The sequence below is a fragment of the Aquimarina latercula DSM 2041 genome, from assembly GCF_000430645.1.
Lineage (GTDB): Bacteria > Bacteroidota > Bacteroidia > Flavobacteriales > Flavobacteriaceae > Aquimarina > Aquimarina latercula.
In genome coordinates this window covers 1,148,853-1,264,195 of sequence record NZ_KE387185.1, presented here as the reverse complement: position 1 = coordinate 1,264,195, position 115,343 = coordinate 1,148,853, and the positions used below count along the sequence as shown (strand labels likewise).

Here is a 115,343-nt window from a genome sequence, read left to right as displayed (position 1 = left end):
ACACCTATCAAGAACATCTTGGAAAACATGAATGGAGCTATTGGGAAACTCATATAAAAGACACCATATTTTTTTTCAATAATGTCCTTCATACTTCTAAATAGAATATGTTAAAATAGTTTAATTATTTATCAAAATAAGCTAACTACCTACAAACGTATCTCACTTACTTTGTTTCACTAAATAATTCATCTTATGAAGAATAGTAAATTTTCTGATCCTTTTGACAAAGCTCGACAAGAAAAAGGATATGGCGAAATGAATGATCAGGATGATCCTGTTACTATGGTATTACGCCTTAAAGATGTTAGAAAATGTGCTCATAATTGGAAAACATATCAGTCTGGAGCTGTTCCAGGACGAATTGTAATTCCATCAGAAGTTAATATCCGAGATACACGTCAAATTCCATTTGAAGTAGACCCTCCAATGCACAAAACCTATAGAGATCTTATTGAAGATTGGTTTAAAAGACCTCTACTTCCAGATTATCAAGCTGAATTGGCTAACATCATTGAAGATATAGTTGATGAAGCAGTTACTAAGGATGGTTCTGTAGAAGTTGTAGAAGAATTTGCTTTATGCTTACAATCAAGAGCCTTAACACTATTGCTTAATATTCCACATGAAGAATCTAAAACTTGGATCTCTTGGGGAACACATGTATTTAGAAGTGAAGGCAGCGCATTAGATAGTAGCAAGGCAAACATCTTATATGATTATATAGATGCGCAAATTGAAAAGGCAATAAGAAATCCGGGTAACGACCTATACTCTATTTTATTAAACTCAGAGATCGACAATAGAAAACTCACAAAAGAAGAAGTAAAGGGAGTTATGATCCTAACCTTTGCCGGAGGAAGAGATACAGTAATTAATTCCATCACAAATACGATCGCCTATTTTGCTGAACATAAAGAGTCTTTACAATTATTGAAAGATGATTCTGAGATCATTGGCAAAGCTGTAGAAGAGTTGATACGATATTTTGCGCCATTAACACAAATGGGAAGAGTAGCTACTCAAGATGCAGCAGTTTGCGAACACGCTGTAAAAAAAGATGCTCGTATTTCTTTATGTTGGGCATCGGCTAATAGAGATGAAACGGTATTTGAAAATCCAAATGAAGTAGTACTGGACAGAAAAATCAATCCTCACGTAAGTTTTGGATTTAGTCATCACAAATGCTTAGGAGCCACACATGCTCGTCAAATAATGAAAATACTCTTACAAGTCTTAACTAAAAAAGTAGCTTCTATAAATATTATTGACGCTCAAGAAAATATCGAGGAGCTTGGAGAATTTAAAAGAAAAGTAGGTTTTAATAGCTTAATTGTAACGTTTAACAAATAACTCTCTTTTCAAAAAAATAATTAAAAAATATAAGTATGCCTAAAATAACTTTTATCACTAGTGAAAACGAAACCATTTCGGTAGAAGGAACTTCAGGATCTGTAATGCAGCTAGCTGTTGATAATGATATCAAAGGAATTGACGGAGATTGCGGTGGTGTTTGTTCTTGCGCTACCTGTCATGTATTTATTCATCCAGATCATTTCGAAAAAACAGGTGCTCCTGGAGAGATCGAAAAGGATATGTTAGAACTAGATGACAATGCAAACGAATTCAGCCGATTGTGTTGTCAATTAGAAATTCATGATAGTTTGGACGGATTGATAGTCACAGTAGCCCAATAAACTTATAACAACCTGTCCTACATTAATTACCTCAATTATTACTATGCCTAACGAAAACACAAAAGCTCCAATATGTTTGGTTATTGGAGCAAGTCATGCGGGAATTAATTTTGCATTTTCTCTTAGAAAAGAAGGATGGACTGGTTCTATAATTATATTCGACAAGGATCCAGAAACTCCTTATCATCGACCTCCATTGTCGAAATCCTATTTAACCTCAGCAGAAGAGGCAAATAATAATTTATTAAAGTCATTGGAGAGCTATGAAAAAGAAAATATTACGCTATATCTCAATATTTCCGTAAAGAAAATTGATCGTATTCATAAAACTATTATTACAGAAGATGGGGCAATACATCAATATGACAAGCTTGTAATTGCTACAGGTGCACGACCGCTAATACCCCCTATTAAAGGTTTAGAACAAGCAACCGAAGTACATACTCTTAGAACGGCTAATAATGCTACTACGATTCGCAGGAAAGTAAAAGAGGATGCAAACAAAAGAGTACTCATTGTTGGTGGAGGATATATCGGATTAGAGATTGCTGCCTCCTTAAGAAAACTTGGAACTTCTGTTACTCTTTTAGAACGCGAATCCAGAATATTAGCGAGAGTAACATCACCTGAAATGAGTCAATTTTTTTATGATGTACATACACTAAATGGAGTTCAAATTCATACCAACAAAAATGTTTCTTCAATTACATCTAAAGGCGATACAAACATCATCAACTGTAATGACAACAATTCATATGAAGCCGAATTAATTATATTAGGTACTGGAGTTATTGTAAATACTGAGCTAGCAAAAGATGCAGGAATAGAAATTGAAAAGGGTATAAAAGTAAATCAAGCTTGCCAAACAAACGATAAAGATATATATGCCATTGGAGATTGTGCGTTTCATCACAACCCTCATTATAATCGTTTTATACGTCTAGAGTCTGTACAAAATGCCGTAGATCAAGCAAAAATTGCAGCAGCTTCAATCTGCGGAAAAGAAGTAGTTTATAATTCGATCCCATGGTTTTGGTCAGATCAATATGATATTAAACTACAAATGATAGGCTTACCTTTTGATTGCAATGAAGCAATTATTAGAAATGAAGAGGAAACCACTTATAAATTTTCCATTTGGTACTTTCTTAATGATGAATTATTGGCAGTAGATGCTATCAATAATGCGAAAGCATATGTGTTAGGCACTAAATCCATTAAGGAACACTTAAAAATCAATAAAACCAATCTTAGGGATTCTTCTTTAAAGCTAAACCTTGCAAATCTAATCTTAAAAAAATAAAAAACACTTTAAAAAACCACTATCCATCTTTAGCAGATTTCCGTAGCGTATAAGGTGATATCTTTTCTATTTTTTTAAACTGTCTATTAAAATAAGGAACAGAATTATATCCACATTCAAAAGCAATTTCTTTGATTGGCATATCTGTATTAATCAATAATTTTTTGGCAAAATCTATTCGTATTTTATTTAAGTAATTGGTAAAGGTAAAGGTAGTTTCACTTTTAAAATATCTGCAAAAAGCAGATACCGTCATGTTTACCATTTCAGCACACTTTTCTAGAGAGACCTCTTGTTTATAATGTTCCATTATAAATTCGTGAACTTTTAAAATCCTATTTGATTTAAAATAGAAACTATTTTTCAAATAATTTTCTGATGCTAACACCTGATATCCTGAAAGATTAATGAGATCCAGTATTTTAATTAGTTTTAGCAATTGATCTAAAGGAGAAAGCTTTGGAATTTCTTGAAGCAACTCAGCAATCTTGGTTCTATGCTTTCCAATAATTTTAATACCTCGTTCGGATGCCTGAAGCACTTTACGAACTCCTTTGAGTTCAGGCACATCCACAAAATGAGATCCAAAAATATCTTTTCGAAATTGAACGTAAATAGATTCACAGTACTCTTCAGAACTCTCCTCTAGAAATCGGGCATCCGGAATCCATGCATGAGGTAAATACCCCCCAAGCAAAACCAAATCTCCTACTTCAAAATCTTCACCATGATCTGCTACTAATCGTTTACCTTGCCCATTAACAATCAATAATAATTCAAATTCGGGATGATAATGCCAGTTACCACTAAAATAAGGTTGTTTGTACACTCCTGTATGAAAAGAAGCGTGTTGCGAAGTTTCTATTTTTTCTAGTGAAACTTCTATTTTAGGATGTTCTGAAACTGGTTTCAATACGACAATAAAAATTAACTTATTGCAAAAATAGTGTAATTACTATTCTCAACCATCCCTTACCTTTGTGAAATCGATATACCGGAACTATTTATTTTTACAAATAGATTATTTATTATACTGATAATTGTATCTTCCATTTCATTAATTTCTTCATTTCACAAAAATGGCTAATTCCAAACGAAATATTTCTATCACTGGATCTACTGAGTTTTCTGATTTAACAGTAAAAGAACCTTCTACTTATGCTGCTGGAACTAAGGCTGTAAAAGTAGCCCTACAACATGCTTTTAAAGAAATGGGTGTTGTGAAATCATTAAAAGGACTTGCTCAGATGAATCAAAAAGAGGGTTTCGATTGTCCTGGTTGTGCATGGCCAGATCCTGATAAACCTTCTAAAGTTGCAGAATATTGTGAAAACGGTGCAAAAGCATTAGCAGAAGAAGCAACCAATAAAAAAGTAGATGCTGCTTTTTTTAAAAAATATTCCGTGGAAGAAATTTCACAATGGACCGATTATCAAATCGGGAAAAGTGGACGGATTACAGAACCCATGGTTTTATATCCAGATAGTATACATTATCAACCGATTAGCTGGGAGAAAGCTTACGCACTTGTTGCTGAACACTTACATCAACTTAAAAATCCTAATGAAGCCATCTTTTATACCTCTGGAAGATCCAGTAACGAAGCTGCTTTTTTATATGGACTTTTTATACGTGCTTTTGGCACTAATAATATGCCGGATTGCTCCAACATGTGTCATGAATCTAGTGGCGTAGCACTTAGTGAAACTTTAGGTATTGGTAAAGGTTCCGTTACACTAGATGATTTCGAAAAAGCAGAAGTTGTTTTAGTTATTGGACAAAATCCTGGAACTAATCATCCTAGAATGCTGTCGGCATTGCAAAAATGCAAAGAACAACGTGGAAAAGTAATCAGTATCAATCCACTTGAAGAAGCAGGGCTTATTCGATTTAAAAATCCTCAGGAAGTAAAAGGTCTTATTGCGGGAGGAGAAGCACTAACCGATATTCATTTGCAAGTAAAGATCAATCAGGATGTAGCATTATTAAAAGCTATTCTTATCAAACTTGCTGTATTAGATCAACAAACAAAAAAAGTGTTTGATCATAAGTTTATCCAAACTTACACGCAAGGATATGAGTCATTTTTGGAACATCTGCAAAATTTTGACGAACAAGAAATGATCAAACAATCAGGAGTATCATCTTCTTTAGTCGACCAAGTGGTGGAACTATTAGCCCATAAAAATAAGATTATTATTTGTTGGGCTATGGGACTTACTCAACATAAAAATGGTGTAGACAACATTAAAGAATGTGTGAATCTATTATTGTTGAAAGGAAGTTTGGGTAAACCCGGTGCAGGAACATGTCCTGTTAGAGGGCACAGTAATGTACAAGGAGATCGATCTGTAGGAATTATACATCATGCATCTCCAGCTTTTAATAATGCTGTAGAAAATGTCTTTGGTTTTACACCACCTACTAAAGCAGGACTTGATACTGTACATTCTATAAAAGCAATGCATGAAGGAAAAGCAAAAGTATTTTTTGCGTTGGGCGGAAACTTTGTATCTGCTGTTTCGGATACAAAGTATGCTGCAGATGCTTTACAAAATTGTGAGTTAACTGTGCAAGTAAGCACGAAACTAAACCGCACCCATACTACGGCTGGGAAAACAGCATTAATACTGCCAACTCTAGGAAGATCTGAATTTGACCTAAAAGATGGGAAAACACGATTTTTTACCGTAGAAAATAGTATGGGAAAGGTACATAGATCAAAAGGAATGCTATCTCCTGCTTCAGATAATCTTAAAAGCGAACCCGAAATCATCGGCGGCATTGCAGATGCTTATTTTAAAGGAAATCATCCCGTAGATTGGCTACCATTAAGCGAAGATTATACATCCATAAGAGCAAAACTACAAGAAGTTATTGCTGGTTTTAAAGGAATAGAAGAAAAATCTAAAGGATCAGGCTTTTATCTTCCTAATAATGTTCGTGAATTAGATTTTAGCAAATTACCTAATGGAAAAGCTCAATTTAGTAATTGTTCTGTACCAGATCATCAGTTACAAGAAGATGAATTTTTAATGATGACTATTCGCTCTCACGACCAATTTAATACCACAATTTACGGCATGAATGATCGCTATCGAGGTATTTTTAATGAAAGAAGAGTTGTTTTAATGAATCCTAAGGACATTGAGAAGTTTCATCTAGTTCCTTTAGAAATTGTTGATCTTACTAGCAACTATGACAATGTTCCTAGGAAAGCAGAAAACTTTAAGATAATCTCCTATAATATCCCACAAGGAAATATTGCTACGTATTTTCCAGAGACTAATATCCTAGTTCCCTATAACCATTACGCTGATAAAAGTAATACTCCCATTAGTAAGTCTGTAGTGATTAAAATATTGAAGAAAGAATAATGTAAAAATATAGGATCTATTTTAAGTGAATTTAATTTTTCACAAAACTACTTTCTTATTTATGCTATCTTCTTTTTTAACAGAAGTGTTCCATAGGTATATTTTTACTAGTTTTTTGAACTTAGAAATGTGTTCAATACTTTTATTCGTTATTAAAGAATTACTATGCAAGTTTATGCTTTCTAATTGCTCTAAACTAGTTAGATATTGAATACCTATATCAGAGATGTTATTTTGTTGCAAAGCAAGCTTTTGTAAACCTCTAAAACTACCAATTACTTTAAGGTCTGTATCTGAAATTCCTTGGGAAGGTAGTGATAGCCAAACAATATTATCTTTGATCTTTGAAAGTTCTTCCAGAATTTCATTTACCACCTCTGCATCTAATTCTTTCGTGTTTTTAGGTAATATAGAAACATCATACCTATTTGTTTCTGATACAATTTCCCTTATGTTCACACCTTTTTGTAGTAAGCTTACTATAATTTCCTTTGATACTGGTGAAGCTACACTCATCATTGCCCCGGCAGAATGATCATCTCCGAATTGAAGTTGTTCTATTAATAATTTTTTAATTTCTTCTGGAGTATCTACCGTTCCTATTGTTGCTGTAAAATCCGCTTGACAATTATCTATCCAATACTCAATTATTTTTATCTCTTCTTTAGTTAAAGGAGTTTTTCCTTCAGGCGGCATGAATTCTTTGTCATCAGGATCTAAATGAACTCTTTTAATCAACTCTGATTGATCGCTATTACCTGCAACTAAGGCAACACCACTTTTTCCTCCATTTAGAATTGAAACCTGATCCGCAAATGAAAGGCCTCCTTTTTTCTTGGAAGAATTATGACAACTCAAACACTTATTATCCAGAATAGGATGAACGACATGAGCAAATAGTTGTGCCTCTTCAATAGAGTTTATGTTAAGTGCCTCCTTATTTTCTTTTTCACTAAAAGGTAAATAGGCTGTTAAATAATCCGAACCATGAGTTAGATGACCTCCATAGTGTCCGGTAATATTTAATAACAAAACAATAAAAGTAAGTGTAGCTATATTTAATCTAACAGATTCTCTTACAATGTTTCTAGCTCGTTTCGTTTTCAATACACAGGCGAGAACAGCTATAACTGTAGTTGCTATACCAAACCAAAAATGTTTATCCAAAGCCTCACCTTCATAATCGCCACTTAATGACAACATATATCCCAATACACAAGCAATAATAGCACTGAATGCTCCAAAAAATAAGGCTAATGGTACAGCTTCTTTCAATAGCTCTTTTTTCTGGTATTTCGCTACTATTTCTAGTATAAATGCAAAAAATAAAAACCCAATTGGTAAGTGTACTACTAGTGGATGAAATCTTCCAAAAAACAAAACAAAATCAGATACTTCGTTCATGAATATTCTTATATATTTTTATTACCATAGCTCCCAAACCCAACTTCATCGTTTGAGAATATTATTTTACTTTTCTTAAACTCTTTCCAATTTTAATGGAGGTGTACCATTTGCATTCCATTGACCGATATATAGGTTCTTATCCTCATCAATGCACACATCATGACCGTGCAAAATTGGCTTATGCTCAAGCTGATATGATTTCTGTAATTCTCCATTTACATATGAAGGTTTTGTCCCTCCTGGATTAGATACAACTTTATCATCTTCTAAAATGGTTACAAAACCGGTATGATCTTTCCAGGTAGTTTGCCCAACTTCAGGTTGCGACCAACAAACACCTGCATATAAATTTTGATCATCAAAAACAGGTCTACAGACTTGCATATTCGGTAAATGCAACGTTTTCACATATTTCCCTTCTAATGTGAACCACTTAAAAGATTCTTCATTTCTAGATGTACATACTACCAGTGGGTTTGATGCATCACGATAATCTATAGCCACTCCATGAGCATTATCTAATCTATAATTTGGATCCTCATTTTGTTTACCACCCCAATGTTTTATATACTTTCCATTAGCATCGTATTGGATGATATAATCCATTCCATATCCATCTGCTACATAAATATCTCCATTAGGTGCTATTGCAGTTTCGGTAGGACAAAAATGATCTCCAGGTTTATAAATTCCAATAGTTTGAGGATGTCCAATATCAAAAATTACTTTCCCATCGGTTGTAGTTTTTGTCACTCTCCCATTATGATGTATCCATTTCCCATTTTTATCCAGAAACCATCCGGAATCCGTAAGAAATAATACATCTTCTCCTCCTTCATCAAACAAAGTAAGACCGTGTCCTCCTGGATATGACGTACCCCAATAATCCAAAAGCTTCCCTGATTTATCAAAAATCAAAATATTATTATCTGTATGATCTCCCATCATTATTAATCTGCCTTTGCTATCTATTTGCATTTCGTGACAGTTAAGAATTGGATTCCTTACCGCACTAACATCTGCCCAATCTCTAACAATTTTGTATTGATAATCTCCATGACCTATAATATCGCCCATTTTTGAAGTGCTCTTTTTATTTATATGAAAAGCAGGAGCAGTTATTGCACCAGCGCTTAATAAGGCCGTATTCTTAATAAATTTTCGTCTTGAATTTTCTTTATCCATAAAAGGAAAAATTAACTTAGTATATCTTTTACTATATGTCCATGCACATCCGTTAATCTGAATCTTCTTCCTTGGTATTTATAGGTTAATCGTTCATGATCAATCCCGAAAAGATGAAGTAATGTAGCCTGGAAATCGTGTGTATGCACTGGATCTTTAATCACATTATAACTGAAATCATCAGTCTCACCGAAGGTGATTCCAGGTTTTACACCTGCTCCTGCCATAAACATGGTAAATGCTTTAGGGTGATGATCACGACCATAATCTGTAGCAGTAAGCTTTCCTTGTGAGTATACTGTGCGTCCAAATTCTCCACCCCAAATCAACAAAGTATCTTCAAACATACCTCGTTGTTTCAGGTCTTTGATCAAGGCAGCATTTGCTTGATCCGTTTTTCGGGCATTTCCTAAAACCCCTTTAGGGCAACCGATATGCTGATCCCAACCTTGATGATATAACTGTACAAATTTGACTCCTTTTTCTAGCAATTTCCTTCCTAAAAGACAATTTGCAGCATACGTACCTGGATCGCGACTATCTTTTCCATACATATCGAAAATATACTCCGGTTCATCACTCATATCAGTCACTTCAGGTATCGATGTTTGCATACGGAAAGCCATCTCGTATTGAGACATTCTAGCATTAATTTCTGGATCTCCATAAAAACTATGTTGTACTTCGTTCAATTTTCCTAAATAATCCAACATATTCCTTCTGTTATGGCCATCATAATTTTCAGGATCTGTGAGATACAATACGGGATCTTTACCGCTTCTAAATTGTACTCCTTGATGTTCTGTAGGCAGAAAACCATTTCCCCAAAGTCGAGCATATAGCGGTTGTCCTCCTCCGTTTTTTGAAACTAAGGTGATAAATGTGGGTAAGTTTTCATTATCAGAACCTAAACCATAACTAATCCACGAACCTATAGAAGGTCTTCCTGGCTGTTGACTACCTGTTTGAAAAAAGGTAATTGCAGGATCATGATTAATCGCATCGGTTTGCATGGATTTTATAAAGCAGATATCATCCACTACTTCTGACAAATATGGCATGGCGCTACTCACCCAAGCTCTGGACTCGCCATATTGTTTAAAATCTATAATAGATGGGGCAATGGGTAAAGAGGTTTGATCAGCACTCATACCCGTAAGTCGTTGTCCTTTTCTTACTGAATCTGGTAATTCTTGACCAAATAAATCTTTTAGTTTTGGTTTATAATCAAAAAGTTCAATTTGTGAAGGACCACCACTCTGAAACAAATAGATAGCTCTCTTTGCTTTTGGAACATGATGTGGCAATCCTAAATCATTTCTGTTAAACATTCCTAAATCTGGCTGAACGTTATTTTTAACAGCGCTCCAAGCCTTATCGGTATTTAGAAGAGAACCTAAAGCCAAAGCACCAAAACCTAAAGATGTTTTGGTTAGAAAAGCTCTTCTATCCATCATTTTTTCTACTTGCTGTAGATCTTTATTATCAGATCGTAAGGTATCGTGGTGATTGCACATAATCGTCTTATCTTTTAGTTATGGCGGCATCAGAATTCATAATGGTACTTGCTACTACAGCATTTGCCGCGATCATCGATAGGTTATCATCTCGATCAAAAGCAAAATCTCCAGATGCCAACCAGCCTTTCGCTTTTAAAATATCACTGTTAAACCTATCATATTCTTCCTGTTGAAGAGCAACTAATAACTGTAACTCCTTTTGAGATATCTGTCTTCCTGTTAATCGGATATAGATATCTTTAATACCTTCTTCAATTGAATCAAAAGCCGTCATATTTTTACCCATTACTTTGGAAGCTTCAATGTATGTAGGATCATTTAGCAATACCAAAGCTTGCAAAGGAGTATTAGTTTCTTGTCTGCGAGTCATACATATTTCTCTGGTCGAAGCATCGAATGTTGCAATGGTAGGATTGGGAGCGGTTCTTTTCCAGATAGTGTATAAACTTCTTCTGTATAACCTATCTCCAGCATCTCTTTTGTAAGGTAAGTGTGTCATTTTCCAAAGTCCTTTTGGTTGGTATGGTTTTACACTTTCGCCTCCTATTTTTGCATTCAACAATCCACTTGCTACTAATGCATTGTCACGAAGCATTTCCCCAGACAACCGTTTAGATGGTCCTCGAGCCAATAATGAATTATCAGGGTCCATCTCTCTTAATTCCTCAGAAACATTAGAATCTTGCTGATAGGTTTGAGACATCACAATCTGTTTATTTAGTGCTTTTAGGTCCCATCCAGACTCTATAAAACTAGTAGCTAGCCAATCCAGTAACTCAGGATGTGTTGGTAGGCTTCCTTGATTACCAAAATCTTCAGAGGTTTCTACAATTCCTTTTCCGAAAAAATTCTGCCAATATCTATTTACAGCAACTCTAGCAGTTAATGGATGTTTGGAGTCTGTTAGCCACTTAGCTAAGCCTAATCTATTTTTCGGTAAATCTTCTGACATTGCTGGTAAACTATTTGGAGTATTCGAAAAGACTTCTTCTCCATGAGCATCGTATTGTCCTCTTTCTAATAGATAGGTTTTTCTGATTCCTGGAGAATCTTTCATCACCATGATCTCTTTAATATTATCTGCGTTATCTGCCTGCATGGTTCGAACTTCTTGAAGCGACGAAATTGCTTCTCGCGTTGGAATGGATTTTGCGGACAAATAGTAGTCGGTAAGCAGTTTTTTATCTGTATCTGAGAGTTCTTTGGATGTTTTTGAAATTAAAGGCTTTAAAAGCTTAGTATCAGAAAGTTTTAAAACTTCCAAAGGAGTTAACTCTTTGGTAAATACTTTTAAGTCATCTACGATTGCTCCTGCAATCCCTTTACCGCGCCATCTGGCTCCGATTTGTAAACCAGGTTCTATGGGTTCAGGATAGATATAATCCTCTAAATCATGGAATATAATATCTTTATATAAGTTGTCTATTTCTATATTAGTTTGCATATGCTCTCCATTCATATACAACTTTAATCCGCTAGCTTTACTAGATCCATCATAAGTAATTGTTAATTGAATCCACTGATCCCTTGGTACTTCTTTAATCGTTTTTTCTACGATAGCGTTATCTGGCCACACGTGTGCTAATAACAACTCAAAAGTATTATCTTTTGTAATCGACAGATGATAACCACGGTAGCTATGCAATCTTGTTCCTTGTGCTTTATGAAAAATTACTCCTTCTTTGAGGTCCTTTGGAATAAAAACTCGTATCCCAATACTGAAATTCTCACTTCTCTGAAACACTCCCACTTTATCTAAATCTAACCACGCATCACCATCAAACTGAAGTCCTTTTCCTTTATATCCTTTTTTCAGAACAATTTTTTGATTTCCAGCAAACTGAGTTTTCATTTCTGTTTTATCTCGATAATTTAAATTGTTACGTAAAGAAGAATTCTCAAAATCATAATATGCCACCAGATGTTTCGAATCTGTAAATGAATCTCCTTGATACTTTTCATTAGCAATCCACTGATCTGCTTCTTCCTTTTCGCTGTATACAACTTCTTTTATTTTATTTTGAGAGTTTTTTACAAGATCATTGATGTATGCCATCATTTGTTCTTCTTCTTGGGTGGGAAGTAACATGGTAGGAACTGGCATTGACCAATCCCACGGGATTTGACCAGATTCATTTACCTGATTAAAAAAACTGAATAATTCAAAGTAGTTTTTTTGGGAAATCGGATCATATTTATGATCATGGCATTTAGCACAAGTAACGGTTAATCCCATGATCCCTTGTCCAACCACATTGGTTCTATCCGAAACATACTCTATTCTAAATTCTTCATCTATAATACCACCTTCTAAATTCTGTGGATGCAGCCTGTTAAAACCAGTGGCTAAAATTTGGTCTTTTGTAGGGTTTTCTAATAAATCACCTGCTAACTGCCACGTAATAAATTGATCATAAGGTATATTTTCATTAAACGAATTAATAACCCAATCTCTCCAAGGGCTCATATCCCGATAACGATCTACAAAATATCCGTGTGTATCTGCATATCTTGCCAAATCTAACCAATCGATTGCCATCTTTTCTCCATAATGTTCTGAAGCCAAAAGTCTATCAACTTGTTTTTCGTAGGCATTGGGACTTGAATCATTCAAAAAATCAAACAATTCCTCTTTGGTTGGTGGTAGACCAGTAAGATCCAAAGAGACTCTTCGTAATAACAACTCTTTACTAGCTTTTTTTGATAGATTTAAATTGTTCTCCGATAGTTTTTTGATGACAAAATGATCTATCGGATTTTTTTCTGAGGTTTTATTTTCTATCTCAGGTTTGCTTGGAGTGATAAAAGCCCAATGATCCTTATATTCTGCTCCTTCTTCTATCCACCTAATCAAAATTGCTTTTTCTTCAGGAGAGAGTTTCAAATAAGATTCTGGAGTAGGCATGACCAGTGTAGGGTCTTCAGATAAAATTCTATGAAAAACTTCTGATTTTTTTAAGTTCCCAGGATCTATAGCAAACTTGCTAGGTGATTCTGGTAATTCGAGAAAAGCAGTTTCCTCGGAATGTAATTGTAAACCAGCAGAGATCTTCGCTTTATCCGGACCATGACATGCAAAACATTTGTCTGAAAGAATTGGCTTTACATGGGTGTTATAATCTATAGTCTTAGGAAGTCTCTCATATGCATCCCCTACTTTCTCTGGCAATGAGGGCTTACAACCGGTATAGATATTCAAAAGAACCAATATTATTAAAAAATAACCTTTTTTCATTTTTTATTAATTATTCCACAACATTATTGAAACAAAACTACTATATCATCAATTTTAAATTGAATACATCAACTGAACAAAAACTATACAATCACTGTTTTAAAACTAAACCGATATGTAGAAATCAGTGAAAATCTCATCAATTTGTAAGAAAAATTAAATAAAATAAGACGTCTATATAATCTAGTTTTTGGTCAAAGCTTTTTACCGAGAAGTATTGAAAAACAAAACGAAAGGCCTTTATTTCCAAGAAGAAATTGTGATTAATTATTTATTGGCGATCCTACACATTTTCTTTTTGTATAGTTTTTGTCCAGTCTATTTTTTTTAACAGGTTAGAGAACTTTGTAATTTTCAATTTTTAATAAATAACACAACCTCAACTTTTATGATTTGTATTTCTAATTATGGAAAATCGTCTTGTGCAGATGTAAAAGCTTTGAATAGTGCTAATTATAGATAAAATGAAAAAAGCTTATTCTTTAATAGAACTAAAAGCTTTAAAACAAGTTGTTCTATTGGAAATTTAGACACTAATTTATGAACTCTAAAGTTAAAAGTCCGATTATTTTATTCATATTGAGATATAGTGAGACAAGTTCGTTTAAGCATCTTGTAAAATAAAAAAACAATAATCTTATAAGTACGGTCCTCAACATGGAGATATAAACAAAACAGTTTATTGGCTGGTCAATAGCCATAGAAATGGAATAGATTGATGTGCTACTTAAATTTTGTAGAACTTCTTTCTATTAGATAAGTTTCCAGTACTGTAGTTTCAAAGGTAATGGCTTCCTTCTGGTTGTCTTCTAATCTACTAATTATATTACTAGCAGCTACTTTTCCAAGTTCTACCGCTCTTTGATCTATAGTTGTCAATGGAGGATTACTATTACCCGCAAGAATTCCATCAGTAAAACCAATAACAGAAACATCTTCGGGAACTCTAAGACCCGCTCCAATTAACAAATTCATTGTGTAAATTCCAGAAAGTTCATCAGCTGCAACGATACCGTCCACTTTATTTTCATTAAGAAACTCTGAGAAGTTATCTGTGAATTTTTGGTAATTTTCAATAATCAAAACCTTAGGTTTTCCTTTTCTTTTTAATATGTCTTTTAATGCTTTTTCATATCCATTAACCCTATCTAATCCAACACTTGTGTGATGAATTGGAGTAACAAAAACAATATTTTTGCACCCAGATTTGATTAATTTTTCGGTAGCGATATAAGAAGATTGAAAATCGTTAATAACAACTTTATCGCAGTAGACTTTATCTGTTACTCTATCAAACATTGATATAGGTAATCCTTTATCAATAACACTTTGTAAATGCTTATAATTTTCTTTTACAAAAGTCTCTTTAGATATCGATATGATAAACCCATCAACACTACCGTTTGCAAGCATTTCTATACTTTTCACTTCCTTTTCAAAAGATTCATCAGAGATACAGGTAATAATATTGTATCCTTTATCCGTTGCTTCTTTTTCAATACCGGATAATACTTTGGCAAAAAAATGTGCCAAAATATTAGGAATGATCACTCCTATTACTCTCGTTTTTCTCTCTTTTAGGTTTTTGGCAGTTATGTTTGGTCTATAATTGTAAAATTCTGCCAGCTTTTTGATTTTATTTTTGGTCTTTATACTAATCTCAGGATTATCAGCTAGTGCTTTAGACACAGTGGAAACCGAAAAATTCGACAGCTCTGCAAGTTTTTTTAATGTCATCATTTGATTACTCATATCTCACTTTTTATCGACCACTGAAAGAAAATTATTGAATGGTATAATGCAACGTTGATAAGGATTTTAAAGTTCCTGCTGCTTGCTCTGCCGTAATATCGCGTTGTGGATCTGCAAACATCTCATAACCTACCATAAACTTTTTTACAGTTGCTGATCTTAATAATGGAGGATAAAAAGACATATGAAAGTGCCATTCTTCATGAAGGCCTCCATCTGTTGGTGCTTGATGAATTCCTGCAGAATATGGAAAACTACAATTGAATAAATTATCATATCTAATTGTCAAATCCTTTATTATTTGTGCAAACGAAGCTATTTCCTCTTCATTTAGCTCTTTAATACTTCGTTTATGTTCTTTTGGTAATATCATAGCTTCATAAGGCCAAATCGCCCAATACGGTACCAGAGAAACGAAGTGATCATTTTCTAAAATTATTCTTTCTCTAGTCTCTAATTCTTGTTTTAAGTAGGCTTTTAGTAAACTTTGATTCTTATCAAGCCAATACTTCTTCATTTGCTCTGTTTTCTTAGAAACTTCTAGCGGGATAGACTCCTGAGCCCATATTTGCCCATGAGGATGCGGATTACTGCACCCCATGACATCTCCTTTATTCTCAAATATTTGAATATGATTAATATATGACACCTCACTTAATTCCTCGTATTCTCTTTTCCATAGCTTAACAACATTCTGAATCTCTTCCACCTTCATTATGGGTAATGTCAAAGAATGATCAGGAGAAAAGCAAACTACTTTACAAATCCCTCTTTCAGACATTCCCTTCAGCAACCCTTCAGAAAAAACCTCTTTTGGAGTTTCAGACAACAATGCAGAAAAGTCATTTACAAAACTATAAGGTTCATCATATTGCGGATTTGTAGCTCCGCTTGCTCTGGTATTTCCTGGACACAGATAGCAATTAGGATCGTAAGAAGGTCTCTTGGCTATGGATTGTTTTTCTTCTTTTCCTTGCCATGGCCTTTTGGTACGATGAGGAGATACTAAAACCCATTCTCCTGTTAGTATGTTATATCTTCTATGAGGATTTTCGTTAATCATGTGATATCTTTTTTAACTTGCTATGATACTTTAGACTCTGTAAACTCGATACTTGTTCCTTTGCATGGCATTACCTGAAAAGCATCTAAATCGATATTAAATCGTTCTTTATATACTAAACCCACTTCTTCTGTATACGCATTGATATAATCTTTATGCACTATATTTACTGTGCAGCCTCCAAAACCTCCACCCATCATTCTGGATCCAATTACATATTCTTTTTCTTTGGAGAAATCCACTAAAAAATCTAATTCATCACAACTAACTTCGTACTTATGTCGAATTCCATCATGACATTGATATAAAAGATCTCCAAATTCATTTAGCTCGTTATTTTTTAAAAACTCAGCAGCCGCTAAAACTCTTTTATTTTCTTGGATAATATATTGACATCTTTGGAAAACAGTTTGACTTACTTCACCTTTTACCTCTTCTAACATATCTAAATTAACGTCTCTAAGAGACGAAACATGTGGATGTCTTTTTTTTATAAAAACCACTCCTTCCTCGCATTGTTGTCTTCTAACGTTATACTCGCTAGTAGCCAGGTTATGTTCTACATTGGTATTTAGAATTAGTATTTTATAATCCACTAAATCAATTGGAATTAAACTGTGTTCTAGAGATTGACAATCAAGAAATAGAATTTTGTTTGTTTCACTAAAAACAGAAGCATACTGATCCATTATACCGCATTTAGTACCAACATATTCATGCTCTGCATCTCTACTTAATACAGTGATGTCTTTTTTAGAAAGCCCTAACTCAAACAATGAATTTACACCGTAAGCAAGACCACACTCTAGAGCAGCAGACGAACTTAATCCAGAGCCAATTGCCAATTCGCTAGAAAAGAAACAATCAAAACCTCGAATCTTATCTGATCTTTTAGATAGCTGATGTAGTACACCTAAAATATAATTTTCCCAATTTTCTGTGCTAGGTGAAATATTATTTAGATCTACTCTCAAGGATTTATCATAATTTCTACTATAGAAATTACAAGTATCCGCTGTTCCATTTTTTTTAAACTCAAAACGTATTTTTTTATCAATAGCAGTAGGAAGTACAAAACCATTGTTATAATCCGTATGACCACCCATAAAATTTATTCTACCTGGAGAAGATACTATGAGCTCTGGGATAAATGTATTTTCTTTGTTCATTATTAAAACCTTTATTTATAACAAAAATAATAAATGTAATTATTACGTTTATTATTTTTTAAAGAATATTTTATGGAGTTTGCCAAAAATCAGCAAAATAGTTGGTACGAAAATAAGGAGCAGGTATTGGTTGCTGTAGACTGTATCATCTTTGGATTTGACAATGAAACTTTAAAACTTCTTGTTTTTAAGCGAGAAATACAACCTCTAAAAGGTTCATGGTCTTTGATTGGAAGTTTTATCAGACAAAATGAAAATGCTAATCAAGCTGGTTTAAGAATCTTAAAAGATATTACAGGTCTGGAAAACATTTTTATGGAAGAGCTAAAGACCTACTCAGCAGTCGATAGAGATCCTGGAGCACGCTGTATTTCTATTGGCCAATATGCTCTAATCCGAATCGATGAGAATAATAAAGAACTAGTGAATAAACATGGTGCATTTTGGTTTTCGCTAGATGAGTTACCAGAATTAGTATTAGACCATAATCAAATGGTAAAAGATGCGCTGGATAGACTACGTGAAAAGGCTAGATTTTCTCCAATTGGTTTTGAGTTACTTCCGAAGCACTTTACTTTACCTCAAATTCAAACCTTATACGAGCAGATCTTTCAGAAAAAACTGGATTCTAGAAACTTTAGAAAAAAATTATTATCGCTAAACTTTTTGAAAAAAACAGAAATTAAAGATAAATCCAGTTCCAAGAAAGGTGCTTATTTATATGAGTTTGACTATGAAATGGAAACAGATCAAAGTTTTATATTTAAAGGATAAGTAATTGGTTTTAAGAAGTAATTTCTTAAAACTAGTTATTAGTTCTTTTTTCTAATCCTGTATTGATCCATTCTTTCTATAGCTTTACCTTCATACATCCGTTTTAACTGCCATCTTGGTCTTTTTAATGTTAATTCCCATTGAAATAGTAGTTTGTATAATTCTTTTACTTTTTCGGGATATTTAAAGGCTAAATCATTATTTTCCGAAATATCTTCGGGAAGGTAATACAGCTCCGCTGGCCTATCAGGATATCTAAGTAATTTCCAATCTCCTTGCCGAACAACACCTCTATTTTCTTTCTTCCAAAAAAGTGTTTCGTGCGGTCGATTTTTATCTTTTTGTAAAATAAAAGGAAACAAATTCACCCCGTCAATATCTTCTAAATCCTCTAAATCACCGTCTCCCAAAGAGTAAAAGGTTGGCAATAAATCAAACGTACTAATCGGAAAATCGTAATTTCTACCTTTGGGTATTACCCCCTTCCATTTCATTATATATGGAACTCTGATCCCTCCTTCCAGATGATTGGCTTTGGTTCCACTTAGAGGTTTATTGTCTGAAGCATTTGTATCTGAAGGGCCTCCATTATCATTAGTAAATACAATTAAAGTATTTTCTTCCAAACCCAGTTCTTTTACTTTGTCAAAAACTAGTTTACAAGCCCTATCCATAGCCAAAGTCATTGCTGCAAGTTGTTTTCTTTTACCTTTTAACTCGGGGAACTGTTGTAGGTCTTCTTTAGTTGCTTCCATAGGAGTATGTACAGAATTAAAGGCCAACATGGCAAAAAATGGAGTCTCTTTATTTTGCTCTATAAAGTTGACTGTAGCTTTTGCAAAACTGTACGTTAAATATTCTTCTGTCTCACCAAATTTTCGAAAACCTGTTTCTAATAAATCTTCAACTCTTGATATTGGATTATTCTCATCATATTCGAAGTAACTACGTGCTCCTCCTCTAAAACTGTAGAATTCGTCAAAACCTCTTTTGGTAGGATGAAAATGATCTGCATTTCCTTGATGCCATTTCCCAAAAAGGCCAGTTCAATATCCTAAATCTTTTAAATATTCAGTAATTGTTTTTTGATCCAGAGGCAACCTCATTTCGCCATCATCAATATAATAATTACTCATATATCCTGGCACATTGTTCTCTTCGAAACCAAATTTTTGCTGATACTTTCCTGTTAATATTCCCGCTCTAGATGGTCCGCAAACCGCAGCAGTGACATACGCTTGATTAAACCGCATTCCTTCTTTGGCAAATTGGTCCAAATTCGTAGTTTTCATCACCTTAATCCCCTGAAAACCAAAGTCTGCATATCCCGCATCATCAGCAATAATCAAAATAATATTTGGACGTTCTTGAGAATTCATGATTGTACGAATAAAAAAAACGATTAATAACAGTAAGCATCTTTTATATTTTGTGACCATCAATAACTTTGTAAATTTATAGTTAATACTATCATTTTCAGTAAGCTTGAAAAGAAAAGCTTAGTTTATAACTAAAAGTAATGAGTCTTACTAAGCTTTCATCTTTTGTCACTTACTTTAAACAAAAATCTAATCTAAATCAATTAACTTCTTTAGGTTCATATATACGTATCCAGTCTACCTTAAAAGTATGATTATCTCCATTTTGGATCTCTGGATTTGACGGAGTTCGCCCATTGCAAGCATTCCAATTTTGATCTTCGACATTAATGATAATATCCATTTCTTTATCCAAATTCATCCCATTATTAAGATAATTAAGAGGGTCTATAACACTGGTAGAAGAATTGCTTTGCGCTTGCTCCAAACTACTTGCTTGATTAACTGCTTGGAATCCATTGGCGGCGGTTGGTAAAGAACCATTGCTAACAGGTTGTGGATAGCTGTAAAGCCAATTACCGTTGACATCTCTACTTGCAAATGCATTATCTGAAAGTACTCTTACTTTTTCACCATCAATGTAATATTCCATATGCTTTGGATCTCTCCAAAACACTCCAATCCTTACCCATTGACCACCCCACTGACTTACTCCATTTTTTCTCCACCAACTTCCTGCGTCTCTTGGTTGGTAATCCTGAAAAGGATTTCTAATAAAAGTATGATGACTAAGGTGTATACGCTCTGCTAGCCATAAATTTCTATCATCTTCTCCAGTTCCACCATAGGCCTCGATAATATCTATTTCCTGAGTATCATCAGGGCTTAATAACCAAACATCAGAAGCCGTAACTGCATCCGCAACTCTTACTCTTGCCTCTACATAAACAGGATACTTTACTCTTGTGGTAGAAGTAATACAACCTGCTCTAGTAGTAGGTAGAGTCCAAGTTTCTGTCACACCATCTACATCACAATCTACATCAAAAGATTTCGTTTCTCCTGTGACTCTTGTAGCCTTGATTTGAAGATCTCCATCTCCAACAGAAACATTTTCCCTAACCCACTTAGTAGGACCTGGTCCTTCCCAATTATTGTGATAAAAATTAGTCCATTTTCCTCCAAATGTCGCCTCGCTTGACGTGGCAGTAAAATTATAATTAAAATCATCCGAAGCTTCCTGATTTAATTTCCAAAACTTGCCCTCGCCTGCTTCTGGCGGAATATCTACACCTTCCCAATCGAAACCTTGATCATCAGGATCCGTTACAACGATGTCAGGATCAGGATCGGGATCAGTAATTGTTACAGGATTCCCAATATCATCTCCATTAGAACAGGATTTTAATGATATAAATACACTACAAAGTAATAAGATCGATATTTTCATTTTCATAACGTTAAGCTTTTTGTTCTCTAAAATTTACAGGGTTTTAAAAGCGTATTTTTAATATTTTAAACATATTATTCAGTTTATTTATCTTCTAATTTCCAGGTTCTCACCCAGTCTATTCTCATGGTGTTTATGGCATCATCCCCTAAATCAGACTTTGGAGGAAGTCCTCCTAACCAATCAGCTTCATTAGTCCACAAATCAAAAATTATCTCTAAATCTCTGGTAAAAACACGATTCGGAAAATCATCTCCTGTTTCATGGTTACCAACTACAACACTTCCTGCAGGTTCTCCATCCAAATAAAACTGAACATTTTTATTATCCTTCCACCATACTCCAACGATATGATATTCCTCATTCCATTGCACTCCTTTAAGAGGATTGGTATCTGACAAATTATTATTACTATAATTTCCTTTATTTCTAATAGTAACCGGAGTTAGATTTGAATCGGCATGAAAATACTGAGAGTTCATAGTTGTTGGAAAGTCTGGCTGACAATTACAAGAAGGTTTAGAATTATTCTCTATAATGTCAATTTCATCTCTATCAGAAATATCACCGTTATTTAACCAATAAGTATTATAGGCAGATATATGAGCTGTTTTTATCCTAGCTTCTGTATACATAGGATAGCTTGTTTTCTCTCTAGAATGTATTCTTGCCGTTTGGAACCATCTTTGTTCTGGATTAGATTCATTGAGAGTAGCTTTTATCCATAAATTACCATTAGTAACACCAGAATTTTCATTAGAATTAGACATGAAAACTGGTACTCCGTAGTTCCAAGTAGACTTAAACCACTTATTAGCATCCCAGGCATCAAATTCATCAGACATTGTTTCCATTTTCACCCACTTTTTGTCAAGAGGTGTTGTATCATCAATAGATACAAAAGATGGTAAATCAGGATCTATATTATTAAAGTCCTCTACTGTTGGAATAAAAGGGTTAACTACAATGTTTACATTAGCCGTAGCCTCATCTCCATCTGCATCTGTAACAACATATGTAAATCGATCAGTTCCGTCATAATTGTAATTGGGAATATATTCAAATATACCATCACTAATTTCTGTAATAGCCCCATTGGATGGTTCAGTAGATATACTATAATCATCTCCATCTCCGCCGTTTTCGCCAATTATATCATTTGAAGCAACGTTTATTCTATTTGCTTCTCCCGAATTACTATCTTCTTCAACCGTTAAGGCATCATTCACAGCAACTGGCTCACTATCCATAGAACTCGTATCTGGTTTAGAGTCTTCGTTGGAGCAATTAGACATTACCAGACCCAACACAACTATGGATAAGACTTTTAGGTTAGTATTCGAACACATTTTTTTAAACATTTTCTTTTTCTTTTTAATTAATTCAACTTGGTAATCTGACTCAATTCAATTTATTGCTTTAAATATTCTATAAAGCATTACACTATAATTACACAGCTATGTTATTCTAAAATCACTTTTGTAATATCCTAATATCATCAATAGATTTATTTTCAATTAACAGATATAATAGCATCCTCTTCTATAAAATGTTTCATCTACACATTTATCTCATTTATAGATTATATTACTAATGGAAAAATGCTCTTGCATTTACAACAAAAGTTAGTTAGGCAATAATGTTATTTAAAAGAAGTATGATTAGGCATAAAAACACCTAATCATACTAAACAATAAAAACTAATAACTCTAAATTAGATTTTTACAAACTTTCCTGTTCCTTTTTCCGTCTGTATAAAATAGGTCCCAGCAGTTAATTCTTCTACATTTAATGATGTCGCTCCTTTTACCGATTTCACAGTTCTTCCTGTGAAATCTATAATAGTATATTGCTCTGAAATCAATTCATTATTAAAGTATAAAACATCCTTTACTGGGTTTGGGTAAAAACCAATTATACTTTTTTCATTATCAAAGGAATCAATAGATAGTGTTGAATCTACTGTTATAGAAGTATTATCATTAACAAACCCACCATCATTATTATAGGACATAAATATGATTAATAGGTATTGATTCCCAGATGGCAGACTTGATGTATTAGGAGCATTAGCATCAATAGTATAATCGAACGTCACATTATTTTGTGAATTTGGCTGCTGACCAGAATTTTCATCAATAGGAAATACCTGATTGTAATCATTTACAATATTAAAGGAAGCATCTACCTCTCTTAATATAATACTAACATAGAAAAAGTCTTCTGAGCCTGCATCATAGGAAACATCCATATTAATAGTTTCGCCGGGAGCAACTGCACTAATTGGATTGTTCCATGTAACACTCTGAGAAAAACCTAAAGAAATACTAAAAAGTAAATAAATTAACGTAATTTTTTTCATGATCTTAATTTTTAAGGATCTAAAATTAATATTTAATAAAATGATAAGATAAATATCCAACTAGACTAAAACTGAACGAAACTGTATGGTTTAGAAAAATTATGATAAAAAGATATCTTTCAAACTTTATCAAGTAGGAACTTAGCAATTTTTCTAAGTAATTTTTAAAAAAGTGAACTTTTGTAAAGATACAATCCTAAAAGTGATACTTTTTTTTAAACAATTTGTTATATTATTGTTTCTAATATGTTAAGAGTTAAAAAACCTTGAAATCCAATGATAATTGGGTTTTTGAATTAATTTTTCTTATTAAAAAGAAGAATTAGCAGCAATAAATATATGTCTTTATTAAATTGCAAATTGTTAATACTACCTTTATGTCATCTAAGTAAATATTTAACACTTTTTTTCACAAAAAAACACTCGTCTATTTTTTGTCTAGTTGCTTTTTTTTTAATAAAACCTTAAGATTTATATGTTTGTTTTGATCATTTCAGTGAATTGAGTTCAAAAAAATGAGAAATCATTAATAAGTATTAAATTTTACTAAGTTTCTATTATCATTTATGAAAAATAACAAAACAACTACGACCAAAAAATATCATTGGTTACTGATCTGTATACTGATGTTATGTTTCGTCAGTACGAAAGCGCAAGATAAAATGAATATTACCGGACAAATTATAGATGAGACCGGTATGCCCTTATTAGGAGTAAATGTTTTAATAGAGGGAACCAATAGAGGTGCCGTCTCTGATTTTGATGGAAATTTTGAAATAAAAGCTTCCAAAGGCGAAGTGCTAGTATTTTCCTCTTTAGGTTTTATGAATCAGTCTATAACAATAGGAGACAATACAACCATCAGCATTGTTCTAGCTCAGGACAGTCAAGAACTAGAACAAGTAGTCGTTATCGGTTATGGAACCCAAAGAAAAATTGAAGTAACAGGGGCGGTAAACAGTGTAAGTGCTGAAGTTATTGCTAAAGCACCTGTATCTGATGTTGCTGAATCCTTACAAGGACAAATAGCTGGGGTTAACATACAAGCCAGTAATGGTAGACCAGGTGAAGAGGCAAACATACAGATTCGAGGAATTGGTTCGTTGAGTCCCGGTTCTTTAGGCCCTCTTTTTGTAGTAGATGGAATACCTTTTCAAGGAAATCCTAATATAGCACCAGAACAAATAGAGTCTATTGATATTCTAAAAGATGGTGCCTCTGCTGCAGTTTATGGAGTAAGAGCCGCTAATGGAGTCATTCTTATTACCACAAAAAAAGGTAAACAAGGACAATTAAAAGTAGATTATTCAACATACCTAGCTGTTCAAAATATTACTTCTGGTGTGCCTCTGATGAACACCAGTCAACAACTTTTTTCAGATCAAGCCGTTAATGATGCCGATGGAACTGTAAACAATACATTCTTTCTAAATCCAAATGCTCTTGATTTTGATAGTGATTTTGTGGGCGACGTTCAAAATGATAATGCATTAATACAAAACCATAATTTAAATATTTCAGGAGGAGTTGGAAATCTTTCCTTAAATATCAATGGTTCTTATTTTGATCAGGAAGGGGTACTTATTAATTCTGGTTTTAACAGATTGACTACGAGAATTACCGGACAATACACAAAGGAACGATTAAAGATCTTTACAAGTATTGGTATCACAGACGAACTTAGAATTCAAGAACCATTTGCTTTATTAGAGCAAGCAGTTGCTCAAAGGCCTTTTCAGCCTCCAATTTCTAATATTCAACCAGTTAATGGTGTGGTACAATTAGGAGTTGGAACTGGACAACCAGAGTTGTTGAGTTTTTTAACAAGGCTCTTGAATGATGAAGATGAAAGACGTATTAGAAGTTCGAATATCGCTTTTAGTTTAGATTATGAAATCCTTCAAGGATTAACTTATAAAGTTAATTTAGGTAGAAACAATTGGAATTTTAGAAGAAACTTTTTGCGACCACAGTATCTTCTTTTCAATGTACAAGGAGATTTTGTACCTGGTGCATCTAGAGAAGATGCAATCTTACAAGAGAGCTTTATTTTTACACAAAGAAATACTATAGAAAATTCCTTAAACTATAATGTAGATTTTGGCAATCACAATATTAAGCTTCTTGCACTGGCATCTTATGAACAATTCGATTCCAAAAATTTAAGTACAGGTGTTATTGGCCTTGCGAGTAATGATACACCTGTTTTAGGTCAAGGGCAAGAACCAATAAATCCAAGTGGATTTGACATTACTAATAAGTTGAGCGGTTTACTAGGTAGGGTTCAATATAATTTCGATGATAGATACCTTTTATCTGCCAGTGTAAGAAGAGACGGTTCTTCAAATTTCCCTACATCCAATAGATTTAAGGTTTTTTACGGAGTTTCTGCCGGTTGGAATATTAGCGAAGAACCTTTCTTTAAAAATGCAAATCTCGATTTTATAAATAACTTTAAGCTAAGAGGAAGTATTGCTGAAGTTGGAAATCAAACGGTGGCAGGAACTAATCCAACACCATTCATACCAACGATAGAATCGGGTGTGAATTTTATTTTTGGGGAAGCTGAAAATCTAGCTTTTGGTCAAATAGGAAGACGTTTGGTAGATCCCAATATTCAATGGGAAACTAAAATATCAAGAAATGTTGGTATAGATCTGTCCATGTTTAGCAACAAACTTAGTTTTACCGCAGACTACTACCTAAATGACAGAAAAGATCTTCTATTAGAAGAAAGGCTTCCTCCATCTACAGGAACCAGTGCTCCAAGAGACAACAGCTTTAGAAGTCGCGTTGTAAATGCAGGAAATTTAACTAATCAAGGGATCGAACTTGCATTATCATATAAAGACCAAACAACTTACGGGTTAAAATGGAATGTTGGTGCTACTTTTACTCGAAATGTTAATGAAGTTACTGATCTTAACGGTACAAGTAGAGGTTTTTCAGGAGGAACTCCTGTATTTACAGTAGGTAATGTGGATAATACTACATTTCTAGCAGAAGGATTTGAAGCAGGTGCATTTTTCTTGCTTCAAAACGAAGGAGTGATTCAAACTCAGGAAGAGTTATTAGCCTATCAACAAATAGTTCCTGATGCGAGAATTGGAGATATTGCTTACATTGATCAACCTACTGTTGATACCGATGGTGATGGAGTTCCAGATACTGCAGATGGCACTATTAATGATGATGATAGAGTGTATGCAGGATCTGGACAAGCAGAATTTGAAGCTGGTTTAAATTTAAATCTTGAATATAAAGGTTTTGATTTTTTTATACAGAATTACTTCTCGTATGGTGCCGAAGTTTATAACGGTGCTCGTCTTTCTGCTTATATCAATGGTAGACATGAAGAACAATTTAACCAATGGACACCACAGAATCCAACTTCCAATATTCCTGCCAGAAGAGCCGGAAATGTATCTACTGCTAGTACTAGAGCAAGATCCGACTTTTTCCTGGAAGATGGATCATACTGGAGAATACGAAATATTACCTTAGGATATTCAATTCCTAAAGATGCGTTGCCAAATTTCTTTTCCAAGTTTAGAATTTATGCAACATCTCAAAACCCTTTTACATTTACAGAATATACAGGTTTTGATCCTGAAATTGGTGGAGACGGAATCTTTACAAGAGGGGTAGATCAATTAACCTACCCGGTTTCCCGAAGAATTTTATTTGGTGTTCAACTTGGTTTTTAAAACATACTTATATAATTAATTTATTATGAAAATTAAAAATAATTTAAAAACTTATATCACAGCAATCCTAGGGATCATTATCCTATCAGGCTGTGAATTGGATGTAGACAATCCAAATGCAGTAACCGAAGAAACTTTTTGGAGAACTTCCAATGATTTCGACGCAGCACTTACTACTGTATATGGTGCTCTTCAATTTCAAGGTATTAGTGGATCTGGATTAGCATTTGAAATGCTTCTAGGAGACGAAGCAGGTACTGAAAACTTTTACAGACAAATTGAATTTGCTTCTTTAAATTTTGGTGATGCCAGTGAACAAGTAGTTGATAAATGGAATGAACTATATATTGGTATCTTCCGAGCTAATCAAGTACTAGAGCAACTTCCACTAAATATTGATGTATTTGATGATCCGGAAGAAGCAATAATTATCGAGGCTCAAGCTAGATTTCTAAGGGCATTTTATCATTTCCAAGTAGCACATTCTTATGGTGGTGCAGTTATTAGAACTTCAGTTCCTAGAACATCAGAAGAAATAGCAACACCTTTTAGTTCCATAGAAGAAGTTACCAATCAGGTTATCATCCCCGATCTTATTTTTGCTAAAGAAAATCTTCCAGAAGCGTGGCCTTCTGCTGATTTAGGTAGAATAACTTGGGGAGCAGCTACAGCATTATTAGGAAAAACATATTTGTACTCAGAACAATGGGAACAGGCTGCTAATCAATTTAGAGAAGTCATAGATTCAAATATTTATAGCTTAGCTCAAAATAATCTAGATAACTTTTCTCACTTAACGGAATTCAACACGGAATCAATTCTTGAGACTCCCTACTCTGTGGAATTCAATCCTGGTGCCAATGGTAATATTGTAGATAACAATACCTTCGAAACTGGTACTGAAGCAAGTGGAGTAGCTCAGTCTATGGGACAATTACAGTTTGGAGCATTTAATGTTGTGCTTCCTACCTATTATCTTCATGAGCTTTTTGTCAGAGATGAAATCGATCCTAACAATCCAATTAATGATGGAAATATGCAATCCAAAAGAATGGGAGCTAGTATTGTTCCTGTAGATGGAGATGGTCTATATTATGGATTACCTATTAATGATAAGCCTGGTTGGGTATTTGGTCAAAGTTCTTACGCAAAAAAATATTCTAACTGGTATCACTTGGAAAGTGAAGATGGAAATAGTCGTTCCGAAATCAATTTTAGACATATTCGCTTAGCAGATGTGTATTTAATGTATGCTGAAGCTGTTCTTGAAGCAAATGGTGACATTGATACGGCAATAGAATTCATCGATAGAATAAGAAGAAGAGCTGGGGTAATCACATTAAGACAATATATAGATGATAATGGTGGGTTTCCTCAATTTCATGTAAGTGAGCAAGTAAATGGTGTTCAGCCTTTTGTAACTCCATCTGCAGAAACTATAATGACACATTTAAGACGTGTAGAAAGACCTTTGGAGTTATGTTTTGAAGGGCACCGATGGAAAGATTTAGTAAGATGGGGAATTGCAGGAGATGTCCTGAATGAATTAGTACAAGATGAATTGTGGAGAGAAGCAAATTTTGATGCTCTGGATATTGGTGGTGTTGGTGTAGCTCCACTATTTATTAGAGAAAAATTAAGACGTGATTTTGGTATAGCAAGCCAAAATTATAACTCGGTAGTTCATGACTATTTCCCTATTCCAGCAGCCGAATTACAAACAAATGATGAAATTGGTAATTAAAAAAATTACAAATATGAAGAAGTTATTAAAATTTATAACAGTACTGATAATCGGTTTTATTACCATTATTAGTTGTCAAAATGATGATGTTGATACCGATGTTCCAAGTCAACGAGTAATTTTTACTTCAGAGCAAAGTCAGGCTAATCAAATTCGAGTTAATACTAGCCTTACTTTCGGAGATGTATCTACAGGAGTAGTTTCAAGAACTTGGGCATTCCCAGAAGGTGTCGCTAATGTTACCCAATCAAATAGTGATGTTGTAAAAGCAATTTTTACACAAGTCGGTGAACATAACGTAACCTTAAGTCAGGTTTTTGAAGAAGATGCTTTCGTAGATGGAGAACTCAGAGGACGTGAATTAGATACTACTATTGTTGTAACCGTAATAGAACCAATTGCCGTAGATTTAAGGGCTAATTATATTAATCCTGATGGTACTCTGGGAGCTGCACTAACTATGAACAACAATGCCGAAAATGAGGTGATTGCTAGTAGGGCTGTTCGTTATACTTTTGACCTTGTAGGAGAACCATTAAATATCGATTGGACTTTGGATGGAGGAGATCCTGAAACAGCTACCGGAACTAATCAAGTAGATGTTACCTATAAACGTTTGGGAACTTATGGAATTAGCGTAGATGCAAATACCAATAGACCTATGGGACAAGCTATAGCTGCTTTTTCAAACTTAGTGAAAGTTATCCCTTCTACAGATCCTGTTACTTTAGATGGAGTTCGAGGAAGAAGAGATGGAACCTTGGCATTAGAATTTAGCAGAGAAATGGATGAAGCTACTGTTGTAAGTGATCAATTCTCTATCAATGTAGAAAATAATGGAACTCCTATCTCTGCAACCATCCAAAGTGTTCAAGTGAACCCTGCAGAAAGAAATATTTTATTAGTTTCTTTAAGTGGAGACCAAATCTACATTGATGACACAGTATCTGTTTCCTATACTGCAGGATCATTATTCACTACAGACGGAGTTCAGGCGGATAGTTTTATGGATATCCCTATAGATTCTTTTGAACAAGGAGAAAACATCTTAGAATCTACAACTATCGATTACAGTTTCGAAAATTCTGCTGATGATGCAAATTGGCCTTACCAATTCTGGGGTGGAAAATGGGAATTATATGACTTTTCAGTTGATTTTTCCAGAGCACGAACAGGTAGCAGAAGCGGAGTAGTTGATATGCAGGCAAACGGAGGTATGATCATTGCGCATACAGCTGGAAAACTACCTATAGAATCAGGTAAAACGTATGAAATTGGTGTTTGGGTTTATGTGGAAAATATAGGGAACACTCCTGCTGGATCTAACAATCCTGATCTTAGAATTTACTTAAGACCATCTCCTGATTTTGGAACAGGTCCAAATCCAGAATTTAATGCTTCATTCCCAACAGGAGAATGGGTATATAGCTCCATTTTAGTAACTGGAAATGCTTCTGAAGAAAAGGAATTACTTATAAGAGGAGATAATGAGTTTAATAATATGCCTATTAAAATTTACATGGATGATTTATTTGTAAGTGAGGTTGAACTTAGACCATAATATATTAGCCAATTTTTATTTTCATTTATTATCAAACTAATATCTGAAATAAGAGAGAAAGAGTGCAGGGTTATTCTAAACAATTGTTTTTTAGTCACAAACAGTTTAGGCCTCTTTCTCTTTTTTTTAACATTTTCCTTTTCTCTACTATAGTTGCCATTTAATTTAAAGTTTTATCGAAAATGAATAGAAAAATAAGTTTATGTAACCTTTCGGGATTGATCATATTTTTTCTTTGTTGTATCCTTGCTTGTAGTAACGATGATAACATTGTTCCAGAAAACAATTCAGATGATCCTGACGAGGAAGTTGAAGAAGAAGAAGAGGAATTAGGTTCAATAGCTGTTTTATCTGATTGCTTATTTGGAGACACCAATTTATTTGACACTCCAGTACATAATGCTATAGAAGAAACTTCTTTAGTTGATAATGGAATGGAAAACTGGCAAAGGGTAGAAATGTTATCTGATGAATTTGATTATCTAGGAGGGAAACAATCTCCAGAATTTCAGAACAAATGGCGTCTGGGATATGTAAACAATTTTCAACCTTTACCAACCATATGGACTGGTGATCAAGTATCATTTGAAGATGACACTGCAAATCCAGGAAATCGAATACTAATTTTACAAGCTATAATTGATGAGACAGGAAATGAAAAAATACTACGTTGTGGTATGATTTCATCAAAAGAAACAAGTACCTACCCACTCTATCAAGAAGCAAAAGTAAAAATAAGCAACTCTCAATTAGCTAATGCTGTTTGGATGATCAGTAAAGAAACACAAATAGAAGAGATCGATAATGTAGAGGCATATGGACCGCGAATAAGAATAGATGGTCAAGAATGTGATCGACCATACTTTGCGGATAGAATACATCTTAGTCACCATACATTTAGACAAACTGAGACCGAAAGATTTGATTATCAACCACAAAAATATACTTGGATGTCTAGAAAAAAAGATAATAACGATTGCTCTAGAGATAATGATGTAGTTTGGAGTGAGCAGTTTCATATTTTTGGAGTTAAATGGGAAAGTCCTACCAAATTAGTCTACTTTATAGATGGAAAAAAAGTAAAAACTGTAAATGATTTGAGAGAAGAAGATGCTATAGATCCAAGAGGATATACTACTTGCGGAGACGGTCTTACTAGAGAGATGCATATGTTGATAAGTCAGGCTTCACAACCGTGGCGATATGGAAGTGTTGATGCCTTTTGGAATAGTAATGACATAAAATCTGGTCCCAACACTAAAATGATGGTGGATTGGATCAGAGTCTATACACCATATGGTCAATTGAATAGGCAAACTTGTAATTAACATCTAATTCATTAAAACTCTATACCCGAAAACCAATGAAAATAAAGAATCGAACCCATATTCAATTACAAATAACTTTATTTTTAGTACTATTTTTAATTCCCTTTTTTGCAATACAAGCACAATCGAAGGATCTTTATTCTTACATGGCATACAATAAATTGGAAGATCGAATTTGTTTTGCCATGTATACCGTTCATGAGAATAAGCTTAAACTTACCGCACAGTTTTATCCAATAAAAAACTATGATCCTTTTGAAGCTACTTTAGAAATAAAAAAAGATGGTAAATGGTTAGAAATAGCCAAAACAGACATAATTTATCCAGGATATATAGCTCCATTTAGCATAGAAAACTGGGATGACTCTAGAGAGATTCCATATCGTGTTGTATACAATGAAAAAGCAACTTACGAAGGTATTATAAGAAAAAACCCTATTGATAAAGAAGAGTTTGTAATGGGAGTACTTTCATGCAACTCATCATTTGCTAGTCATGGAGGTGATATTTCCCGAAATGATATTGTGGAGAATTTTAAAAAAATTAAACCAGATTTATTATTTTTTGCTGGTGATCAAGTATATGAACATAGCGAACATCTTGTTCATTGGTTGAAATTCGGCCGCGATTTTGGAGATATTATTCGAAATACTCCAACCATTTGTATAACAGACGATCATGATATTGGCCAAGGTAATATTTGGGGACAAGGAGGTATCAAATCTGATTCTCGTAGAGGTGTTCATGGAGGTTACTATATGCCTATAGAGTATATAAAAGAAGTTGAACGAGCGCAAACAAGTCATTTACCAGACCCATACGACCCTACTCCTATAGACAGAGGAATTGGTGTGTATTATACGGATTTAAAATGGGGAGGAATAAGCTTTGCTATTTTAGAAGATCGTAAATTCAAATCTGGTTTAACAGAGGTAACGAATCGAAATCCTGATATTTTTAAAAATGGTCCTACTGAAACCTTATTTAGAAAAGATATTAATGCTAAAAAATTAGATGTCCATGACGCCACGTTATTAGGAAAAAGACAATTGGAATTTTTAGAAAATTGGACTACCGATTGGAAAGATAGCGAAATGAAAGCTGTTCTTTCTCAAACAATATTTGCTCAAGTAAGTAACTATACCGGTAAATCTACGAATGAAGTTACTCAGGATTTTGACAGTAATGCTTGGCCTCAATCACCTAGAAACAAAGCCTTATCTATTATTCGTAAAAGCTTCTCTCCTATGATAGCAGGAGACCAACATCTAGCTTCTTTTGTGCAACATGGTATTGATGATTGGGGGGATGCTGGCTTCTCTTTTGCAACACCAGCAATAGCAAATCTATGGTTACGTTGGTGGAAACCATCGGAACGAGCAAGAATTGATAAAGTTACCAATAATGCTCCAAGTTATACAGGTAGATTTCTAGATGGTTTCGGAAATAAAATGACTGTCATGGCAGTTGCCAATCCTACAGAAGATGAAATTAATAAAGGAAAACTTTTATCTACAAGGGCCGCAGGTATTGGAATTGTAAAATTCAATAAACCAAATAGAACAATCACATTTGAATGTTGGGAAAGAAATGTAGATATTACGGATCCAACCAGTAAGCAATATCTGGGATGGCCAATAACCATCTCTCAATCGGATAATTTTAAGATTAAAAAAGGTTTTGAACTTCCTACATTATTACTCAATAAGATAAATCAAGTAGTTACAATCAGAGATAGTTATACAAAAGAATTGATTTCTTCAATTAGAGTAAAAAATAACACGTATCAACCAAAAGTTTTAAAGAAAGGTGAATACAATATAGAGATAGGAGAAGGTTATAAAAAGATATCGATATATAATATCTCATCTCTGAAAAAGAATAAGGAAAAACTGGAAGTCAAATAAAATGAATGATCCCTGGGTTTTAATGTTATTTACAGAATATAGAACTTAACATAAAATACATTATTAAACTTTTTTCTATATATAAAGAGACTATAAGTTTGATTTTAATAAACTTCAACTTACTTATGACAATTTTTCAACTTTAATCAATATCTTTTGGATATATTAAAAAACAATTTGCTTATTTACTTTATACCCAACTCGTCCAAAATGTTTCAATTAATAAATCAGAAATAAAACCTCATTTATCCGAAATCGCATAGCCTCTACTATTAGATATTAACGAAAAAGTATTCTTCCTAATCTTTTTACATCCTATTTTAATAAAAATATTTTTTACTGCATTTCAATAGTAATTATTCACTAAAAAAGTTAAAAAAATATCGTATTAATATTTAAATATTTATTAATTCTTCATTTTGTTGAATATTAATCTAGTTTAATCAAAGAATATATTCGTTTTGTACAGTTTTTGTCTACGTTTTTTGAAGTCTTTTACCACTAACAACTTATAATTTTATAATTGATTTTACGAACCATTAAATCGAGAAGTTTTGGTTAGCTAGACTTATGTTTCCGGTTTTTAAACTCTAGTTCTCCATTCTTGAACTTTCAGAACATTTTTCAAGAATGTTTTGAACTAAAATACTCTATTGAATATCTGATGTATGGAATATACGAATGTTAACATATGCTACTACTAAAGAAACTTTTAACTCTTATAATCATGCCACTCGCATCATTTTTTGTCTAACCAATTAATAATATCATATGTAAACTAAAATATAAACTCAACCAGTATCGCTCTTTAAACCAATACTTAAAACCTATTTTATACGAACTTTACTTGATAGAAGTACACTTCTAGTTGCTTTAGAAAAAGCAATTGGCATTAGATTGACATCACAATTATATCCACGAAAAAACCGTAGACATTTACAATTTAATGTAATCATCGATGTGTAACAAAACTTAGCAGAAGCGGATGTAATACCGAATTTAAAATCGGTTGCTCATTGATTCAATTTTCCCAATTTTTAAAAGTATTGACACTTTTATAAGGAAATCCACTGCTAAAATTTAAACCAAATTAGAATAAAAAACCTTCGAACCACATAACACAAATAATTTAAACTCAATTTTATTAATCATGAAAAAAATCAATTTCATTATTGTAATGGGGCTTTTTATGCTGTTTCCTATAGCAAACAGGGCCCAAAACGTAGAAGTAGATGTCAATGTCGACATAAAACATTCGGTAAACGGAGTCTCCGATTTTGGCAGGGAAAGACACATCACCATTCATTCAAATCTATATGAAGGTGATTGGAATGGAGAACTGGATAAAGCAAAATACTTAATCGATGATCTGGATGTCTATTTTGGTAGAGACAATGGAACCTCATCCTTCCTATTTGGATTTTCACCAGCCGATACAGAGAGACCTAACAAACACGATAGAGATAGCTTAACCAATATGTTAGAATTTTGGAGAGGCTTCTTTGAAGACCGATTGGTAGATGAAAATCGTGTTCAATTTAAAGATAAAATCCAAAGTATGATTATGGGAACTAATCCTCACCCCACCTATCCTACATTATCTTATGGTCATCCTAGCGGTTCTGTTTGGGGTAGAGAAAACGGATCGATTTGGATTCCTCAGGATATTGAAACTTCGGCCGAATGGGTAGTGCAGTATATGGATGAGTTCTTTACTCAAAATGCAGGCAATGAAATGCCGATGCCTAAATATTGGGAAGTCGTTAATGAACCTGATTTTGTACTAAATACAGGACAATTTATGATGTCCAGTTGGGAAGACATCTTTGAGTATCATAATCTGGTTACCAAAGGTATAAAGGAGAAACTAGGAAGCAGAGCTCCAAAAATAGGTGGGATGACATGGGGACTTCATGACCTGTTTAATGGTGATGGTTTTTCACGTTTTCAATCTGTTGACTATGTAAACGGTTTTTATGGTAATACTCCGGCTGATGAAATAGCAAAAGCCTATGCTAGGAGTCAGGTAGACAAACCTTCTTTTTATATTGATAGAAATCAACCTTGGTTTCAGTGGGATGTGCTATGGAAAGGTTTTATGGACACAGCAGGAGATAATATGGATTTTTATGCTGTACACCTATATGATTGGCCAACATATGATGCTACTGGCGGAACCACTCGAAGAGGTGGTCATGTAGAAGCTACATTAGAAATGTTGGAATGGTATGATGTATCAAAAAACGGGGTTAATAATAGAAAACCAGTAGTTATATCAGAGTATGGAGGTGTAAATAATGCATGGGATTTTAAACCTCATGACACAAGATACGACTGGGAAATTATGAAACCTTTCAGTTCCATGTTGATGCAGTTCTTAGAAAGACCTGATTATGTAGAACTATCCATGCCATTCACTCCAATCAAAGCGCAGTGGGGCGATACGGATTCAAACGGAGATGGTGTTCCAGAATATTTCTATCAATATAAAATGTTAAGAGATGATGACCGTGATGGAAATTGGGAATGGAGTGATTATATCAAGTGGTTCGAACTTTGGTCTGAAGTAAAAGGAACTAGAGTAGATACAAAGTCGACTGATCCAGACATTCAAGTAGATGCATATATTGATGGTGATGATGTCTACTTAATTCTGAATAACCTAGAACCTGCAGCCAAGAGTATAAATCTTAATTTCTTTGGAAACACACCTAGTCTTCAAAATGTAACCACAAAACATTTATACTTATCTGGAGTAAGAGATATACGATTAGATAGTAGTTCTGATAATGTTGCTCCCAACACGATACAGTTGGCTGCTGATGGGACTATGATCTTAAAATATACTTATTCGAACAGCATCAATATAAATGAAGACTCCATAGAAAGAAAATTTTATGGAGCTGCGGTTAGCAATAATGAACGAATCCAGATACAACCAGGTGATAATAATTTCTTTGTAAATGGGGTTTCTGTTCCACAAAATCCCGATCAAGCAGAAGCAATATTAAAAGTGACCGCAAATCTTTTTAATGATGATGATGATGACCCAACGAGCTTTTTAAGTATTGACAAATTCGTTTTTAATGGTGTTGAAGTCGAAACTCCGATTGACTGGAGAGGAGGAAATCAAAATAGAAGTAGATGGTTTGGAACTCTTGAAATTCCAGTTCCTGCCAATTTGATCCAACAAAACAATACCATTACATTAGATTTTCGTCATGTTGGAGAAGTATGCGTAGTAAATTTAGTTACTTGGGAATTTACCAAAAAACCAGGAAGATCTGATGAAGGACCTGGAAGCCCGGATCCTATAGCAGTAACAGGTGTCTCTGTTTCACCAGTATCTATAACCTTAGATCAAGGTAATACCACAACACTTACCGCAACAGTAACTCCTGCTAATGCTACTGATAAAACAATTACTTGGTCTTCTAGTAATCCTTCTATTGCATCCGTTTCTAACAATGGTTTGGTAACAGCCTTAGCAATGGGTTCTGCTATCATAACAGCAGCTACTATAGACGGCAGCTTTACTGCTATTAGCAATATCACTGTTAATGACACCTCTATTCCTCCTTCTGGAGATCAGATCATTATTGAAGCTGAAGACTTTATCACCACTGGCGGTACCTTTAATGATGCATCTGCTGGTGGACCTGGACTTGGAGTGAATGCTAATGCCAATAATATCAATTATGTAAATAGTGGAGATTATGCAGAATACACTATAAATGTTGGTAATCCTGGTGCTTACAGGATCAATTATGAAATATCTACACCTTCCGATAATGCACAAATACAACTACTCATCGATGGAACGGTAGTAGCTACAGATAATGTACCTAACAATGGACAATGGGATGATTATAACTCCTTAGTATCATCTAGTACGATCTCTAATCTAACTGCTGGTGTACACACAGTGCGCGTAGTAGCATCTGGATCTAATCCTTGGCAATGGAACTTAGATAAAATTACATTGACCAGAATAACAGGAAACACACAAGTAGATGGAGGAACCATAACTGGTGGTCCTTTTGTATTTACCGTAGGTGACGGAATTGCTGATAATGTATCTGGAATTACCCTTACCGGAAATTCAGGAACTAATTCGCAATGGGTGGTAACCGATGACCAAGAAAATATATTAGGACTACCTCCTACTCCTGAAGCTGTAAACTTTGATGAAGCTGGGGATGGATCTTGTTTCATCTATCACCTAAGCTATGAAAACGGAATTAATGGGTTAAACTCCGGAGCCAATCTATCGGGACTTTCTGGAAACTTCGACCTTTCTAATAGTATAGAAGTTATCAGAAACTCAGTAACACCTCCTAGCGCATCCTTGATCATAGAAGCTGAAGATTTTGTAGCTACTGGCGGTACTTTTGATGATGCTTTTGCTGGAGGACCAGGTTTAGGAGTGAACAGAACCTCTTCTAATATTAATTATGCCAACAACGGTGACTGGGCAGAATATACCATAAATGTAACAACAGCTGCAACGTATAATATCGAATACTTGATCTCTACGCCTTCCAGTAGAGCACAAATTCAATTATTAGTCGATGGAACTCTTGCTGCTACATCAAATGTACCTTCGAATGGAGCATGGGATAACTTCACATCTCTTGTAGATGGAACGGTAACTTTAGCAACAGGAACGCATACCATTAGAATACAAGCATCAAGTAATACAACATGGCAATGGAATCTGGATAAAATTATACTAGCTACTGACAATGCTAATCGTATGAATCCTGATAATACAACCAAACTTATAGAACCAGAGGTATACCTATTCCCTAACCCTACTACTGGCAGTGTATTTATTCAAGGATTATCTCAGGAAAAACAACACAATATCAGAATTTATGATATTAAAGGGGCTGCTTATGTAGATCAAAAACTAAACGAAAATCATATCATAGATATACAAAGTTTAACTCAAGGTATTTATTTCTTAACCATAATAAATCCTAAAAACGGAAACAGAACTCTAAAACTGATCAAAAAGTAAAATCCAAACTACCGATTGAAATATAAATATTATTTCAATCGGTAGTTTTTAATGATGTATGTGAAATTGTACATAAGTATATTACTATATAATTCTATCAATTTAAAAATGACCATTTCAAGTCAAGTTTTATTTTCATCATAATTAGTTTTGTTCAGTTTTTGTCTATGTTTATAAAACAACTGCAACAACATAAAATTTTAATTTTGTAAAAACATTTCGAATAATTTTATTTGTTCAAAATACGTGCAAGTCCTTGATTTTTTTACCTATCTACTTCCCACCCATTTTTAGGTAATTGTAAAATCATAGATATTAATAATAGATCTCAATTTTGGACAAATTCCAAGCTGGATTGTGGTACACTTTAACCAAATCCTCTAAAATTTATTTCAAAAAGATTTCTACGAATCTAAATATTATTTAAAACCTATTAATTAAACAGTAATTTATTGTAAACCATGAATTTTCTAACACACTTTACAAATAACTCATTTGTAAAAAATCAAACTCAACTATTATTTTTATTCTTTTTATGCACTATTTCTTCCATTGCGCAAGATTGGAATGGAATACCTGTACCTGCCAATGCAGGACAAGGAAATGTTTGGGAGCTTCAGCCAGCCCCATCAGATGATTTTAATTATACCTTTAACGAAACCAATCAATTATCTAACTTCGGTAATAATAAATGGTATAACTTTTATCATAATGCCTGGGATGGTCCAGGTACCACCTATTGGCAGTACAACCATGTTTCGGTAGACGGAAGTGATCTAGTACTTAGAGCTTCCAGAAATCCCAGCACAGCAAAGCTTGGTGTCCCAGGGGTAAATTCGGGATGTATCACTGGTAATACACGTGTTAAGTTTCCAGTTTTTGTAGAAGCTAGTGTAAGCGTAGCCGATATCGTACTCGCCTCAGACGTTTGGCTTTTAAGTCCTGACGACACACAAGAAATTGATATCATAGAATGCTATGGAGGTGATGAGCAAGGAAACGAATTCTTCTCTGAATTTATTCATTTAAGTCATCATTCTTTTATTCGAAATCCATTTACAGATTATCAACCAAGAGATTTTAGTAGTTGGTGGAGCCAATCAGATGTTTCTGTTTGGGGAGAGCACCACTGGAATAATGGAAATAGAAGATATGTCCGCATCGGAGTGAATTGGATTAGCCCATTTCATTTTGAGTACTATATAGATGGTCAGTTGGTAAGAGTACTATATGATAAGGCCGTTGCAACTAATAGAAATGGTACTTGGACATATACATACCCAACTATGACAAATGGCCAGCTAGATTTTGATGCTACAGGTTTTCAGCAAATGACAGAATTTGCGACAGGAAACTCTTATTCTTTTCAAACTTTACAACAAGCTAGTAATACTTCTTCAGTAAGCATTATTGATCCATTTGAATTTCAAGGAGGAAATGGATTTTACAAGGAAATGGATATTATTATCAATGTAGAATCACAAGACTGGCATGTAGTAGCTGGTCGTACGCCTACTGATGCAGATTTAAGTGATCCTGCTAAAAATAAGATGAAAGTAGATTGGATACGCGTTTATAAACCTGTAGGTGGAGGAACAAATGTACCTGTAACGGGAGTAAATGTAACACCTGCAAATCTTACTCTTGTGGCTGGAACAACAGGCAATTTAACAGGAGCGGTAACCCCTGCGAATGCATCTACCAAAACTATGACATTTACCTCTAATAATACATCTGTGGCAACGGTAACCCAAAGTGGTGTTGTTACAGCAGTTTCTAATGGTACGGCTACCATAACTGTAAATACAACAGATGGTAATTTTACAGATACTACTATCATTACTGTAACAGGAGGTTCTACAGGAGATGGACAGGCTCCTTTTGGTGGCAGTCCTCATCCTATACCAGGAACTATCAACTCTGTTGATTTTGACAATGGAGGCCAAGGAATAGCGTATAAAGATTTGGGATCTGGCAATAATGGAACGGGACCAAGACAAAATACTGATGTAGATACTGAATTTAAAACGCCTGCAGGTAATATCGGATGGATTGCTAATGGAGAATGGCTAGAATACACTGTTAATGTAGCCACAGCAGGAACTTACACTATTGATGCTCAGGTAGCTTCTTTAAATAACAACGGAGTTTTTCATATAGAATTTAATGGTGCGGATCTTACTGGACTTCAATCTGTAAATTCAACCGGAAATTGGGGTTCTTTTATAAACAAAACAATTCCAAACGTATCTCTTCCTGCTGGTCAACAAATAATGAGAGTATTTATGGATCGTGGTAGTTTTAATTTAGGATCCATGAATTTTACAGCCACTGGTAGCATTACTAGTAATTTAATTATCGAAGCTGAAGATTTCACTAGTACTGGTGGAACTTTTAACGATACTTCTATAGGCGGTTCTGGATTAGGAGTAAATAGAAGAGCTACTACCATTAATTATGTTAATAATGGTGATTGGGCGGAGTACACAGTTAATATTACTACTGCAGGATTCTACAATGTTGAATATCTTATTTCTACACCATCTAACGGAGCACAAATTCAGTTATTAGCAGATAATGTTCTGGCATCTACCACTAACACCCCTAACAATGGATCTTGGGAAAACTACGAATCACTAAATGGAGGTGTTGTTAATCTTACAGTAGGACAACACACTATAAGAATATTAGCGTCGAGTAATACTCCTTGGCAATGGAATTTAGACAAAATCATACTTACTAGAGATGTTAATAGAAGTAATGATGAAGAATTAACCAAAGAATTGGATAAACTTGAAATGTATCCAAACCCATCATCGGGAGAAGTATTTCTAGATGGTTTAGATGCTGAACTAGAATATCACATTCGTATCTATGATATCAAAGGAACAGCACATATGAATACACCTTTGAATCAAAATCATACCATTAATATTGAGAATTTATCGAAAGGAATCTATTTCCTATCTATAAAACACCCTAAAAAAGAGACTAAAACACTAAGATTAATTAGAAACTAATTAACTTCTAATATACTCAAAATTTGCCTCAATCCCGTTTCGATTATAAAGTTGTATAACAATATCGAAGCGGGTTTTTATTTTGAAATAAATGTATTTTCTACATTTAAAAATGTAATTTTGAAATCATAAAAAGTAAGTACAACATTTTGTTCTAAAATACCGAATTAGTTTACTATAAATTACTTTGAGAACAACAAAACCCTTTCGATGAAAAAAGTTGTAACCTTTGGTGAGATTATTATGAGGATTTCACCTCCTGGCAATAAAAAACTCATCCAATCGAATCAATTGGAATATTATTTTGGTGGAACAGAGGTGAATGTAGCGATATCTCTTTCACAATTAGGAAATGGAGTAAATCATGTTTCTGCGGTCTCTAATGACTTTCTTGGAAAAGCAGCCACAAGTTATTTGAATACTTATGGAGTTAACACTAATTTTGTGCAGACCTCAGAAGATCCTTTAAGTTTATACTTTCTTGAAGTCGGTGCTGTCATGCGACCAAGTACTATTAGCTATCATAGATCACATTCTGCATTTTCTAAAATCGACTGGTCTGATCTGGACTGGGAGCAAATTTTAGAGTACTGTAACTGGTTTCATTGGACAGGAATCACACCTGCATTATCGGAAGAAGCTTATAAAGGATTAAAAAATGCGCTTTTAGTAGCCAAGAAAAAAAAGATCCCTGTTTCTGCAGATCCTGCATACAGGAAAAACCTTTGGAATTATGGCATTGATGCCAAAGAAGCACTATCTGAATTATCAGGTTTATCAACTATTTTTATTGGTGGCCCGAATGAAATCAATGAATTATTAAACACAGAATTTACCAATGATACAGATGATTTTATAAAAAGTTGTAAGTATTTACAGGAGAAGTTTCCTTACATAAAAAAGGTTTTTGACAAAACCAGAGTATCCTTAAACGCCAATTGGCATAGGATAAAATCTCGTATGTGTGATGGAAATGGTTTTTATGAAACTAGCGAATTAGAAATTACTCATATTGTCGATAGAATCGGAACTGGAGATGCCTTTGCCTCTGGGTTGATTCATGGACTATTACATTATGATGATCAGAAAGCATTACAATTTGCTAACGCATCCTGCGCATTAAAACATACTATCGAAGGAGATGCTAATTTGGTAAACGAAGAGGAAATAGTATCGGTAATAGATGGAAATCTAACAGGAAGAATAAAAAGATAAACATGGCAAAATATACTAGAATAAAAGTTGCGCAAACAATGGGAAATACAAAGATTGTCCCTCTATTTTATCACGAAGATATTACTATAACAAAAAAGGTCTTGAAAGCTTGTTATGATGGAGGTGCTCGTGTGTTTGAATTTACTAACAGAGGAGATCATGCTCATGAAATTTTTTCAAAATTAATAAAATGGGTGAACCTAGAATTACCGGATATGATACTAGGCATTGGATCAGTAGTAGATTCAGGCACAGCTTCCATTTTTATCCAAAATGGCGCTAATTTTATTGTTTCCCCTGTTCTGAATCCTGATATGGCTAAAGTATGTAATAGAAGAAAAGTTGCCTGGTTACCTGGATGCGGAACCTTAAGTGAAATTAATTATGCAGAAGAATTAGGAGCCGAGATTGTAAAAATATTTCCTGCTGGTCAAATTGGTGGTCCCGATTTTATTAAAGCCATTAAAGCTCCTTGTTCTTGGACTCATATAATGCCTAGTGGTGGAGTTACTCCAGAAGAAGATAACCTAACAAAATGGTTTTCTTCTGGCGCTTATTGTGTAGGTATGGGTTCTAAATTAATTACTAAAGATATTAATGATAATTTTGATTATGAAGCCATCTTAAATAACACCAAAAAATCGATTAAAATAGCTTCTAATTTCATTTGAAATAGTATTGAATAATTACCATCAATCATTAATTTAAAATTCAAATAACCCGAGTTTCCTAAAAAAAGAAGGAACAAATAAGTTCATTATTTTTGATTATCAAACTTCAAAAAGAACTCCAAATACTTCAGAACATAGTCGTAAATTTTCAGATAGTCAAGTACCAACTACCTCTATAGTTTTTCCACTTTATTTTCGAGGTAATCAAACCTTAACTTTATTCTACATTAAGAGCCTTTTTTTTTGTAGAGACGATCAACAAGAGTGGTTTTACCAAACGTTTGCATAAGCTCAAAGAGTTATTGCTGTTATATTTTCAAGTATTGTAAGACTTTTTAAATACCTGCGCCGTGAGATGGAATATGTCATTGGTTCTTTCCCCTGTTAAAATGTGTCACAATATCCGTATTAGTAGGATTAAGCTATTACAAGGGAAACAATATGAATGAAGGATATAACACTTCTAAACGAAAATATTTCTATGGAGTAAAAACACAATTGATTACCACAACGGATGGAATTCCTGAAAAAAGGGTTTTCGAATTAAATTTAGTAAAAAAAGCTAAAATATTGAATTTCAATATTTTAGCTTTATTAGTAGCGGGAGAGATTGAAATATCTAACCATTCTATTAACAATTTATTTGAATTAGAAGCATTTATAAAAACCCATTCTATATTATTAATAGCTTCTTAAGGGTTACACTCTTATTTACTTTCATTGATACTAAAATTTTATCCTATTTTATGTTCGTTAAGTACTATGGCACATAGGATTGAACGTTTTATATTATGCAATACAAATGTCTTCAACCCTTTTTTACGTTCTAAAAAAATTTAAATGAGTTCAGTATTAGTAATTACGGAAAATCATGGATTCCAGGACTTTCCATTAAGAAACCATGGTACTATTCTTGTCTAATTCTAAAAATCGTTTTACTTCCCATACTTGAAATACTTCTTCTTAGATAAGCTCTATATAGTCCATCAGAATCCCATCAACCCAACTGATATAGAGGTCAACTTGATCCAGAATAATAGAGATCATTGCTTTAAAAAAAAGTAAATTTAAAAATGAACAGGTTATCTTTTTTATTTAAAGAGGTAGGTATCCGGTAGTATAGATATTGCCATATTTTCCGCCATTTTGATAAAGGAGCTTAGCTCAGTGTATCATGGTTAATCTAGTAGATATAAGAATCATAATGTGAATACTTATAAAATTGAATTCATAATGTTTTGATAAGTATCAGAATTAGGGTTTACTTCATAAGCGAATTTAGCAGCTTTTTTGCCCAATGAATCTTTTTTAATTTTTTTAAATTTATAATGATAATGTATTACATCGACTCTTGTTAGTTTATATTCTTTTATTGTTTTCAACACCTTTACTATTTTTGCAATCAAGAACAAACCTTGTTTTAATTTTATATGTTGATTCCAATCATCGAAATGAGGATTTAAAGTTATAAAGTCAAGTCCTCTGTTTGGGTATTGTAGCTGACTATATCCTGTTACAAGGGTATCTCTTTCCCTTTAGCTCCATTGCAAGGCGCATAGCTAACAACTAAATTCTTTGAAAGAAACATCCATCCAGGATAAGTATCTTTAGAAATAACATGTTCCAGGTGTTCATAGTGACCATTAAAATCAATTATTCATCTACAAAAAGCACATCTCTCTTTTTGAAATCTGAAATACAATTTCTTAATGTTTAGCTTAAAATTTACTTGAACATTATTTTGCCTATCCCAATCCCCTTTAACAGCTACATCATCTTCGAAAAAACCCAGATTATCATTATTATAAACATATTTTTTATCTATTAAAGAATATTTAATATCACCTATATTTTCTAATTAGCTTTTCCATTACTTCTCTTAACGGATCTTCTTTAGACAATTTATCTAAGTTCAAATCAATCAACTCTTTAACTTTTGAGTTATAATACTTGAATCATCTTCAAGTTCGCTAATCGCAATTAAATCTAGTACCTCTCCTATTTTGTTAGCAACAAAATAATTTCTGGTTGTGGGAGCTCGAAATACTTCTAATAATAATTGTTCTGCTGACATATTGCACCAAAGAAACTCAAAAACATTCATTTTCAATGATTTATACGCTTTGTCATTTTCTTTAAAGTCATTTCACATCAGTTGATTTCAGCATTTGTTGTACCTATGTTGTACCTAATTTGACTTTCGTACTCAAAACAAGTCAATTATGTCATCAAATGCAAAAATAGTTCTTTGTAAAAAACCGAACAGTTAAGGTCAATATCCATTAGCTATTCGAATTTCAAAAAACCGTCGTTCTACCTATCAATATGTTGGTCATTATATTGATATAGAGGAATGGGACGAAAAAAATCTTAGGGTAAAAAAATCAAATCCAAATGCCAATAGCCTAAACAAGCTATTATCACAACAACTTTCTGATGCCAATAAGGCACTTATTGATTTACAATCCGAATATAAAGATGCCTCAGGGAATTCCTCAACTTTCTTTGAACTGGCGCAAGAGCATCTGGACGAACTGTAAGTTGCCGAAAAGTTAAACTGTCTATCCACGGACAGCGCGTTGATTAGTTATATCGTAAAATATCACAAATCCAAACAACTTTCATTTCAAGAAATTGATGAGCGATTTCTTGAAAAATTGATGATATACCTCAAAGTTAAGCACGGCCTTTCAGAAACTTCAATAATGAATATCCTTGTTTTAATCAGCTTGTTGTTCAACAGAGCTATAAAGCTAAAAATAGTCAGCAGGGAATTGTATCCTTTTGGTGGTGACCAAATTAAAATCAAGTTTCCTGAGATTACAAAAATAGGGTTGAGCATTATTGAAGTAAGAGCCATTAAAGCCTTAGATTATCTAACCCGTAATGAAATTCACACAAGAAATGTTTGGCTATTCAGCTTCAATTTTGCAGGAATGCGGGTTACAGATATACTCTGGACAAAGTGGTCTGACATATATGACAATATGCTTCATAACGGAATGAATAAAAACTCAAAACTACTGTCCTTAAAAATTCCAGATAAAGTTCTAAGAATTTTGGATTTCTACAGAGATGATAAAAGATATGCTACCGATTTTGTTTTCCCTGAATTGAAAAAGGCCAATCTCGATGATGCAAAAGACATTTATAATAAAAGAAAAACGGCAACTAAGAAATTCAACGACAACTTAAAATCTATTGCCAAAAAAGCTAAAATAGACAAGAAGATAACAATGTATATCGCCAGACATACTTTTGGCAATATTGCCGGTGATTCCATTCATCCTTTAATGTTACAAAAACTATATAGACATAGTGATTTGAAAACCGCATTGAATTATCAGGCAAATTTTATCCATAAAGAAGCAGATGATGCTTTAGATAGCGTTGTTAACTTTTGACCTATTCCGAAGTAAACTACTCCCTTTTATGTGTAAACTACTTTTGAGATAGGCTTACTAATTTCTGATTAAAACATTTAACCAACATCTTGTATAATTCAGGATGTTTCTTTTTAAGCAAACCTGGACGTTCAAAAAAAACTCTGAAGCAACGGCAAAGAATTCAACTTGATTAATGTCACCATATTTTCGGATATCAAAGTGGTTATCATTTATCGCTTCCATTTCTTTATGGATTAAATTTAACCAAGGTATTGCGTATTGATGTTCTAATAGCCGTTCTAGCACACCGTCTGTTCTATCGTCCAACTTATCTATTAGATGTACAAATTCGTGTATTCCTGTATTACTTTTATCGGTTGTATTTTTAAAGCCGTGGTACAATGCTTTTTTGGAAAGTATCATCTGTTTCTCGAACCTTCCATTCCCAACGATTCCACCAATATTCCTTGAGTTATCCTTACTTCCAAATTGCATATCCTCATTAAAATTATCTGGATACAAAAGGATGCCACTTAAATTTGTGTAGTACCATTCTTTGAAGCCAAAAACAGTGATTACAGCGCTTGCTGCAATTAAAATCTTGTCCAATTCTTCTAATTCAAACTGCACAGCATCAATATAGACCTCACTTAAAAATAGCATCATTCGTTGCTGAAAAATAAGTTGCCTGTCTTCTGAAAGATTTCGGTAATAGAGAACATTCTCCATTAATAACTTGTGCTAGTGCTCTGAAAATGATTCTAAACTTTTTCTTTTTACTATTGAAAACAAATAAATGATAACAATGACAATCAATAAAAAAAATATAACAAAAAGCATCAAAAAGTAGTTTTCAAAATATAGTTATGTCTAAATTTATCCTTCTGTTAGAATGAGGTTTTAGGATGAAAAAAGATGTTAAAATCTATTTCGAATAATCCTTTAAAAGATAGTTCCAATGTCGCTTTTTGAATAGTCCTATGTACAAATAAAGGTTCAGTTTTTTTGCGTTCAATTTCTTGTTAACTTTTAAAGAAGATGAATTAAAATATGTGATTATACTATAAAGATGATTTATTCCATGTTCTTCTAATAGTTTATAACAATGATGTCTTAAAAAAGGTGCTAAATTTTTTCCTCGATAAGCCTGAAAGGTATAAACATTTAACAAATAACCTTCATTATCTTTAAGTGTAAAAGTCCTCTTTTTAAATACAAAATCCTCCAGTTCAACAAATAATAGAGTGGCAATCTCATTCTCTCGTTTGAGCCCGATGCACAATTGCCCCCTTTTCATATCAAGTTTCAATTGATTGGAATTCAACCCCATGTTGTTATCCATGATCAAAACATCTTCTAATTCAAGATAAACCATTTCATAGTCCTTGAAGCTATCTGGTATTTTCGGTTCGTCACAACCGTTCTTCACTTCCTTGAACCAATAATAAGGTTCTATATCAATTCCAATTCGTAACAATGCATTTCTCAAAGTAAATAAAAATAATCCATGACGAATTCGATACCACAATAACTTGACTTTATAGAATTTACTTTTTTCAACTACTTTCATAAATTATTTATTTAAACTTACTTTGAAAGAACCTTCTTTTTTAAAGCTTGCCAGATTTTAAAGAAAATTAGTTAATCTATTGATTCTGCTTTAAATCCCACTTTTTGCAAAGTCGCCTTTACATCTTCTTCGGTTGCACCATCGCTTTCGATAGTTAGGATTTTATTAGGATTGGCAGTATCTACTTCCCAACTTTCTAAACCTTCTTGTGTGTTTAAAAAAGGGGTTACTTTTGATACACACCCACCACAATTGATATTTGTTTTAAATTTTAAAGTTTTCATTGTATTGATTTTTTTTATTATTAAAGTTTTACTCGTTTAAGTCTTAAGCTATTTGCAACTACAGATACACTACTGAATGCCATTGCTGCACCTGCAATCATCGGGTCTAATAAAAACCCGTTTACAGTATAAAGAACTCCTGCTGCAATTGGAATACCAATGATGTTGTAAATGAATGCCCAAAACAGGTTTTGCCTAATCCCAAGAACGGTTTTCCGGGATAGTTTCAGTGCTTTTGGAATAGACTGCAAATCTGATGTTATCAAGGTCATTTTTGCTACATCCATTGCTATATCCGAACCTTTGCCCATTGCAATACTCACATTGGCCTGCGCCAAAGCGTGCGAATCGTTGATGCCATCACCAACCATTGCGACTATCTTTCCGTCTGCCTGTAATTTTTCAACAAAAGATGCTTTGTCGGAAGGCATTACTTCGCCTCGGTAATTTGTTATTCCTACTTGTTTTGCAACAGCTGATGCGGTTTTATTGTTATCTCCCGTGAGCATATAGACCTCGATGCCCCTTTCTTGAAGCATAGCTATAGCTTTTTTCGAAGTTTCTTTAATCTTGTCTGCAATGGCCAGTATCGCGAGCACTTGATTTTCGTTACCAAAGAATATGACTGTTTTTGCTCTTTCTTCGAGACTTTCTGCTGTTTGCATTAAAGTAGCGTCGATTTGAATATTCTTTTCGACAATTAGTTTATGGTTGCCCACATAATATTTTGAATCATTCTCTGATTGTGCCTTTACACCTTTTCCTGTAATGCTTTCGAAAGAAGAGATTTCTGCTTGTTCAATATTTTCTTCTTTCAAATGATTAACGACCGCTTCTGCCAAAGGATGCTCTGATTGCCCTTCAATAGCCAAGAGAATTTCCTTGTATTCATTTTGATTTTCAAGCTTATCGTTCCAGAGTATGTCGGTTACCAATGGTTTTCCTTCTGTAATTGTCCCTGTTTTATCAAGGATTACTGCATTCACTTTATGGCCAAGCTCTAAACTTTCGGCATCCTTTATCAAAATATTGTTTTCCGCTCCCTTGCCAATACCCACCATTATGGCGGTAGGCGTTGCCAAGCCCAAGGCACAGGGACAAGCGATAACCAACACGGCTACAGAGGTCAATAAAGCTTGTGAAAAGGCATTGTCGCCACCTACTGACATCCAGACGATAAATGTTATAATGGAAATACCCAATACCACAGGAACAAAAATACCGGCAATCTTATCGACCAGTTTTTGAACGGGTGCCTTACTCCCTTGTGCTTGCTGAACCATTTTAATGATTTGGGAAAGCAGGGTTTCTCCACCTACTTTTTTAGCGGTAAATTGAAAACTTCCTTTTTGATTCACCGTACCAGCGAAGACCTTTTCCCCTTGGGATTTCTGAACTGGAACGGGTTCTCCCGTAATCATACTTTCATCTACATACGAGCTACCTTTTGAAACTTTGCCATCCACAGGAATCTTTTCTCCGGGACGTACCAAAATGGTCTGACCCACCTGTACGGATGAAATAGGGGTTTCCCTTTCTTCCCCATTCTCAATGATTTTAAGGGTTTTAGGTTGAAGACCCATTAGTTTTTTGATAGCCGAAGAGGTATTTGATTTTGCCTTTTCCTCCAATAGTTTCCCCAAGGAAATAAATGTAATAATCACAGTAGCCGCTTCGTAATATACGTGAGGCTCGATGCCACGACTTAACCAAAATTCAGGAAAAAAGGTGTTGAACACACTAAAGAGGAAGGCGATTCCGGTACTCAAAGCCACCAAGGTGTCCATATTTGCTTTACCGTGTTTGGCCTGCTTGAAGGCATTGATGAAAAAGCTACGCCCAAACCAAAAAAGAATGGGAAAGGCCAATACCAAAGAAATCCATTTGCCTGGTTCCCATTGCATATAGAACATTCCCAGTACAAAAATGGGTAGCGTAAGTATCGCCGACCAGATAGTACGGTTTTTTATATCCTGATAATGCTTTTGCTGAAGTTCTTGTTGTACTTCCGAAGGGTCTTCGGCATCTATTATAATATCATAACCCACCTCACGAAGTGCGTTTTGAAGTTGATTAGGGTTCAACCCCTCGTCATACTCTACCAGAACAGAACTGTTTGCGAAATTGACGCTTGCATCAAACACACCTTCTGTGTGTTTTAATACAGATTCGACACTTGCTGCACAAGAGGCGCAGGTCATTCCCGTAACAGGAAATGATTCTTTCACACCCTTTTTATGATTCTTATTTTCGGTTTCAAATATACTGAATGCCTCCATAAACCCATTCTTATTTGTATGTTACAAATTTCAGGATTAAAAGAGTGTAATGTATTACGTTATATGCTGAATGATTTGTAGAATTTGCTGAATTCGTTACATTTTAAAAAGAGGTTGTTATTTAGTCAATCCCTTAAAAAATGATAAGTTTAGTTTCAGTACTAATAGATGCTTTGGTTTCTCATTATGAGACTTTAGTTCCAACTCATTCGCTGTAACCTAACAGCATTCAAAATTGCCAATAATGCCACTCCAACGTCTGCAAAAACAGCTTCCCACATTGTTGCTAAACCACCTGCCCCTAAAATCAAGACAACCAATTTAACTCCAAAAGCCAATATGATATTCTGCCATACAATTTTTCGAGTAGAACGACTTATTTTTATAGCTCTAACTACTTTTGACGGTTGGTCGGTTTGAATGATTACGTCTGCAGTTTCAATAGCCACATCACTTCCCAAACCACCCATCGCAATCCCCACGTTACTTGCGGCTAAAACAGGTGCGTCATTGATTCCATCGCCGATAAAGGCCACTTTATTTTCTGGATTTTTCTTCAAAATTTCAACCTCATTTAATTTATCCTCTGGTAATAGGCCGCCTTTTGCTTTTTCAACATTTAATTCTTTTGCAATTTGTTGTGTTATGGAATCTTTATCACCTGAAAGCATTATAATATTTTTAATACCTACTTTGTGTAATGCTGAAATCGTTTCTTTGGCATCTTCTTTTAATTCGTCTGCTATCACCACATAACCAGCGAACTTATTATCTATTGCTACTAATACAATAGATTCTACAATAGATTCGGTTTCAGTTGGAACATCTATAGCATTCGCTATCATTAATGCTTTATTTCCTACTAAAATAGCTCTACCATTTACAACACCTTTTAAGCCTTTACCTGCAATTTCAGAGACTTCCTTTGCTTCAAAGTCTTCACCATTTTCTTTATACTCCATAATGGCTTTTGCAATAGGATGCGTGGATTGTTCCTCCAGAGCCATTAGGTATTTCATAAATTCAGATTCTTCCCAACCTATAGCTTTAATTTCCTTGATTTTGAAAACACCTTTGGTAACTGTTCCTGTTTTGTCCATCACCAAGGTATTTATTTTGGTCATCGCATCTAAAAACGAAGCACCTTTAAATAAAATACCGTTCTTTGAAGCTGCGCCTAATCCACCGAAATAACCCAATGGAATAGAAATCACCAATGCGCAAGGACAAGAAATCACCAAGAATATTAAGGCTCTGTAAAGCCAATCTCTAAACACATAATCATCAACGAAAAAGTAAGGTAGGAAAGTAACTCCAATAGCCAAAAACACAACTATTGGTGTATATATACGAGCAAACTGCCTAATGAATAATTCCGTTTTGGATTTACGTGCCGTAGCGTTTTGAACCAAATCCAATATTCTGGCTATAGAACTATCTTCAAACTTATTAGTTACTTCAACTTCAATGACACTTTCTAAATTGATACTACCTGCATATACTTTGGCTTCTTTTAAAATAGAATCCGGTTTGCTTTCTCCCGTTAAGGCTGCAGTATTTAATGATGCTTTTTCAGATAATAGTAACCCATCCAACGGAATTTTCTCTCCTACCCGAATTTGAATCTTTTCTCCAATATTTACATCTTCTGGCGACACACTAGTGTAATCACCATCACGGAAAACATTAGCTTCTTTTGGGCGAACATCTAACAAGGCTTTGATATTACCCTTTGCTCTTTTAACTGCAGCATTTTGGAATAGTTCACCAACTGCATAAAATAACATTACAGCTACGCCTTCGGGATATTCACCAATTACAAATGCGCCAATAGTAGCAATAGACATTAAAAAGAACTCTGTGAAGAAATCACCTTTTTTTATACTTTCCCACCCTTCTTTCACTACAGGAAATCCAACAGGGATATAGGCTATAACATACCAAAGAATACAAATCCAACCAGAAAAACGTGGAAAGACATCAAAATAATCAATCGCAATTCCAGCAATCAGCATTACAAGACTAAAAATAGAGGGTAAGTACGTTCTAAAATTGAATATTGCATCAGGACTATGATGGTTATGACCGCTATCGTAACTGTGTTTGTCTTGGTGTTCTTTAGGTTTTAAGTCGCGTAAATTTATTTTTTTCTTTTTCATAATCTGTGCAAATAATTAAAAATTGTAGTGCAACGGAAGTGCATTTATTAAGTACTGCATTTCTCGCAAATTCCCTTTAACACTAAATTGGCATCTTCAGCCACATAGCCTTCTGGCAAATTAATATTTGGAATTTTATGTTCGGTAAGACAAACGGTCTCATTACAATTATTGCAATGAAAATGTAAATGCAAATCCTGTTCGAGTTCACAATTGCATCCTGTTTCACAGAGCGCATATTTTTGAACGCCCGTACCATCATCTATTTGGTGCACTACACCTTTCTGTTCAAAAGTTTTTAGGGTTCTGAATAACGTTGTTCTATCTGCTTTCGCAAAAGCGTTCTCAATATCCGTGAGGGCAATGGCAACTTCGCTTTCAGCCATATATTTATAAATCAAAATACGCATTGCCGTTGGGCGAACGCCATTTTCCGTAAGTCTTTGTTCTATTTCTTTCATTATTTAGTCTTATTTATCAATGTCCGTGTTCTTCAGATTCACCTTTTTTCATTTCTGCCATTAAATAGTAAGCATTGTTAAATGCGTATTCTACATTTGATTTTTGTTCTGTTAGAAAGTCAATGGCAATCCATTCTCCATCTTGAGTACTCTTTATAACTTCATAAGGCATAAAAGCCCAATTATCACCTTCCTTTTCAGCTGAAAACACAAAGAACCTGTTGCCATCAGCAGCTATGGCACTCTCGGGCATTGCCAATGTTTTAGTGTTGTCAGTTTGAATGCGTCCCTGGATATACATTCCGGGAATCAGGTTCCCTTCCTTATTTTCAATTTCAGCGTGTACATGTATTGCTTTTGGATTCTGTTCAAAAGTCTTTCCTACGGAATAGATTTCTGCGGTAAGTTCCTTGCCAGGAATGGATTGAACATTGAAAGTGATTTTCTGCCCTTCCTTAACCTTATATACGTCCTTTTCAAAAACCATTAAATCTGCGTGCACGTGATGCGTATCTACAATTTCCATTAGGTCGGTCTGGGGTTCTACATATTGGCCTGTTTTAATTTCTACCTTTTGTACAAAGCCTTCAATAGGACTTCTAAGTGCTACCCGCTGATAAATTGTTCCGTTTCTTACGCCTGAGGCACTAATGCTCAGCTGTTTTAGTTGAGCTTCCAATCCGTTAGCCATACTTCGGGATGCTTGATATTCGGCTTCTGCCTTTTGAAAATTTGCACCGCTGCCAACACCTGCTTCGTACAGGGTTTTTTGCCGTTCATATTCCTTATTGAGAAACTGGCTATTACTATAGGCGTTGAGGTAATCCGTCTGTTTTTGAATGATATTGGGGTGTGATAGATAGGCAACTGTTTGCCCTTTATTGACCTTATCGCCTTCGATAACCTCAATGGAAACTACATTAGCACCAACCACCGTAGTTATAGTAGCTTCGTTTTGTGGTGGGACTTCCAACTGACCATTGGCTTTCACGTACCCACTCATATTTCGCATTGGTAAGGTATCGATTTGTATTTGTAATGCATTAAACTGCTTTTCTGTCAATAGCACTTCCTCGGCCTCACCTTCGGAATGCTCTTCTTTCATTTCAGAATCTGTCTCTTTATTTTCTGCGGCACTACTTTTCGAATCGCCACAAGAGGCAAAGCCTAAAAGCATTGTCAGTAGTCCTATAATTGTGTATTTAGATAGATTTTTCATTATTGTTTGAAATATTGTAGTTCAAAAACTGATTTTAGGTAATTGTCGAGAGCGGCCAGCGCATCCATTTCGGTCTGTATGGCGTCCCTTATGATTTGAGTGAAAGCTGCGTAATCAACTGCACCTTCTCTATAAGCTAATAACGCGCCCCGTCTTTGCTCTCCGGCAAGTGGCAACGCTTTATCTTTATAAAATTGCCAAGATACTTTCCACTTTTGATAGGCTTGTACGGCTTGTCGATATTCTGATTGCAATTGGCGTTTTACAAAGTCCGCATTAGTCTTGGCAATTTCACTGTCTATTTTAGCGGCCTTGGCTTGACTTCGTTTTGTTCCAGAGAATAGGGGAACAGATATTCCTGCTTGATAAGTGTAAAACCCGTTGCTTCCATTTACTTGTTGTAATCCGCCTTGAAGATTTAGATTTGGTAACAAATCAGAACGAGCAGCTTTATAGCCAGCTTCGGCTTCGTCGATTCGCTTTTGTGAAAGTTCCAGTTCGGGATGATTCTTTATACTTGCGGATATTCCCAATACAGCAACTTCACTTTCGTCCAGTGTGTCGGGAACGGTGTAAAAAGTATCGGAAACCAACCAAAGGTTAAGCTTTTGCAGCGCAATGGCATAGTCGCTCTCGGCCTGTTGCAGTTTATTATTGATTTGCAACGCCTGATTGGTTGCAGATGAATATTCCAATCTTGAAATAGCCTCTACCTTATAATTGAGTTCGATTGCTTTTTCAAACTGTGAATAGATAGAATCCAGTTCACGGTAGAGTATAAATTTCTGTCTTTGTTGGTACGCTTGAGACCACGCCTTTTTCACTTCCTGTTCCACTTGCAGTCCAGAAAGGTTGAGCGCAGTTTCTGCCAATGCAATTCGCTTTTGCTGTAAACGCTTCTTTGCACCAATACCAAATAGATTGATATTCTGCTGACCTACACCCACTAAAGTGTAAATACCTTGACCATCGTTTACTTCCTCACCGCCTGTAAAAACTTGGGTGTTCCCTAAGTCATACGCTGTGCCTTTAAGGGCGTTCTGTTTTTGAATTTCCAACTGTTTTGTTTTCAATAGCGGATAATTTTTCTTTGCAATTTCCACTGCTTGTTTAAACGAGATAGCAGGTATTGCATCACTATCTTGAACTTGTTGCGCATTGGCGAAAGCCGAAGTAAGTAGTAAGCACAACATCGCTGTTGCGGTTACGAATTTAGGATTGAGCTTCGTCTTACGTTCAGAACGCTTTTCTACCCATTGATAAAAAATTGGAAGGATAAAAAGGGTCAATAATGTTGAAGTAATTAATCCACCTATAACAACAGTCGCCAATGGTCGCTGTACTTCAGCTCCTGCAGATGCAGAAACGGCCATAGGCAAAAAACCAAGTATATCGGTAAAGGCCGTGAGCATAATAGGCCGTACTCTTCTTTTTGTTCCCTCTACAATACGTTCTTTGAGATCGGTAACACCTTCCTCTTTCAACTCGTTCAGTCCACTAATCATCACCAAACCATTCAGTACAGCAACACCGAATAATACGATAAAGCCGACACCCGCGGAAATGCTAAATGGCATATCCCTAAGCCATAGGGCAAAAACACCACCGATAGTAGCCATCGGTATAGCCAAATAAATCATCAAGGTTTGTGGAAAAGATTTTAATGCAAAGTAAATCAGGATGAATATTAGCAATAATGCAATAGGAACAACGGTCTGCAATCGGTCACTTGCCCTTTCTAGATTCTCGAATGCACCTCCATAGCGTATAAAATACCCTGGTGGTAAATCAAGATTTGCATCCAGTTTATCCTTTATCTCATTGACTAATGATTCTACATCCCGTCCACGGACATTTACACCCACATAGGTTCTACGATTGGTATTATCCCGGCTTATCTGCATCGGTCCTGGTGTGTATTCGATATTTGCCAATTCTTGAAGTGGAATTTGTGAACCGTTTGGTAAATTGATGTATAGATTTCTGATGTCGTTGATATCTGTACGGTTCTGCTCATCGAGTCTAACGACCAAATCGAAACGCTTTTCGCCCTCAAAGATGACACCCGCATAACCCCCTGCAAAAGCAGATTGGACTATCATATTGAGTTGGTCAATGCTCACACCGTATTGCGCTAGTTTATCGCGATTGTACTTTATGGTCATTTGAGGTAATCCCGAAGTAGCTTCCGCCCTCATATCGCCTATACCATTAGTGCCAGCTATGATTTTGGTAATCTCATCCGCTTTGGCAGCAAGTACATCAATATCCTCACCATATATTTTAATAGCAACATCCTCGCGTATGCCTTCCAAAAGTTCATTAAACCTCATTTCAATAGGTTGGGTAAACTCATAATTGACACCTGGGATAATGCTTACCACTTCCTTCATCTTATCTATAAGTTCATCCTTTGAATCAGCTGACACCCATTCGTCCTGTGGTTTCAGTATAACGAATACATCTGCAAAGTCCATCGGCATCGGGTCAGTTGGTACTTCAGCCACACCGATACGACTCACAATTTTTTCCACTTCAGGAAATTCAGCCTTTACAATGCGTTCTACTTTAGTAGTTGTCTCAATGGTTTCGCTGAGCGAACTACCGGGTTTAAGGATGGCGTGGAAGGCAATATCACCCTCATCCAATTGTGGGATAAACTCGCCGCCCATTTTAGAAAATACAAATACGGCTACAGCGAATATGGCAACTGCAATACCCACAACCCACTTTCCTTTTTTCAAGGCTCGCATTAAAAGGGGTTCATACTTATGTTGTACCCATTGCACAAAACGGTCGCCCCAAGATTTTTTTTCCGTTTTGGGTGGTTTTAAAAATAAGGCTGACATCATAGGCACATAGGTTAGACACAGAATCATTGCCCCCATCATCGCAAATATGAATGTTAATGCCATTGGCTGGAACATCTTTCCTTCTACACCTTCCAATGCTAAAATGGGAAGGAATACAATTAGGATTATCAACTGGCCGAAAAAAGCAGCATTCATCATCTTTTTGGATGCATCGGCAGCGATTACGTCTCGGTCTTCCTTTTTTAAAGCTTTCTTTTTAAATATATAACTACCCATAAGAAATACGCTTGCTTCCACAATGATAACCGCGCCATCGACAATGATTCCGAAGTCGATTGCCCCTAAACTCATTAGGTTTGCCCAGACGTTAAAAACATTCATAAGTATAAAAGCGAATAATAAGGATAGCGGTATAGTAGAAGCTACAATCAATCCACCACGCCAGTTACCTAGCAAAAAAACCAAAACAAAAATTACGATGAGTGCACCTTCCAGTAGATTGTTGCGCACTGTACCAGTAGTTTCGTTTATAAGCTTACTTCTATCCAATAAAGGTTGAATGACAACCCCTTCAGGTAAAGATTTCTGTATTTCGGTCATTCTTTCCTTCACTCGGACAATGACCTCATTTGAGTTTGCACCTTTAAGCATCATTACCAATCCACCAACGACTTCACCTTCACCATCCTGTGTCAATGCTCCATAGCGTACGGCAGAACCAAAACGTACATCGGCAACATCACTTACGGTTATTGGTATACCATTTTCATTTTTGATAATGATTTTTTTAATGTCATCAAGGTTGCGTACCAAACCTTCGCCACGGATAAAGTTGGCTTGGTGATTTTTTTCGATATAAGCACCACCTGTATTTTTATTGTTGGCTTCCAAGGCTTCAAAAACATCAGTAATGGCAAGACCGATAGCCTTTAGCTCATTGGGGTCTACGGCTACCTCATACTGTTTTATTTTTCCGCCAATGGCATTGATTTCAACAACCCCTGGAACCATTGCCATTTGTCTTTGAACAATCCAGTCTTGCATCGTACGTAAATCGGACAAAGAATATTTATCCTGAAACTCAGGTTCAACTTTCAGGGTATATTGATATACTTCGCCCAAGCCTGTTGAAATAGGTCCCATAGACGGTTGCCCTAGTTCTTCGGGTATCTGCTCACGAACTTCAGTCAGTTTTTCGGAAACAAGCTGACGTGGTAGATACGTTCCCATATCATCATCAAATACCACCGTAACCACGGAAAGTCCAAATCGTGAAATCGAGCGGATTTCCTTTACATTGGGCAGATTGCTCATAGCAACTTCTATTGGATAGGTAACGAATTGCTCGATATCCTCTGTACCCAGATTGGGCGATTGTGTGATGACTTGCACCTGATTATTAGTAATATCTGGTACGGCGTCAATAGGAACTTGAGTCATACTATAGATACCTGCACCGATGAGTGCCAAGGTTAGCAGACCAATTATAAATTTGTTATTGATTGAAAAATCAATGATTTTGTTAATCATAGAATGAAAAGGGTATTAATTCAGTTTACATTCGCGTTGAACACTTAGAGTACAATGCAACGCACGACCTTGATATATCCAAATTGGGATACATCAGAACAGGACATAGTTATCCTTTAAAACTGAATTAAACCTGTGGTGGCTGTAAAAGGGAAAGGGAAATATCCTTACCTACACTATCAAAATGGTTAAAGTTATCTTGCGAAATTAGTGGTTGCAGGGGCTTAAACACCGCAAGTCCAAAATTTATGGTATGAACGTGGCAACAATGGCACTGGCAAAACGGCGAGCAAAGTTCGCAGTCTTGGTCGTGGTCGCCATCAAAATCAACCATTGTAACAACTTGGGAATCATCAGTAATGTTTCCAGTATCACTACAAGGCACTACATTTAGTGCCAAAAAGTAAATTGATAATATGAATGCGAAATATTTCAAGTTACAAAGATAAAAATATTATGATGCAACTGTGTTGCAAATATGATTAAGGTTAACTCGCACAACAACTCAACTTTGAAACATCTTTTCCAAAAGTGATAGCGGCTAATTTAATTCCTTCACCTAATGTCAAATATGGATAAAAACTTTCAGCTAAATCACTTATAGTGATTCCAAATTTAATAGCCATACTTAATTGTTGTATCAGTTCTCCGCCTTCTGGTGCAACTACTCTTGCGCCAATCAATTTATCGGTTTCTAAGTTACGTATCAGTTTTATAAACCCTCTGGCATCTTGAGCTGCCAATGCTCTTGGAACGTGAATTAAATCAAGTTTACTGACTTCAAAAGGAATTTCCTTTTTTTCTGCTTCTATTTCATCTATACCTGCTCCCGCGATTTGAGGGTCTGTAAATACTACCCAAGGCAATGATGAATAATCAATACTGGTTTTTGATAATGAAAATGCATTATTAACTGCTGCATTGCCTTCGGTTGCTGCTGTATATACAAATGCTGGTGTATTGGTGACATCTCCTGACGCAAAAATATTGGAAATGTTGGTTTCCATTTTCTCGTTGACTATAATATGGCCTCTTTCTGTTAAATTAATATCAATATTTTCAAGTCCTAATTTAGAGGTGTTTGGCTTCGTCCCTGTAGCCACCACAATATGTCCTTTTTCGATGATTTGTGTTGTGGAACCGTCAGGGCATTTACAATGTATAATTGTATTGTCTCCATCCTTTTCAAATTTAAAAGCTCTAAAATTTGGTAAAACCTCAATCCCTTCACTTTTCATTTGTTCTACCAAAACATCTGTAATATCTTTTGTTTGACTGCGTAACGGCCTATCGGTAAATTCAATGATACGCACTTTTACACCTAAACGATTATATGCCATCGCAATTTCCAAACCGATATAACCAGCTCCCATAATGGTCAGACTTTTGGGTTTCTCTTCTAAATCGAATAAGGACACATTGGTTAAATAATCAACCTCATTCAGTCCTTCAATATTTGGGATATTGGTAGTTGCTCCTGTTGCTATTATAATGTTGGTTGCTGTGTAGGTGTCTTTTCTATCTACAAGTATTGTGTTATTATCCACAAACTCTGCCCATCCTTTTAGCATGGTTAAGTTTTCAAAATCACTGACCACATCCAGATATTTTTGTTGCTGAAGTGAAGCAACCAATGCTTTTTTATCTTTTATGATTTGTGCAAAATCAATCTCTGCACCTTTAGGTTTTATACCCTTAAAATTGGAATGCGTAGCGTGACGTACCGTTTCGGCAGCTCTAATAAGATTTTTAGACGGCACACAACCCACGTTCACGCAAGTGCCACCAAAATCCAATCCTGCATTTACCATTAGCGTTGTGAGTCCTAAACCTTCAGCCTTAATCGCTGCTGAAAATGCCGCAGAACCACCACCAATAACTATTAAATCGTATTGATTTTTGCTTTTGGAATTTACAGCTGAAACCTCTTCCTCGTCGACATTATTTATGACCGAATAATCACCAACGCTGTTTACTGCATCTATTACATTTGCCTTACTCATCTTATCAACATCAATAGTAAATTCGCCCTTTCCGGTTCCGTGGTTAACTGTGGAACTTAAAACACCTTCAGTTGCGTTCATATCCTTTTCGATATGTGTTGCACAACCTTCACAGGTCATACCTTCTATTTCCAATGAAATTGTTTCTGTGTTTTGAGGCATTTGGCTTTTCATTTTAGCTGTATTTTTCATTGAAATTGGTACTGTTTACATATTAAAAATTATACCTTCCCTTATATTACCTCGGCTTTGAATCCTTTTTGTTCTATTATAGTTTTTAATGCCTTTACCGTTGTTTTTGAACCATCAAACTCAATAACAGCAATATCTCCTGGATATTCAACCGAATGCTCCAAAACACCATCTACTTCCTTTAATGCATTATAAATAGCATTAGAACAACCAGCACAAGTAATGCCTGTAATTTTAAATTTCACCGTGGTTGCATTGTGTTTCTTTGAAGCTACTTCCACAACTTGATTTGTAACCTCCTTGCTTTGTGATTTAGCCTGAAAAGAAAACAGCATTAAAGCCAAAATAGGCACTATTGATAGTTTTTTCATAATGGGTGATTTTGCGTTTATTTATCTTTTATAACTTTATATCCTGTTGAATTAATTGCCTTTTCAATAGCTACTTTAGAGGTTTTAGACCTATCAAACTCTACCATGGCACTTCCCTTTTCATACGAAGGGGTTACATTTATAATACCGTCCAATTCATTTACAGCGTGTTTTATGCTTTCTTCACAGCCAGCACAAGTCATTCCTTGAACATTAAAGTTTACAGTTTGAATATTTGATTGGTTTACAATGACTACTTCTTTTTTATTATCTGGATAAAAAATGGATGAATAATATGGAAATGCCAGCATTATAATTGCAAATACAGTTACAATTGCCAAAAAGGTTTTTGACTGTATGAATTTTGGTTTCTCGTCCGTATCGCATTCACAGTCGATTTCCTTTTGAGGTTTTAGTTTTTGATACCAAGCAAAGCCGAGCACTAAAATTGTTAGCCCGATTAGATAAGGTCTAAAAGGCTCAATCCAAGAAAATGTTGAGGCAATTCCGTTTGTTCCTGCAATTAGAGCTAAAACGGGTGTAATACAACATAAAGAAGCTGTAATTGCAGTAAGCAAGCCTGTACCAATTAATTTGTTTTCACTTTTCATATCGTTTCTAAGATTTTGTTCTTGTCAAGTATTTCAAAGAATGGATTGAGTATTTTTTCGTATTCCTCTGTTAGTGAATAAAAAATGGTTTGGGCTTCTCTATCGGTTTCCAATAAATTTCTATCCTTCATTTTTCTCAAATGTTGGGAAATAGCAGAAATATTCATTTCGAGAATATCGCTTAAGTCGCAAACGCAAAGTCTTTTTTCTTCAAAGAGTAAATAGAGAATTTTTAACCTGACATCATTTCCCACCATAGCAAGTCCATTTGCTAAATAATCAAATGTTTCGTTTAGTTTTGAAACTGTTTCTTTACAACGGTTTATCTGTTTAATATCCGCCTGTTGTCTTATACAAGAATTATTTTCCATAAGACAAAGTTACTATAATTTATTATTTAAGCAAATACTAAAATACCAACATCACAAGTAACATTTTAAAACAACCCTTCGTTTTTAACGTACTTTAATTAAATCTCATCCAATGATCTCCTGTTTTTAACTATGCTGCTCTTAAACTGTGTGGGTGTCATTCCTGTTACTTTTTTGAATTGAAAAGCTGTCAATTTATTTTCTTTGAAACCACTTTTACAACTTCATTTAAAAGCACTTCTGTATCTAATTCTTTAAATATTTTTAAAGTTTTTGCTGCTTCTGTTTCTAGTATTATAGAAATAAGTTTGTTAGAACCTTATAGCAAATAGATGCTTCTGATGGATGCAGGATATTCTGGATAATTCTTTAGAAGAATGTACTTTTTAAATTCGGCTAAAACACCTACTCGAAAGTATAAACTTCGTTTACAGATTCTGTAACCCTAAAATACCCAAAAGCGTAATTTTCTGGGTTTTCTAGATTTATATAATTACCTCTTAGCCTTGTTGGCAAGGTTGCAAAGGGATCTCCTGCATTATCGCCTTGCTCAATTAATCTATTCAAAAAATCGTAATATTCTTCGGATATACCAAATAAATTAATATCTACTTCATCTCCTGGTAAAATCTCATCTTCTGCATCTGCCTCATCTTCTTCATATAAAAGAGACATTTCATTACCATTTGTAAACTCATCAGACATTATTTCTCTTGTGGGAAGCCGATCTTCTCCTTCTAAAAAGGTAATGTAATAAAAATTCACTTCATTTGCCAGATCGTCAAAATAGATGGTTAGGTCCAGCTCTTCTTCATCTGAACCACCTTCACGAGATTGTTCAATTCTATTTATTTCAGAAACAGAGATTAACGTTTCTTGAGCAGTATATGTTTCGCTGTTGTAAATTACCTCTAAATTGTATGTGTTGTTAATTATAGGCACAAAGTTTGTAGTTGTATAACTACCATCTTGTTGATCATTAAAGATAAAAACGTCTCCATTTGAAGCATTTTCAACTATTACCGATGCTCCACTTACAGGGTTTGGTGCTGTATCGTAATAAGGTGTTGAAAGACTTAGCTTTATGGTCTGATTATTTCCTAAAGTTCCTTTTTTCCAATCTAAAGATGCCTCAATAACTAATCGTGGAGATTCAGTTGGCACAGCTAGGTCTATAGCTTCTGTACAAGAAAAAATAATGACACTTAATCCCATGAGGCTTACAATTTTAATCTTATTTTCTATTTTAAGTATCTTTTTTAAATACATCATGATTTTTAAAATTTAAAGTTATAGGTTACGGAAGGAATAATACCAAATATTGTAGTTCTCAAGGCCTCGTTTACTCCAGTATTATAGTCTTGGTTAAATGATATGGAGGCTGCATTTTGCCTATTGTAAAGATTATAAATACTAAATACCCACTCACCTTTCCACTGTTTATTGGGTTTGCGGTTGGGTTTATAGGTCGCTGAAATGTCTAATCTATGATAGGCAGGTAATCTGTCGGCATTTCTTTCATTAAAAATTACAATAGAGGATCCTTCATATTCAAATTGCCCAACAGGATAGGTTACAGGACGACCGGTTTGGTAAATTGCATTCGCACTAAATGACCATTTATCGGTTAATTTATAGACTCCTGTAATAGAAATATCGTGTGTACGATCAAAAGGTGTATTGTACCAATTGCCATTATTAATTCCAGGACCTCCTGCATTTCCTCCAAAAGAACGCTGCTCGGATTTAGCTAAAGTATATGAAACCCACCCTGTATAGCGACCTTTGTTTTTTCTAAACATTAATTCCAGTCCATAGGCTCTCGCCTCGCCATTTAAAATTTCGGTTTCGATATTATTGTTTCCTATTAAGCTTGCCCCATCAATATAATCAATACGGTTTTGGGTAGTTTTATAATAGGTTTCTGCTTCAAGTGAATATGCGTTATTATTAAATTTTTTATAGTAACCAAAAGCATATTGGTTAGATAATTGCGGTTTTACATATGTTCCGCTAGTTGTCCAAACGTCTAAAGGAGTCACTGAAACTGTATTAGACAGTAAATGCATATATTGTGCTGAGCGAGTGTAACTTCCCTTTATGGACGAGTTGTCTGTTAATACATAGGATAAGCCTAATCTCGGTTCTAAATTTCCAAATTTTTCAATAGTCTGTCCTTTTGAGTAAGCCGTTTCTCCTATGGCTTCTCCTTCTTGGTAAATACCCAACCCTTGATTGTAAATTACAGGTTGATTATTAGCATAATTTGTAATAGATTGCCCTCCTAAGCGGTTAAATGTGCTATAGCGCAAACCATATCTTGCAGTAAGTTTGTCTGTAATTTTATGTTCTGCACTCATGTAAAGCCCTCCTTCAAAAGCCCTTTTTTGGTCTAATATTAATGGATTAATTGGAGAGGTTGGGGTAGATGGTGTAATTTCTCCGGGATTGAGATTATATGAGATGCCACTTGCTCCAAAATCTATTTTTAGTTTATCGCTTGCATAATATCCAAAATCGTATTTTAGGTTATAATTTGTTATGTCAGATATCCAATCTAATTGATCAAAGTCCAGTATTATCTGATAGTCATATTTACTATATATAAGCGATAGGTTAGAAAACAACTTATCATTGAAAACATGATTCCACCTAAGATTTGCAGAGTTGTTTCCGTAATTACTATCTATTAGATTTACAATATTAAAAACATCTCGCCCAAAATAACTTGATAGATATATCTTATTGTTTTCATTAATTTCATAATTGGTTTTTAGGTTTACATCGTAAAAACTAATATTACTATTTCTTAAATCGTCTAATAAACCCGAAAAGAGTTGTGCATAAGTTGTTCTTCCTGCTAATAGAAAAGAGCCTTTCTTTTTAAACAATGGAGCCTCAACAGCGAGCCTACTTGAAATTAGCCCGATACCTCCATTGAGTTCGAGCCTTTTATTGTTTCCATCTTTTTGTCTTACATCTAATACAGAAGCTGTTCTCCCTCCAAATTTTGCGGGTATATCACCTTTGTATAGTTTTACATTTTTAATTGCATCGTTATTAAAAACAGAGAATAGTCCAAAAAAGTGAGATGTATTGTAAATAATAGCTTCGTCTAAAAGCACCAAGTTTTGATCTACTGCTCCGCCTCTTACATTAAACCCGGCAGAACCTTCTCCATTATTTGTAACTCCAGGCAAAAGCTGAATGGTTTTTATAAGATCTACTTCGCCCATTACAGCCGGCGCTATTTTTATTGTTGATGCGCTTAAAGTAGTAACTCCCATTTGAGGTTTTCTAATGTTTAGTTTTTTTGAGTCTTCTGTTGTTGTAATAACAACTTCGTCTAAGGTATTTAAGTCTTCTGTAATTTCAATGCTTAATCTTATATCTTTAACAAGCGATATTTTTTCTTGTACCTCTTTATATCCCAGAGACGAAGTAACCAAAGTATATTCTCCTTTTGGAGCTGTTATAGAGTAAAAACCATACTCGTTTGTTGTGGTTCCTATTGTTGTACCTTTAAGATATACCGCTATACCAAATACGGTTTCACCATTTGCTTTGTCGCTAATAGTTCCTCGTATAGTGTATTCTTCTTGAGCAATTATTATGCTACTGATTAGCATAAAAAAAAGTGATAAAAAAGGTTTGATGTACGATGGCTTAGCTAAGCTACGATAACTAAAACAACCTAATTGGTTTTTGCTATATGTTTGACAGTAATGATTGCTACAAGCCTCAATACATTTTTTTATTTTATTATGATTCATACTATTTAAAAATTAAATTTTTACTATTGATTACTTTATTAATTTTTTTGATTACGTCGTCATTGTAGAACTCATTAATAGATATATTTTTATTATCATAAGGGAAGTGCCAAGTGCAGCAATAGGTAGTGCAACCAAAACAACATCGCCGATTCTTTCTATATTTCGGAATTGTGGTGATTGTTGATTAATTTGTGCTTTCAGTTGTGAAAAACAAAATAGAATGGATATCATAAAAAAAGAAACCTTCATTAAACAGGGTTAGTAATGTTTCCCTAATGAACGTCGCTTTTTTTGGTAAAATACATTGTGTTAGTCCAGAATAAGTAGTTTGGACATATTTACAATCTTTGAGTCAGTGATTTTTTAAATTGAGAAGGTGTTAAGCCCTTGATTTTTTTGAAAGTAGCATTAAATGTTGATTTTGAGTTGAAACCCACCTCATTTGCGAGACCAAAAAGGGTGAATTGACCACTTTGGTCATTTTTTAGGTTTTTTACAAACGCTTCAACCCTATATTCATTTACAAAATCTTGAAAACTCTTACCAAAATGTATATTTAGGACTTCAGAAATATATTGTCTTGGAATGTTTAATTCTTGAGATAATTTGTGAATAGACAATTTCGGGTCTTTATACAATGCTTTACGTTGCATAACATCCAACAACGCTGTTTTGTAGTTTTTAACTTGTTCTTTATTTAATTTTGAACCTTTGTATTCAGTTGGTTTGGATATTGGTAATAATTCTTTAGGCCAAATAATTAAATAATAGGTCATACTATAAAAAAGAAAAGCATATACGAGGAGAAGATAACTTTGGTATTGCACACTTTCTGATACGGCTATTGGTTTAAATTCAGCCAACTCGGCCACTTCATTAAAGTAATTAAATCCCATTAGCAGCACTATTGGTATTGTGAGGTATAAAATCCAATACTTTGATTTATTCTTAAACAAATCAAAAATGATGTAGACTAAATAACCCAAAAATGCAAAATCTATTAATTCTTCAGCAACTTCAACAAACATGGTTTCTTCACCCTCATTTAGTTCTATAGATTCCATAATAAAGTAAAGAATATTTGGTAAAAAAAACCATAAATCTTTTTTGTTGAAATGTGTTTTTTCCGTTTTGTAATACTTAAAGAATAGAAATAAAAAAGTAATGAACAAAGTACTATCAGAAAGAAGCCAGTCTGCTCCTTCTTGAAAAAGATTATTGCTGTCATCACCAATTATGAATAAAAGAATAGAAATAATACTTCCAACAAATAACCAGAATGTTGGTGTCTTATATTTACTACGTTTATGAAATAAAACAAGCAGTATAAAGACCCCTTGTATAACAGCTATTATTTGTACAGTTTTTAACATCTTTAAATAAATATAAAATAATTTAGTTTTGGTTTTTCAAAAAAGTCTAATTTAAAATGCCCTCTATGGCAAAACCACAGAGGGAATTCATTTTGTGGTAAGGAAAAGTGCGACTTAATTCAGATTTACTCGATTGTTACATTAAAGGGTGCTGCAATGTCTGTATTGCCACCTGCATCATCAAGCCCCGTATTTGGTTTAGTAGGCAGATGTCGCAATGTAAAGGTCAATACCCCTGAACTTGCTGCCCCAGCCGTAAGCGTGAATTCTGTACCTAACGGATTACCGTTGACGTCAAAATTGCCATACTCCGTTGTCACTTCGAGACCGCCAGCAGAAGTATAGAAAAACTGATGGTCTACGTCTTCTAGTTCTATTTCATCAGTAATGTTTTCAGGAGGACTCACAGTTTCGTTAAGAATTACAATAGAACCATTGTAGGTAACTCCAGCACTTAGGTTGCCCGAAACGGTAACGACTGGTGGCTCTGGGCCATCGTCATCCAAATCGCGAGTCTGTAAAGTAATGGGTGTACCACCTCCATCCGGTTCAAGTGTTACCGTGAAAGTGGTTAGTGGTTCTTCTTCATTTACTGGTTTTGGCGCATCATCGTCATTTGAACACGATACGAACAAAACGGTTGCAAAAATTGCAGTGGCTAAAAATTTTACGTTTTTCATATGTTTTTGATTTAAAAAATTAATAATTGAGTTTGAGATTTAATAAAAAGTTCCTGCCCAAATCGTCTGCGTAAAAGCGCAGGCGGTTCAGGTAATTTCTATAAGGCGTATTAAATAGGTTTGTAATGCCAAAGCCTATCGTGAGTGTTGATTTTTCCGTAACCTTAAAATCAATACTGGAATTAAAATTGATTAAATGAAATGCATCAGGTGGCGTGCTCACGTCTACAACTTCCATCGTTTGGGTGACTGGTAGGAACACTTCAAAATTGTTATCTGGAAATTCGTTTTGACGAAATACATACTCGCTTTGTAGTGCCAGCCTTATATTCTTAGAGTTTGGGTTTTGATATACAATTTCGTTCTTTGTGTTTATAGGCGGCATGTTTATCAAGGGCTCATCCCTTTTACTGTCGTATCCCTTTACGAGAGAAAATTGGTGGTTTAACCGAAGGTTTTGGGCAAAGGCGTATGAGGCATCAAAATCTACTCCCAAAAGTTGGGCATCTGTCTGTCTGTATTCCCAAACTTGAAAGCTACCTCGTATGGTTTGTTGGATTTCTACAGGTTCTATAATGATAAAGTCTTTGATGATATTTATAAAAGGACTTATTGAAAAACTGAACTTTTCATTTTCACGCTGAAAGGTCAATGCGATTTTATTTCCGATTTCTGAATTGAAACTTAAATCGCCCAACTCAATACGAGAGGCAGATTGATGTAAGCCCTCACTAAAAAGTTCAGAAGGGTTTGGTGGACGAGATGCCAGTGAATAGTTAAAAAATAGCTTATATTCATCGCTAAAAGAGTACGTGGCACCCAGCGTTGCCGAAGCGTTGTAAAAATTAAGTTGTGGATTGGTCAAAATCTGATTTTCCAATTCTTCGACAACAATTTCAGGGAAGAGTTCTCCGTAATTACGGGATTCCCAAAAGGATGTTCGGTAAAATTTGAAAACGTCCATATATGTGAAATCAAAACGTCCACCTGCTTCTAAAAGAAACTTGTCGTTTAAGTTATAATCCGCTATGGCATATATCCCAAAATCATATTTGTCATAATCGGGTATCAACCTGCGCACTCCCGTATTGGGGTCAGCAAAGTTGTTTTGATATCTTACCATTAAACCGGTTTTTAGGTCTACTGCATCGGTTAAGCGTGAATCTAAATCGAGCATCAATGTGTGTGTATCCAATTGTAAATCCAATGAAGCCTTGTCCTTATCTGCACCACGCCTGATATCAAATTCCAAACGGTTATTACGCTGAAAATCATATTGTAGGCTCACTTTTCCGAAACCGTCGAACCTCTTAAAACCTTTTATTCGTACTAAATGGTGTGTGACATCTTGTTTTGGTGCAGCGATATCGTAGGTAAAGTCATTTATTATTAAAGGTCTGTCACTATTTAATGCCATAACTAAGTCTTGAATACCACCCAAATGAGATGCCCTTAAAATGCCAATTTCATTTTTAAAAAGTGAATAATACGCCTCGACGCCATAATCAAATTGATTTAAACCTACCTTCAAAGACAGGTTGCGCTCAAAAGTTCCCGTGTTACTCAGCGCATAGTCAGGTGCCTCAAAATCACCAAAGCGTTTTAATGTTCCCTGCAACGTTGCGTGCCATCCGTTTTGATAGCTTTTGGTCAATTGAGAAGTCAGGGAAGCACCACGACCGTTGCTTGCTCCCGTTAGGAAAGTCTTACCGTAAATACTATCTTTAACGGGAACTTTTGAAGCTTCGACAACTATTACACCTCCCACAGCGTCTCCACTATATTGTAATGCTCCTGCTCCTTTAATCAACGTTAGGTTTCCTACGGAATTGATATCTACATTTGGGGCGTGCTCTGCTCCCCATTCTTGATCTTCCATCCTAACGCCGTTGTTGATGATGACAACACGACTACTGTGAAGTCCATTAATCAAAGGTTTTACAACTGTATTTCCTGTGTTGAGGGAAGATACACCGCTCAAGCTATTTAACGCGTCACCGAGTGTGCCACTGCTATAACGTTCCAATTCATCTTTTGAGATTGTGTTTTCCTGTATTGTTTTCGTCTTATTACCGTAAGCTTTTCCCTCCACGGTAACTTGGTTCAATTCTTCCAAATGATGCTCCAGTTTAAAGTTTTTGACCATGTTGCCAGATACCTTAACGGTAAACACTTTTGTTAGGCAGTAGGGATGTGAAACCTGTATATTATAAGTATCATTGCAGAGATTTCGAATTATAAATTTTCCATCGAGGCTTGTAACCACAGCTTGTTCAGAACCTGCAACAATAAGTGTTGCGCCTACAAGGATAGACCCATCATGAAGGTCTGTTACTGTACCGGAAAGGGTGTTATCACAATTTTGTGAAAAAGATGTAATACTGCTCAATAGCAGTATCAATAATGCAGACTTGCGCATATAAATTCTTAATTAAAATAAAACGTATCAGTTAATTTGTCTATTAAGAAAAAAATGGGGGTGCGCGCAGCTGCTTATTGGTTATTTGAAGGGAATGGAACTGTGATGTCGTGAAGGTTTCATTAACCTTTACAAAAATAATAGGCAATAATAAATCAGGGTATTTGGCTATATCGTAGTTGAGGGATGTAAAAAGAAAACTACATATTTCACATTTTGAAATGGATTTATGAATATGCGTGACCTTTTTTGTACAGGTGATATTTTCGTGGCCTTCGAGTGTATGAAAAAACTGAATGGCAGAAGGTGTCATTAATGCTACAAAGAGCACTAATGCAACTATACTTTTACCAATCTGTTTTTTATAATTCACTGTTCTTTCTTTATGTTATAATGTACAAGTTGTAAATTGTCACGTAAGTTGACCATATATCTTATTCTTTCATAAAAGAATTTATTAAACATCGTCCAAAGATTTTAGGTTTTTGTCCACAGACTTCTTAAACTGTGTAGGTGTCATTCCTGTAACTTTTTTAAACTGATTACTCAAATAGGCTACACTACTATAATGTAGTTGAAAAGCTATCTCACTCAAGGTCAATTCATCGTAAACAATAAGTTCTTTTACACGTTCAATTTTTTGATTGATAATGTATTGCTCAAACGTGATGCTTTCTACTGACGAGAATAGGGAACTTAAATATTTATAATCTAAGTTGAGCTCACCACTTATAATATCTGCCCATTTTTCATTGGTTTCTTCATTGGAATGATGTACTTTTTCAACTACAAGATTCTTCATTTGCTCAATAAGCTGTGATTTACGGTCATTAATTATATTAAAACCAGAATCTTTAAGTTTCCTGGCTAACGCCTCTCTTTGCAATTCGTTAAGTTTTGAAATCAATTCTACTTCACCCAACTTAATAGCCTTGAAGTCCAGATTTAAATCTGACAAAATTTGCGATACTGTCGATATGCATCTCGGACATACCATATTTTTTATGTGAATAATTGAACTCATTTTTTTTAAAATAGATTTACTCCTGCTTTTGAAAGTGAATAATAATATGCGGCTACAGCAGCAATTATAAATATGGTAACTATAGCCAGTATGCAAATGATTTTATCTTTTTGAGAAATATCATTTTTAGACTGTCGCTTGTTCTTTTTAGCTTTTCTTCTATTTCTTCTACTTTCACTCATCGTCATTTCTCTTACCATTACCATTGCAAACTTTTCTTAATGTAGATATTTGATTTAGTTTATAACCTTATTATTCTAAAGTCTCTTTTACTTCACCACAGGTTAACATTGCTTCTCCGTAATATGGGTTACGAATTTCTTTTTCTAAACTCAACCAATAGGCTCCCTTATAATTATCTGCCATAGGGCAAAACTCACTATATACTGTTTGGTTAATCCCAAAAAGCCTTACGCTACTTATCATATGTGCAGAAAGATGTTTAAAATGTCCTCTTTGCGCCGCTATGTTCGAATTTTTCTCAATAGCACTGGCAGAGTTTTTTAATTCTTTTTGTATGGTCATCCAATGGTTATGTGCTTCGTTATCGGACAACAATTTCATATCTACTTTTGCTAAATTCTTTCCTATGTTTTTTGCAACTGTTTGTGCTTCTTCAGAGTTGTCATTAACAAGAGCATCTTTCAATAGAATATAATCATCAAAAACTTCCTTTAATTGATTTTGAAATTTATTGGGAACTTCGATTCTTTTATTCATCTTTGAATGGTTAGTATTTTCCTTCGCGTCTCCTGAACTATTCTCTTGCATACCTAGGTGTCCTTCGTGCCCAGTTGTTGTTTTACCTCCTTCGGTGTTCATCATAGATTTTTTACCCTGTAATTGGGCCGCTGCATCTACTGTAAATGTTCCATTAGTCACCACTTCATCTCCATTTTCAAGACCTTCTAATATTGTATAATTAGTGCCATTGGTATTACCTAAAAGAACTTCTCTCATTTCAAAAACAGACTCATTTGGCTTTGTTTTAATATAAACCACAGAGCGTTCACCTGTCCACATTACAGCAGTAGCAGGAACCGTAACCGTACTTTTAGAACTCGATTGAATCCCTTCAACTTTACCTTCAACAAACATTCCTGGTTTAAACTTATCTTTTTTATTGTTGAGCACTGCTCTTACAACGATAGTTCTGGTTGTTGAATTCAGTAATGGGTCTATGAAAGAAATCTTTGCATCAAAAACCTCATTGCGGTATGCATTTGTAGTAACCTTAATAGATTGACCTTCTTTTAGCAAAGCAATTTGATTTTCATAGGCATCAAATTCTGCCCAAACCGTATTGAAATTGGCTATTTTATAAAGAGGTTGTCCTTGTTTTACGTAGTCACCTTCTTCTACCATTTTATGAGTTACCGTGCCTGAAACTGTTGCAAATACGGGAAAGTACTCTTGTACTTTTCCAGCAGATTCAATAGCGTTTATTTGCTTTTCTGAAAGTTTCCAAAGTTTAAGTTTGTTTCTAACAGCTTTATATAATTCTGGCTGCGATTCTTTTAGGGATGAAGCCGTAAGCAATTCTTGCTGTGCAGCAACTAATTCTGGTGAGTAAATAGTTGCTAGACGCTGTCCAGCACCTACACGTTCTCCCGTAGAATTAACGTATAGTTTTTCAATTCTTCCGCCAAAATAAGTGACTTGTACTGCATTAGACTCTTCATTGGCCTTTATTTTACCTGATAACTTTAAAGAGTTATCTTCCATTTCTCCTTGTCCTACCACGGATGTTTGAATGTTAGCCAATGCTGTCGCATTGTCTGTCATTTTAATCTCATTTGCACTAAGACCATCTGCACCAGTTTCAGCTGGAATTAAATCCATTCCGCAAATGGGGCAATCTCCTGCTTCCGGTTGCATAATTTGCGGATGCATAGAGCAGGTCCACATTTGATTGGAAGCAATTTCTTCTGAATGATTGTGGTTATCCATAACCTCATTTGTTGCACTATCGGCAGAATCTCCACCAAAAATTAGAAAGCCGCCCAACAGGCCAACAATCAACGCAACACCTATATAAATGATGTTTTTATTCATAATATTTATTTTTTATTTTTTTTATTAATTTTTCTAATCGTTGGTGATGACGTATACCAAAGCAAGAATCCACTTAAAACGGTTATCAAACCTAAAAGTGAAAATGCTCTTAAAACAATGGTGTTGAAATTATCTCGTCCCTCATAGTCCATAGTATGCGTCATCCAAAGAAAATCGAACCATCGCCAGCTGCGATGTCTTACGGTTTGAAATTTTCCATCTTTTACAGAAACATATGCCTTTAGAGCGTCATCTGTTTTATAAGATATAACATAAGCAGGCAACAGTTTTTCTCGATACTCGTGATGTTTTCCAGTTTCTGTAATTTCCTCAACAGATTCTACCACCAAGTCGCTTTTCATATAGTTTTTGGCAATATAAAGTGCTTCATCCTTTGTAATACTATTTTTTGGACTTCCATCGATAGCGTTATACAATAGTTTATTGTTTACCCAATAATATGGTGTATTGCCAATATCTCTTAACTCAATAGTATTAACTCCTGCAGATGTTCCTAGTTTTGAAGGACTTATTAAATTATTAAACGTTTTGGGTTGATACTCCAAGTTTTTAAATTGGTCTCCATGTATTTCATCAATATCTGTCCAACTAAAATACAAGCCACTAATAGTCCAAAACAGGAATTGAATCCCTAAAAAGAGACCCAAATACCTGTGGGTTTTTCTAATTTTTAAAGCTGTATGCCTGTTTACCATTTTTTAATTTTTTACTACAAAAGGAAACTCGATTTTTACTTTTTCCCAAGCAAGAGATATAGTGCCTTCCGTTTCATTTTTCTTCGTTACCTCATACTTTAAATGTTCAGTGATTTCCTCTGAAATTGTAGGTGTTACTTTAAATCGAATAACATCATCTTTTTCGTCATATTCATCTTTACCGTGTTGCTCCCAGTTTTTATTAATCATCACTGTCCAGTCGCCTTTTGATGGAATTGTAAAAAAGCCATATTTCCCTTTAGGAATCGTTTCTCCATTTATGATTAAATCTTTATTGGTTTCTATCCAGGTAGCCATATGCGCGCCTGCCTGCCACACTTGGTCATACCCTACCAAACCACCAAAGATGATTCTATCTCTTACTCCTGGTGATGAATAATCAATATGGATATGAGCATCGCCTATCATTGCCATTGTTGATGTATGTGGGCTTAAAGGTTTCTTTTTATTTGGTTGTGTAGAAGTTTCTGAAGCTTTTTCCTCAACAACTACCTCTTTGACATCTTTTGTTTCTTGTTTGCAAGAGACGATTAGAAAAACGATTAGTAATACAGAAAGGTGGATATGTTTTTTCATTAGATTTTACTTTATATTTCTTGATGAAGAATGTGTTTTAATAATTTTCCATTTACCATCTATCTTCTTTAAAATTGATGTTGCCACTCCTTTTTTCTTTATAGTTCTAGAATTGCCCTTATCATCAGGGTTTAGAACGATGGTATAGATGTAGGTTTCTGTTGTAAATGCATAAGGTGCATCTACTTGTACATCGATTTCATAATCTGAAAATGTAAAACTTTTAAAGTGCCCTAATTCTGGACCCAAATGATGCTCTATATAGTGACTGTAAGTTCCTTCTACACCCCCAGATTCAAACACTTTAGAGTCTTTTGTAAATAACTCGAATGTACCTTCTGTAGTAAGGTTTTGTAGTGCGTCTTTATAGGTTTTCATTACAGAGGCGACTGCTTCTGAATCTTTGTTTTGCGACTGAATACTTGTGATAATAAATAAGGTGCATACTATTGTTAATGTTGTTTTTAAGGATTTCATCTTTTTTAATTTTTTTAGTTATTTATTTTACTCCTGTATAGTAGCAATAACTACCTATTTTTGTATTTATATAATCTATTTCTGAAACATTTTTAAACCCTGATTTTTTCATGTATTCTGGCATAAGTCCATTTACATTATCTGATGTTGTTTTAAACCCATCAAGCACTTGAACTATATAAAAAGTAAATCTCATAAACTTTGATTTCGCTTTTCCCCAATCCCCAATTATTATTTTTCCATCCGGTTTTAACACTCTATTGATTTCATTTAAACAAGAAGATTTTGTGTTTTTATCTAATTGATGAAAAACCAACGAGCTAAATACTTTATCAAAAGTATTGTCTGCGTATGGAAAAAGATTACCATCATATAAATCAAGCTTGATTTTCAATCCTTTTTTCTTAAACTTTTCCTCAGCAATATGTTTTACCTTAGGGTCTATATCTAAGCCCACATAATATGTGCTATTGTTTCGATTGTTTGCAATAATTAAATTTTGTCCAGTGCCAAATCCAAATTCAAGAATTGTGTCACTATTCTTAGGATTTAGATAGTCTATTAATCTATTTCTGAATTTGCTTTCAGGCATTGTTAATTTAATCGCCCAATCATATAAGTTTGTTAACCAATTATAGCCTAATGCAGGGATATATTCTTTGCTCATATTTGTTGTCATTTTAAATTGGTTATTTACTTGTTAATTGAATCATTAATGCACTAATAACAATTATAGCAATGATTATATATACTATATAATTGAACCATTTTTTAATAACAGATTTTTCTGCTTTGTTTTGGCAACCGTCCTTGCAACAATCTTTCATTACTTACTTTAGTTAAATTCAATTATAATTTTACTTTGTTATTATTTTCTCTTTAAACAGCACCTGAAAATGAGAGTTAGACGCTATCCATCAATCAAAAAACAGGTTCTTCTCTCAAAATCAAGTGCATTTAATTAAACTTCTCTTTTTCAAAAGCTTATGTTTTGCCTGACAAAGGAAGAGAGATACTATATTATAGGGGGATTATTCTCTCTCCCTTGCACAGGCTGCTATTAACCAAATCAACTTTTCTTTTTCAGAAAATTCATTGTGCCTAATTAAGAGAAAGGGCCTCATAACCAACCAACTAAAAACATGCGCCCTTTCTCTTATTAGGACTTTTATTTTTGCCTGTCACGGGAAGGAACTAACACTAACCATCAACTATTTTCCCTTCCCACGACAGGGCTTCTAACTATTCAGATATCCTTGTCATTTTATCATCTTATGTTAACTAATAAACCAGAAGAATGTATAAAGACATAAGGAAGGGATTATCTATTGAATAGTCTTTTGAACTTTCCCGCACTTAAGCATTTTACTTCCATAATATGGGTTTCTCACCTCTTCTTTTGTACTTAACCAAGCACTACCCTTATCGTACATTGGGCAAAACTGTTCATACAGCGTATTCTTAGTGCCAGTTATAGCTACCATATCCGTAATATCCTTACTTAATGTCTTAAAATGTTCTCTCTGATGGCCTATTTCACTTTTTGTAATATGCTCTGCGTGCTCTGTAGCATCTTCAATAATATCCGTCAATTCTTTTTGCTCTCCTGCGGTGTAATTTGACTTGTCAAATGCCTTTAGTGAAACCGCCAATTTAGAACCTGCCTCAGCTGCTTTTTTAGAATCATCTGCCACCAAAGCATCCTTTAAGCTGAAATAATCACTTAAAATCGCTTCAGATTTCATATTCATCATTTTACCATGGTCCATTTTCATTTTTCCTTTTTCCTGTGCATTGGTAAAGGAAACTGCTAACAATAGCATTGTTGCTATACTCATTTTTATATTTTTCATTTTTTATATTTTAATATTAACTATAAACTGTCTTTTAAATTTTCTATATACTCAACTAGCTGCTGGGTTTCTTCTTCTGAAAACTTTGCGTCTTTATGAATGAAAGTATAGGAACCTAAAGGCATCTCACCACTTTCAATCTGCTTAATCATAGACCTCAGTTTACTTACTTTCCTTCTACTTGAAAGAGAATCCCACTCATTAAAGTTTAACTCTGCTTTTCCTTCTTTGATATGCTCTTCTAGAAACCAGGCTACCGGTTGCACCTTGTTGTACCAAGGATATTTTGTATTGTTACTGTGACAATCATAGCAAGAGACTTGCAATTTGTTCTTGATATCATTTGGGACATCATTTACCAACATAAAGTCGGTTTTTGGAACACCTTCACTTTGGTTGTGGTCTACAGGCACAAATTGTATACCTACAAAAGCAACCAACAAGATTATTGCTATGATTTTTACAATCTTCATTTAATTGATTTCCTTTTGAACTTTTCCGCATTTCAACATTTTACTACCGTAGTACGGATTTTTAATATCTTCACTCATACTCAACCAAGCACTACCACCATCATACATTGGGCAAAACTGTTGGTACAATGTATTTTGTGTACCAGTAATGGCTACCATATCTGTAATATCTTTACTCAATACTTTGAAATGCTCACGCTGGTGTGCAATGTCACTTTCAGAAATATGTTCTGCGTGCTCTACAGCATCCTCAATAATATCTTTTAAATCTGCCTTTTGAGTGTCAGTATATTTTGAAATGTCAAGTTTTCCCAAAGTTGTTGCGAGGGTTGCACCAAGCCCTTTGGCTTTAGCATTATCATCTGCTACCAAGGCATCTTTAAGAATGAAATAGTCATTTAATACAGTTTGTGAATTACCATTTCCACTCATTGCCATTTCCTTTTTATCCACATCGTGGTGGCCATCGGAATTATCGTGGTTCATTTTTGAATGGTCTTCCTCAGTACCGATTTCAGAATTGGTACTGCTTTCTGTTTTAGCATCTTTACAAGACACTACTGTTAAGGTTACAAATGCTATTGCAACCACTCCAAATACTAATTTTAATTTGCTCATTTTTATTTGTTTAAAGTTTATCATTTATAGTTTTAAAATCTGGCTAAAAGGCCACCACCCCAACCATATACATTATTATAATTTCCTTGTATTGAAAAATTTCTTGAAAGGATATAAGAAGCTCCTACCAACCATTGGGTCTCACCTTCATAAGAACTATTATTTTCTAAATCATTGACCCAACCAAAGTCGGCTCTATATTCATATTCCCCTTCCAGAAAAATTCTTGGAAAAATCAATATCTCTCTATCCAACCGTATTCTTGGGCGCAATTGATGGTCAATACTCACATCTACGTTAAATCTGTAAGGCGTGAAATATTTTAAACCTACCAATCCTACGGTATTAAATTCATCATAAGAATTTGGGATTTCGGTTTCAGTATTTACACCTACATAAACACGTACCCAATCATTCAAATACCTGTTATAATTTACTTCTATTTCGGCATTTTGGTCATAATCAAATTCGGCACGTAATCCAAATTCGTTACGAATGTTGCTCGTCGTTAAAAAGAGTTCATTAAAGTTTGAACCTATCCGCGCAGCTCCCCACGAGTAATACAGGTCTGTTTCATCCACTAGCTTTTGAGCTGGAAATTCTTTCATCCTTTCGTCTCTTGGTGTATCATAACTAAATACTCTTGCCATACCACCCATCATATGATATAGTACGTGACAATGAAAAATCCAATCACCAACTTCTTCATTATAGAACTCTATAATCACTTTTTGCATTGGTGGCACGTTAACCGTGTGCTTTAATGGTGAACGCTCCCCATTTTCATTAATCACCCTGAAAAAATGTCCGTGAAGGTGCATTGGGTGATGCATCATTGTTATGTTATTTAAGGTGATTCTTGTAACCTCACCGCCTTTAATTTTAATATTATCGGTTTCTGACAATGGTACGCCATTCATACTCCAAATGTATCGTTGCATATTTCCGGTTAGATTAAGCAGTATCTCATTTACTGGCGCATCTGTCTCAAAAGTGGTATTCTCTTTTGCCTTTAAAAAATCATAGTTGAAATAGGTTTTACGAGTACTGTAATCGAAAACGGAACTGTCTTTTTTCATCTTGGACGTATCATGATTCATATGACCTTTCATTTTGTCCGATGTTTCGTTATGGTTCATTGACATCGAGTCCTTTTTCATCTCCATCGTATTGCCCATATTCATTTTCATCTGCCCATCCTTCATATCCATCTTCATCCCGTACTTTTGCATTAATACTTCTGGCGTTTTTTCCTTTTGATTGCCCACCATTGCAGGTGCACCCATCTTCATATCCATTTTTGCCATTTGCTTCATCATTTCCACTTTGTCTGGTCTGTCTATTACAACTGCGGGAAAAAGTGTTCCTTGTCCTAGATGTAAAGAGGTGTTACCAGAACCATCTTGCGTTGTGGCAGTAATCTCTAAAGTACCTTCCGGGATAGTTACTATCACATCATAGGTTTCGGCTATTCCAAAAAGAAATCGGCTTTTATGCACAGGTTCCACATCTATACCGTCACTCGCAACTATGATTGGGTTGCCTCCACCAAAATCCATCCAATAATAGGTGGATGCTGAAGCATTTATAAAGCGAAGTCTGACCTTTTCACCTGGCTTAAATTCTGGGTATTCCGCTACTTTTTTACCATTGGTCAAAAATGCTGGATAGTAGATATCCGAAATGTCCGCACCTTCCATACGGTCTCGCCAAAACTTAAATTGTGCGCCCAATGCACCTTCTTTAATGACTCTACTCAATGGCACTGATGTACCTTTTTTTACCTGATACCACTCATTACCTCGTTTAAGGTTTCGTAATACATTTAGTGGTTTTTCATTGGTCCAGTCAGACAGCATTACAATCAAATCTTTATCATAATCCAATGTTTTTTCTTTGGGCTGAATGATAATTGAACCAAAAACTCCTTTTTGTTCTTGAAGCATTGTATGGGAATGGTACCAATAGGTACCAGATTGGTTAATAGGGATTCTGTATTGAAACGTCTCTCCAGGTTCAATTGGCGGTGTATTTAAATAAGGAACACCGTCATAGAAATTTGGAAGTATCAACCCGTGCCAATGTACCGAGGTTTCTTCGTCCATTTTATTAGTTACATTGATTATGGCAAGGTCTCCTTCATTAAATTCTAACGTTGGTCCAGGAATACTGCCATTTAAAGTCATTGCCTTAGCGGTGACACCTCCAAGTGTCATTTCCTTTTGCTCTATGGTAAGGTTATACTCCTTAACTGGGCGACTTTCTTCTTTTCTGTCTTCACCATTTGTACCAACTTGGGCAAAAACTGAAGTGGTAAATAGTAATAATGTTATTATATTTATTATTCTCATTTTTATTATGTTAAGTAATTAATCAAGGCATATTGTATATAATAGCCTTTAATAGATTCAATAAGATTGATTTGAAATTTTAACTGTAACTCCTGTACATCTAATACATCATTAAAATCAATAGTACCCGTCTCATAATTTTTTATCAGGATTTGTTCAGCATCATTGGCTTGTTTCAAATTATCTGATTGAATATTGAACTTAATTCTTGTTGTCTCTCTACTATATTGCGCATCTGCAAGTAACGTCTCTAGTTTGTTTAGCCTATCTGCTTTTTGAGATTGTATTTGTAATTGCTTTAATTCATTCTGCTTTGTTACAGACTTATACTTGTTATTGAAAATTGGAATTGAAATAGATAGCATTGGCATTACAATGTCTTTTCCGTTATCACTGAAACTCAAATCAGGACGTTCAGAAACTGGCACATAATCCAAACCAAAACCTATGTTGGGTGCACTTTCTTTCTGATTTAATAACTCTGATTGTTCAACCGATTCGTATAACTTATCATACCTCAGCAGTTCAGGATTTAACTGAAGATTTTCGGTTAATATTAATGCATCCTCCCCTGGAATAAACATCTCCTCAACAACGGTTACCGCAATAGTTTCATCACGATTTAATAGATTGTTGAAAGCTACTTGTTCAGCAAGGTAATCTTGCTCCAGTACATCTTTTTTCTGTACAAGTTCATTTTGTCTTATTTGAAGGCGCAGTACATCCACTGCAGATGCCTTACCAACTTCTACCGAGGTTAGTGCAAGGCGTTCATAAGTTTCTAAAAGCTCAATATTCTCATCTAAAACACGTTGTTTTGCTCTGATGGCATATAGCTTATAATAAGATTGAGATACTGCTAGGGCAAGTTTTCGCTTGGCAATCGCAATATCTACATATTGAGTTTCTGCCATTGAACTTGCGTAATTTTCTCTAGCTGTAATGGTTCCAAACCAAGGCAACATTTGCTTTACTGAAAAACGTGCGCGTTGTGCTCCTGTGCGGGTTTCGGGTTCACTCACAAAATAGCCAGCACTTACTTGAGTATCTGGTAAGGTATTGACCTCATTTACTTTTTCTTCGGCTATGTTATACCGCAATTCAAAAGCCTGAATTTCTGGATTATTCCTTTCAGCTTCCTGAATATAAGACACTAACTCTTGTGCATTTGTTTTCGTGAAAGCGAAAACAACTATTCCTATTAAAATTATATATCTCATTTTGTAGCTCTTTTTAATTGAAACTCGTGTTTCCAGCTAAATAAAACTGGCACAACAAATAAGGTTACTAAGGCAATTAGCATTCCTCCAAAAGAAGGGATGGCCATTGGTATCATTATATCACTACCGCGGCCTGTTGATGTGAGTACAGGCAGTAAAGCAAGAATGGTAGTTGCTGTTGTCATCAAACAAGGTCGAATACGTTTCTCTCCAGCTTCGACCACAGATGCCCTTATTCCTTTTCTGTCTTTAGGTTTGTTTTTGTCAAAGGTTTGCGTTAGATAAGTTGCCATTACTACACCATCATCTGTTGCAATACCAAATAAGGCAATGAATCCCACCCATACAGCAACACTCAAGTTTATGGTATGCATTTGAAAAAGGTCTCGAAGGTTTTCACCAAAGAAGTTAAAATTCAAAAACCAGTCTTGTCCGTAGAACCAAATCATTAAAAATCCACCGGCAAATGCAACTGCGATACCTGTAAATACCATTAATGATGTACCAACAGAACGGAACTGGAAATAGAGAATAAGAAATATTATTGCTAGTGCTAACGGCACAACCACAGACAGGGTTTTTTCAGCGCGCAATTGATTCTCATATGTACCAGTAAATAGGTAGTTAATTCCTTTGGGAACAATTAATTCGCCGCTATCAATTTTTTCTTGAATGAGCGCTTGTGCATTTTCAACAACATCTACTTCAGCATATCCATCTAATTTGTCAAACAGGACATAGCCTACCAAAAATGTGTCCTCACTTTTAATAATCTGTGGACCCTGTTCGTAACGAATAGTAACCAGTTCACTTAATGGAATTGGATTACCTTTTTCTACAGGCACATAAATATCTTTTAAATCACTTGGATTTGCACGTAGCTCTCTCGGATATCGCACACGTATACCATATCGCTCTCTACCCTCAACGGTTTGAGTTAGCACCATTCCACCAACAGATACCTGAATGACTTGCTGTACTTGTTCTATGGAAATTCCATAACGCGCAAGCCGTTCTCTATCAATATCCAAAAGCAGATAAGGTTTCCCTACAATACGGTCGGCAAAAACAGCTTCATCCTTAACACCATCGGCTTGCTTGAGAATATCTTCTAATTGTACTCCAAATGCTTCAATCTCATTCAAATCTTGGCCTTTTACCTTAATTCCCATTGGTGCTCGCATACCTGTTTGTAGCATTACCAAGCGTGTTTCAATAGGTTGCAGTTTTGGCGCTGAAGTAACTCCTGGTAGTTTGGTGGCTTTTACAATCTCTTTCCAAATATCATCTGGGGATTCAATTTCAGGTCGCCAGTTTCTGTAGTATTCACCATCATCATCTGGTATCAGTTGTGAACGACGAACTGAAAATGGGTCTTTGGTTTTTGAAATATCGTAGTCAGCCGCTTCATTTATTTCGCTATTAGGGTTGACAACGAAGCTTCCATCTTTGAGAATGAATAGTCCGTCTTCATCTACTTTAAAACGTTGTCTAGCTCTTTTATCATTTAATATATATTCTGATTTATATTGAATGACATTCTCATACATTGATAATGGTGCAGGATCTAATGCCGATTCTGTACGCCCAGATTTCCCAACTACAGTTTCAATTTCCGGGATACTGGCAACTGCCATATCCAATTGCTGCAACACCCGTTTGTTTTCTTCAACACCGGCGTGTGGCATTGAAGTGGGCATAAGCAGAAAAGAGCCTTCATTAAGGGACGGCATAAATTCTTTACCAGTATTACGCATAATCATTACTCCAAAAATTACAATGGCAGTAGGTACTGAAAGAAATAACAGCTTATTGCGCAATGCCCAATTTAAAATTCGCACATAGTAATTTCTAAATAAGGTAAATACGCCAAGAAGACCAAAACAGATAAGACCAACGAAGATTAAGTTTATAAGAATGCTTCTATCTACTCCCAATGGTCTCCAATACTCTGCCAGTAAAAATATGATAGCGAAAGCCGAAACAAATATGTTAATGATATTAGCACGTTTTGGGGTAATTTTTTCTTTTAGTGAAAGAAAACCAACAACACCAAATGCTATTAATATTAACCCAAGAGGATAGCCAAAAATAATGGAAAGAATACCTAGAATAATCATTGCTCCATTGAGCATATAACTAAAGGAAGTCTTAATGTTTCGCTTTTTAAACAAATATGCTGCAAAGGGTGGTATTAAAAACAAGGCTACAATAAGGGATGCCGTTAATGCAGAAGTTTTGGTAAAAGCCAACGGTCTAAATAATTTTCCTTCCGCACCAATCATCGTGAATACAGGAATGAAACTTATAATAGTTGTCATTACCGCTGTCAATATGGCTCCAGAGACTTCGGCAGTTGCATTATACACAACGGTATTCATTGGTAGGTTTTCATCATTATCATCAATATGCCGTAGCACATTTTCGGATAGAATAACACCTACATCGACCATTGTACCAATAGCAATAGCGATACCTGATAAAGCCACTATATTGGCATCTACATTAAATAGTTTCATTGAAATAAAAACCATTAATACAGCTACAGGCAATAATCCCGAAATAAGCACAGAAGCTCTTAAATTGAATACCATTATTATAATCACGAAAATGGTAATCAAAATCTCTAACGTCAGTGCTTCATCAAGTGTACCCAAGGTTTCTTGTATAAGTTCAGTTCTATCATAAAAGGGAACGATGGTTAACTGCGATGTTCTACCATCACTCAACGTTTTTGATGGTAAACCAGAACTTAATTCACTTATTTTCTCTTTTACATTATTAATAACCGCCATAGGGTTTGCACCATATCGCGCCACAACTACTCCTCCCACAACTTCGGCACCTTCTTTATCTAAAAGTCCTCTCCTGGTTGCAGGACCGTGAGATACTTTTGCAATGTCTTTTAAACGTATTGAAGTAAAATCTTCTGATGTAACTACCGCATTCTCCAAGTCGGAAATGGACTTGACGTATCCTAAACCACGAATAAGATATTCTGCTTGATTGATTTCTAATGTTTGAGCTCCAACATCTCGATTACTTTGTTTAACTGCCTTTACAACTTCATTTAAACCAATTTTATATTGTTTCATCAACTCTGGGTTGACATCTACTTGGTATTCCAAAACGTAACCACCAATTGAAGCCACTTCTGAAACACCGCTTGCGGATGACAGCGCATATTTTACATAGAAATCCTGAATGCTACGCAATTCCTGTAAATCCCAACCACCAGTTACATTTCCATTTTCGTCACGGCCTTCTAGGGTGTACCAATATATCTGTCCAAGACCTGTCGCATCAGGGCCAAGTGCAGGATTAACACCACTGGGTAGCAAACCTGCCGGCAATGAATTTAATTTTTCGAGAATACGACTTCGGCTCCAGTAGAACTCAATATCTTCTTCAAAAATGATGTAGATACTGGAAAAGCCAAACATCGAAGAGCTACGTATGGTTTTAACTCCAGGAATTCCCAGAAGTGATGTGGTTAGTGGATAGGTAATTTGGTCCTCAATATCTTGAGGGGAACGACCATCCCATTTTGTAAATACAATTTGTTGGTTTTCACCTATATCGGGTATGGCGTCTACGGCTACAGGATTACGTGGTAAAGAACCAGTATTCCATTCAAAAGGTGCATTTACAACACCCCATGCCACGAATAAAGCTAGTAACAAAACAGCTACTAATTTATTTTCTATTAAAAATTTGATGCTTTTATTTAGCATAAAAATGAGTTTTTAAGTAATTATAATTTTTGTTTTAAAAAACAAAAGACAAGCAGCTTAGTCCAAACAATTTAATGTTGGACTACAGTACTAATTACTTAAAAATCAAATAAGGAAGGTTTGGTCTAAAACTTGAACGTCCCTGACCAAGGGAGGAGGAGAATAATCTCTAAAAGAAGTGTTTTCTGTTTGTTGTTCAGTAAACAGATTTATGTATGAATAGATGAAAGTAGCAACCAATAACTGTTGTTCCTTATCTAATTTATCGAAAGAAATTTTTAAATTATCTTGCCCATCAACAACCAACTGCTCATCACTACAACAGTTTTTCTTGTTAATAAGGTCACATTCTTTTGAAGATGGTTTCTGCTGAACTTCCATACCACAAGATTCAACTGAACCAAACACAGAAGAATCCACTAAAACATCGCCACAGTAATGACTCTCAATAGTGAAAGACAATGTTGAGACAAACACTAAAAGTGCCATGCAAAAAGATGCTATTTTAAGAAAAATCTTCTTCATTGATTGTGCAAAGCTACAAAAATTTTAACACTTTAATTTTGTTTAACATAATTTTAAATTCCTATTTGGCTGATTGACTCAATTCTATAATATAGTCTACAAGGCCTTTAATCTCTAATGGCGGGTTGCCGTGGTCAAAGCTAGGTGACTCATATAAATCATCTTTGTAAAGAACTTTTAACTTCGAATGAGCAGCGCCATCAAATTTTCGTTTTTCAGACGGAGCTTTTAAAGAAGATAGATTTTTGAGTTTAATTTCATCTACTAATTCTAGTATTTTATTCCATTGTTTATTGTTCAGTTTTACCGTACTGCTCTTTTTTACAGTTCTATCTTCACTAAAAACAAGTGTCTCTTTGTTAACCTTAATTTTCTGATAAAAACCTCGGGTAACAGCTTCATATTCAAAAGCAAATTCATTTATCTTTTCTTGAGATACCATTGATTGTCCAACGATAAGGACTAGGAATATTATCACTAATTTCTTCATGGGAAATACATTTTTGATTAAAAAACTGAATTCACAAATTTAATAAACAGCTTTTTAGCGAAATATGATAAAAATCACATTTATTGTATTTGTCTAGCTATTATCTAGAGATATAAAATATTATTTAGAATAATTATAAATAATACTTGGTTTTTAAAAATATCATTTTATATTTGCCTTTATTTAAAATCATTCTAAATAATTTATAACAAATGAGAACTCTATTTTTCCTACTATTTATCTTACAATTTACAAATATATGGGCGCAAACTAATCCCCCAAAAAAGGATACTGTCCAACAAAAAACGGAACAGTTAAAAGAGGTTATTGTCTCTGGAAATACTATACTCGGTAGTAGATTTGAAGTTAAAAACAAAACTGGCTCTGCAAGTTATATCTCCAAAGAAGAATTAAAAAAATTCTCTTATACTAATATCAATAGGGTTTTACAAACAGTTCCAGGAATTAACATCTATGAAGAAGATGGATTTGGATTACGTCCAAATATAAGTTTAAGAGGAACATCGCCTGAGCGTAGTGCAAAAATCAACTTGATGGAAGACGGCGTACTCATTGCACCAGCCCCTTACAGTGCCCCAGCCGCTTATTATTTTCCAACAATAGCTCGAATGGAAGCCATAGAAATATTAAAAGGAAGTAGTCAAATTCAATACGGACCCAATACTACAGGTGGTGCCATTAATATGATGTCTTCTCAAATCCCGGACAAATTTTCTGGAAAGGCTTCAATTGCTGTAGGAAATTATGATTCCAGAAACACACAATTAGTTATTGGTGATAGCTATAAAAACTTTGGATTTGTAACAGACTATTTCAACTATAATTCCAATGGTTTTAAAGAACTTGATGGCGGTGGCAATACAGGGTTTGACAAATCTGATTATTTGGCCAAGTTTAGGGTCAACTCAAATTTAGATGCAAAAATATATCAGTCGTTAACATTTAAAATCCAATATTCTGAAGAAGAGGCAAACGAAACTTACTTGGGATTGACGGATGAAGATTTTGAGGAAAACCCTTATAGAAGATACAGGGCCTCGTCCGAAGATGTAATGAACGCCGAACATCAACAATACCAGCTAACCCATTTTATACAGGTATCCCCGTCGTTAAATATAAGTACTACCGGTTACCTGAATAAGTTCAAACGGAATTGGTACAAATTGGACGACGTAAATTTAGGCGAAAGGGTGAGCATTAGTGATATTCTGTCATCACCAATGGATTACCCCTTAGAATACCAGTCCATTTTGGGTAATGAAAATACCCAAGACGATGTTATGGGCGTAAAGGCAAACAACAGAACATATACGTCAAATGGTGTTCAGTCCATTGCCAAATTACGATGGGGTTCTGATTGGCTACAAACTCTGGAAGCAGGGATTCGTTACCACGAAGATGACGAGGACCGATTTCAATGGGTGGACAGGTATGCGTTTCAAAATAAAGAATTAATACGGACTACAGTAGGCGAAAAGGGTGCAGATGCCAATCGTATAAGTAGCGCAAAAGCATTGGCGACGCACCTCTTGTACACAATTAAAATTAAGAACCTGACCTTAACACCTGGCTTGCGATATGAAAATATAACCCTTACCCGAACGGATTATGGCACCAATGACCCAAACAGAACTGGTCAGGATTTAGCTATTCGCGAAAACAATGTAGATGTGTGGATACCAGGCATAGGTGCAAATTACAGATTCAATAACTATATATCGGTTTTCGGTGGGGTACACAAAGGGTTTTCGCCACCAAGCAATACGCCAGGACAAAATGCCGAAGAAAGTATTAATTATGAGCTGGGTTCTCGATTTGGTTTTAAAGGTTTTTCAGGGGAACTTGTCGGGTTCTACAATGATTATAAAAATCTACTGGGAAGTGATTTGGCAGCAACAGGGGGTACCGGAAGCCTTGACCAATTTAATGCAGGTGAAGTTCGCGTAAGCGGCATTGAATTTTTACTAAATTACAATTTGCTATATAATACCTCAGAGAAATTTAAACTTCCTCTATCGATTTCCTATACGCTTACCGATACCGAATTCCTGACCAGTTTTGACAGTAACGAAGATATTTATGGCGTAGTGACCAAAGGGGATGAAATACCATACATTGCAAGAAATCAATTAAATGCAATATTAGGTCTACAGCATAAGAAATTTGAAGTAAACTTGAATTCACGATATACTGGTGCATTTAGAACTAGAGCTGGTTCAGGAGCGATTCCAGAAAATTTCAAAGTGGATTCTAATTTCATTTTTGACTTATCTGCGCACTATTTTCTCAATGAAAATTTTGCACTAACAACAAACGTAATCAACCTGTTTGACACAGAGTACACTGTATCTCGCGTACCAGCAGGTTTACGTCCTGGTCATCCCTTTGGGATTAATTTTGCAGTCAGATATCGATTTTAAGTTAAAATCTAAAATATGATATATATCATATTTCTGTTTAACCTTTAACATTACTTTTGAATAATTAAAATATTGGTTGCAAACATAAATATCTGATTTTTAATGTGTTAAATATATTAATTTGATTTTATCAATTTTTCAAATGTTAAACAAAATTTCTTAACTTTACAATGTGAAAACATTTTTTACTAAAATATTGTCTTTCTTTTTGGCGGCATCTATATTGTTGTCAACTACTTCCTTTACGGTGAACATGCATTTTTGCTGTGACAAATTAGTAGATATGGCATTTTTCAGTAAAGCTAAAGCCTGTAAGGATAAGGTTCAAAAAAAAGATAATCCTTTTAAAAAGTGCTCCACTTTACAAGAAAAAGATTGTTGTGACAATCAGACTATTCTAAAAGAAGCTAGTGATACTTTTAAAAAATCAAATCCCATTTTAGAAGTAGACACTTTAGTTTTCTTAAATACATTTATTTACTCGTATATCAACCTTTTTGAAGGACTAGAAAAAAACACAGTTCCTTTTGAGGCGTATAGGCCGCCCTTACTATCCAAGGAGATACATATTCTACACGAGACTTACTTAATTTGATTTTCTTCCTTGCAGATTGAACGCATCAATCTGCACACTCAATTATAGCCAAAGAATTACTTCTGGCTAAGCGTTGTTGTACTCGTTTTCCAACAACATAATTTATCAAATAAATTAAACCTGTAAGGCCAATGCCTTACAAACTATTGAGCGTAGTGCGCAATGGCAATACCAGTTATATAATGAGTTCGCCAAAAGAATTTTGGATTAAGAATATGGTCTGCAGTAGATGTCTGAAGGTAATAAAGCAGGAGCTGCATGAATTGGGTATTACAGTACTCTCACTAGAGTTAGGAAGGCTATTGGTGGAAGCACCTCATGAAAATGACAATACAATTACCGAAAACGTGGCAAATGTGCTTCACGCTAATGGTTTTGAAATAGTTCAAAGTGAAGAGGAAATGATAGTTGAAAGAATTAAAATTCTTCTAATAGAAGAACTTGCTGAATTACCGTTGCACATAAAAGTAAAGACTTCAGAACTCTTATCCTCAGCGTTACACCGTGACTATAAAATGTTAAGCAAACTATTTTCTGCTAATGAAAAAATAACTATTGAAAAGTTCTTTATCAAATTAAAAATAGAAAAAGTCAAGGAACTCATTCAGCTAAAACAGCATTCATTTTCTGATATAGGCTACTTATTAGACTATAGCAGTGTAAACCACTTGTCAAGACAATTCAAAGCAGAAACAGGAATGAGCATGACAGACTATAAAAATACTGAGGATTGGGAACGAAGCTTCTACGATGAAATTATATAAAAAACAACGAAAGTTATGCAGATATAGGTTTAGTACAACCATTAATTTTAACAAATTAAATCAAACTAAAAATGAAAAAATTTGTCATTACATTACTGCTTATTCCATATTTTGGAATAGCTCAAACTCTAGAAAACTTAGATTATATATCACCTTTTCATAACGAGGTTGCATCTGTAAAAAAAGGAAGCCAATGGGGTTTTATTGACCTAAACGGAAAATTAATCGTTGATTTTAGAGATGATTTGGTACTCACCAAAACAGACAACGCCAACTATCCAATTTTTAAAAACGATAGATGTTTGATTACTCATCAAAAGGATGGGGTTCTATACTACGGATATATAAATAAAAAAGGGGTAACTATTATTAAACCCCAATTCCTTAATGCCATTAATTTTAATGAAGGAAAGGCACTAGCACTAACGGTACATAAAGAGATTATAGGCTATAATGATATTTTTAAAAAAGACGTTGTCAATTATCATTATTTTGAAGTGGTTATAGATAGTATTGGAACTACAATTGACCACTTAAGTCAACTAGCCATACATATTTCCCCGAAATACACAAAAAGGAAAAATCCACCGCCAATAACATCAAAACTTGTTTCTACCAATTTGGTTGCTGTAAAAGGAAACGACGATAAATGGCAGATTAAAAAAATAAACTAAACAACTAACAAAATCAATAATTATGAAAACAAAACAAATCTTAGTGAGTAGCATTTTTGCGAGCTTGATGTATGTCTTGTTTGTAAGTTTTACTCATAATCCCAAAAATGAATACGAAGCTGTACAGCAAAAAAAATGGGTAGCACCTGCTAGTGCAGATAAAATACAAAATCCTTTAAAAGGAGATGCAAAAACTCTAGCCTCAGGTAAGAAAGTGTATAAGATGTTGTGCTTTGTATGCCATGGGCCAAAAGGTAAAGGAGATGGTATGGGCGGAGCAGGGTTAACACCAAAACCAGCGGATTTGACAAGCCCAACTTTTCAGTCGCAGTCAGACGGTGCAATATTTTGGAAAATAGAACAAGGACGATCACCCATGCCCTCTTATAAGACATCGATTCCAGAAAAAAAGCGTTGGGAAATTATTAATTATCTAAGAACTCTTAAACAATGAAAAAGCTAATTCTAATAACAGTAATCATTGTATTTACTCAAATGGCATTTAGCCAAACATATAATGATTTTAATACTGATAGTACAAGAACCTCAGAACCTTTTAAACCAAGTAAAACTCAGTTTATGATTAGAGGTTATGGCCATACAGGTCTGAATACATTAAGTAATGATGAAGAAACCGAATCATCTTATGTAGGGTCTGCCTTTGCACCCATCTTTTTATTCAAACATTCTGATAGGCTTCTGTTCGAGGCAGAGTTAGAGTTTGTATTAGAAGGTAATGAGCTTGAAGTTGGTTTAGAATATGCTGACGTCATGTATGTGCTTAATAAAAACATGACCGTTAGAGCTGGTAAGTTTCTGCTTCCATTTGGTACGTTTATGGAAAGATTACACCCAGCTTGGATAAACAGGCTTCCCACAAGGCCATTGGGTTTTGGACATGATGGTATTGCACCTTCTTCTGGCATTGGCGTAGAACTTCGAGGCGCTTTTGATCTTGGAGGACCAAAATTGAATTATTCTGTGTATTCTACAAATGGTCCAAGACTAAAGGATGGCAGTGAAGAACCTGAAGAAGCAGGAATGCTATTGTTTCAAAATTTTGAAGACAACAATAACAGTAAAGCTTTTGGAGGACGTATTGGGTTATTACCTTTTGCAGATTCTTCAACTGAAATAGGTTTTTCTACATATTCAACAAGTAAAGTTGGCGCTAGAGATTCAGATTACGAAAATGTTGGTGCGTTCTTATATGCAATCGATTTTGCTTTTATAAAACAAATACCTGCTATTAAAGGGTTTATTGATATTAAAGGACAATACAATAATTCTAATATTGATGATGCTACTTTTACCGAAGTTCATGAAGATGGAGATGAAGAGGAATATACCTTCGACAATAAAAGCAACTCGTTCTATGCCCAAATAAGCTATCGTCCAACAATGGCTAGTAGTGATTTCATGAAAAAGTTAGAGCTCGTTGGTAGGTATTCAAATCTCAATACACCGGAAGGCGCTGAATGGGAAGAACAATCTGATCAATATGCCTTTGGGCTAAACTATTGGCTAACCTGGAGGTCAGTTATAAAAGTGGCATACCAGACAACCGACGCTGTTGGTGGTCATGATGGTGGTGGCACAACTAATGGCTTCTTTGTACACTGGGCAATTGGATTCTAATAAACATATAAATACAGAAATCATGAAAACAATATATAAAATAGTTTTAATCGGTTTAATGCTGCTTATAACAGGGGCGGTAATTGTAAGCTGTTCCTCTACAAAGGATAAATATACAGCTGTTACAGATGTTGAAGACGAATTTAAAATTGAAAAATCTGGCGCACAATTATGGGGAGAAACTTGTAACAGGTGTCATTTGGCACCTTCACCAGCAGACTATAATGATACTGATTGGGAGACCATAAGTTTACATATGAGAGTTCGGGCAAATTTAACAGAAAAGGAAAGTAATAAGATATTGGAATTTCTAAAATCTGCCAATTAATAGCTTATAACACATTTCCCTTACCTATAGTTTAAAATGGATTTTGGGAATGTGATTATTAATTACAAATGAATGTTTAACTAAAAACAAATATTATGAAAAAACTAGCAATTATTTTATCTGCGATTGGGCTTTTAAGCTTAAACAGTTGCAGTCAAGAAACTGATGTAAAGGCAATGCTTGAAAATTCTGAAACACGGAGTGAAATCATAAAAACCATTTCAGAAAACCACGATTTCATGACAGAATTCATGGCAACTATGCGAGGCAATAATCACGCCATGCAAATGATGCAGGGCAACAAAAAAATGACGGGAAATATGATGAACAATAATGATGAGGGTTCCCAACCAAATGAAGAAGACCATTCTTCACATCACTAATCTAAAAAAAGAGACAATGAAAAATCACTGGATATGGATGGTCATCGGATGTGGCCTACCACTACTGTTCATCTTTTTAGCGCCATCATTTGGTATAGGAGACGGTTCATCCCTCTTCATTTTCATCATTTTCATGTTCGCCATCCACCTATTTATGCCTCATGGCTCACATGGCCATGGAGGGCATAACCATTCTGAAAAACAGAATAATCATAAACATGGTGAAGGAACATCTTCGGCTGAGACAAAAAAAGAACACAAAGGGCATCAACATCACTAAATACTTAAAACAATGAAGCAAAAATTTCAAATAAACGGTATTAGTTGTGGTGGATGTGTTTCACGCGTCAAGAAAAACTTAGAAGCACATCCCAACATAGAAAAAGCAGAAATTTTTCTAGCACCAAAAGGGGCTACACTCATTAAGATGAAGGAAAACCTTTCAATTGCTGAATTGCAAAAACAGCTCAGCAAACTTAACGGATATACAATAACAGAAATAAATTAATAACAACTAAAAATTAAAGATTATGCATTTTTACGACGGACATTTTGGAGGCATGCACCTAATATGGTGGATTATATGGATAGCATTCATTGCTTGGATATTCTTTATCCCAGCAGACATCCCATATCAAAAAACAAAGAAAGACAGCCCATTGGATATTTTAAAAAAGCGTTTAGCAAAAGGTGAGATATCCAAGGAGGAATATGAAGAGTCAAAAAAGATTTTAAACGCTAACAACTAATTAAAAACTAGAAATTATGAATCGATTTAATGTAAAAAAACTAGGATTTGCCTTCGGTCTTACTGGTGCCTTAATTTATATAGGCTGTATGATTGTAATGGCAACGGCAGGTCAAGAAGGTACAATATCTTTTTTTAATAGCCTTTTACACGGGTTAGATACTACTAGTATTATAAGAATGGATGTACCACTATTGGAAGCGTTCTTTGGTATTGTACAAACATTTATTATAGGATGGCTTATTGGTGCTTGTATTGGAGCCTTTTACAATGCACAAATAAAAGTGAAAAAATAAAAAAGATAAGATGCAATACGTCTGGTTTATATGGTCACTTATAATTCTCGCTCTCTGGGCGGCAATCTATTTGTCAAAAAAAAGACATAGAAAAGAAATGCTCAAAATGAGCCTCATCACTATGCCTTTCGGGTTAACAGAGCCCTTATTTGTTCCAGAATATTGGTTTCCACCTTCGCTGTTCGATTTGACAGAAAAAACAGGTTTCGACATAGAGAGCCTTATTTTTTCTTTTGCTATTGGAGGGATTGGTGCGGTACTTTACAACCTTATTTTTAAGCGAAGCCTCGTTGAAATTCCGCATAGCGAGCGTGGTCAACAAAGACATCGATTGCATATTTATATTCTCTTTATACCAGCGCTTGTATTTCTTACACTTGCCCTATTTACTTCACTTAACCATATTTATTGTGGCATTATAGCCTTATTTATTGGTGGATTGGCAACACTCTATTGTCGCCCAGATTTGAAAGGAAAGATTTGGGTTGGGGGAATCTTGTTTACCATACTGTACTTCATTTATTTCGGAAGTATTCTTCCGTTTTATCCTCAATATGTGGAGCTGTACTGGAATCTCGACAACCTAACCCATATTCTTTTCTTGGGCATTCCAATAGAAGAATTGCTGTTCGCATTCACTTTTGGAATGTACTGGTCGGGATTATTTGAGCATTTGTATTGGCATAAACTAATAAGCATAAATAAAACTTATAATCAATAAAAATGAAACAAATGAAACAAAGATCATTCAAACAAAAGAACCAAAAAACTATAGTATTAACGGCAGAAAACCCAATCGGAAGAATATTAAAACTGTCCATTAGCATTCTAGTCCTACTAGTAGCCTTCTTAATATTTATTTCATGTTCCGACAAGAAAAAACAAAAGGCTGAAACAGCAACACTAACAGTCACAAAAACAAAACCCATTCAAACGAATTCAACTGTTTCTTCTCAAGTAACTTATGAAATCGTACCAAATGAAAAAGTCTGTATGGTAAACGACAGATTTATGGGTGTAAAACAAATACCTATAGATGTAGATGGAACAACTTACTTCGGGTGTTGTCAAGGTTGTGTTGAAAAATTACAGAAAAATATAGATGATGTCCGCTTCGGAAGTAATCCACTCAATGATAAAAAAGTAGATAAAGCTTCGGCAGTTATTGTTCAGGACAAAGGCAACGGAAGTGTTTTTTATTTCGCTTCTAAAGAAGATGCCCAAGATTTTATAAGTAAGAATAAAGCATAATAAACATAATTGATAAAACATTTAAATGATGAAAATAGTGTTAGCAATAGACGGTTCAGAATTTAGCAAAGCTGCTGTAGATGAACTCAATAAAATGACATTACCGTCATATACTGAAATCTACATTATAAATGTATATGAATATCCTAAAACAACCGGTTTGGGGTTGCATACTATGGGCGGAAGGACAGGAAATTACATAGAAGAAATTAGAAGTAACGCTCAAAAATTGGGAAACAAAATCGTTTCAGAAGCTTCCGATAAAATCAAAGCTGAAAACAAGGCACTCACCATAACCACAAATGTTGTTAGTGGACTGCCCAAAAGTGCCATTCTCGAAAAAGCTGAAGATTGGGATGCCGATTTAATCGTAGTTGGCTCTCAAGGGCAGGGAGCATTTTCACGCTTTCTATTAGGCTCTGTTTCCCAGTATTTGGCAACACACGCCAAATGTTCAGTAATGATTGTAAAAGACAAGGGCGTAAAGTAAACTATTGCCAACACCAATAATAAAAAAATAAATATGAATGTCAAACACGCAAATAATAGCACAAATAACTCTAGCTGCAAGGTAATGGATGATATCTGCCTTCCAGATTCTGATCTACCTCGCGTAGTTATCATTGGTGGTGGATTTGCTGGTCTGGCATTGATAGAAAAATTGAAACACAAAGAGGTACAAGTTGTGTTGTTCGATAAAAATAACTTCCATCAATTTCAACCCTTATTCTATCAAGTGGCAACAAGTGCCTTGGAACCTGACAGCATTGTTTTTCCATTTAGAAAACAATTTAAGGGCTATAAAAATGTAGTGTTCCGTTTGGCCGAAGTCGAGGAAATTCAACCCTCATCAAATACACTAATAACTTCAAAAGGAAAAGTTCACTTCGACTATTTGGTACTTGCAACTGGTACGACCACCAATTTTTTCGGAATGGATTCCGTAGCCCAGAACAGTTTGGGAATGAAGGATATTCGCGATTCCCTGAACATTCGTCATATGATGTTGCAAAACCTGGAACAAGCAGCCATTACCTGCGATGATGATGTACGGGATGCCCTAACAAATTTTGTTATCGTTGGAGGTGGTCCCGCTGGCGTAGAAATGGCAGGAGCTTTGGCTGAATTTTGCAAATACATTCTACCGAAGGATTATCCAGAGTACCCTTCTTCCATTATGAACATTTACTTAATAGAAGCTAATGAGGAGTTGTTAAGCACAATGTCAGACAAAGCATCATCAAAAACTTTAAAGTATTTGAAAGACTTGAATGTAAAAGTACTATTCAATGAGTCGGTAAGTGACTATGATGGCTCGCAGGTTACCACAAAAAATGGAAAGAAAATTTTAGCAAAAAACCTAATCTGGACAGCTGGCGTAAAAGGTCAATTCCCAAAAGGTGTAGAAGAAAAACACGTAGTAAAAGGCAACCGGATTAAAACCGATTCCTATTTAAAAGTAGAAGGTTTTGAAAACATTTTTGCCATAGGCGACATAGCGGCTATGATTACAGAAAACACACCAAAAGGGCATCCACAGGTGGCTCAAACAGCGATTCAACAAGGCAAATATCTTGGTGAATCCTTGTTGAGGCTTATGAAAAACAAACACATAGAACCTTTTCACTATAAAGATAAAGGTTCCTTGGCTACTGTAGGAAAGCGTAAGGCAGTCGCTGATTTGGGCAAATTCAAATTTGCAGGTTATTTCGCTTGGCTCTTATGGTCAATTGTACACTTATTATCCATAAGCGGATTTAGAAATAGATTGATGGTTGGTTTTAATTGGGCGGTAAGCTATTTCACTTATGAAAAGAGCAACCGCCTGATTATTAGAAATTTTAAGCCACAAACCGTTAGTCAACAAACAAAACTTAAAATAGATAATAAAGAAGAAGTTGAAAATATAACCCGATAATGTTGAAAACTAAAACATATAGTGGAATTCATAGTGTATTCAATGCTACCTCAAAAGGCTTGAACAACACAGGTATTGTACTTCTCATTGCGGTCATCATTGCAATGGTATGGGCCAATTCACCTTGGCAAGAAATCTACCGCGGTTTAATGAAAACTAACATCTCATTTACCATAGGCCGTTTTGAAATTACTGAACCGCTGTTACTTTGGATTAACGATGGGCTGATGGCATTGTTCTTCCTTCAAGTAGGACTAGAATTAAAAAGAGAAATATTGGGCGGAAAGCTTTCAACTCTTCAAAATGCTGTACTTCCTATTGGGGCTGCCGTAGGTGGCATGGTTTTTCCTGCCTTTATTTATTTTCTATTTAATACCACAGGTGAAGCTTCTCAAGGCTGGGGCATTCCTATGGCAACAGATATTGCATTTTCTTTGGGTGTATTGGCACTTTTTGGAAAGCGTTTACCCGTAGCTCTGCGCGTATTTTTGGTAACGCTTGCAATCGTTGATGACTTGGGAGGTGTCTTGGTGATAGCGCTCTTTTATACATCGGGCATTTCAACAATGGATTTGTTCCACGCACTACTTTTCTTCGGCTTATTGATAATTGGCAATTATGCAGGCGTCAGAAAAACTTGGTTTTATGCCATTATAGGGATAGGTGGTGTATGGTTGGCTTTCTTTTTCTCTGGAGTTCATCCTACTATTGCCGGTATACTGACAGCTATTGCTATTCCAGGACGTGTAAAAATTAAGGAAGATACTTTTCTAAAACGTTTAAGTACGCTTCATTCACGTTTTACGAAAATAAAACCAGTAAAAGGAGCACTCATTTCTAGTGAGCAACTCGAAATACTGGAAGAAATCAAGTCAACAAGTTCCCAAGCAGAAACACCTCTTCAAAAGCTAGAAAAAGCATTAAATCCTATTGTTAGCTTTTTAGTGCTGCCTCTTTTTGCGTTGGCAAATGCAGGGATTCACTTGCACGGTGAAGTTGGTCAGGTTTTACTCAATCCCATTAGTTTAGGTATTGGCGCAGGATTAGTTTTAGGAAAGTCCATTGGCATTGTATCAATTTCAAGGCTACTTGTGGCTTTAAAACTAGCCAAATTACCCGATGCAGTAAATTGGAATCAACTATATGGTGTCGCCTTTCTGGCAGGAATCGGATTCACAATGTCTTTGTTCATCAATGAATTGGCTTTTGTAAATGAAGAATTCATTTATACGGCAAAAATCGGCATTCTGTTTTCCTCTCTTATTGCAGGAATAATCGGTTCAATCATTTTAATTAAAAGTTCAAAAAAAATAATAACAAATAAAATAGTAAAACAATGAAAAAAATAGCAGTAATAGGATATGGTGTCATTGGTAAAAGGGTTGCTGATGCAATTGCACTACAGGATGATATGGAACTAACAGGTGTTTGCGATATCATAAGCGATTGGCGCATACAAAACGCCGTTAGAAAAGAGTATGATATCTACGCAGCCACTGAAGAAGCAGCTGATAAAATGAAGTCTGAAGGAATTTCAGTAAAAGGAAGTATGCAGGAACTTTTGAAAAAAGCTGATTTGGTAGTGGACTGTACGCCAAAAAACATAGCCGCTAAAAATGTAGAAATCTATAAAGCAAAAGGCATAAAATTTATTGTTCAAGGAGGCGAAAAACACAAAACCACAGGGCATTCCTTTAGTGCCGAAAATAATTATCAATCAGCTATAAACTTGGATGCTACAAGAGTTGTTTCTTGTAATACCACGTCTATTTTAAGAACCTTGACCGCTTTAAAAAGAGCTGATTTATTAGACTATGCAAGGGGAACACTTTTAAGAAGGGCTACAGACCCTTGGGAAAGTCATTTGGGCGGTATTATGAACACAATGGTTCCCGAAAGAGATATTCCCAGTCATCAAGGACCCGATGCCCAAACTGTTGATTCTGATTTAGATGTCGTCACTTCTGCAGTAAAAGTACCTGAAACCTTAAGCCATATGCACTATTGGAATGTGAAGTTGAAAAGACAAGCCACAAAAGAGGAAGTGCTTAACGCCCTTAAAACATCTAACCGTATTAAACTAATTCAATATGACCAAGGTCTAGTTTCAAACAATACCATTAAAGAAATGTTCTTGGATATGGGAAGACCGTGGGGCGATATGTACGAAGTGGCTCTTTGGGAAGATATGCTTAAAGTACAGGGAGACGAACTTTTTTATGCATACGTGGTCGATAACCAGGCCATTGTTATCCCTGAAACTATCGATGCTATTAGGGCACTTACAGGAATTGAAACAGATGGGGCTAAATCCATCTTGAAAACAAATCAAAGCTTATCTATTGCATAAAGAAATACGAATGTCCAACAATAGAAAAATAAAAAATCGCTACAACAGAATAGCCAAATATTTTGACTCATTAGAAAGACCAATGGGAACAAGTGGTTTTGCTAAATGGCGAAAGGAGATAGTGTCACAAGCAACTGGTAAAACCTTGGAGGTTGGCGTTGGAACGGGCAAAAACATTCCTTTTTATCCCGAAAATATTGACATAACTGCAATTGATTTTAGTAAAAAAATGCTTGAAAAAGCCAAAGCAAAGTATCAGAATAGTCCGCTCAAAATCAATTTCCTTGAAATGGATGTGCAAAATATGGACTTTGAAGATAACACTTTCGATACCGTGATTACAAGTTGTGTATTCTGTTCTGTTCCAGATCCTGTAAAAGGTTTAAAAGAGATTAAAAGAGTGCTAAAGCCAAATGGCCAGCTTATTATGTTGGAACACGTTAGAAGTAATGGTAAAGTGTTAGGCAAACTAATGGATTGGTTCAATTTCATACCACTAAATATTATGGGCGCTAACATTAATCGTAAAACCAAACAGAATTTAATAAAAGCTGGTTTCAACGATGTTAAGGTAACTGAACTATGGAAGGATATTGTAAAATACTTCTATGTGAAAAATGAAAATTAATATAAGGAAGCTATAAAAAATAGAATTATGAGTACATATGAAAACATAATACAAAACCTTGGTGAAAAAGCTGATTTCTACTTGAATCATATTTGTGAAAAAATAACAAAAGATGAATTGCAGACACCAAGTGATAAAAATCTTGATAAGGTTTTTACAAATAGTAACAGAAATCCACAGGTACTTAGAAGCCTTAACCAATTATACAACCACGGAAATCTTGGTGGCTCAGGCTACTTGAGCATCCTTCCTGTAGACCAAGGCATTGAGCATAGTGCTACTTTCTCATTCTATAAAAATCCGGATTATTTTGACCCGGAAAATATCATAAAACTCGCCATTGAGGCAGGTTGTAATGGTGTGGCTTCCACCTTTGGTGTTTTGGGACTGAATGCGCGAAAATATGCCCATAAAATACCTTTTATCGTAAAGATTAACCATAATGAGCTGCTTACCTATCCCAATAAATATGACCAAACGCTATTCGGAAAGGTAAAATCGGCTTGGGATATGGGAGCAATTGCCGTAGGAGCTACGATTTATTTTGGCTCACAGGAAAGTAACAAACAGCTTAAGGAAATAGCCGAAGCTTTTGAAGAAGCACATAATTTGGGAATGGCCACCATCCTATGGTGCTATACCCGAAATGAAGCTTTTAAAACTAAAAAAGAAGATTATCACGCAGCTGCTGATGTTACAGGGCAAGCAAATCATTTGGGTGTAACTATTCAAGCAGATATCATTAAGCAAAAGTTACCTGTAAACAACTTTGGTTTTAAAGAGATAGGCTTCGGAAAATATGATGATGATATGTATAAAACCCTCACTACCGACCACCCTATTGACCTGTGCAGATTACAAGTCGCAAATTGCTATATGGGTAAAATAGGACTGATAAATTCAGGAGGCGGTTCCAAAGGTGAATCGGATTTAACCGAAGCTATTACAACAGCAGTAGTTAATAAGCGTGCAGGAGGCTCAGGACTAATATTAGGAAGAAAGGCTTTCCAAAGGCCTTTTGGTGAAGGAGTAGAGCTATTGAGGTTGGTACAAAGTGTTTATTTGGATTCAAAAATTAATATTGCTTAACAAAACAAAAAATGTTTGATACGGAGATAAAATCACTTAAATCACTCAATCACTACCTTTTAAAACTGGTAGAAAGTCGTCTATGGCTAAAAGTTATCATTGCCCTATTCTTGGGTGTTGGATTTGGTCTGCTATTGAGTCCACAAAATGGCTGGATAACGAAAGAAACTGCAGATGTTCTAGGTAACTGGTTGGCATTACCTGGTGTCTTATTTCTAAAATTGGTACAGATGATTATGATTCCATTGATTGTGGCTTCCATCATCACAGGAATCGCCAGTAATGATAAGGATAGTCTAAAGAAATTAGGTGGTGGCGTATTATTATATTTTCTGGGCACTACCATAGTTTCGGTTAGTCTCGGAGTTATACTATCACAACTATTCAAACCTGGACGTTTTCTACATCAACAATCTTTAGTAGAACATAACGATGTAACCGCAACCAATAGTGAAAGTGCTGAACTATCCTTCGGAATCGAAACGATTCCAGATGCCATTTCTAACCTGCTTCCTGAAAATCCTCTGGCATCAATGGTAAGTGGTGAAATGTTAAGTATTGTGATTTTCACAATCATTATTGGTGTAGCTGTGCTATCTCTTGAAAATGCTTTACTGCGCCCAGTAAAGCTTCTTTTAAGTGCTATTCAGGAAGTCTGTATGACGGTGGTAAAATGGTCAATGCTTCTAGTGCCTATTGCCGTTTTTGGTCTTATGGCGCAGCTTACCTCTAGTGTTGGTTTGAGTTCTCTATCTGGTCTTACCTACTATGTAGTTGTTGTCCTGCTTGGTCTGTTGTTTTTGGTAATTTTCTATTTAGGGCTGATTGTTCTTCTGGGAAAAGCAAACCCTATGCATTTCCTTAAAAAAATAAGGGATGTTCAATTATTGGCTTTTTCAACCACAAGCTCTGCTGCTGTGATGCCACTTTCTCTTCAAACAGCCGAGGAAGAACTAAAAGTAGACAAGACTATTAGCAATTTTATCATTCCCATAGGCGCCACCGTCAATATGGATGGAACAGCACTCTATCAAACCATAACCACTCTATTCATAGCTCAAGCCTATGGATTGGAAATGAGTTTACTAAACATTATTGTGGTCATCGTTACCATCGTTGCTGCTTCCATTGGCACACCTGCAATTCCAGGAGGTGGTGTGGTGATACTCGCTTCTGTTTTGGGAAGTGTCGGTATACCAGCCGAAGGCATCATCATTATTATTGGTGTAGAAAGATTACTCGGAATGTTCAGGACTGCTGTAAACGTAACGGGTGACCTTACAGCTTGTATGGTTTTTAATAGGTTTTATGGGAAAGCCCCAGTCTTAATTAAGGATAAAACTGATGTTAACTTTAAATAACCAAATATGACATTACTTCTAATATCCATATTGTTCATTTTTCCTGTTGTCGCTATAGCAGGATATCAACATTATAAGATTGTTAAGCACCCAGATTATGATGCCAACAAAACACTCTTAAATTATGAAATAGTAGGTTCTGGAAGAAGTAAACTCGTTTTATTGCACGGTTTAACAGGCTCGCTGAATTATTGGAAACGCAATTTAGAAAGTATTTCAAATACACACACTTTGCTATTAATAGACCTTCTGGGTTTTGGTGATTCACCTAAACCACAAAATGATTATTCGCTTTCAGTTCAACTAAAAGCTTTAGAATTGGTTTTACAAAAAGAAGGATTCAATGATGGAAGAACGATTATAGGAGGGCATTCAATGGGTGCTATAATTTCAATGGCCCTATTGGAAAAACACTCAAATTGGTTCAAAGCAGGCATTTTTATTGGAATACCTGTTTATAAGGATGCAGATGAATTTAAGAAAGTTATGTCCTCACATTCCTTTGTGGATAGGATATCAACAAGCAAATTCTCTAAATACATCTGTATGATTCATCCCATTTTTATGTCGCGTGCATTTAAACCAGACAACCTCACGGATGATGTTTATGAAGATGCAAAAAAACATCATTGGCAGAGCTATTATTATTCGCTTACGAGGGTAATTCTAAAAACAGATTTATACAGGATTGCAAGAAAGATTAGAGATAGAAAAGTGCTTTTCATCCACGGAGCAAAAGACACTACCGCACCACTCAAGAATGCCATAGACTTGTCGAGGGTATTTACAAACGTAAAAACTGCTATCTCTACGGAGGGTGACCATCAGTTCTTTCTAAAAGAAGCAGAATTTGTATGGGATACAATTCAAGATTTTTCTGTTTCAGATAAAAAATTACAAAAAACAATATCAAATGAGCACAAATAAAATAAAACATATAGGTGTATTTACCTCTGGAGGTGATAGTCCGGGAATGAACGCTGCATTATACGCTATTACAAAATCTGCGGAAGTAAATGGTATAAAAGTAAGTGGTTTTCGAAAAGGATATGAAGGATTGATAGACGGTGACTTGGTTCAATTAAAGTCGCACGAATTACAAAAACTGACCCAAAAAGGAGGCACTATCCTAAAGACCGCAAGAAGCAAACGTTTTCTGGAATTGGAAGGTCGAAAAAAAGCCTTGCAAACCCTAAACGCAAACAAAATAGATGCGTTGATTGCCATTGGTGGTGATGGCACATTTAAAGGACTACTCGCTTTTTCAGAAATATGCAACATTCCGTTCATAGGCATTCCTGGCACTATAGATAATGATATCTCAGGTACGGATTATACCCTTGGTTTTGATTCCGCAGTAAACACAGCCATTGAAAATATTGATAAAATAAGGGATACTGCCGAATCTCACAATCGGGTATTTATTGTGGAAGTAATGGGACGGGATTCAGGTTACATCGGCATTCATTCAGGACTAATGGTTGGTGCGGATGCCATACTAATTCCAGAAAGCGATACGGACTTTATGTATCTATTGGATAAAGTAAAAAATTACGACAGTGAGGATGCTTTTCTAATCGTAGTTTCTGAAGGCGATGAAATAGGTGCCGAACTCGTTTCTTCAAAAATAAAGGAAGTCAATCCCAATGTCGATTTACGTATTACCAAGCTTGGCCACGTACAACGAGGTGGAAATCCTTCTGCTTTAGATAGAATGTTGGGCATTAGGCTCGGCGTTGCTGCTGTAAACGCCCTTTTACAAGGTAGAAGCAACGTAATGGCTGGTGTTTTAAACAATCAATTACACTTTACTTCTTTTGAAGAAGTGGTCAAACAGCATGAAGTAAATAAAGAGTTGAAAGAACTTTTAGAACTATTTGGTAAACAAAAACGAGAAAAATGAAAACATACACAGAGGAAAGACCTTGGGGAAACTTTGAACGCTTTACCCATAATGAAATAAGCACCGTAAAAATACTTACGGTCAATCCAAACGAAGAGCTAAGCCTACAGTTTCACCATAACAGGGAGGAATTCTGGAGAGTAATGGATGGAACGGGAAGTTTCGTAATTGGCGACAAAATAAAAGTTGGCCGGAAAGGGGACGATTTTTTTATCCCGAAGGAAACCGTACATCAAATAAAAACATCTGATTCTTCGGTAAGTATCCTTGAAATTTCTTTTGGAAATTTTGATGAAAACGATATTGTCAGGCTAAAGGACAAATACAACAGGGAAGACCCCAAATAAATATTACAATATGGAACATACACATCAAATTAATACCAGAATACCCATAGAGAAAAAAGGGATACTGCTCAGTCCCACTAAATTGAAATTTGAGAGCAATGGGGTTTTAAACCCTGGAATATTTCAAGAAGGTGAAGAGGTGCATATCTTTTACCGTGCGGTGGAAGATGGCAATTACTCCACCATTGGATATGCCAAAACCAATGAGCATTTAGATCTCATAGAAAGGAAATCAAGCCCGTTAATAACTCGTGATTTTGATTATGAAAAACATGGTGTGGAAGATGCTCGTATTGTTAAAATTGAAGATATCTATTATTTAACTTATACAGCTTATGACGGCATCAATGCCATGGGTGCTTTGGCAACTTCAAAAGACCTGAAACATTTTGAGAAAAAGGGGATAATCACACCGTTCATTACCTACAATGAATATAAATACCATTTGGAGCATTGTAATCAGGAAAGATTGAATCCTAAGTATTATTATTACTACAACTTGTTTGCACAAATTGGATTGGTAGATGAAAAACATAGGTATCTGAGGGATAAGGACATTGTCTTATTCCCAAAAAAAATCAATGGTAAATTTGTAATGCTCCACCGTATATGGCCAGGAATACAAATAGTACAGTTTGAAAAATGGGAAGACCTTACCAAAGAGTTTTGGGAAGATCATATAAAGAACCTTCATGATCATATCCTCATGGATCCCCTATTTGATTTTGAAGTGAATTATCTCGGTGCCGGATGCCCTCCCATACAAACAAAAGATGGTTGGCTGATGATATACCACGGAGTTTGTGAAACCCACGTTGGAAAGACCTATCACGCCGCCGCTGCATTACTGGATATTGATGACCCCTCAAAAGTAATTGGACGATTGCCCTATCCCCTATTTTCCCCGGTAGAGGAGTGGGAACTGAAAGGTGTAGTAAACCACGTGGTGTTCCCAACAGGTACGGCATTGTTCGGGGACGACCTCCATATCTATTATGGAGCGGCCGACAAGCATACGGCTGTAGCCAAAGTAAGCCTGAAAGCATTATTAAATGAATTAAAAAAAACAGCTATATCATGAAAAATCATAAAATTTTATTCGTTTGCTCATATCCTCCACGCGAGTGCGGAATTGCTACTTTTTCACAAGATTTAATTACATCCCTAAAAAAAGGCTTTGGTACTACAATGCAAATCGAGGTGTGTGCACTAGAAAATGAGTGCTGCGACGCTAATGATTATCCAGAAGAAGTTACATATAAAATAGATGCCCAAGAGTTAAGTTCCTTTTTCAAAGTAGCTAATAAGTTAAATGAAAGGGACGATATTGGGATGGTTTGTGTACAACACGAGTTTGGGCTGTTTGGAGGTGACTACGGTAGCCATTTAGTGGCTTTCCTTCTTAAGTTAGACATCCCAATCTCTTGTGTGTTTCATACGGTTCTTCCCAATCCTGATAAAAAAAGAACTAAAATAATGCAGGCGTTGGATGATCTTTCCGAGAAACTGATTGTACTCACAAACAAATCCGCAGAAATACTAGAAATTGATTATCATATTGATACTAACAAAATAGCTGTCATACCCCATGGCACCCATATTGTGCTGTGGAAAGAAAAACAACGTCTTAAAAATAAATATGGCTTTCAAAATAAAAATGTGCTATCTACATTTGGTTTATTAAGTGAGAATAAAAATATAGAAACAGCACTCCGTGCATTGCCAAAAATACTCCAAAAATTCCCTAACACAGTTTATCTGGTTTTAGGCAAAACACATCCTGAAATACTAAAGAGAGAAGGCGAAACATATAGAGATACGCTTTTAAAAATAGTCGATAACTTGGGCATTAAGGACCATGTCATTTTTATAAACGAATATTTGGAACTTACCAGGTTGCTGGAATACCTATCCTTATCCGATGTTTACTTATTTTCATCTAAAGACCCCAACCAGGCCGTTAGTGGTACTTTTGCTTACGCCATGAGTTGCGGAAACCCGGTTATATCCACACCTATTCCCCATTCCAAAGAATGTCTTGATCCCAGTACTGGTATTCTATTGAATGATTTTGAAGATCCCATAGAAATTAGTAACGCTGTTATCGATTTGCTGGAACAACCGCTAATAGCAACATCCATGGGAAAAAACGCCTTTCTTAAAATGCGTGCTTTTAGTTGGGAAAATGTAGCCATTTCCTATTCCGATATTTTTCAGGATTATTTGCAACACAATGATTCTTTGGATTTTAGTTTGCCACCCATAAAAACAGACCATATTGAAGACATGACTACTGACTTTGGGATGCTTCAATTTTCAAATTTTAGTGTCCCGGACACGTCTTTTGGTTATACGCTTGATGATAATGCGAGGGCGCTAATAGCAATGCTTATGTATTATAAGCAAAAAAGAACGGACAAAGTCCTGCGACTCATTGAAATTTATATGGATTTCATTGTGTTTTGCCAACAGGACGATGGACTGTTCTATAATTATGTGGATTTTGAAGGGCAATTTACTGTTCAGAATACCGAAGTGAACCTGGAAGATTCCAATGGCAGAGCCATTTGGGCGCTTGGCTATGTGTTGTCTGATACGGAAAACCTACCAAAAAGTTTAGTAGCCAAAGCAGAAAACTGTTTTAAGAACGTCATACAAAATGTAGCAGATTTTAATTCCCCACGAGCCATTAGCTTTATATTAAAAGGACTTTATTATTATCAAGAAAATGAGCCTAAAACCCAATATAATCAGTTAGCAGATACATTGGCCGAAGAGCTCTTGCGCATTTTTAATATTACCAGTGATAAAAAATGGGAATGGTTTGAAGATTACCTGACCTATGCCAATAGTATATTACCAGAAGCACTTTTATATGCGTGGCTTATCACAAAAAATAAAAAATACAAGGACGTTGCCGAAACTACTTTTGACTTTTTATTGTCACAATATTTTATGAAAGGACAAATTAAAGTCATTTCTAATGACGGATGGTTTCACAAAAGAAACAAACGTACCTTTCATGGTGAACAACCCATTGAGGTGGCTTATACCATTCTTTCATTGGACCTGTTTTATAGAGTTACCCATAAAAAGAAATACGCCAAACAGCTTCATACCGCATTTAGTTGGTTTTTAGGCAATAACCATCTCAAACAAATTATGTACAATCCTGTTAATGGCGCTTGTTATGATGGTCTCGAAGAAGATAATATTAATATAAATCAAGGTGCAGAATCCAGTTTGTGCTACTTAATGGCGCGTTTAGTTGTTGAGAATTACCCTTTGGAGGTGGGTCTTAAAGAAACTAAATCAGATTTAAAGTTAAAAGAAGGAATTGGTTTTAAGACATTGTCAAAGATATCGTCCAAGAAAAGCACATCGGTCAAAGTTTAAAAATAACAAGAAATGTATCAAACAGTTAGCGATTTTAACCCTACCAAGCAATAAAAAAGTAGTCATGACAGAGGCCTTTAAAAATATCAACCCTTTTATCATTGGATTACTCATTAGTATGGGTATAGGTCTGATCCTTGGATTGGAACGTGAGTACGACAAGTTGAAAGAGGAAGAAGGTTTTGCAGGCATAAGAACCTTCCCAATTGTGGCAATCATCGGTTTTATATTAGGAAACCTTACCACAGCTTACACACCTTGGTTGGTCATTATTATTGGGGCAGCATTTCTCTTGTTTTTGGCTTTGAGTCATCTTTCTATCGTGCAAAAACACCTAATGACGGGGATAACAACCAATATGGCATTGTTCGCTACGTTAATTTTAGGTGTTATGGTTGCTAATCATTTGCATAAAGAAGCAGTTGCCACCGCAGTTATAGTGGTTACTCTGTTATCGTTAAAAACCACCTTCAATACATTCATAAAGAATATTACTTCAGAAGAGCTTTTTGCCTTTATAAAGTTTTCAATTATCGCGCTTCTTATTTTGCCTTTCTTACCAAATCAAGACTATGGACCCGAAGGTTTATTAAACCCTTTTGAGATTGGAGCAATTATAGTGATTGTCTCTTTTCTGAACTTTATCGGCTACTTTCTTGTAAAATATGTAGGTTCTAAACGTGGTATTTTGCTCACCGCGATTTTAGGCGGATTGATTTCAAGTACTGCTGTAGCTTGGATATATGCTTCCCGAAGTAAGGAATCGCCAGAACTTTCAAAAGAATATGCTGCCGGTATCATTATAGCTTCTGCCATAATGTTTCCCAGACTCGCTATTCTGGCCTATATTTTCAATAGTGCCATACTTTCCTATTTAGTTATTCCATTTACCATTCTTACCCTTATCTGTTTGGTAAGTGCACTCTTATTCATCAAAAAGAATACAGATGTCCCAAAAACAGCTATCAACCTTGGCAATCCTCTCAATATTTGGAACGCCCTTGGGTTTGGTGGTATTTATGTGATTATCCTGTTTGCCGTTTTTTATGGAAATCAATTTTTTGGCGAAAGCGGTTTATACTATTCGGCACTCATTGCGGGATTGGCAGACACCGATGCAATAACTATTAGTATGGCAAAATTTGGGTCTTTGGAAGAAAAACTCGCACTGGCAACCAATGTCATTATAACAGCCACCATAAGTAATATGATTGTAAAACTTGGGATTACCTATTTCAAAGGCTCTAAAAAAACGGGGAAACTCGTGATGCTAATTTTTGGAACTGTTATCCTTGTCGGGATAGTCTACATTTTAATACAATTAGGAATTTAAAAATGAAAATAATGAAAACAACCATATTCAGTACACATAAATTTGAAGAACCTTATTTGATAAAGGCAAATAATAGTAGACACGAATTAAAACTATTGGAAAGCCGTTTGACCAAAGAAACAGCTATTCTCGCAACAGGCTCTGAAGCCGTTAGCCTATTTACAGGTGATGATGCCTCGGCGCATATCGTTGAAAAATTAAGTGCGATTGGTGTTAAGTATATCGCCCTACGTTCAGCAGGGTTCAATCACGTTGATTTAGAAAAAGTAGCTGAAATGAATATGAAAGTGGCTCGTGTTCCTGCTTATTCGCCATACGCTATTGCAGAACACACTCTGGCACTCATCTTAGCCCTAAACCGAAAAATAATTAGAGCACACAATAGAGTTAGAGAACAAAATTTCTCACTGAACGGACTCACAGGATTCGACCTAAATGGTAAAACAGTAGGTGTTATTGGAACAGGAAAAATAGGTGCAGTACTTGTAAAAATACTTCATGGTTTGGGTTGTAAGATATTAGCTCAAGATGTTGCTGAAGATAAGAATCTGATAGATTTATATGATGTCATTTATACCAACTGTACCACTATCTGCAAGCAAGCAGATATAATTAGCCTGCACGTTCCATTGACACCATCAACTCAGCACTTAATAGATAAAGAACATATCGCTTTAATGAAAGAAGGAGTTATGCTCATTAACACAAGCCGAGGTGGTCTTGTGGACACCAAGGCGGTTATTGAAGGATTAAAATCTGGTAAGATTGGGTATTTCGGCATCGATGTGTATGAGGAGGAAGAAGGATTGTTTTTTGAAGACCATTCCGAAGATATATTACAAGACGATGTCATTGCTCGGTTAATGACATTCCCCAATGTTTTGATTACTAGCCACCAGGCTTTCTTAACCGAAACAGCACTAACAAATATTGCAGAAACGACAATATATAATTTGGGTTGTTTTGACAAAGAAATCCCCTCTGGAAATGAAATATCTGTCAATTAATTTAAATAATTAAAACATAAAAAAATGAAAAATATACTAGTACCCACCGATTTCTCTGAAAACTGTGTAAAAGCTGCAAATCTTGGCATCAAAATAGCTAAACGTTACGATGCAGAGATACATTTTTTGCATTTAATGAAAACACCTGTGGACTGGGTTAAATTGGATAAACAAAAAGAAAAGCGATATCCAGAAACATTAAAGAAAATAGGAATTGCCAAGTCCGCTCTAAGAGAATTGGATAAAAAGGCAGAACGTAGTGGACTTAAATGTCGCACTTTTCTTCAATATGATGCTGGACAAGGAGATATTTTAGAACATTCTGGTCATTTTCATCACGATTTCATCATTACCGGCAGTAGCGGAACCAAAGGCGTTATCAGGGAAATAACAGGTAGTAACGTAGAAGAAATCGTTCGAAAAGCAAATGCGCCAGTAATTGTGGTAAAAGATGAAGATGTAACATTCCCGTTCAAAAATATTGTATTTGTTTCAGATTTCGAGGAAGATATAAGTGAGGCTTTTAGTCAGGTAATATCTATTGCAAAAAAATGTGATGCTCGCATTCATTTATTACGAATAAATACCAAGACAGATTTTAACAGCATAAAACTTGGTTTAAATCCTATAGAACAGCTATTGGGCAAGTACCCAGAATTAAATGACTACTCAATGGCAGTTTATAATGAGCCCTCTGTAGAAGCTGGCATTAATACTTTTATAAAGCAAAATCCAATAGACTTAATAGCAATGGTCACTCATGGCAAGACTGGTTTTTTAAGCTTGTTTTCCAAGAGTATTGTTGAAGGTGTCACCAATCATTCAACGTTACCTGTAATGACCATACATCTTTAAAAAAACATATTCATATGTCTGATAGATTAAATAAAATTCGAGAAAAATCATTCTTCAAATTACTCTTTGGAAGAACCGCATTACCTGCATTTATAATCTTTGGGATAGCTCTTGTTTATGTTTTATTAATGTCACTAATCGATCATAGTTCTTTTCCATTTCATATAATTATTGCAACGGCAGCATTTATAAAAACTATAGTAATTACAGTGACCACCCTAAAACAACTTTCAAAACTGATAGATATTTGCCATTCAGTAAAGCAGTTACTATGGGTTTTTGGGGCGATAGTATTTATTAGTATTTTTTCATTTGCAACTGATTACACCTGTCTTTACCAATTCGATCATACGACATTTGAAGGAATTGCTGTTCATTCAAATTCATACATATATAATCTGTACCACTTTTTTTACTTCAGTGTAATTACCTTTTCAACTGTTGGATATGGCGATATTACCCCAGTTTCCGAAGTAGCGAGATTTGTTGTTATGCTCGAAATATTTTTAAGCTTTTTATTAATCGTTTTTGCTTTGGCAAATATCAAAAAAATACACCTTAATGAATGATATAAATATTATAAAAGCAAGTGGAGAAGAAGTCCCTTTTCAAATCGAAAAATTGATAAGTTCGTTGCAAAGAGCAGGCGCTGATAGAGTGATAATTGATCAAATAGTAGAAAATATTGAAGGCACAATTTATAATGGAATTACCACAAAAAAAATCTATCAGAAGGCATTTAAAATGCTCAAGGGTAAATCTCGTGTAAGTGCTTCAAAATACAAACTCAAAAAGGCGATTATGGAATTAGGACCATCAGGATTTCCTTTTGAAAAATTTATTGGTAAGATTTTAGAGATGGAAGGCTTTAGCGCAAATGTAGGAGTTATTGTTCAAGGTAACTGTGTAAAGCACGAAGTTGATGTTATCGCCCAAAAAGAAGACAAACACTATATGATTGAATGCAAATACCACAGCGACCAAGGCAGGTTTTGCAATGTAAAAATCCCATTGTATATCCATTCACGGTTTTTGGACGTGGAAAAGCAATGGGAACACCAAAAAGGTCACGAGGCTAAACTTCATAAAGGAGGGGTTTACACTAATACCCGGTTCACAACAGATGCCATTCAGTACGGGAAATGTGCTGGAATGCTTATGACCAGTTGGGATTATCCAAAAGGAAATGGTCTCAAGGACAGAATAGATAAATCGGGGCTTCATCCCTTAACCGCTTTAACAACACTTAGCAAAGCTGAAAAAACAAAACTACTGGACAAAGGCATTGTACTGTGTAAAGAGCTTCACGAAAAACCTGCATTATTAGAGGAGACAGGAATTGATAAAACACGACATAAAAAGATTTTAGAAGATTCGGAAGCGTTGTGCACAATACATTAAAAGAACAAAAAAATAATTAAATAAACAGTCATTAATTCTAAAAACAATACAGATGAAAACCGAAGAAATGCAAAAAAAGAACAGTATAGATCTTGAGCCATTTTACCAAGCATTGGAAGATGACCCCAAATTACTTGATGAGGCTCTTGAAATATTGCTTGAGATGGTAAATTTTGAGCCTAAATCCATAAAGAAGCTGGCACTTGTAATAAAAGAGGATTCCCGTAACCTATACAATGAAATAGTAGAATTGAGCAAATCGGGGCAAAACAAAGGAAATACACCGTCCTGTTGTGGTGGACATTAAATAAATGCTATAAAGATGAAAAACAACAAAATAAATGTCCATTTTTTAGGAGCTGCAGGCACCGTAACCGGTTCAAAATATCTGGTAGATACAGGAGATAGAAAGATACTGATAGACTGCGGTCTTTTTCAGGGATTGAAAGAATTACGCCTTAAAAACTGGGAGTACCCACCTGTTAATGTTGCTGACATTGATGCTGTTTTGCTTACCCACGGCCATATGGACCATACAGGTTATCTGCCAAGATTGGTAAAGCAAGGGTTTAATGGTCCCATCTATGGCACTAATCCCACCTTGGATATAGCAAAAATCATTTTGAATGATAGTGCTAAAATCCAAGAACAAGAAGCCGAACGTGCCAATAAAGAAGGCTATTCCAAACATAATCCTGCAGAACCACTTTACGATTTAAGCGATGTAGAAAAAACAATCCCTTACTTCAAAGGGGTACCACCCTCGCAATGGCTACCCATTCTCAAAGATGTAAAGGCGAGGTTTCAATACAATGGACATATCCTTGGTGCTACACACATTGAGTTAGATATACGTGGAAAACGTTTTGTGTTTTCAGGTGATATAGGCAGAACAAACGATTTACTGCTTTTTCCACCCTTAAAACCAAAAAAGGCAGATGTATTATTCATTGAATCCACCTATGGAGGAAGGTTTCATCCTGATGAAGTGGAAGCCATTCCGAAGATTGAAAAATTAGTCAACGACACTATAAATAGAGGTGGCAGCCTATTTATCCCAAGTTTTTCGGTAGAACGTGCCCAATTGATGATGCTTATTTTTTGGAGATTACTTAAAGAGAACAAAATACCTAAAGTACAAATGATAATGGATAGCCCTATGGGAGCTAATGTTTTGGAGTTATTTCATCGTACTAGGGATTGGCACAAACTTGAAGA

At 35.1% G+C, this 115,343-nt stretch carries 94 protein-coding genes and 5 pseudogenes (2 of these 99 cut by a window edge); 52 read left to right on the top strand and 47 right to left on the bottom strand.

What is annotated here, in order from left to right:
- The 4 genes from H526_RS0123490 to H526_RS0123475 form a co-directional block, all read left to right on the top strand.
- Positions 1 to 104, top strand: the final stretch of a protein-coding gene (locus H526_RS0123490) for an alpha/beta hydrolase (protein WP_027395201.1). Its footprint begins 709 nt before the window's first position; only the last 104 of its 813 coding nucleotides appear in the window; its start codon lies off the left edge, out of view; its stop codon occupies positions 102 to 104.
- Between the two features lie 91 nt (positions 105 to 195).
- Positions 196 to 1,353 carry a cytochrome P450 gene (locus H526_RS0123485; protein WP_027395200.1) on the top strand — a complete coding sequence of 386 codons (1,158 nt, stop codon included), beginning with the start codon at positions 196 to 198 and terminating at the stop codon, positions 1,351 to 1,353.
- A gap of 35 nt (positions 1,354 to 1,388) precedes the next feature.
- Entirely contained in the window at positions 1,389 to 1,697 is a 309-nt protein-coding gene (locus H526_RS0123480; RefSeq protein ID WP_027395199.1) for a 2Fe-2S iron-sulfur cluster-binding protein, read from the top strand.
- A 43-nt stretch (positions 1,698 to 1,740) separates the two neighbouring features.
- A complete protein-coding gene (locus H526_RS0123475) occupies positions 1,741 to 3,000 on the top strand; it encodes an NAD(P)/FAD-dependent oxidoreductase (RefSeq protein ID WP_027395198.1) in 1,260 nt (419 codons plus the stop codon).
- Positions 3,001 to 3,019: 19 nt separating this feature from the next.
- On the opposite strand, the gene H526_RS0123470 is transcribed toward H526_RS0123475, so the two are convergent.
- The gene (locus H526_RS0123470; protein ID WP_035086310.1) at positions 3,020 to 3,913 is read right to left on the bottom strand and encodes an AraC family transcriptional regulator; all 894 of its coding nucleotides are present in this window, start codon (positions 3,911 to 3,913) and stop codon (positions 3,020 to 3,022) included.
- 166 nt (positions 3,914 to 4,079) lie between these two features.
- On the opposite strand from H526_RS0123470, the gene H526_RS0123465 reads away from it, so the two are divergent.
- Positions 4,080 to 6,377 (top strand): FdhF/YdeP family oxidoreductase, encoded by a 2,298-nt coding sequence (locus tag H526_RS0123465; RefSeq protein ID WP_027395196.1) that lies wholly within the window; start codon positions 4,080 to 4,082, stop codon positions 6,375 to 6,377.
- Between the two features lie 39 nt (positions 6,378 to 6,416).
- Here the strand turns inward: H526_RS0123465 and H526_RS0123460 are convergent, their stop codons facing one another.
- The 7 genes from H526_RS0123460 to galK all read right to left on the bottom strand — a co-directional run bounded on the left by H526_RS0123460 (position 6,417) and on the right by galK (position 17,708).
- The gene (locus H526_RS0123460; protein WP_027395195.1) at positions 6,417 to 7,781 is read right to left on the bottom strand and encodes a c-type cytochrome domain-containing protein; all 1,365 of its coding nucleotides are present in this window, start codon (positions 7,779 to 7,781) and stop codon (positions 6,417 to 6,419) included.
- 75 nt (positions 7,782 to 7,856) lie between these two features.
- Positions 7,857 to 8,969, bottom strand: coding sequence for an NHL repeat-containing protein (locus H526_RS0123455; RefSeq protein ID WP_035086309.1), 1,113 nt, complete (start codon positions 8,967 to 8,969; stop codon positions 7,857 to 7,859).
- An 11-nt stretch (positions 8,970 to 8,980) separates the two neighbouring features.
- Positions 8,981 to 10,486, bottom strand: coding sequence for a DUF1501 domain-containing protein (locus H526_RS0123450; RefSeq protein ID WP_027395193.1), 1,506 nt, complete (start codon positions 10,484 to 10,486; stop codon positions 8,981 to 8,983).
- A gap of 7 nt (positions 10,487 to 10,493) precedes the next feature.
- Entirely contained in the window at positions 10,494 to 13,724 is a 3,231-nt protein-coding gene (locus H526_RS0123445) for a DUF1553 domain-containing protein (protein WP_027395192.1), read from the bottom strand.
- Between the two features lie 723 nt (positions 13,725 to 14,447).
- A complete protein-coding gene (locus tag H526_RS0123440) occupies positions 14,448 to 15,476 on the bottom strand; it encodes a LacI family DNA-binding transcriptional regulator (protein ID WP_027395191.1) in 1,029 nt (342 codons plus the stop codon).
- A gap of 31 nt (positions 15,477 to 15,507) precedes the next feature.
- On the bottom strand, positions 15,508 to 16,539 hold the full coding sequence (locus tag H526_RS0123435) for a UDP-glucose--hexose-1-phosphate uridylyltransferase (protein WP_027395190.1): 1,032 nt from the start codon (positions 16,537 to 16,539) through the stop codon (positions 15,508 to 15,510).
- A 20-nt stretch (positions 16,540 to 16,559) separates the two neighbouring features.
- Positions 16,560 to 17,708 carry a galactokinase gene (galK, locus tag H526_RS0123430; protein ID WP_027395189.1) on the bottom strand — a complete coding sequence of 383 codons (1,149 nt, stop codon included), beginning with the start codon at positions 17,706 to 17,708 and terminating at the stop codon, positions 16,560 to 16,562.
- A gap of 72 nt (positions 17,709 to 17,780) precedes the next feature.
- On the opposite strand from galK, the gene H526_RS0123425 reads away from it, so the two are divergent.
- Positions 17,781 to 18,482 (top strand): NUDIX hydrolase, encoded by a 702-nt coding sequence (locus tag H526_RS0123425; RefSeq protein ID WP_027395188.1) that lies wholly within the window; start codon positions 17,781 to 17,783, stop codon positions 18,480 to 18,482.
- Between the two features lie 38 nt (positions 18,483 to 18,520).
- On the opposite strand, the pseudogene H526_RS29980 reads toward H526_RS0123425, so the two are convergent.
- The 4 genes and pseudogenes from H526_RS29980 to H526_RS0123405 all read right to left on the bottom strand — a co-directional run bounded on the left by H526_RS29980 (position 18,521) and on the right by H526_RS0123405 (position 23,613).
- Positions 18,521 to 19,861, bottom strand: a pseudogene (locus H526_RS29980) (sulfatase-like hydrolase/transferase).
- Between the two features lie 199 nt (positions 19,862 to 20,060).
- Positions 20,061 to 21,257 (bottom strand): LamG domain-containing protein, encoded by a 1,197-nt coding sequence (locus H526_RS0123415; protein WP_051336300.1) that lies wholly within the window; start codon positions 21,255 to 21,257, stop codon positions 20,061 to 20,063.
- Positions 21,258 to 21,334: 77 nt separating this feature from the next.
- A complete protein-coding gene (locus H526_RS29975; RefSeq protein WP_155839762.1) occupies positions 21,335 to 22,612 on the bottom strand; it encodes an Ig-like domain-containing protein in 1,278 nt (425 codons plus the stop codon).
- A 353-nt stretch (positions 22,613 to 22,965) separates the two neighbouring features.
- Positions 22,966 to 23,613: a T9SS type A sorting domain-containing protein gene (locus H526_RS0123405; RefSeq protein WP_027395186.1), complete on the bottom strand. Its 648-nt coding sequence runs from the start codon at positions 23,611 to 23,613 to the stop codon at positions 22,966 to 22,968.
- Positions 23,614 to 24,179: 566 nt separating this feature from the next.
- On the opposite strand from H526_RS0123405, the gene H526_RS0123400 reads away from it, so the two are divergent.
- The 10 genes and pseudogenes from H526_RS0123400 to H526_RS32690 all read left to right on the top strand — a co-directional run.
- On the top strand, positions 24,180 to 27,320 hold the full coding sequence (locus tag H526_RS0123400; RefSeq protein WP_027395185.1) for a SusC/RagA family TonB-linked outer membrane protein: 3,141 nt from the start codon (positions 24,180 to 24,182) through the stop codon (positions 27,318 to 27,320).
- Positions 27,321 to 27,345: 25 nt separating this feature from the next.
- Positions 27,346 to 29,064: a RagB/SusD family nutrient uptake outer membrane protein gene (locus H526_RS0123395; protein WP_027395184.1), complete on the top strand. Its 1,719-nt coding sequence runs from the start codon at positions 27,346 to 27,348 to the stop codon at positions 29,062 to 29,064.
- A gap of 13 nt (positions 29,065 to 29,077) precedes the next feature.
- Positions 29,078 to 30,625, top strand: coding sequence for a hypothetical protein (locus H526_RS0123390; RefSeq protein WP_027395183.1), 1,548 nt, complete (start codon positions 29,078 to 29,080; stop codon positions 30,623 to 30,625).
- A gap of 182 nt (positions 30,626 to 30,807) precedes the next feature.
- A complete protein-coding gene (locus tag H526_RS0123385; protein WP_027395182.1) occupies positions 30,808 to 31,953 on the top strand; it encodes a family 16 glycosylhydrolase in 1,146 nt (381 codons plus the stop codon).
- Between the two features lie 35 nt (positions 31,954 to 31,988).
- Positions 31,989 to 33,860: an alkaline phosphatase D family protein gene (locus tag H526_RS0123380; RefSeq protein ID WP_051336297.1), complete on the top strand. Its 1,872-nt coding sequence runs from the start codon at positions 31,989 to 31,991 to the stop codon at positions 33,858 to 33,860.
- A gap of 1,150 nt (positions 33,861 to 35,010) precedes the next feature.
- On the top strand, positions 35,011 to 38,883 hold the full coding sequence (locus H526_RS29970) for a carbohydrate-binding protein (RefSeq protein WP_051336296.1): 3,873 nt from the start codon (positions 35,011 to 35,013) through the stop codon (positions 38,881 to 38,883).
- Between the two features lie 461 nt (positions 38,884 to 39,344).
- Positions 39,345 to 41,903 (top strand): carbohydrate-binding protein, encoded by a 2,559-nt coding sequence (locus H526_RS31220; protein WP_051336295.1) that lies wholly within the window; start codon positions 39,345 to 39,347, stop codon positions 41,901 to 41,903.
- Between the two features lie 210 nt (positions 41,904 to 42,113).
- The gene (locus H526_RS0123355; RefSeq protein ID WP_027395180.1) at positions 42,114 to 43,118 is read left to right on the top strand and encodes a sugar kinase; all 1,005 of its coding nucleotides are present in this window, start codon (positions 42,114 to 42,116) and stop codon (positions 43,116 to 43,118) included.
- A 2-nt stretch (positions 43,119 to 43,120) separates the two neighbouring features.
- Positions 43,121 to 43,789 (top strand): bifunctional 4-hydroxy-2-oxoglutarate aldolase/2-dehydro-3-deoxy-phosphogluconate aldolase, encoded by a 669-nt coding sequence (locus H526_RS0123350; protein ID WP_027395179.1) that lies wholly within the window; start codon positions 43,121 to 43,123, stop codon positions 43,787 to 43,789.
- Between the two features lie 85 nt (positions 43,790 to 43,874).
- A pseudogene (locus H526_RS32690) lies at positions 43,875 to 44,314 on the top strand (transposase family protein); the annotation flags it as partial.
- 689 nt (positions 44,315 to 45,003) lie between these two features.
- Here the strand turns inward: H526_RS32690 and H526_RS0123340 are convergent.
- Positions 45,004 to 45,174 carry a hypothetical protein gene (locus H526_RS0123340; protein WP_155839761.1) on the bottom strand — a complete coding sequence of 57 codons (171 nt, stop codon included), beginning with the start codon at positions 45,172 to 45,174 and terminating at the stop codon, positions 45,004 to 45,006.
- A 536-nt stretch (positions 45,175 to 45,710) separates the two neighbouring features.
- Positions 45,711 to 45,893, bottom strand: coding sequence for a hypothetical protein (locus H526_RS31945; protein ID WP_025740674.1), 183 nt, complete (start codon positions 45,891 to 45,893; stop codon positions 45,711 to 45,713).
- A 178-nt stretch (positions 45,894 to 46,071) separates the two neighbouring features.
- Between H526_RS31945 and H526_RS32415 the strand changes: the two are divergent.
- From H526_RS32415 to H526_RS29955, 3 genes and pseudogenes are all read left to right on the top strand, one after another.
- Positions 46,072 to 46,329 (top strand): annotated as a pseudogene (locus H526_RS32415) (Arm DNA-binding domain-containing protein); the annotation flags it as partial.
- 33 nt (positions 46,330 to 46,362) lie between these two features.
- A pseudogene (locus H526_RS32585) lies at positions 46,363 to 46,560 on the top strand (phage integrase SAM-like domain-containing protein); the annotation flags it as partial.
- Between the two features lie 3 nt (positions 46,561 to 46,563).
- A complete protein-coding gene (locus H526_RS29955) occupies positions 46,564 to 47,193 on the top strand; it encodes a tyrosine-type recombinase/integrase (protein WP_342667699.1) in 630 nt (209 codons plus the stop codon).
- Positions 47,194 to 47,230: 37 nt separating this feature from the next.
- Here H526_RS29955 and H526_RS29950 read toward each other — a convergent pair.
- From H526_RS29950 to H526_RS0123160, 33 genes and pseudogenes are all read right to left on the bottom strand, one after another.
- A pseudogene (locus tag H526_RS29950) lies at positions 47,231 to 48,015 on the bottom strand (M90 family metallopeptidase).
- Positions 48,016 to 48,100: 85 nt separating this feature from the next.
- The gene (locus H526_RS0123320) at positions 48,101 to 48,745 is read right to left on the bottom strand and encodes a hypothetical protein (protein WP_025740675.1); all 645 of its coding nucleotides are present in this window, start codon (positions 48,743 to 48,745) and stop codon (positions 48,101 to 48,103) included.
- A 71-nt stretch (positions 48,746 to 48,816) separates the two neighbouring features.
- Positions 48,817 to 49,029, bottom strand: a complete 213-nt coding sequence (locus H526_RS0123315) for a heavy-metal-associated domain-containing protein (RefSeq protein ID WP_025740677.1) — start codon at positions 49,027 to 49,029, stop codon at positions 48,817 to 48,819.
- A gap of 20 nt (positions 49,030 to 49,049) precedes the next feature.
- Entirely contained in the window at positions 49,050 to 51,308 is a 2,259-nt protein-coding gene (locus H526_RS0123310) for a heavy metal translocating P-type ATPase (protein ID WP_025740679.1), read from the bottom strand.
- A 194-nt stretch (positions 51,309 to 51,502) separates the two neighbouring features.
- Positions 51,503 to 53,467 (bottom strand): heavy metal translocating P-type ATPase, encoded by a 1,965-nt coding sequence (locus H526_RS0123305; RefSeq protein WP_025740681.1) that lies wholly within the window; start codon positions 53,465 to 53,467, stop codon positions 51,503 to 51,505.
- Positions 53,468 to 53,514: 47 nt separating this feature from the next.
- Positions 53,515 to 53,928, bottom strand: coding sequence for a Fur family transcriptional regulator (locus H526_RS0123300; RefSeq protein ID WP_025740682.1), 414 nt, complete (start codon positions 53,926 to 53,928; stop codon positions 53,515 to 53,517).
- Between the two features lie 16 nt (positions 53,929 to 53,944).
- A complete protein-coding gene (locus H526_RS0123295; RefSeq protein ID WP_025740683.1) occupies positions 53,945 to 55,147 on the bottom strand; it encodes an efflux RND transporter periplasmic adaptor subunit in 1,203 nt (400 codons plus the stop codon).
- A complete protein-coding gene (locus H526_RS0123290) occupies positions 55,147 to 59,490 on the bottom strand; it encodes a CusA/CzcA family heavy metal efflux RND transporter (protein ID WP_025740685.1) in 4,344 nt (1,447 codons plus the stop codon). The genes H526_RS0123295 and H526_RS0123290 overlap by 1 nt, the downstream gene beginning before the upstream one ends.
- Before the next feature lie 127 nt (positions 59,491 to 59,617).
- Positions 59,618 to 59,926, bottom strand: coding sequence for a DUF6660 family protein (locus tag H526_RS32580; protein WP_081415677.1), 309 nt, complete (start codon positions 59,924 to 59,926; stop codon positions 59,618 to 59,620).
- A gap of 52 nt (positions 59,927 to 59,978) precedes the next feature.
- Complete coding sequence (gene merA / locus H526_RS0123285) at positions 59,979 to 61,667, bottom strand: mercury(II) reductase (protein WP_027395177.1); 1,689 nt, start codon at positions 61,665 to 61,667, stop codon at positions 59,979 to 59,981.
- Positions 61,668 to 61,726: 59 nt separating this feature from the next.
- Positions 61,727 to 62,056, bottom strand: a complete 330-nt coding sequence (locus tag H526_RS0123280) for a heavy-metal-associated domain-containing protein (protein WP_025740688.1) — start codon at positions 62,054 to 62,056, stop codon at positions 61,727 to 61,729.
- 17 nt (positions 62,057 to 62,073) lie between these two features.
- Positions 62,074 to 62,667, bottom strand: coding sequence for a mercuric transport protein MerTP (merTP, locus tag H526_RS0123275; protein ID WP_025740690.1), 594 nt, complete (start codon positions 62,665 to 62,667; stop codon positions 62,074 to 62,076).
- Positions 62,664 to 63,038 carry an ArsR/SmtB family transcription factor gene (locus H526_RS0123270; RefSeq protein WP_025740692.1) on the bottom strand — a complete coding sequence of 125 codons (375 nt, stop codon included), beginning with the start codon at positions 63,036 to 63,038 and terminating at the stop codon, positions 62,664 to 62,666. The genes merTP and H526_RS0123270 overlap by 4 nt, the downstream gene beginning before the upstream one ends.
- Positions 63,039 to 63,443: 405 nt before the next feature.
- Positions 63,444 to 64,310, bottom strand: a complete 867-nt coding sequence (locus H526_RS0123260; protein WP_241448710.1) for a DUF4249 family protein — start codon at positions 64,308 to 64,310, stop codon at positions 63,444 to 63,446.
- Between the two features lie 5 nt (positions 64,311 to 64,315).
- Positions 64,316 to 66,667 carry a TonB-dependent receptor gene (locus H526_RS0123255; RefSeq protein WP_025740694.1) on the bottom strand — a complete coding sequence of 784 codons (2,352 nt, stop codon included), beginning with the start codon at positions 66,665 to 66,667 and terminating at the stop codon, positions 64,316 to 64,318.
- Between the two features lie 485 nt (positions 66,668 to 67,152).
- On the bottom strand, positions 67,153 to 67,878 hold the full coding sequence (locus H526_RS0123245; RefSeq protein WP_245591229.1) for a helix-turn-helix domain-containing protein: 726 nt from the start codon (positions 67,876 to 67,878) through the stop codon (positions 67,153 to 67,155).
- 434 nt (positions 67,879 to 68,312) lie between these two features.
- The gene (locus H526_RS0123240; protein WP_342667697.1) at positions 68,313 to 68,822 is read right to left on the bottom strand and encodes a type 1 periplasmic binding fold superfamily protein; all 510 of its coding nucleotides are present in this window, start codon (positions 68,820 to 68,822) and stop codon (positions 68,313 to 68,315) included.
- Between the two features lie 64 nt (positions 68,823 to 68,886).
- Positions 68,887 to 71,286 (bottom strand): TonB-dependent receptor, encoded by a 2,400-nt coding sequence (locus tag H526_RS0123235; RefSeq protein WP_025740700.1) that lies wholly within the window; start codon positions 71,284 to 71,286, stop codon positions 68,887 to 68,889.
- 457 nt (positions 71,287 to 71,743) lie between these two features.
- The gene (locus tag H526_RS0123230) at positions 71,744 to 72,310 is read right to left on the bottom strand and encodes a helix-turn-helix domain-containing protein (protein ID WP_025740701.1); all 567 of its coding nucleotides are present in this window, start codon (positions 72,308 to 72,310) and stop codon (positions 71,744 to 71,746) included.
- A 5-nt stretch (positions 72,311 to 72,315) separates the two neighbouring features.
- Positions 72,316 to 72,516 (bottom strand): hypothetical protein, encoded by a 201-nt coding sequence (locus H526_RS29945; RefSeq protein ID WP_034228641.1) that lies wholly within the window; start codon positions 72,514 to 72,516, stop codon positions 72,316 to 72,318.
- A 46-nt stretch (positions 72,517 to 72,562) separates the two neighbouring features.
- Positions 72,563 to 74,365 carry an efflux RND transporter periplasmic adaptor subunit gene (locus tag H526_RS0123220; RefSeq protein ID WP_025740703.1) on the bottom strand — a complete coding sequence of 601 codons (1,803 nt, stop codon included), beginning with the start codon at positions 74,363 to 74,365 and terminating at the stop codon, positions 72,563 to 72,565.
- Between the two features lie 5 nt (positions 74,366 to 74,370).
- On the bottom strand, positions 74,371 to 75,081 hold the full coding sequence (locus H526_RS0123215; protein WP_025740705.1) for a PepSY domain-containing protein: 711 nt from the start codon (positions 75,079 to 75,081) through the stop codon (positions 74,371 to 74,373).
- Positions 75,082 to 75,084: 3 nt separating this feature from the next.
- Complete coding sequence (locus tag H526_RS0123210) at positions 75,085 to 75,678, bottom strand: DUF2911 domain-containing protein (protein ID WP_025740706.1); 594 nt, start codon at positions 75,676 to 75,678, stop codon at positions 75,085 to 75,087.
- 6 nt (positions 75,679 to 75,684) lie between these two features.
- Positions 75,685 to 76,155, bottom strand: coding sequence for a YybH family protein (locus tag H526_RS0123205; protein ID WP_025740708.1), 471 nt, complete (start codon positions 76,153 to 76,155; stop codon positions 75,685 to 75,687).
- 22 nt (positions 76,156 to 76,177) lie between these two features.
- A complete protein-coding gene (locus H526_RS29940) occupies positions 76,178 to 76,822 on the bottom strand; it encodes a class I SAM-dependent methyltransferase (RefSeq protein WP_025740710.1) in 645 nt (214 codons plus the stop codon).
- 658 nt (positions 76,823 to 77,480) lie between these two features.
- Positions 77,481 to 78,008, bottom strand: a complete 528-nt coding sequence (locus H526_RS0123195; protein ID WP_025740711.1) for a DUF3347 domain-containing protein — start codon at positions 78,006 to 78,008, stop codon at positions 77,481 to 77,483.
- A gap of 20 nt (positions 78,009 to 78,028) precedes the next feature.
- Positions 78,029 to 78,481, bottom strand: coding sequence for a heme-binding domain-containing protein (locus H526_RS0123190; protein WP_025740713.1), 453 nt, complete (start codon positions 78,479 to 78,481; stop codon positions 78,029 to 78,031).
- Positions 78,482 to 79,099: a DUF3347 domain-containing protein gene (locus H526_RS0123185; RefSeq protein ID WP_025740715.1), complete on the bottom strand. Its 618-nt coding sequence runs from the start codon at positions 79,097 to 79,099 to the stop codon at positions 78,482 to 78,484.
- A 32-nt stretch (positions 79,100 to 79,131) separates the two neighbouring features.
- Positions 79,132 to 81,450, bottom strand: coding sequence for a multicopper oxidase domain-containing protein (locus H526_RS0123180; protein ID WP_025740717.1), 2,319 nt, complete (start codon positions 81,448 to 81,450; stop codon positions 79,132 to 79,134).
- 5 nt (positions 81,451 to 81,455) lie between these two features.
- Positions 81,456 to 82,670 (bottom strand): TolC family protein, encoded by a 1,215-nt coding sequence (locus tag H526_RS0123175; RefSeq protein WP_027395175.1) that lies wholly within the window; start codon positions 82,668 to 82,670, stop codon positions 81,456 to 81,458.
- On the bottom strand, positions 82,667 to 86,404 hold the full coding sequence (locus H526_RS0123170; protein ID WP_025740720.1) for an efflux RND transporter permease subunit: 3,738 nt from the start codon (positions 86,402 to 86,404) through the stop codon (positions 82,667 to 82,669). The genes H526_RS0123175 and H526_RS0123170 overlap by 4 nt, the downstream gene beginning before the upstream one ends.
- 105 nt (positions 86,405 to 86,509) lie before the next feature.
- A complete protein-coding gene (locus H526_RS0123165) occupies positions 86,510 to 86,929 on the bottom strand; it encodes an HYC_CC_PP family protein (protein ID WP_025740722.1) in 420 nt (139 codons plus the stop codon).
- A gap of 61 nt (positions 86,930 to 86,990) precedes the next feature.
- Entirely contained in the window at positions 86,991 to 87,419 is a 429-nt protein-coding gene (locus H526_RS0123160; protein WP_025740724.1) for a hypothetical protein, read from the bottom strand.
- A 212-nt stretch (positions 87,420 to 87,631) separates the two neighbouring features.
- On the opposite strand from H526_RS0123160, the gene H526_RS0123155 reads away from it, so the two are divergent.
- The 33 genes from H526_RS0123155 to H526_RS0122995 form a co-directional block, all read left to right on the top strand.
- Entirely contained in the window at positions 87,632 to 89,860 is a 2,229-nt protein-coding gene (locus H526_RS0123155; RefSeq protein WP_025740726.1) for a TonB-dependent receptor family protein, read from the top strand.
- A 172-nt stretch (positions 89,861 to 90,032) separates the two neighbouring features.
- A complete protein-coding gene (locus H526_RS0123150; protein WP_025740728.1) occupies positions 90,033 to 90,455 on the top strand; it encodes an HYC_CC_PP family protein in 423 nt (140 codons plus the stop codon).
- 182 nt (positions 90,456 to 90,637) lie between these two features.
- Positions 90,638 to 91,219 carry a helix-turn-helix domain-containing protein gene (locus tag H526_RS0123145; RefSeq protein ID WP_025740730.1) on the top strand — a complete coding sequence of 194 codons (582 nt, stop codon included), beginning with the start codon at positions 90,638 to 90,640 and terminating at the stop codon, positions 91,217 to 91,219.
- Between the two features lie 71 nt (positions 91,220 to 91,290).
- Positions 91,291 to 91,893 (top strand): WG repeat-containing protein, encoded by a 603-nt coding sequence (locus H526_RS0123140; RefSeq protein WP_025740732.1) that lies wholly within the window; start codon positions 91,291 to 91,293, stop codon positions 91,891 to 91,893.
- A 43-nt stretch (positions 91,894 to 91,936) separates the two neighbouring features.
- Positions 91,937 to 92,347 carry a c-type cytochrome gene (locus H526_RS0123135; RefSeq protein ID WP_245591228.1) on the top strand — a complete coding sequence of 137 codons (411 nt, stop codon included), beginning with the start codon at positions 91,937 to 91,939 and terminating at the stop codon, positions 92,345 to 92,347.
- Entirely contained in the window at positions 92,344 to 93,531 is a 1,188-nt protein-coding gene (locus H526_RS0123130; protein WP_025740734.1) for a porin family protein, read from the top strand. The genes H526_RS0123135 and H526_RS0123130 overlap by 4 nt, the downstream gene beginning before the upstream one ends.
- Before the next feature lie 22 nt (positions 93,532 to 93,553).
- On the top strand, positions 93,554 to 93,859 hold the full coding sequence (locus H526_RS0123125; protein WP_034228690.1) for a hypothetical protein: 306 nt from the start codon (positions 93,554 to 93,556) through the stop codon (positions 93,857 to 93,859).
- Between the two features lie 95 nt (positions 93,860 to 93,954).
- A complete protein-coding gene (locus H526_RS29935; protein WP_025740738.1) occupies positions 93,955 to 94,242 on the top strand; it encodes a hypothetical protein in 288 nt (95 codons plus the stop codon).
- Positions 94,243 to 94,396: 154 nt separating this feature from the next.
- Positions 94,397 to 94,522: a hypothetical protein gene (locus H526_RS32535; protein ID WP_281171962.1), complete on the top strand. Its 126-nt coding sequence runs from the start codon at positions 94,397 to 94,399 to the stop codon at positions 94,520 to 94,522.
- Positions 94,523 to 94,534: 12 nt separating this feature from the next.
- On the top strand, positions 94,535 to 94,750 hold the full coding sequence (locus H526_RS0123110; RefSeq protein ID WP_025740741.1) for a heavy-metal-associated domain-containing protein: 216 nt from the start codon (positions 94,535 to 94,537) through the stop codon (positions 94,748 to 94,750).
- 22 nt (positions 94,751 to 94,772) lie between these two features.
- A complete protein-coding gene (locus H526_RS0123105; protein WP_025740743.1) occupies positions 94,773 to 94,991 on the top strand; it encodes an SHOCT domain-containing protein in 219 nt (72 codons plus the stop codon).
- A gap of 16 nt (positions 94,992 to 95,007) precedes the next feature.
- A complete protein-coding gene (locus H526_RS0123100) occupies positions 95,008 to 95,286 on the top strand; it encodes a DUF5676 family membrane protein (protein ID WP_025740745.1) in 279 nt (92 codons plus the stop codon).
- Between the two features lie 10 nt (positions 95,287 to 95,296).
- Positions 95,297 to 96,007, top strand: coding sequence for a lycopene cyclase domain-containing protein (locus H526_RS0123095; RefSeq protein ID WP_025740747.1), 711 nt, complete (start codon positions 95,297 to 95,299; stop codon positions 96,005 to 96,007).
- Positions 96,008 to 96,018: 11 nt separating this feature from the next.
- Positions 96,019 to 96,537: a hypothetical protein gene (locus tag H526_RS31215; protein ID WP_152537361.1), complete on the top strand. Its 519-nt coding sequence runs from the start codon at positions 96,019 to 96,021 to the stop codon at positions 96,535 to 96,537.
- 28 nt (positions 96,538 to 96,565) lie between these two features.
- Positions 96,566 to 97,027 carry a universal stress protein gene (locus H526_RS0123085; RefSeq protein ID WP_025740751.1) on the top strand — a complete coding sequence of 154 codons (462 nt, stop codon included), beginning with the start codon at positions 96,566 to 96,568 and terminating at the stop codon, positions 97,025 to 97,027.
- A gap of 33 nt (positions 97,028 to 97,060) precedes the next feature.
- Positions 97,061 to 98,455 carry an NAD(P)/FAD-dependent oxidoreductase gene (locus H526_RS0123080; RefSeq protein ID WP_025740753.1) on the top strand — a complete coding sequence of 465 codons (1,395 nt, stop codon included), beginning with the start codon at positions 97,061 to 97,063 and terminating at the stop codon, positions 98,453 to 98,455.
- 2 nt (positions 98,456 to 98,457) lie between these two features.
- The gene (gene nhaA / locus H526_RS0123075; protein ID WP_025740754.1) at positions 98,458 to 99,795 is read left to right on the top strand and encodes a Na+/H+ antiporter NhaA; all 1,338 of its coding nucleotides are present in this window, start codon (positions 98,458 to 98,460) and stop codon (positions 99,793 to 99,795) included.
- Positions 99,792 to 100,805 (top strand): type II glyceraldehyde-3-phosphate dehydrogenase, encoded by a 1,014-nt coding sequence (locus H526_RS0123070; RefSeq protein ID WP_025740756.1) that lies wholly within the window; start codon positions 99,792 to 99,794, stop codon positions 100,803 to 100,805. Before nhaA ends, H526_RS0123070 begins: the two co-directional genes overlap by 4 nt.
- 10 nt (positions 100,806 to 100,815) lie before the next feature.
- Positions 100,816 to 101,433, top strand: a complete 618-nt coding sequence (locus tag H526_RS0123065; RefSeq protein WP_025740757.1) for a class I SAM-dependent methyltransferase — start codon at positions 100,816 to 100,818, stop codon at positions 101,431 to 101,433.
- 27 nt (positions 101,434 to 101,460) lie between these two features.
- A complete protein-coding gene (locus tag H526_RS0123060) occupies positions 101,461 to 102,522 on the top strand; it encodes a class I fructose-bisphosphate aldolase (protein ID WP_025740758.1) in 1,062 nt (353 codons plus the stop codon).
- A gap of 11 nt (positions 102,523 to 102,533) precedes the next feature.
- Complete coding sequence (locus H526_RS0123055; protein ID WP_025740760.1) at positions 102,534 to 103,883, top strand: dicarboxylate/amino acid:cation symporter; 1,350 nt, start codon at positions 102,534 to 102,536, stop codon at positions 103,881 to 103,883.
- Between the two features lie 6 nt (positions 103,884 to 103,889).
- Positions 103,890 to 104,810 (top strand): alpha/beta fold hydrolase, encoded by a 921-nt coding sequence (locus H526_RS0123050; RefSeq protein WP_025740762.1) that lies wholly within the window; start codon positions 103,890 to 103,892, stop codon positions 104,808 to 104,810.
- A complete protein-coding gene (locus H526_RS0123045) occupies positions 104,797 to 105,786 on the top strand; it encodes a 6-phosphofructokinase (RefSeq protein WP_027395170.1) in 990 nt (329 codons plus the stop codon). Before H526_RS0123050 ends, H526_RS0123045 begins: the two co-directional genes overlap by 14 nt.
- Positions 105,783 to 106,133 carry a phosphomannose isomerase type II C-terminal cupin domain gene (locus H526_RS0123040; protein WP_025740765.1) on the top strand — a complete coding sequence of 117 codons (351 nt, stop codon included), beginning with the start codon at positions 105,783 to 105,785 and terminating at the stop codon, positions 106,131 to 106,133. The genes H526_RS0123045 and H526_RS0123040 overlap by 4 nt, the downstream gene beginning before the upstream one ends.
- A gap of 10 nt (positions 106,134 to 106,143) precedes the next feature.
- Complete coding sequence (locus tag H526_RS0123035; protein WP_034228646.1) at positions 106,144 to 107,214, top strand: glycoside hydrolase family 130 protein; 1,071 nt, start codon at positions 106,144 to 106,146, stop codon at positions 107,212 to 107,214.
- Complete coding sequence (locus H526_RS29925; protein ID WP_025740768.1) at positions 107,211 to 109,529, top strand: glycosyltransferase; 2,319 nt, start codon at positions 107,211 to 107,213, stop codon at positions 109,527 to 109,529. Before H526_RS0123035 ends, H526_RS29925 begins: the two co-directional genes overlap by 4 nt.
- Before the next feature lie 64 nt (positions 109,530 to 109,593).
- Positions 109,594 to 110,862: an MgtC/SapB family protein gene (locus H526_RS0123025; RefSeq protein ID WP_025740770.1), complete on the top strand. Its 1,269-nt coding sequence runs from the start codon at positions 109,594 to 109,596 to the stop codon at positions 110,860 to 110,862.
- A gap of 11 nt (positions 110,863 to 110,873) precedes the next feature.
- Positions 110,874 to 111,869 (top strand): 2-hydroxyacid dehydrogenase, encoded by a 996-nt coding sequence (locus H526_RS0123020; protein WP_025740772.1) that lies wholly within the window; start codon positions 110,874 to 110,876, stop codon positions 111,867 to 111,869.
- A gap of 24 nt (positions 111,870 to 111,893) precedes the next feature.
- Entirely contained in the window at positions 111,894 to 112,724 is an 831-nt protein-coding gene (locus H526_RS0123015) for a universal stress protein (RefSeq protein ID WP_025740773.1), read from the top strand.
- 14 nt (positions 112,725 to 112,738) lie between these two features.
- Positions 112,739 to 113,293: an ion channel gene (locus H526_RS29920; protein ID WP_025740774.1), complete on the top strand. Its 555-nt coding sequence runs from the start codon at positions 112,739 to 112,741 to the stop codon at positions 113,291 to 113,293.
- Positions 113,286 to 114,125: an ATP cone domain-containing protein gene (locus H526_RS0123005; protein ID WP_025740776.1), complete on the top strand. Its 840-nt coding sequence runs from the start codon at positions 113,286 to 113,288 to the stop codon at positions 114,123 to 114,125. The genes H526_RS29920 and H526_RS0123005 overlap by 8 nt, the downstream gene beginning before the upstream one ends.
- A 52-nt stretch (positions 114,126 to 114,177) precedes the next feature.
- Complete coding sequence (locus H526_RS0123000; protein WP_025740777.1) at positions 114,178 to 114,432, top strand: hypothetical protein; 255 nt, start codon at positions 114,178 to 114,180, stop codon at positions 114,430 to 114,432.
- Between the two features lie 15 nt (positions 114,433 to 114,447).
- Positions 114,448 to 115,343, top strand: the 5' portion of a protein-coding gene (locus H526_RS0122995) for an MBL fold metallo-hydrolase RNA specificity domain-containing protein (RefSeq protein WP_025740779.1). The gene runs 481 nt beyond the window's last position; only the first 896 of its 1,377 coding nucleotides appear in the window; it begins with the start codon at positions 114,448 to 114,450; its stop codon lies off the right edge, out of view.

Excerpts from the sequence above, each read along its gene's own strand:
- H526_RS0123485 (WP_027395200.1), top strand. The coding sequence starts at position 196 with ATGAAGAATAGTAAATTTTCTGATCCTTTTGACAAAGCTCGACAAGAA.
- H526_RS0123480 (WP_027395199.1), top strand. The coding sequence starts at position 1,389 with ATGCCTAAAATAACTTTTATCACTAGTGAAAACGAAACCATTTCGGTA.
- H526_RS0123475 (WP_027395198.1), top strand. The coding sequence starts at position 1,741 with ATGCCTAACGAAAACACAAAAGCTCCAATATGTTTGGTTATTGGAGCA.
- H526_RS0123465 (WP_027395196.1), top strand. The coding sequence starts at position 4,080 with ATGGCTAATTCCAAACGAAATATTTCTATCACTGGATCTACTGAGTTT.
- H526_RS0123460 (WP_027395195.1), bottom strand. The coding sequence starts at position 7,781 with ATGAACGAAGTATCTGATTTTGTTTTGTTTTTTGGAAGATTTCATCCA.
- H526_RS0123455 (WP_035086309.1), bottom strand. The coding sequence starts at position 8,969 with ATGGATAAAGAAAATTCAAGACGAAAATTTATTAAGAATACGGCCTTA.
- H526_RS0123450 (WP_027395193.1), bottom strand. The coding sequence starts at position 10,486 with ATGTGCAATCACCACGATACCTTACGATCTGATAATAAAGATCTACAG.
- H526_RS0123445 (WP_027395192.1), bottom strand. The coding sequence starts at position 13,724 with ATGAAAAAAGGTTATTTTTTAATAATATTGGTTCTTTTGAATATCTAT.
- H526_RS0123440 (WP_027395191.1), bottom strand. The coding sequence starts at position 15,476 with ATGAGTAATCAAATGATGACATTAAAAAAACTTGCAGAGCTGTCGAAT.
- H526_RS0123435 (WP_027395190.1), bottom strand. The coding sequence starts at position 16,539 with ATGATTAACGAAAATCCTCATAGAAGATATAACATACTAACAGGAGAA.
- galK (WP_027395189.1), bottom strand. The coding sequence starts at position 17,708 with ATGAACAAAGAAAATACATTTATCCCAGAGCTCATAGTATCTTCTCCA.
- H526_RS0123425 (WP_027395188.1), top strand. The coding sequence starts at position 17,781 with ATGGAGTTTGCCAAAAATCAGCAAAATAGTTGGTACGAAAATAAGGAG.
- H526_RS0123415 (WP_051336300.1), bottom strand. The coding sequence starts at position 21,257 with ATGAAAATGAAAATATCGATCTTATTACTTTGTAGTGTATTTATATCA.
- H526_RS29975 (WP_155839762.1), bottom strand. The coding sequence starts at position 22,612 with ATGTTTAAAAAAATGTGTTCGAATACTAACCTAAAAGTCTTATCCATA.
- H526_RS0123405 (WP_027395186.1), bottom strand. The coding sequence starts at position 23,613 with ATGAAAAAAATTACGTTAATTTATTTACTTTTTAGTATTTCTTTAGGT.
- H526_RS0123400 (WP_027395185.1), top strand. The coding sequence starts at position 24,180 with ATGAAAAATAACAAAACAACTACGACCAAAAAATATCATTGGTTACTG.
- H526_RS0123395 (WP_027395184.1), top strand. The coding sequence starts at position 27,346 with ATGAAAATTAAAAATAATTTAAAAACTTATATCACAGCAATCCTAGGG.
- H526_RS0123390 (WP_027395183.1), top strand. The coding sequence starts at position 29,078 with ATGAAGAAGTTATTAAAATTTATAACAGTACTGATAATCGGTTTTATT.
- H526_RS0123385 (WP_027395182.1), top strand. The coding sequence starts at position 30,808 with ATGAATAGAAAAATAAGTTTATGTAACCTTTCGGGATTGATCATATTT.
- H526_RS0123380 (WP_051336297.1), top strand. The coding sequence starts at position 31,989 with ATGAAAATAAAGAATCGAACCCATATTCAATTACAAATAACTTTATTT.
- H526_RS29970 (WP_051336296.1), top strand. The coding sequence starts at position 35,011 with ATGAAAAAAATCAATTTCATTATTGTAATGGGGCTTTTTATGCTGTTT.
- H526_RS31220 (WP_051336295.1), top strand. The coding sequence starts at position 39,345 with ATGAATTTTCTAACACACTTTACAAATAACTCATTTGTAAAAAATCAA.
- H526_RS0123355 (WP_027395180.1), top strand. The coding sequence starts at position 42,114 with ATGAAAAAAGTTGTAACCTTTGGTGAGATTATTATGAGGATTTCACCT.
- H526_RS0123350 (WP_027395179.1), top strand. The coding sequence starts at position 43,121 with ATGGCAAAATATACTAGAATAAAAGTTGCGCAAACAATGGGAAATACA.
- H526_RS31945 (WP_025740674.1), bottom strand. The coding sequence starts at position 45,893 with ATGAATGTTTTTGAGTTTCTTTGGTGCAATATGTCAGCAGAACAATTA.
- H526_RS0123320 (WP_025740675.1), bottom strand. The coding sequence starts at position 48,745 with ATGAAAGTAGTTGAAAAAAGTAAATTCTATAAAGTCAAGTTATTGTGG.
- H526_RS0123315 (WP_025740677.1), bottom strand. The coding sequence starts at position 49,029 with ATGAAAACTTTAAAATTTAAAACAAATATCAATTGTGGTGGGTGTGTA.
- H526_RS0123310 (WP_025740679.1), bottom strand. The coding sequence starts at position 51,308 with ATGGAGGCATTCAGTATATTTGAAACCGAAAATAAGAATCATAAAAAG.
- H526_RS0123305 (WP_025740681.1), bottom strand. The coding sequence starts at position 53,467 with ATGAAAAAGAAAAAAATAAATTTACGCGACTTAAAACCTAAAGAACAC.
- H526_RS0123300 (WP_025740682.1), bottom strand. The coding sequence starts at position 53,928 with ATGAAAGAAATAGAACAAAGACTTACGGAAAATGGCGTTCGCCCAACG.
- H526_RS0123295 (WP_025740683.1), bottom strand. The coding sequence starts at position 55,147 with ATGAAAAATCTATCTAAATACACAATTATAGGACTACTGACAATGCTT.
- H526_RS0123290 (WP_025740685.1), bottom strand. The coding sequence starts at position 59,490 with ATGATTAACAAAATCATTGATTTTTCAATCAATAACAAATTTATAATT.
- merA (WP_027395177.1), bottom strand. The coding sequence starts at position 61,667 with ATGAAAAGCCAAATGCCTCAAAACACAGAAACAATTTCATTGGAAATA.
- H526_RS0123280 (WP_025740688.1), bottom strand. The coding sequence starts at position 62,056 with ATGAAAAAACTATCAATAGTGCCTATTTTGGCTTTAATGCTGTTTTCT.
- merTP (WP_025740690.1), bottom strand. The coding sequence starts at position 62,667 with ATGAAAAGTGAAAACAAATTAATTGGTACAGGCTTGCTTACTGCAATT.
- H526_RS0123270 (WP_025740692.1), bottom strand. The coding sequence starts at position 63,038 with ATGGAAAATAATTCTTGTATAAGACAACAGGCGGATATTAAACAGATA.
- H526_RS0123260 (WP_241448710.1), bottom strand. The coding sequence starts at position 64,310 with ATGATGTATTTAAAAAAGATACTTAAAATAGAAAATAAGATTAAAATT.
- H526_RS0123255 (WP_025740694.1), bottom strand. The coding sequence starts at position 66,667 with ATGCTAATCAGTAGCATAATAATTGCTCAAGAAGAATACACTATACGA.
- H526_RS0123245 (WP_245591229.1), bottom strand. The coding sequence starts at position 67,878 with ATGGAATCTATAGAACTAAATGAGGGTGAAGAAACCATGTTTGTTGAA.
- H526_RS0123235 (WP_025740700.1), bottom strand. The coding sequence starts at position 71,286 with ATGCGCAAGTCTGCATTATTGATACTGCTATTGAGCAGTATTACATCT.
- H526_RS0123230 (WP_025740701.1), bottom strand. The coding sequence starts at position 72,310 with ATGAGTTCAATTATTCACATAAAAAATATGGTATGTCCGAGATGCATA.
- H526_RS29945 (WP_034228641.1), bottom strand. The coding sequence starts at position 72,516 with ATGGTAATGGTAAGAGAAATGACGATGAGTGAAAGTAGAAGAAATAGA.
- H526_RS0123220 (WP_025740703.1), bottom strand. The coding sequence starts at position 74,365 with ATGAATAAAAACATCATTTATATAGGTGTTGCGTTGATTGTTGGCCTG.
- H526_RS0123215 (WP_025740705.1), bottom strand. The coding sequence starts at position 75,081 with ATGGTAAACAGGCATACAGCTTTAAAAATTAGAAAAACCCACAGGTAT.
- H526_RS0123210 (WP_025740706.1), bottom strand. The coding sequence starts at position 75,678 with ATGAAAAAACATATCCACCTTTCTGTATTACTAATCGTTTTTCTAATC.
- H526_RS0123205 (WP_025740708.1), bottom strand. The coding sequence starts at position 76,155 with ATGAAATCCTTAAAAACAACATTAACAATAGTATGCACCTTATTTATT.
- H526_RS29940 (WP_025740710.1), bottom strand. The coding sequence starts at position 76,822 with ATGAGCAAAGAATATATCCCTGCATTAGGCTATAATTGGTTAACAAAC.
- H526_RS0123195 (WP_025740711.1), bottom strand. The coding sequence starts at position 78,008 with ATGAAAAATATAAAAATGAGTATAGCAACAATGCTATTGTTAGCAGTT.
- H526_RS0123190 (WP_025740713.1), bottom strand. The coding sequence starts at position 78,481 with ATGAAGATTGTAAAAATCATAGCAATAATCTTGTTGGTTGCTTTTGTA.
- H526_RS0123185 (WP_025740715.1), bottom strand. The coding sequence starts at position 79,099 with ATGAGCAAATTAAAATTAGTATTTGGAGTGGTTGCAATAGCATTTGTA.
- H526_RS0123180 (WP_025740717.1), bottom strand. The coding sequence starts at position 81,450 with ATGAGAATAATAAATATAATAACATTATTACTATTTACCACTTCAGTT.
- H526_RS0123175 (WP_027395175.1), bottom strand. The coding sequence starts at position 82,670 with ATGAGATATATAATTTTAATAGGAATAGTTGTTTTCGCTTTCACGAAA.
- H526_RS0123170 (WP_025740720.1), bottom strand. The coding sequence starts at position 86,404 with ATGCTAAATAAAAGCATCAAATTTTTAATAGAAAATAAATTAGTAGCT.
- H526_RS0123165 (WP_025740722.1), bottom strand. The coding sequence starts at position 86,929 with ATGAAGAAGATTTTTCTTAAAATAGCATCTTTTTGCATGGCACTTTTA.
- H526_RS0123160 (WP_025740724.1), bottom strand. The coding sequence starts at position 87,419 with ATGAAGAAATTAGTGATAATATTCCTAGTCCTTATCGTTGGACAATCA.
- H526_RS0123155 (WP_025740726.1), top strand. The coding sequence starts at position 87,632 with ATGAGAACTCTATTTTTCCTACTATTTATCTTACAATTTACAAATATA.
- H526_RS0123145 (WP_025740730.1), top strand. The coding sequence starts at position 90,638 with ATGAGTTCGCCAAAAGAATTTTGGATTAAGAATATGGTCTGCAGTAGA.
- H526_RS0123140 (WP_025740732.1), top strand. The coding sequence starts at position 91,291 with ATGAAAAAATTTGTCATTACATTACTGCTTATTCCATATTTTGGAATA.
- H526_RS0123130 (WP_025740734.1), top strand. The coding sequence starts at position 92,344 with ATGAAAAAGCTAATTCTAATAACAGTAATCATTGTATTTACTCAAATG.
- H526_RS0123125 (WP_034228690.1), top strand. The coding sequence starts at position 93,554 with ATGAAAACAATATATAAAATAGTTTTAATCGGTTTAATGCTGCTTATA.
- H526_RS29935 (WP_025740738.1), top strand. The coding sequence starts at position 93,955 with ATGAAAAAACTAGCAATTATTTTATCTGCGATTGGGCTTTTAAGCTTA.
- H526_RS32535 (WP_281171962.1), top strand. The coding sequence starts at position 94,397 with ATGCCTCATGGCTCACATGGCCATGGAGGGCATAACCATTCTGAAAAA.
- H526_RS0123110 (WP_025740741.1), top strand. The coding sequence starts at position 94,535 with ATGAAGCAAAAATTTCAAATAAACGGTATTAGTTGTGGTGGATGTGTT.
- H526_RS0123105 (WP_025740743.1), top strand. The coding sequence starts at position 94,773 with ATGCATTTTTACGACGGACATTTTGGAGGCATGCACCTAATATGGTGG.
- H526_RS0123100 (WP_025740745.1), top strand. The coding sequence starts at position 95,008 with ATGAATCGATTTAATGTAAAAAAACTAGGATTTGCCTTCGGTCTTACT.
- H526_RS0123095 (WP_025740747.1), top strand. The coding sequence starts at position 95,297 with ATGCAATACGTCTGGTTTATATGGTCACTTATAATTCTCGCTCTCTGG.
- H526_RS31215 (WP_152537361.1), top strand. The coding sequence starts at position 96,019 with ATGAAACAAAGATCATTCAAACAAAAGAACCAAAAAACTATAGTATTA.
- H526_RS0123085 (WP_025740751.1), top strand. The coding sequence starts at position 96,566 with ATGAAAATAGTGTTAGCAATAGACGGTTCAGAATTTAGCAAAGCTGCT.
- H526_RS0123080 (WP_025740753.1), top strand. The coding sequence starts at position 97,061 with ATGAATGTCAAACACGCAAATAATAGCACAAATAACTCTAGCTGCAAG.
- H526_RS0123070 (WP_025740756.1), top strand. The coding sequence starts at position 99,792 with ATGAAAAAAATAGCAGTAATAGGATATGGTGTCATTGGTAAAAGGGTT.
- H526_RS0123065 (WP_025740757.1), top strand. The coding sequence starts at position 100,816 with ATGTCCAACAATAGAAAAATAAAAAATCGCTACAACAGAATAGCCAAA.
- H526_RS0123060 (WP_025740758.1), top strand. The coding sequence starts at position 101,461 with ATGAGTACATATGAAAACATAATACAAAACCTTGGTGAAAAAGCTGAT.
- H526_RS0123055 (WP_025740760.1), top strand. The coding sequence starts at position 102,534 with ATGTTTGATACGGAGATAAAATCACTTAAATCACTCAATCACTACCTT.
- H526_RS0123050 (WP_025740762.1), top strand. The coding sequence starts at position 103,890 with ATGACATTACTTCTAATATCCATATTGTTCATTTTTCCTGTTGTCGCT.
- H526_RS0123045 (WP_027395170.1), top strand. The coding sequence starts at position 104,797 with ATGAGCACAAATAAAATAAAACATATAGGTGTATTTACCTCTGGAGGT.
- H526_RS0123040 (WP_025740765.1), top strand. The coding sequence starts at position 105,783 with ATGAAAACATACACAGAGGAAAGACCTTGGGGAAACTTTGAACGCTTT.
- H526_RS0123035 (WP_034228646.1), top strand. The coding sequence starts at position 106,144 with ATGGAACATACACATCAAATTAATACCAGAATACCCATAGAGAAAAAA.
- H526_RS29925 (WP_025740768.1), top strand. The coding sequence starts at position 107,211 with ATGAAAAATCATAAAATTTTATTCGTTTGCTCATATCCTCCACGCGAG.
- H526_RS0123025 (WP_025740770.1), top strand. The coding sequence starts at position 109,594 with ATGACAGAGGCCTTTAAAAATATCAACCCTTTTATCATTGGATTACTC.
- H526_RS0123020 (WP_025740772.1), top strand. The coding sequence starts at position 110,874 with ATGAAAACAACCATATTCAGTACACATAAATTTGAAGAACCTTATTTG.
- H526_RS0123015 (WP_025740773.1), top strand. The coding sequence starts at position 111,894 with ATGAAAAATATACTAGTACCCACCGATTTCTCTGAAAACTGTGTAAAA.
- H526_RS29920 (WP_025740774.1), top strand. The coding sequence starts at position 112,739 with ATGTCTGATAGATTAAATAAAATTCGAGAAAAATCATTCTTCAAATTA.
- H526_RS0123005 (WP_025740776.1), top strand. The coding sequence starts at position 113,286 with ATGAATGATATAAATATTATAAAAGCAAGTGGAGAAGAAGTCCCTTTT.
- H526_RS0123000 (WP_025740777.1), top strand. The coding sequence starts at position 114,178 with ATGAAAACCGAAGAAATGCAAAAAAAGAACAGTATAGATCTTGAGCCA.